The organism is Bacillus sp. ISL-77, from assembly GCF_018613105.1.
In genome coordinates, this window is record NZ_JAGGQY010000031.1 from 1 (window position 1) to 115,343 (window position 115,343).

Below are 115,343 nucleotides of genomic sequence, written 5' to 3' on the forward strand. Positions count from 1 at the left end.
CTTTACAACGGGTACAGTTTAATAACTTTCGTTCCTTTATTGGGTTCGCTTTCAATACTTACTTCATATTTATCCCCATAAGACAGCTTAATTCTGTCATTAATATTTGATAAGCCCACCCCTTGTCCACGGGTTTCCACTTCGCCTCTTTTTAATTTTTCTATAAAGGCAGACTCCATTCCGGGCCCATCATCTTCTACAATTAGTTTGATCGTTTCTTGATTTATTACCGAATAAATACTAATTTTACAAGGATCAATCTTTGGCTCTAGTGCATAATGAATGGCGTTTTCGATAATAGGCTGCAACGTTAGCTTCGGAATATAGAACCCATAAATATCTGAATCGACCATCATGTGAAAATCCAATCTTTCTTCAAATCTATATTTCTGAATAATCACATAATTTTTTACGATATTAAGCTCTTCCTCAATGGTGATCAGTGGTTGTTTTAAGCTAATTGAATTACGCAGCAAAAACCCCAGTGATTCTACCATCTTGGAAATTTGTGTCTGGCCATTGCCTTTTGCTAACCAATTGATGGATTCTAACGTATTGTATAAAAAATGAGGATTAATTTGGGCTTGCAGTGCCTTAAACTCTGTTTCTTTAATCGTAAGTTGTTTTGAGTAATTTTCATTAATTAATTCATCGATTTGTTGGATCATTGTCTGGAAATTTTGTTGAAGTTTACCAACCTCGTCCTCTTGCGATATAGCTGTTTTAAGTACTCTCTTTCTTGCTTCCTTAAAATCACCGACTTTTACATATTGCATTCCATCTACAAGATTCTCCAAAGGAATTGTAATGTCCCTGGCAAAGCGTATACCTAAAATTGTTACGCCAACGAACATTAGGATAAATATCATGATTAAGAATGTTTTAACCATATTTATATTCTCAAAGATTTGATTAAAGGGGATAACATTCAAGTAGCCCCAATCAAAGTAGGTGGACTTAATGTGGACAAGGAAATAGTTTTTATTATCAATTTTTTTTATTTGATAGCCTGATTCTATTTTGTGAGAATCTAAGGATGTCGCTGCTTCTTTTAACGGAGGATTTGTTTCTTTCGGGAAAATAGGATTGTTATCTCTAACAATTAAGAATTCACCATCAATTTTTCTTGATCCCTCTAAAATATGCGCGACAAGTTTATCCATATTGATATAAATAATGATTGTTCCTAGATTGTCAAAGCTTAAGTTTCGAAACTGTCTTATTTCTCTTGCTGTAGCAAATATATAATCATTTTTCTCTGGATTTAACCAAACATTACTGCCATTAGCCTTTATTGTCATCTTGGTAATATTTGCTTTTTGATGTTGAGTTAGTTTAACTGTCCTTGGTCCTACGACGTACTCTTCTCCTTTTACATCAACTAAATTAATAGATTGAATATATTCTTCCTTGTTCGCATAGCTTAGCAGTTTATCCAACATGTTCGTACGCAGACGAAATTTATCATATTCGGTACTATCTTCACTAATCGAAGATAAATATTGTTGAATTTGGGAATCGGTCAAAATATTATAGGTCAGTTCCTCTAAATTTTTCAATTCACTCTCAATACTATTAGAGGATGTACTTAAAACTTGTGACGACTTACTATAAATCTGTTCATCGTAAATATGAAAAGCATACGTTAATCCGAAAAAAGTAAAAGAAAATGAAATAACCATAATCCATGACACTAGTAAGAAAAGTTTGTATTTAATTTTTAAATTGTGGTACTGTTTCTTTAGTCTATGAAGTATCTTCTTCATTTAGGGTTATTCTCCAATTGGTTAATTTTAATAATTAAGTACCGATTTTCAGATGTAAGCGTAGTCAATTAAGTAAATTAAAAAAATAATTTTTACTAAACTTGTCCGTATAAAATTAATTAAATTTTAACATTTAACTAATGTTTTTCATAGGAATATTTTATTTGGTACGTACAAGTAAACTATTAATCTCTTGGCAGAACTAAAAAAGCCCTCGAAATTTGAGGACTCATTAGCGTTTATCCATCATCAAGTTTTTGCGGCTTATAACCTATTACTCTAAATAAAATACTTGCTTCAGTTCTAATGAAACAGGGCTATTATCTGGGTTTGTTTCCATAATATCCTTCATATAAGCCCACCATTTTTGACAAATTTCTGTTTGAGCCATCTTATTCCACTTTTCCTCGCTCTCAATCTCAACATATGCAAACAGGTTATTCGTATTATCATCTAGATAAATGGAATAATGATGGGCTCCATGATTTTTTAACTCGGTAACCATTTTTGGCCATAGCTCGTCATGGCGCTTTTTATATTCCTCCTGAAATCCAGGAAACAATTTCATAATAGAAGCTTTTCGAATCATTCATAATTCCTCCTTCATTAATTAAATCTAATCATTTTATAGTCAAATCTGCCTATTTCAAGTTTTCCTGGTTCAATTGCAGTATTAGTCTGCAAGTTAAAAGCATTTTGAGGTATTGTTACTGAACCACCATTACCGTCCATGTTAATAATAAACCAAACTGTGTAACCATCACCCTGCCTGGGAGCAACGATTGTACCCATAGATACATCTGTTCTCAATGTAAGCCTTGCTTCTTGTGAATAGTATTCTACTAGTTGCTGAAGCAGTAAATCTCCTGCGTCTCCTAATGGCAATGACCCAAGCATGACAATTTTTCCTGCTCCAAGCGGATGCTCTGTGATAAAGGCTTTGCCTTTAGAAAGTCCCTCTTCAATTATTCCAACTGCACTTTTGGAATCTGCTTCAAAGACGGAGCTCCATAGTCCTAATGGGGCAGAAATATCAAAAGCACGACCAATGGTTCCTGTATCATCCATCGGGTAGGTGTATAACACTTCTACACCAGCAAGTTTCTCTAGTTCTCCTAATGCTCGGTCCGTATGCACCGTATGATTTTCTGTCCGTCCGCCTGTTAATGGTCCGGCAATCCAAATTCCACCATTTTTTACAAACTGTTTTGCGCGTGCAATGTAGTCAGAAGATAAATATTGAATAAACGGGGTGAACAATAGTTTATAACCGTCTAAACTTGCTCCTTCAGGTATTACATCACGATGAATCCCCATCGATAAAATACGTTTATAAAAATCTGTTATTAATGCACGATGATTTAAATCTCGATGCGGCTCGGTTTTTAAGAATGCCTTGCCCCGATCAGAATAAGTAATCGCCAATTCTGCTTGTGTAGGTTCAGTCGATAATATAATCTGTTCAATTTCTTTTCTTATATCTTCTACTTCTAACACATTCGCATAGCCCACTGTAGGTTTTCCCCATGCACTTAAGACTGATCCATGCGGCAGTTCGCAGCCTGCACGCTGCTGTCTCCACAACCAATAACAAAACGCTTCGGCACCTAATGCATATGCAGCTACTGCTTCCGCTTTTAAATAACCATTTGGATGAGGACTGGCGTAGCTTTCTAATGACGCGGCATAGGATGGACTGGTCTCCATTACCCAGAAATTTTTACCTTTTTTAAAGTTTCTCCACAAATCATTGTTAATTAAATAATTGGCAAAATTATCAATCGTTGCATACGTATCGAACGATGCAAAATCTAAGTTATTGTAAAGTCTTTCATTGTCAACACTAAAAAAGACAGAGCTGTTATGAGTAATAGGTGCACCAGAAAATTTTCTAATGATTTCTGCCTGTTCATCGGAAAACTCAGCAATTTTCTCCATTGAAAAGATTTGGTACATCGTTGTGTAAAAAAGGGACAGGGCCCGGCTGCGGTACCTGTTCAAAGCTATGATAATATTCACTCCAAATCTTAGTACCCCATGCATCATTTAGGTTTTCTATGGTTTCATAACGATTCTTTAACCAAAGATGCCATTGTTCTTTACAGGTATTACACATACATTCGCTAACGTGACATTTAAACTCATTATCGATCTGCCATCCTATTACACCAGGCAGGGATCCTACTGCTTTTGCTAGATTTTCAGTTATGAGCCCTGCTCTTTCTCGAAAATATGGATGATTCGTACAAGCATGCTGCCGGGACCCATGTCCCATCACCTTGCCATCACGATCAACATACATACGATCTGGATGCCCATAGGTGAACCAAATCGGAGGGGTGGGCGTCGGTGTACACATCATTGTTTCAATGCCATTTTCATAAAGTCTTTCGATGATGTTAACAAAAAAGCTCAGCTCAAACTTCCCTTCTTCTAGCTCCATTGTTGACCAAGCAAATTCTCCCATTCTGACAACATTAATGCCTGTTTGTTTCATTAGCCTGATATCTTCTTCAATTACCTTTTCATCCCAAAGCTCTGGATAATAGGCTGCTCCATGATATAATTTTTTGCCCACATTTATCACCTCGTCTTAGTTTTAAGGGTATATATCTACTCTTTAATAAAAGTAACAATCGGTAGCTGTAATTCTTTTATTCCTTCTATTACGAGTTTGCCGACTTCCTCTGCTCCGTGCTCACAAAAGTGAGTGTTATCCTGAATCCCCTCAAGATAATTTGGATATTCATTAGGAGCAAACCACGTGAACAATTGCTTTGACGCTTCGGGACCTAATGTTTGATAAAGCTTATCTGTTTTTTCCCATAAATTGATAAGTTGTACGTCAAGTGTTTCCGCTAACTGAATCATTGCGCTTGGATAGTCTCCGAGAGTATTTACTAATCGGCCCTGCTCATCGAAATTTCTGCGGTGAACAGAAGTAACTAAGATTGGAATTGCACCCTTCTCGCGTGCACCAATTACATATTCAGTCAAGTATGACTGATAGGTTGTAAATGGCTGGGTACCAAATGATTTTTGGTCGTTATGGTCAAATTGAATAAACAGGTAATCGTTTGGCTGGATGAAATCAAGTATGATATCTAAATACCCTTGTTCAATAAAGGTATTGGTACTTGCTCCACCTTTTGCAAAGTTATGAACTTTAATTTTGTCCGTAAAAAAAAGTTGAAATACTTGCCCCCAGCCGGCCATTGGCGCCTCATTCCGCGGACAACTCGCCACAGTGGAGTCTCCCGCCAAAAAAATATGAATAGGTTTGGAAGTTGAATTACTTATCACGTCTATTCCACCTTATCGAAAAATTTTCCTTCAAGCCTTTTTGCTAATTCATCATCCGATAATGGATTTCGATGGGTATTTTCTAGATAAATGTGTTTTTCTGTTTCTGGCATTAAATATTCCTTGTACCATAAAAAGAATTCCGGGCTATCGCCATGCATTCGGACAAATTTTCGAGCTGTGTCTAGAGAATAAATAGTACTTTCTATGTTGGTTAACCAATCAGCACGATAAAAGTTCTCCCACTTCCCATGCCCAGCACGCTTTAATGCAAGCTGACCGTTCTTATAAGCGCTAATTGACTGGTATAACTGAACAAATGCAAGTGGATATTCCTCTTTACTATAAGAAAGATAGGCGTTGCATAACGCTATAAATCCCTTACAACCTGAAACATGTAATTCGACGTGTATAATAAACTGGTCATAGAAACGAATCCGATCTTGTTCTAACAACTGATTCGATAATTCATAACATTGTTCTAACAACTGCTCCCAACCATGGACTGCTGTTTCACACTTTTCTTTAAACCAACAAACTTGTTCTGAAAAAGGAACCTCACCTGTGGCCCAGAACAGCTTTGGTTCATGCGTATTTGTTTTTCCTTGCAGCCAGTGCCCAATGATTCGTCTGACCGGATGGTGATAAAATTCTTCACCTGCTCTGTCATCAGCATGGGGACCATACTTAATCGTCTTTTCGAAATAGCTTTTGTAAAGCTGCGAAATATCTTTCGTTTTCGATGTATATAGGCGGCTAATAAACACCTGTAAATGTTCTTCTACCTCTACCTTACCATTACTCCATAATTCCCTGACCATATCTAATGGATAAAGATGGGGACGAATATTACCGCTGTTTAGCAGTAAATATGAAAAAGTACCGGCTTCAAATGCCTTTTCTACTTCCTCCTTTAACAGTTCTGGAGGACATGGAGACATGGTCAAGTGATTAGACGCCTGCAGGTCATGGAACGTAATATGATAGTAAATTCCATGCTCTCCGGAATCATCAGGAGTTGGCAAAGCAGGGATTCGGTAGTTTTCATTCCCTTGTCTCCGGGACACCATTCTACCATAGCCATTATCTGCCCAAATCTTAATGATTCCATCAGGTACATCGATATGACCCGCTTTGTATAATTCAGCAATTTCTCCATATAGAGCCATGGAACAAACAGGCTGTTCTACTGATTGGCATACCATTTCATATTGCCGTCTGACCACTTGAGAAATCATCCTGCCTCGTTTTTTAGGAGTATCAAATTCTGGATCATACAACCAAAAAGGCGCATCCCCTTGCCCACTGAATGATAACACCCAGACAATTTTGCCATTTTTCTGCTTCTTAATGGCTTCTTCCCATAGTGACTCAAATAACTCTGGATGTTCCTTATAGCTTGGTTTTTTACCAGGAAATGCCCTTAAGAACATTTCAGCACCAAGAGGTTCAGCGTGATGATGGGTCACCCACAAACCCATTTCAGAGGCTAAATCTGCATGAATCCCATGTCTTGGGAGATCCGTGCCTGGGATGACCATATTACCCCCGCATCGTAATAATGCTTCAAAGACGGGATGCCATACCTCTTTCGTTGGAGGGTATTCTTCCTTCCACCCGATGAGACAAACTTCATCATTCACAAACCAGCCACGGTATTTTACTTTCTTTTCCCAGGAATCAAATTTAACCGTTGGAATATGTATGTTCGTTTTTGGTTTAACAGGAATATCCGCCCAAAACCAAAAAGGGTCTACTTCTAAATATTGGTGACTGTAATGCAGCAAACCATAGATGATTCCTAAATCGTCATAACCGATAATATGCAATGACCATTTTCCGTCATTTTCCTCAAAACGAAAGCTAAAAGCTTCTGGTTTAGCAGGACATTCTTCTGCCGTTACCGCATATCTAATCACAATATCGGTTTTTCCAAGGGTTTTAACTATTGGGGGTCTTCCAAATACCTTATGATGATCTCTGCTAATCATATCTACTGCATGCTTGACTGGAGTTGATATTTTTTCTGGTACTGAAAAGATTGAATGAGCATCTATCACCACATATGAAGGCTTCACTTTTACTCCTCCTTTTTAAAACCTTACCCTAGCAGACAAAGAATCTATTGATTCAAAAGAACCTGTGGAAGCTTACAACATTCCACAGGTTTATAGATTTACAATTTTTTATTTTCTCTTTTTAAAAGTAGTGATAAGAAGGCTAGAACTAGCCCTTGTCCCCATCCTTGTACTCGTTTATAAGGAACTTCTTTGTAACCGTTGGCATCATACATGACAGCCGTACCTGCAGATACACCCATCACGGAACCATCTTCTCTTATTTGACCAAGGATTCCTTCAATCGATCGCTGGATATATTTGTTATACAATTTCCCACTTGTTAACAAGGCAGCGGCGATTCCGGCTGAACCCGAGGTTTCAAGATAAGAAGTAGGGTCGTCAACAATCGTATGCCAAAGACCAGTGTCTGATTGTAAGCGAATTAAAGCACTTAACTGATCACGTAACGACCCTTGAATAATCATAAAAGACGGATGCTGAACCTCAATCAGTTCAAGTGCCCGCGCCATGGTGTACGCTGCCCAGCTGTTTCCTCTAGCCCAAAAAATTCCTGACATATGGTTTTGTCCGAGATTATCCCAGCCATGGTAATAAAGGTTTGTCATGTCATCCTGGAGAAACTCTTCATGACCATGGTATTGCTTCAATCCAAAGTTGAAATAATCTTCTCTCTCCAACATATTGCCTATTCTCAACAGAAAATATCCAGCCATAAACATGGTGTCGACCCATGCTTGTTCCGGAAATTGATATTTGCTTCCATTGACAGTATGCTGCAGGACACCATCTGCAAAGCGCTCGGCATCGTTAAGTAAGTAGTCTGCCATTTGAATCGCAAATTCAATATACTTTTCTTCATTTGTTGCTTTGTACAAAGTTAAAAGGGTATGACCAATGGAAGAAGCATTTACGGTTAACCTTGGAAGCCCATCTTCTAATTCTGCGTCTACCCAATCTTTAATATATTGAAGATACCTTATTTCACCGGTTGCTTCATATGCTTCGGCTACACCAAAAAAGGCCACTCCTCCTGGCCAATCCCAATTGAAATCCATATTGAAGGTCCTTTCGACAACACGGTCAATTGCCTGACAAACCTTGTTTTCCTCAAGTACTAATTGTGGCATCCTTATCCTCCTTTGTATGGTCAATGCTATCTTGTTAAAGAAAGGTCTACGCTACTTTCCAATAAATCACTGATCTTAATTGGTTTATTTTCTTTAACGGAACGCCAAACACCTTCACCAACAGCGATTGAGTATGCGCCTGCTTCTGCACCTGCTAAAATTGGGTAAGGGCGAGCCTGATCTACCCCTAAGAAGAGATCTTCCAACAATACAGGATCTCCCCCACCGTGTCCGCCTCCTGTTTGGAGAACATGAATTGTCTCTTTTGCCCCGCCAAATAGCGGATAGAACTCAATCGTTTGTTCCGGAATGGAAAATGGAATCCGGCTTGGTTCATGGAATTCAGTTGTTTCAATTCTTCCTTTGGTACCGTTAATCGCTAAACGGTACCCTTCATAAGGAAGCGAGAAATTTACGGAATAGCTTAAGAATGAACCTTTATCATACTTAACAGTGGCAACATACGTATCTTCGATTTCAATTTCATGGTCAAAGATACAGGAATCGGGACGATAATCGGTATAGTTATGTGCCGATTTTTCGATGCTATCAGCTTTAATATGGTCATCTTTAATTTTTATATTGTTTCGGCGATTGGACCAGCGCATATAGTATTGACACAAGTGTTTTTCTTCGCATGTACTACAGTAACGGTTGTCCGTTTTGCTTGGATTAAATTCTCCATCTTTCCCAAAGTAATTTAATGCACCATATGCAAACACTTCTTCTGGTTTCTGATCTAGCCACCAATTCACTAAGTCAAAATGGTGGGTCGATTTATGAATCGATAACCCGCCTGAAAAATTCCGATTACGGTTCCATCTTTTGAAGTAGCTGGCGCCATGATAGGTATCAATATACCAATTTAAGTCAACAGAAGTTACTCTGCCTATTTTTCCTTCTAGAATTAGTTCTTTTATTTTTCGGTGAAACGGGTTGTAACGATAGTTAAACGCAACGATTACTTTTCCATTACTCATCTTTTCCGCTTCTACTACTCTTCTTGCATCCTCTGCTTTCGTGACCATTGGCTTTTCTGTAATAACAGTCAAGTTATTCTCTAAGCCTTGTAATATATAATGAATATGGGTATCATCTCTGCTGGTTACAATCACGGTGTCTGGATTTGTTTCTTCTATCATTTGTTGGAATTGATCTGGATGATAAGAGGGAACCGTTTTTAATTCTGCAAAACTATTCTTGCAAATCTCGATTCTTCGTGGATCACTGTCTAGTACTCCTACAATTTGGTTATTTGAACCAAACTGATGAAGGATTGAATTAATAAACATTCCTAATGCTCTATTACTTAATCCACAAACGACAACTTTATTCATTGTTCTTCCCCCCTATTAATTAAGAAGATAATGTTAAAAAACTCCCATTACAGTTCACCATCACTTTAATGGGCAGCTTTTTATCTATTCATTTCGTTCTTAGGAACTTAACCATCCACCATCAACTGCTAGAATATGTCCATTTACATAGTTAGCAGCATCTGAAGATAAGAAAATAACAGCTCCCTTTAAATCCTCTGGAGTTCCCCAGCGTCCTTGAGGAATTCTTGCTGTAATAGAGGCATTTCGGTCTGCATTTTCTCTGATAGGTGCAGTATTATCTGTTGCAAAATACCCTGGTGCAATGGCGTTAATATTAACCCCCTTGCCTGCCCATTCATTCGCAAACGATTTGGTTAGGCCGGCTACGGCATGCTTACTAGCAGTATAAGCCGGAACTCTTACCCCGCCTTGAAATGAGAGCATGGATGCAATGTTAATGATTTTGCCAGAACCTTTTTCAATCATATGTTTGCCCGCTTGGCGGCAGATTTGAAAAACGGCATTTTGATTCACATTTATCACATCCAGCCAGTCCTCATCTGAATAGTTTTCTGCTTCGGCCCTTCGAATAATTCCTGCATTGTTTACTAAAATATCGATACGATCTGTTATAGACAAGGCATCTGCGACCAATTGAGTTGCAGCACCTTGTTTTGATAAATCTACTTTTAATGCATGAAAAATTCCACCGATTGATTCTATTTGGTTTCGGGTAGCTGACATATCACTCATGCCTGCACCGATTACAACAGCCCCTGCCTCGGCTAACCCCACTGCCATGCCTTGCCCGAGACCACGGCTAGCCCCGGTAATTAAAGCAACCTTTCCTTCTAATGAAAAAAGTGATGTCAAGACTTTCTCCCCTTCCCTGCTAATCTTATTTTTTAATGAATGTGTTAAACTTGTCGTTGAGGAAAGCGATACTTTCGTCAATATAGGGTTCTTTTGTTTCTTCTAATAAGATATTGATAAATGGTTTCTTCTTATTAATCATATTTAAAATGAAATCATAGTTTAAAAGTCCCTTACCCACCGCAGTAGGTATTAACTGGTTATCTTCGACGATAAAATCCTTCGCATGTAGAACTACTACCCTGTCACCCAATAACTCCATTGCTTCCTGTAAAATCTCTTCTTGATTTTTGTACGTATCCATCGTTAGGAGATTTACTGGATCTAGAATCACTTGAAGATTATTAGAATCGATGGTATCTAACAATCTTCTCATTACCTTTGGAGAATAGACAGGGTGGTTCACCCCTGGTTCGATTCCAACAATAACACCAAACCTTTCTGCTTCTTGTACGAGCTCCCGGACACTTTCAATTACTTCTAAAAAAGGTTCTTCTTTGAAGTTTTCTTCGGTATAGTAGATTTCAGCGTTTACATTACCTGTTTCGGTTGCAACAATGCTGCAGCCAAAATCCCTTGCATAACGGATATGCTCTTTGAATCGCTCTATTCCTTTTCTTCTTTCAACTTGGTCCGGATGAATCATATTGAAATAGCATCCTAACACAGCAATTTGAATATGATGTTTCGAGAATTCTTTGCCAATATAGCTGGCTAAACCTGGACTTAAACTACCTAATTCGGTATTAATAGTTCCTATTGATTTACTTAAGGCTAACTGGACAGATGTGAGCCCTTTACTAGCAATTTCTTCCACTAATTCTTCTAATGGACGGTTTTCAATATCATGGGCTCTTATGCCAATATTCAAATGGATCACCTCACCTATCTATTTTAAACTAGGTATTGTATTATCGTAATTCTTCCATTTTTACATGGTCCATATCTGTATAAGTAATATTTTCACCGCACATTCCCCAGATAAAAGTATAATTACTTGTGGCTGTTCCTGTATGGATTGACCAACTTGGTGAAATAGCAGCCTGCTCATTTTTCATGATCAAATGCCTAGTTTCGTCTGGTTTCCCCATAAAATGGAATACACGAGTTTCTGGCTCCATATCAAAGTATAGGTATACTTCCATCCTCCGTTCATGGGTATGACAAGGCATGGTATTCCAAACACTCCCAGGCGAAAGCATCGTTAGCCCCATTTGCAGCTGACAGCTTTCACAGACATTCGGGTGGACATATTGATAGATTTTACGTTCATTCAGTGTTCCTGGGGCACCTGCTTCTAAAGGTGTAATTTCGTTTATGTCGATTTTTACGGTCGGATATTTATGATGTGCAGGGGTTGAGTTAATATAAAATTTCGCAGGATTGTTAGGGTCAACCGAACGGAATAACACCTCTTTGATTCCTTTACCAACATATAATCCGTCTCTACGCTGCATATTGTATTCCTCACCGTCAAGGATGACAAAACCATCTCCACCAATGTTAATAATCCCCATTTCACGACGTTCTAAGAAGTAATTAACTCCAAGCTCTTTATCGAGTTTAATCGTTAGTTCCTTATCAGTGGGTGTAACCCCGCCAAAAATCATTCGGTCAACATGAGTGTAAGTTAGATGTACCTGACCTTCTTCAAAAAGTGATTCTACTAAAAATTCTCTTCTTAATTCTTCGGTAGTATACTTTTTCATATCCTCTGGATGATGTGCATATCGAGTTTCCATTGAGCATTCTCCTTTTCCATTGTTTTCTATCATGTTTAACGATTTATTATTCCTGAACCATTTTCTACTACTCGAAAAATCTCATCTGCTGTAAATGCATTACAATCACCATAAACGGTATGCTTTAATGCTGATGCTGCTGTAGCAAAAGCAATTGTTCGCTGTGGTGCGAGGTTTTCTAGTATTCCATATAAAACCCCGGCGGCAAATGCATCCCCTCCGCCCACACGATCTACTATAGAATCAATATGATGTATTTTCGATTGGTATAGCTCGTTGTTTGTATAGAAGTTCCCTTGCAGCTTATTTGCCGATGCCGACAGGACATCTCGGTAGGTTGAACTTATAAATTGGAAGTTTGGATACATTTCTTGTATTTTTTTATAAAAATAGATTAGTCTGTCTTCACGTTGAAGAGTTTCGTCTGCAGGCTCAATCCCTAGTAGATGAATAGCGTCTAGTTCTCCACAAAAGCATATGTCTATATATGGAAGCAGTGGCTTTATAGCGTCTGATGCTTCCTGTTGACTCCATAAGGATGAGCGATAATTAAAGTCAAAGCTCGTTTTTACACCTGCGATCTTAGCACTTTTTAAAGCTGCCAGCACAATCTCTCTTAGATTTGCTGAAAGAGCAAGAGTGATTCCTGTTATGTGGAAAAGTTCAGCCTCATGAAATATTTCATCAATGTTTAGCTCATCGATTGAAAGCTTTGAAAAACTCGAATATTTCCGGTCATATGTTACTTGTGCACTTCTTTCACCGACACCAGATTCGAGGTAATAGGTTCCTAGTCGTTCCCCGCCTTTTACTAACAAATCTGTATGAACAGAATGGGATTTTAAGTGTCTTTCAACTGCTTTCCCCATCGGGTTATTGGGAACTTTACTTACGAAATATACATCGTATCCAAATTGAGACAGTGATACTCCTACATTTGCTTCCGCACCACCATAGGTCATGGTAAGCTGATTTGATTGATAGAGTCTCTCGCCCGTCAAAGTGGATAAACGCAGCATGATTTCACCGAATGTGACGATTTTTTTCATCTTGATGCCTCTCTTGCCTCGTTTACTCGATTCACATATTGCCTTGCCATTTCAGTAATTTTATCAAAATCACCTGTTTTTGCCGGGGCAACTAAATTACCACCAACACCAACAGCGACACAACCATTTTTAATCCAGTCTGCTGTATTTTCTAAGCTTACACCGCCAGTAGGCATAATGTTTACTTGTGGAAGAGGTGCTTTAACTGCTTTAATAAAGTCTGGCCCAAACTCACTGCCTGGGAAAAGCTTAATAATGTCCACACCAAGCTCAAGTGCATGTTTCATTTCTGTTATTGTCATACATCCTGGCATGTAAGGGACTTGATATAAATTACAAAGCTTTGCCGTTTCTTCATCAAAGCATGGACTTACAATAAATTGTGCTCCTGCTAAAATTGCAATACGTGCAGTTGCTACATCAAGAATTGTTCCCGCTCCAATTACAATTTCTCCATCTTTCCCATAAATAGCTGTGAGTTCTTTAATCACTTCATCAGCACCTTGTACGGTAAAGGTTACTTCAATACCAGCAATGCCGCCTATTACACATGCTTCAGAGATTTGGATTGCTTTTTCTTTTGAATCAGCTCTGACAACAGCCACAACTCCACAATCTGAAATTCTTGTTAATACATTTAGTTTTTTCATCTATTTAGCCCTCATTCTCTTATATTCTGTGATATAAGTACTCTACTAATGAAAGAATTGCCATTGATTGTCCATATGGCATAGCAGTAACAGGAATTTCTTTATAAAACTCTTGTGTTTCACCCATCGCGGTACCAGCAGATACGTTTTGTAATTCTCCGTTTACATTAATATTTTCAATCACCGCTCTAATTGCCATTAATCCCATATCCATATATTTCTTATCAACATAGCGTTTACGGACAGATCTTAATGTTCCAAAAGCAAATCCGGCTGTACAAGAGGCTTCCAAATAGGAGGCAGGGTCTTGCAAGAGAGTGTGCCATAAACCGTTTTCATTTTGGCATAACTGTAATGCTTCTAGTTGTCTATCTAATGTATCGATTAACACCTGACGAACCGGATCCTTTTCAGGTAGTTCTACTAAATCCAAGAACTCAGGAATCGCAATGGTTACCCATGAATTCCCACGCCCCCATAATGCTTTAGCAAAGTTATGGTTTCCTTCAAACGTCCAGCCATGGAACCATAATCCCGTTTTCTTATCAAATAAATATTTAATATGTATTAAGAACTGTTTCTTGGCTTCTTCAACATATTCTGGTTTATTTAACAATAAACCAATTTTTGTTAAAGGCAGAACGCTCATCATCAAGGTGTCATCCCATAATTGCTGATAATTCTCATTACCAAACACAATATGCTGAAAACCGCCATCCTTTGTTCGTGGCATATCATGATACAACCAGTCACCCCATGTTTCTAAATATGGAAGGTAGGTAGGATTGCCTGTTTCTTCATACAAATATGCAAGCGTTAACATTTGTACCATCGTGTTAACATTTTTTTCTACTGGAGGTTCTTTAAATTGATCTTCAAACCATTTAACGATGATTGATAAAACTTCTTCATTTTTCGTTAATTTATAATATTTCATCATTCCATACAGACCGACTCCTGCTGTCCATTCCCAATAGTTAAAGCTTTTGTTATCAATTTTTCTTCCATCTGCAAGTGGAATTGCATACTTACCATCCGGATCATTTAAATTAACTAGATTTTCAATAAGCAATTCAATTTTCTTCTCAATTTCGAATTTATGCAATTTAACTACCTCCTCTTAATTGAATCGTAATCAAAGGGATATAAGGTAAACATCTGAATTTATGATAGTGCTTTCACTCTTTATTATATTTAAACTTTTTTTAAATAAAATTTAAAATTCAGTTATCTTTTATTAAAAAACAGTGTTTCCTAATGCAAGTTAATAGAGAAAAAACTCCTTCGGTTCTTTTAGACCGTGATAATAGACTTAAATAGCCATTTTTGATAAAAGAGTACACTGTATTTTCATCATTAATATCTGAATTTTAAATTTAGTATTTAGAATAATTGAAATATAATAAAAAGTGCTTTTAACATCCTTGATTCTAGCTGAATGGGTAGCCACATTAGTCATGAGCGCTCGTTAAGAGAGGTGATCATATAATTTTTTGTAAGCGCAATCATAGCTATTGTTTGTTCCCGACTATTGGAAAATTAATTTTTAAGGAGGGTAATTAAAGTTGAAAAAACATTCAATTACAAAAAAGGTTCTAGCCACTGCTGTTGCCTTACCCCTGTTGTTATCAAATTTTTCAGGTGTTTCAGCAGAAACGATCAAGCAAACTACAAAACAAGGCCAAGGAATCCAATTAGAATATCTTGATCGTGGTTTAGTTGCTATTCCCACATCTCAGGGTGTATTTATGAGTTGGAGATTGTTAGGGAATGAAGTGAAGGGGTACTCCGAAACGGGATTGACCGGTGTAAATTTCAATGTGTATCGGGATGGTAAAAAGATCGCGACGATCAATGACAGTACCAACTTTGTTGATAAAGAAGGGAACGCTGCTTCTAAGTATTATGTAAGTTCTATCCTAGATGGAAAAGAATTAGATCAAAGTTCTTCCGTTACGGCATGGGGAAAAGCCTATTATGATTTGCCCCTAAATAAACCGGCCGATGGTGTCACCCCAGCAGGTGAAAGTTATACTTATTCGGCTAATGATATGAGCGTTGGGGATGTTGACGGTGACGGACAATATGAATTCTTTGTCAAATGGTATCCTTCCAATGCAAAGGATGTGTCACAGGTTGGCTATACCGGCAATACTTATATTGATTGCTACAGGTTTGATGGAACACTTCTTTATCGAATTGACTTAGGTGTTAATATTCGGTCAGGTGCACATTATACACAATTCTTAGTATATGATTTTGATGGCGACGGAAAGTCTGAAATTATGTTTAAAACGGCTCCTGGTACAAAGGTTATCAAATTTGATAAAGAAGGAAAGGTAACTTCCGAGAAGTTTATTAAAATGTCTAAAAAAGACATTGCTGCTGGGTATAGCAATAATGATGATTACCGATTGAGCAGCAAAGATTATTATAATCATGTCGTTAATATGTTTATGGACTGGGATAAGCATGAAGAAGTAGTAAAGGGTAACTGGCCAAAAACACTTGAAGAATGTTTTGGAATTGAAAAGAAATATAACTATCCGCTATCTAAAGAGGATGCTGAAAGTTTAGCGGATTATTTCATGGATGTATATGCACCAAGCAGAAGCGCCCGGAACAATTTAAGAGCATTTGAAGGCTTTATTGTTGATGGACCTGAGTATTTATCAGTCTTCAATGGAGAAACTGGTGATGAAATGGATACGATTGACTATAAACCGGGACGCCATGATGATGGTCTGATGTGGGGCGACTATGCGATGGCCAGAATTGAACCAGGTAACCGTGTAGACCGTTTCCTTTCAAGTGTAGCTTACCTGGATGGCGAGAAGCCATATGCAGTATTTGGCCGAGGGTATTATACAAGAACCAATTTGGTTACATATAGCTGGGATGGTAAAAAGATAAAGGAAAACTGGGCAGTCGACAGCGGATGGACTCCGATGAGTAATCCATTTAACGATGGCCCGCACGGTAAAGATGGCACAGATCCAGTATACGGTTCAATCACAACCCAAGGGGCTCACTCATTAAGTGCAGCAGACGTTGATGGTGATGGAAAACAAGAGATTGTCTATGGCGGGGCAACCATTGATCATGACGGTTCCTTGTTGTACAGCTCAATGGATACCATGCCAGCAGAAAGTGCAGCACCGGGTACCACTGCTAGAGTTGGGCATGGGGACGCTCTTCATGTAACAGATATTGATCCAAATCGACCTGGAATGGAAATCTTTATGGTTCATGAGGGTGCAGCGTCGGCTCCATTTGGATATGCACTTCGTGACGCGAAAACAGGAAAAACAATTTATGGCGGCTATACAGGAAAGGATACAGGACGAGGTATGGTTGGTGATGTTGATCCTTCACACCCTGGTTTAGAAACCTGGGCAGTCGGATTATGGACTGCAGATGGTAAGCAAATTAATACTAAAGCGCCTGGTACGAACATGAACATTAAGTGGTCCGCAGATATGACGACACAAATCGTCAATGGTGCAGAAAATAATACACCTACTATTGACGATTGGCAGAAAGGCAAGGTTCTTACTGCTTCAGATACACGAACAAATAATGGAACAAAGGGTAACCCAAGTTTAGTTGCTGATATTTTTGGCGACTGGCGCGAAGAGCTGTTGGTAAGGACCACTGATAGTTCTGCGATGCGAATTTATTTGAGCACAGAGGTTACAAACCATAAATTATATACGTTAATGCACGATCCTCAGTACCGGGCAGAAGTAGCAAGACAGAGTACCGCTTATAATCAGCCTTCTTATACAAGCTTTTACTTCGGAAGTGATACTGATTGGGCAAAGGTTCCGGTCCCTGAATTCATTATGCCTAGTGTTCTATCTGCATTAAAACAAGATGGCAGAACTTAGAAAAAATAAAGAGTTAACTGATCCGCTATTCAGTCAGTTAGACAACTCGCTTAAACAAGTAAAACACCACTTGGAAAAAGAATCTGTCCAAAAAGCATTAGAATTTATGGAGAAATTCATGGCAGAGATTAATAAGAAGAACAATGAAACCTACCTATCTTCTGAAGGTAAACTCAACTTGACCCATAACGCCCAATTATTCATGAATATGCTAGAAAAAGAGTAACGATTAGATTCCTAGATTTACAAAAGACTCGCAGCCTTTTGGCTGAGAGTCTGCCCCCCGCTCTCCGTATATAAAAAATACAGACGCCTGAATTGAATTCAGACGTCTGCTAAATTAAAGAGTTTACCTTTATTTTTAGACATTATAGTTGTTTAGAAGTTCGTAAACTTCTGTATCTAATTTCTTGGCAAGTTCGGGATTATACGTCTTTTCATATTTCGGTTCAACCGTCACCTTGCCGCCGTAAAACATAACATTCTCCACTTCTTCAATATCAATAGTTACCACACACAGCTTCATGGTCCTTTCGATTACTTCAGAAACGCGAGCGTTGCCACGCACTGAATAGCAGCTTCCCCCTCCAATCAATCTGACGACCACATTGGGATTTCTCTGGATATTTTTAATACTTGATGCTTTATGACCAAGGGCGACCTTTATTTGTGTGCCGTCCGGGTTCGCATATACCCATGAAACAACGCTCAATTGCGGAAGCTTTGTTTCCTCATCAACCCTGGGCCCAGCCTTTAGGATATAATGCCTGCATATCTGGCCCGCCAATCAGCTCATATTTTTTCATAAGGTCATCTACAGAAGCTACTCTGCCTGCTGTAAGTGCACTGAAAAAGCTGTCAGTACCATTCGGTCCGCCTTCTGGTGCTGCGCCATTATCACCTAAAAGAACAATCATGGTATTTTCGTATTGTCCCGTTTCCTTCAAATAACTGACCAGCTTGCCGACTTCTTCATCGGCCTGTGTAATGTATCCAGCATATGCCTGCATAAATCGTGTATAAAGCTTCTTTTGATCTCCTGTAAAACTATCCCATTTCCCCACTGTTGGATCCGAAGGTGCAAGCGTGGGGAAATGGGATAATGCCAAATTTCTTTTGACGCTCAAAGCGCTCCTGGCGGATGGCATCCCAGCCTTTATCATAGACCCCTTCGTACATATCAATATATTTTTCAGGCACCTGTATTGGAGAATAACCCGCGCTGAAGTCATAATTCAAAAAGAATCGAAACCTGATCCGTAATATATTGCTTAGCATGTGCTAGCACATCATCAGCTAAGCTATATCCTTCAGTCTTTGGTGCTTCAATCAGTTCATTTCCGTTTACCAGCTGTGGTTTGAACTGGCCTGTTTCGCCATCCATATAGCCATAATATCTATCGAACCCTTTAGACAGCGGCCAGTAATCGAATGGTCCTGCAGGTGTTACTGTATGGATAGGAGCAATGTGCCACTTTCCGACACCAAATGTGCTAAAGCTATTTTCTTTTAATATCTTGGTTACTGTTCCCGCAGCAGGAGTGACACCTCCCTGGAGGTTAGGCCGGTCGGGGCCCAATGATACATTTGCTACAAGTCCCATTCCGACAGAATTATTTTCTCTGCCGTTCAGGAGCGAGGCTCGTGTTGGTGAACATAGTGCAGTGGCGTTAAAGTTATTGTAGCGGAGTCCGTCTGCAGCCAGCTTGTCTATATTAGGTGTTTTTATTTCCGACCCGTAGGTGCCGAGGTCGGAGAAACCGATATCATCCAGAACAATATAGACAATATTTGGTTTTTTGTCGCCATTTGCGTATTGGGTTGGGTTTTTTAGAACTTTTTTCGTATTTTCTTTTGGTTTTTCGCTTGTTTTTGCGAATGAAATATTTGAACTGCATGCTGTCATAGTGGCCGTGAGGGTGAGCATTGAGCCAAGGGCGAGAGCCTTCATTATAGGCTTGGTACTAGTATAGTTGTTTACCAATTTTTCATTTCCCCCTTAATATTATGGAATATTTCTATCTATGAAACTTCTTCTCGTTCACCATTTGGTACTTAAGTTCATACCTCCCCATCTTTTTAATCAAGTAAGCGCTTCACTTATTTAAAAGTATAGGTCAGTATAATTGATTAGAGAAATATAAAATATCGTTTACAGTAATACGAATCTTGTATATATTCCAATAATTCAGTCTGCTAGTTCTACCATTTTACCTTAAGTTCCTTCGATAAAATCCATTTTAGTGTAAAAAAACACCCCGCAAACGCGGAGTCTTATAAGTCTGCAATTAGAGAAAATGGTAGAAACAATATCAATAAAGACCGTTCCATGATGATGGAACGGTCTTTTTACTAATTTTTTTGGTTTGCTTAACTTATCTAGTAAACGCCGCAGGTACCCCGCCATCAACTGTTAACATACATCCAGTCGTTCTATCTGATTTTGATGAGGCAAAGAATGCGATTGATTCAGCGATATCTGAAGGATAGATATTAACTAAAAGAGTTGTACGTTTGCGATAGTGCTCTTCTAATTGATCAGGATCAATTCCATATGCTGCAGCACGCTCTTCACGCCATCTTGAACCCCAAATCGCTGAACCTTGAAGTACTGCATCTGGAAGAACAGAGTTTACACGAATTCCATATTCGCCGCCTTCAGCCGCAATACATCTTGCTAAGTGTGTTTCAAGTGCTTTCACAGAGCTGTAGGCAGCTGCATTCTTGCCAGCGTACACTGAGTTTTTCGATCCGATAAATACCATGTTACCGCCAATAGCTTGATCTTTCATTTGCTTGAATGCTTCGCGGGCAACTAAAAAGTAACCTGTACCTAATACATTCATATTTAGATTCCACTCTTTGAGAGTTGTTTCTTCGAATGGACTTGATGTTGCAAGACCTGCGTTGTTGACAATAATGTCTACACCGCCATATGTTAGTGCTGTTTGGTCAAACGCTGCTACAACTTGCTCTTCACTAGTAACATCCATCTTAACGGCAAGAGCACGATTCGCCCCGAACTTTTCATTAATTTCAGCAGCAACCTTTTCTGCACCTTCCAGATTTAGGTCAGCAAGCACAACATGTGCACCTTCAGAAACAAGACGACGAGCTGTTGCACTACCAATTCCACCCGCACCACCGGTAACAAAAGCTATTTTTCTAGAAAATTCTGCCTCTGCAGGCGCAAGTGTTAATTTATATAGCTCTAATGGCCAATATTCAACGTTGTAGGATTCATTCTCGCTTAAAGATACGAAGTTTCCTAATGTAGTAGAGCCTTTCATAACAGCAATCGCACGATGATATAATGCCCCGCTTACTCTAGAGTTGCTAACATCCTTTCCAGAGTTCACCATACCAACCCCAGGAATAAGGATGACACGTGGAGCAGGTTCAAATATTTTATCGCCTTCATTTTTGTTGCGCTCAAAGTATTCTTTGTACTGTGCTTTGAAATTGGCAATCCCTTCTTTTACACTAGCAATTAAGGCTTCTACGTCCTTCGTTTGTGGATCCCAATTGATATAAAGTGGGACCATTTTTGTGTGGACAAGATGGTCTGGACAGGCCGCACCTACTTGAGAAAGCTCTGGTGCTTGGTGACTGTTTACAAATTGAATAACATCTTCACCACGGTCAAACGTTAACAGCATTTTCTTTTCATCACTTACTGCTCCGCGGATCACTGGCATTACTTTTGCTAGGATGCTAGTTGTTTCTTCGTCGGTAAGAGATTCATATTTTTGACCGCCAAAAACTGCTGCCTCATCAATTCTTTCATTAATATATAGTTCTGCTTCATTAATAATTTCAATTGTTTTGGCATAGGACTCTTCTGAAGTTTCTCCCCACGTAACAAGTCCATGTTTCTCCATTAAGACAAGCTCCGCATTTGGGTTATTTCTTACTCCTTCTGCGATCATTTTTGAAAGTGTAAAGCCTGGCCGTACATATGGAACCCAAACAAAACGATTTCCAAAAATCTCTTCAGCAAGCTGCTTCCCATTATCAGCACAGCATAGGCTAATAATCGCATCTGGATGTGTGTGGTCTACATGGTTATATGGTAAGAACGCATGTAATAATGTTTCGATCGATGCTCTTGGATGTTTACTATCAATCATGCAATGTGAAAGATAGGACACCATATCCTCATCAGTCATTTCATCAAGTTCAAATAGTGGACGGATATCTTCTAGGTTTAGGCCTGTAAAGTTATGAGCCTTCATTGTTGCCAAATCGGAACCGCTTCCCTTTACCCACATCACTTCTATATCACGACCGCGAAAATCCTTTTCAGTTGTCTTCATCGATGTATTGCCGCCACCCCAGTTACATACGGCACGATCTGATCCAATCAAGTTGGACCGATACACTAATTCTTCTACTCCTTTTAAAACTTGTGATGCCTTTTCAGTATCCCAAAGATTCTTTACCATCTGAATACCCCCGTTTGTTTGTTAATATGTTTATTATATTCTGTTTTTATTATAAAACATTTTTGTTTATTTTTGAATATACAAAATAAATTTTTTTATTTTTTATTTATTTCCGTTTATATCTTTTTTTATCTGTTTTCTAGGATTCTTGCACAATGAATAACCAAACATCTTGTCCTAGGATTAAAGCGGACTCTAATTTATCTGCACGATTTCGACATAGACAAAACATACCCTCTACAGAAAGACCGCTACCAATTAAAGATAGCGGTCTACTCTTATTTAATAAGGTAAATTATGAAGATTTGTTTTTATTATAAATATCAAAAGCTACTGCAGCTAATAATACAAGCCCTTTAATACCTTGCTGCCAATCTATTCCTAAACCTAGTATGGACATTCCGTTATTCATGACACCCATAACAAGTCCACCAATAATAGCCCCTGGGACCGTACCTACTCCACCATATGCTGATGCCCCGCCAATAAAACATGCTGCAATCGCATCAAGTTCAAAAAGATTTCCAGCTCTAGGTGTTGCAGCATTTAATCGAGCTGCAAATAGAAGCCCAGATAGAGCCGATAACACTCCCATATTTACAAAGACCCAGAATGTAACCCGCTTTGTTTTGACCCCTGATAAACTGGCTGCTTTTTCATTTCCACCAATCGCATAAATGTGACGCCCTGCTATGGTTTTTGTTGTAATAAATTGATAAGCCAAGATTAATAAAGCCAAGATAACTAAAATATTAGGAATTCCTTCGTAAGTAGCAAGAACATACACAAATACATTAATTAAGGCAACTATTGCAATAATCTTCAAAATGAAAATTCCTATAGGTGAAACATCTAAATTGTATTTTATTTCAGCTTTTCTAATTTTCAATTCATTGAAGATTAGAATGACAGATAGCAGAGCCCCAATGACAAGAGTTAAAATATGAAGGTTCGCTCCACCAAACACATCTGGAATGAAACCTGAGCTAATTTTTTGAAATGTTTCAGGAAATGGGGCGATTGATTTGCCCTCCAACACAACCATGGTCAATCCTCTAAACAAAAGCATTCCTGCTAAAGTAACAATAAACGCAGGAATTTTGACATATGCCACCCAAAATCCTTGCCAAGCGCCAATAAGTGCACCAATTAATAATGAGATTATTATTGCGGCTGAGATCGGAACTTCATAATTAACCATTAATATAGCAGATATAGCTCCGACAAAGGCTGCTATTGAACCAACCGATAGATCAATATGTCCGGTAATAATAACTAAAATCATTCCTATTGCCAATACTAAAATATAGCTATTTTGCAAGATTAAGTTTGTAATATTTAACGGTCTTAATAAAATACCATCTGTTAGAACTTGAAAAAGAATCATAATTGAAACTAGTGCCAAAATCATACTGTATTGTCTCAAATTATTTTTGAAAAGTTGTAAAATGTGATTTACTTTTGGTTCACGAACCGCAACTTTCTCGTTTTCAGCCGTTTTATGCGTTAACGATTGCATGTTTTGCTACCCCCTAAACCATACTTTTGGTCATATATTTCATAATACGTTCTTGAGTTGCTTCTTCTTTTAAAACTTCTCCTGTTATTCTGCCCTCATTCATTACATACACTCGATCACAAATCCCAAGAATTTCTGGCAGCTCTGAAGAAATGACTAAAATCCCTTTTCCATCTGTAGCCAACTGATTAATGATTGTGTAAATTTCATACTTTGCGCCTACATCAATACCTCGAGTAGGTTCATCTAAAATCAGGATATCAGGTTCTGAAAAGATCCATTTACTCAATACAACTTTTTGTTGATTTCCACCACTCAGATTTCCAGTTTTCTGATGAATACTAGGAGTTTTAATTTTTAATTTTTCACGGAATTTTTCCGATTCAATAATTTCTTGGTTCTTATTAATAACAAATTTGTTGGTTATCTTATTAAGGCTGGCTAATGTAATGTTTTGTTTAATATCATCCATTAAGATTAACCCGTTAACCTTTCGATCTTCAGAAACATAAGCGATTCCATGTTCGATTGCCTGACTAACATTATTCAAATGGATTTCTTTACTATCTTTATATATTTGTCCCGTTATTTTCTTTCCATACGATTTCCCAAAGATACTCATTGCCAACTCTGTTCTTCCTGCGCCCATCAAGCCGGCAATACCAACAATCTCACCTTTACGAATATGAATATTCACATTATCAATTAATTTTTGATTTGCATGCATTTCGTGAAAGACATTCCAGTTTTTCACTTCAAAAATAGTATTTCCAATTTTCGCATCCCTTTTTGGATAGCGATTCGTTAATTCTCTTCCTACCATTCCTTTGATAATTCTGTCTTCTGAAATTTTGTCTACTTTCATATCTAGAGTTTCTACGGTTTGGCCGTCTCGCAAAATTGTGATGGAATCCGCCACTTTGGAAATTTCATTTAATTTATGCGATATAATAATGGCTGACATGCCCTGTTTTTTAAACTCTAATAAAAGATTTAATAGGTTTTCACTATCGTGTTCATTTAAAGCAGCAGTAGGTTCATCCAATATTAATAATTTTACATTTTTAGATAGTGCCTTCGCTATTTCCGTTAATTGTTGTTTCCCTACACCCAAGTCTGCGATTTTTGTATTTGGTGATTCGTTTAAACCTACCTTTGTCAGCAGTTCTCTCGTCCTTAACACTGTTTCATTCCAATTGATAATTCCATTTTTCGCTTGTTCGTTACCAAGGAAAATATTTTCAGCAATCGATAGATATGGAATCAATGCCAGCTCTTGATGAATAATAACAATCCCTAATTCTTCACTTTGTTTGATGTCCTTAAATTTACAAACCTTTCCATCAAACAGAATATCCCCAGTATATGAACCATGTGGATAGACACCACTCAATACTTTCATTAAAGTGGATTTCCCAGCCCCATTTTCTCCACATAAAGCGTGAATTTCGCCCTCTTTTATCTTTAAATTTACATTTTGTAGTGCTTTGACGCCTGGAAACTCTTTTGTAATATTCCTCATTTCTAAAATTATCTTTGACATGTTTCACCACAACCTCGCAATTTTATAAAATGATTTAGTGACGGTTCTTCAACTGTCACTAAATCATTTTAATCACTAATTATTTACTTAGTTCTTCCTTTTTGTAATATCCAGAATCAACTAAGACAGATTCATAGTTTGCTTTATCAACTGAAACCGGTTCAAGCAGATATGAAGGAACGACTTTTTTACCATTGTCGTACGTTTTTGTATCATTTACTTCAGCTTTTTTGCCCTTTAAAACGGCATCAGCCATAGAAACAGCTTTTTTAGCCAATTCTCTTGTGTCTTTAAACACTGTTTGTGTCTGTTCACCTTTTATTATTGATTTAATAGAAGCTAGCTCAGCATCTTGTCCAGTAATAATAGGAAGTGGTTTAGTAGCTGATCCATAACCAACACCTTTTAAAGATGATATGATCCCGATACTGATTCCATCATAAGGTGATAAAACGGCATCTACCTTGTCAGTGGTATAGTGGGCACTTAATAGATTATCCATCCTAGCTTGTGCAACTGCACCGTCCCATCTTAATGTGGCACCTTGTTCAAATGACTTTTGACCGCTTTTTACGACTAATATCCCCGATTCAATATAAGGCTTTAATACTGACATTGCCCCATCAAAAAAGAAATAGGCATTATTATCATCTGGCGATCCTGCAAACAACTCGATATTGAATGGGCCCTTTCCTGCCTTTAAACCTAATTTTTCTTCAATATAAGAGCCTTGTTGAACACCTACTTTAAAGTTGTCAAATGTTGCATAATAGCTGACATATTTACTATTTTTAATTAAACGATCATATGCAATGACTTTAATCCCTTGCTTGTTTGCTTTGTCTAAAACATCTGTTAAGGCTTCACCGTCAATTGACGCAATTACTAAAACGTTTACACCCTTCGTAATCATATTCTCAATTTGAGATACCTGATTCTCTACTACGTCTTCTGCATATTGCAAGTCCACTTTATAGCCTAACTTTTCAAATTCTTTTTTCATATTTTGACCGTCACTTACCCATCTTTCCGATGACTTTGTAGGCATCGCAAGTCCTACAAATCCACTATCTCCACTTGTACTTTTACTTCCACATGCTGCCAACGAAAATAATAAGGTTATTAACATAATTACAGACAACAACTTTTTCATCTGAATCGCCCCTTTTGTTTTTTTCATAGTTAAAGTTTTATTACTTGCTATGAATATATCACCCTGTCATTTTTTCGTCTTTTCAATAAAACAACTATTTTTATAAAAATACAACTTAACTTTAAGCGCTTTCAAAAAATACTTCATAATAAAAACAAAAATTACCCACTAGGTTTGAAAGCACTTTTTGTTCGAAATTCCCCGTAAACAAAATAGAACAGTCCAAATGATTTTATTTGGACTGTCCCTTAGTACATTCATATTTGGCTAATTAAACTATATTACTCCTATTCTTTACTAGAAATCGAACTTGAAAAACCTGCACCTTTTCGATACTGGTTGGGAGATACACCCATTACTTTTTTAAAAGCAGTACTAAAATAATGCTGTGTGTCATATCCAACTTTTCCGGCAATTTCAAGAATAGAAAGTTCTGTGGAGTTTAGCAGCATAATAGCCTTGCTGATTCGCATATTTGTAATCATACTAACAAAAGAAGTACCTAATTCCTTTTTCATTATCCTGCTTAGATAAACAGGGGATACTTGCAGATACTGTGCCAATGATTCCAATGTCAAATCTGTTTCTGAAAAATGTTCACTAAGATAGGATCTCGCACGCCGGACGATCGGTGAGATCTTTAAATTTTCATACATCATTGTTTCGCAGTGTTTATAAATTTCAGAAATCGCAAATGTTTCTCCAGTTACTTGCTCAAAGTGCATATTCGGTGTCGTGTTCAAATAATTTTTTAATTTCTTTGACAACAATAATACGACATCTTCTTGTACATTTCCCCAAATACAAACTGATATAAACCCTGAAGGGTCACGAAAAACAACTTTTTGGAAGGGTTCAAGTGCTTCAGCAACGATATCTTCTGTAAAATTAAATAATTGTTTATTATTTTCATTCAATAAAGGTTTATTGATATAAATTTCATGACATTGAATGAGACCAAACTGTTTCGGGCATTCTAGAGGCAAATGTAAGAATTTTAGTTGTTTAATAATTTCAGATTCTGTCATATTCCCTTTTAGCCATTCCTGACAAAAATTTTGCTGTAAGAGAGGGATATTTTTTATGATTTGGTCTTTCGCTAATGCTAAGTACTCACTTTGCTGTTCTCTTTCTTCCAATTGTTTTCTTATACTCTGTAGGACGTTTTGTAATTGATCAGGATTTGCGGGTTTGAGAATATAATCATTAACATTTAAGCGTAATGCTTCTTGGGCATATGTAAATTCGTCATGACCTGAAATAATTATTATTTTACAGTTTGGCAAACTCTCTCGTACATGTTTAATTAAAGTCAAACCATCCATAATTGGCATATTCAAATCTACCAGCAATATGTCTACTGAATATTCGATGGCAAGTTCGAATGCTTCTTCTCCATCTTCCGCTTCTGCTACAACCTTCATATGAAGCTCTTGCCAATCTACAGATTCACGAATTCCTTCACGTATTATCGGCTCATCATCTGCAATCAATACATTCCAATGATTTTGCACACAATTTGCTCCCCTTTCTAACTCTTTCATCGCTTCATTTTTCTCTGATGGCAGGAAGGACCACCTTTACTGTTGTACCCTTACCTAATTCACTATCAATTGATATACCATAGGCATCTCCAAAAGTCAGTTTAATTCTGGCTTGGACATTAAGCATCCCATACCCGAAATTCTCACTTCCTTTATATTGCTGAGATTGAGAAAATAACGTTCCCAATTTACTTCTTAGAGCTTCAAGCTTTTCAGGAGGAATTCCCTTCCCATCATCCATTACATGGAAAACTATATTTCCTTCATGTTCTTCTGCTTTAACGATAATATGACCAGGCCCTCTCCTTTCTTTGATTCCATGATATATGGCGTTTTCTACGATTGGCTGTAATACAAGCTTTAATACATTGATCTTTTCAACATTTGAAGCAATATTTAAGGTGTAATTTAATTTATCTTGATATCTAGCTTTTTGGATCTTTAAATAACTGTTAATATGTTCCATTTCTTCTTTTAGAGGAATTATATTGTTACCTTTACTTAACCCAATGCGGAAAAGTCTTGATAATGACTCTACCACCTCAGCAACATCTACAGCACCTTTTTTCCGGGCCAGCCAATGAATTGTGTCTAACGTATTGTATAGGAAATGAGGTTTAATATGAGCCTGAAGACTTCGTAGTTCAGCATCACGTTTTTGACGCTCTTGCAGCTCATTTAGTGTTATAAGTTTATTTAATTGAACAAGCATCGTATTAAAGCTGCGGCCAAGTAACCCGATTTCATCCATTCGTTCTCCTTTGTAACGGACAGACAAATCTCCAGATTCCGCTTTACGCATAAACGACATGAGTTGCCTGATTGGTCTTGATATAGAATAGGATAAATAATAGGAGGCCCCAAGGCCAAACAAACAAACGAAGAAGACAAAACTAATCACATAAAAATGAATTTCCCTTACCTCTAATACTGATTCTTTTGTAGAAAATACACCTACAGTTGTCCAACCAGTAAAAGGAGACTTTCTATATATGAATTGAAGCTTATTGCCTTTAACTTTTTTTGAGAAATTCCCGGATTCATTCGAATGGAGCCACTCAATAGGAATCTCGTTAAGAAAGGGCTCGGATGGTGAGTAGATATTTTCGCCTTTATCGTCAATCACCATTAAATAACCTGTTTTACCTAAGCGAACATCTTTTGTCGCTTCCGATATCACTCTGAGCTTCATATCAATTAATATTACACCCTTCACTTGCTGGGTTTCAGGGTCTAAAATTGCTCGTACAACTGATACAACCTCGTCATCCTTGTAATGTATATGGCTAGTTATGTTTCTGCTGAATGGGTGCCCTAAGATTTTGAAAATCCCTTCACTTTTCACAGCAGCTTGATACCACGCCTCTTCAGTGAGGCTTTTCATCGAGCGGGTATACATGTCGTTACTGATGTACTGACCATTGCTGTTTACCACAAGAATGCCTGCTACTTCTGGATACAACGTTGTAAGCCCTTGCAGAAATGTTCGTATCTCATAATCATCCTTTACCCCTTGGCTTTGCTCGCTTTTTTTCTCGTACAAAAATTGTTTAATTTCCGGGTTAAAAGCTATCAAATAACTCATGTTTTGCATGTTACCGGCATAGAAATCCAGTGTTTTATTGACTTGACCAATTAACTGCAGTGTATTTTGGTTCACTTGTCTCTCTATAATGCGGTCTACAGTCCATCCTGTCAGAAACCCAAGACCAATAGATGGAAGAATACTGATTAACATTAAAAGAACAATTAACTTAAATCGGATAGGAAGGTTGTTAATTTTAAAAAAAAAATTTTTGTCCAATATCTTCGAATCTCTCATTTTCTTGGCGGCTCACTTTGCATAGTAATTTTCTAAATTTTCTTTAGTAACAATAGAAATCCCTGTATCAACATATGATGTCATTGGAGGTTTATCGGAAAATTCACGTTTTATTATTGGAGAATTTTTATGTTGGAGATCAAATAAAAACAGTAAAGACCAAAAACCCATCCTCCAGGTACCTTGAGCCAAGGTTGCAGATATGGTACCATCTTTAATCAGATCCAGAGTTTGTTTATCTGTATCAAAACTTACAATTTTCACTTTTTGATTCTTCTTGAGGAGACTGACGGCTTTACCGACCCCAACCCCTCCATTGGCTTCAGTAGCAAAAATACCCTTCAAATCTGGATACTTCTTTAAGAGGTTCAATGCGACCTTGCTTGAAACAAGCTGATCCCCCTTTCCATCTTTTACTGCTATCACCTCTACCCCAGTAGTTTCTTTCTTAATTGTGTCTAAAAATCCTTTTGTTCTTTCTTGATGATTTAATTGATTGGGAGATGTAATGACAGCCACTTTTCCTTTTCTCCCAATTAGTTCAATTAACTTATGAGCTGCAGTTATACCAGCTTTATAATTATCAGTCCCCAAAAAAGAAGACACCTTGTCCAATGCAGCGCCTGAATCGAATAAAACTACAGGAATACCCATATCCCGTGCTTTTTCAAAAGTTTTAGCTAATGCGTCAGGGTCGATAGCGGATATCGCAATTCCCGCAGGCTTTTTGGCAATCACCTGTTCCATCACAGTAATTTGTTCATGTATATCATGCTGCGTAGCCCCCCGGTATTCAACTGATACATTCAATTTCTGAGCTGCATCCTCAAACCCTTTTAAAGAGTTCTTCCAATAATCAATTCCTGACTGGAATGTAACCATTACGAACTTCTCACTAAATTCTCCCTGACCTTCTCCTTGCGTTAGTTGGGATAAATGCGACTCATTAATATGATAGTTATATAAGTATAGAAAGTAGACGATAAATAAGAAGGCATAGATTTGTAATAGCTTTTTCAATTATGAATCCCCTTTCAAAAAACTATCAACTTATGTATTCTGTTTACTAAAATCACTAGTGTCATTTTTATAAAAGCCCTTACATTTCAATGATTGGAAGATTCATTGAGCATAAGTTTCAATTATTGCATCATTACTATATTCTTAGCTAATAGCTGATTTATTTTTACTAACTCTGGATCAGAAAGTTCTTTATCTTTGCCATATCATACATTTTCCTGCGATAACTCTCAATACTTTTTTCTTAAAAAAATGCTTTTCTCAAAAATCTTTAACCCTTTTATCCTTGCATACATTTTGGTCTTATTAAAAAGAAGCTTTGTTAATTCCCCACTCAGGAAATAACAAAGCTTCTCAGGTACTAGTAGGAGTCAGGCTTATTTTTACTCTTGTACAATCTGGTAAAGTTCATTTCGATCAATGATGCTGCCTGTAAATTCATGCGTCAACTTTCCATCCTCGTTAAAAATAAACGTTTTGTTATCATGTAAAACTTCCGAATTCTTTTTTTCAAAATGTTAAATTGGCACTCACTTCGTCACCCTCAATCCGAATAATGCGGGGTTGGCGCATGAATTATTCATGCGCCTTTTTCAATCATCAATAGGCCTTGAGTTTATCTTTCTCATCAACCTGTAGTCTAGAAAGCATCGGCCTGTTGTTCTTCCACTCCACATGAACTGGAAGATTGAAAAACGCCGTTAGTTTTTGACTAGATATCAATTCACATGTCTTTCCATCTGCAAAAACTTGTCCCTCTTTTAGTAATAAGGTTTTAGTGAAAACTGGTAAAATTTCTTCGATATGATGTGTTACATAAATCAATGTCGGAGCACCGGGATTTTCTGCAATTTTTTCAATCGATTCTAACAGTTGTTCGCGCGCGATAAAATCCAATCCATTCGTAGGTTCATCGAGAATGAGCAAAGAAGGTTCAGCCATCAACGCACGAGCAATTAAGACACGTTGCTTTTCCCCTTGTGATAATTTTTCGTAATTTCGGTTCGCATACCTTATACAACCAAGTGTCTCCAATAGTTCAACAGCCTTTTTTCTCATTTCATCTGTCGGTGTTTCGTAAAGACCGATGGAAGCAAAGGCACCACTTAAGACAACCTCAAACGCATTATCCCCTGGATGAAATTTTTCCTGAAGGGATGAAGAGACAAATCCGATCTGTTTACGCAGTTTCTCACTTAGATAGGTTTTCCCAAATTCCATCCCCAGTACAGTTACTTTTCCTTTTGTCGGGAAATAATAGGCATTTATTAAATTTAATATGGCTGTCTTACCCGAGCCATTTAATCCAAATAAAACCCAGTTTTCTCCTCTATTAATCTTCCAATTTATATCTTGTATAATCCAATTTCCTTCTCGTAATAACGAGACATTTTCAAGCTTTAAAACCATCATTAATACTCCTTTCTATCATTCGTAGGTTGAATATAAAATTTTGGTAACCCTATTGTACCAAATTTTCAGAAAACAAAAAATAAGTCCCACCAAAATGAGGACTTAAAAAAGGGCTATGAATCTTTTAGATGTTTATTCCTTAAACAAGGACCTTTTTCAGTTTTTCCGTAAGTGCTGGTATCACTGTTTTGTAGTCGGCGATTACACCGAAATTGGCCCGTTTAAAAATGGGTGCTTCTGAATCTGTGTTGATGGCAACAACGGTCTTCGCACTGGTAATGCCTGCTAGATGCTGGCTGGCACCGGATATTCCGACCGCAATATAAAGGTCTGGAGCAACAACAGCCCCCGTTTGTCCTACCTGCAGGTTAGAAGGAACCCATCCAGCGTCACATGCTGCCCTTGAAGCACCGACTGTCCCGCCCAGTAGTTCTGCAAGGGACTGCAAATCTTGAAAGCCTTCAGATCCGCCAAGACCTCGACCGCCGGAGACAATAATTGTAGCATCCTCAAGACGGATATCTGACAAGGCCGACTGAATCTTCACCACCAGTTTTGTTAAAACGACTTCCTCTGGAACGGAGTAATCAACAGAAATGATTTCACCTATGCGTGTTGAATCAGGTACAGCCAGTTCCTGACTCTTTTGGCGAATGCCTACAACCACCTTAGGACGTGTAGTTGAATACTCCCCATATGCTTTATCACCATAAATTGGGCGCACCCATGTCAGCTTTCCGCCTTCAGTTCTAAAATCAGTCACCTCTGTTATGGCAGATGCGCCAATTCGTGTAGCCAGTCGACCTACAAGATCCTTACCCATTCTATCGAAGGAGAGGAGCAGCGTATCGGCATCAGATTGTTGGAAAACAGTGAAGAGGCTATCTACGTAAAGTTCAACCTGATATTCAGAAAGTAAAGGATTATTAATGGTATATACTTTGCTTGCTCCAAAGGCAATTGCTTCCTTTGCACCAGCCTCAGTTGCGGGTCCAACCAAGACAGCCTCCACACTTCCGGCGGTGGCACTTGCCAATCGACTGCCGAATGCCAGTGCTTCCTTGGCACCAGGGCTTAGTGATTCTTCTTGCTGATTTGTAAAGATAAGGATTTTGGACATAGTTTGAGACCTCCTATAATATCTTGAGTGCCAAGAGCTTGTCAGTCAATTCAGCTGCGAGCTCTGAGCCATCGCTGCCAGAAAGGATTTCGCAATTGACATCTCTGTTTAGGACGTAGGCCCGCTCCAATTTAGCGCCCGACTGACACCGAACATGATCTAAATCAATATCATCTGATTCAAATCGGGTAATTGGCTTGCTCCTCGCAAGTCGGATATCTTTAACCTTAGGGAGGCGAGGGACATTTGCCTCATAACTGATAATTGTAAAAACAGCTGGAAACGGAACACTCGCCACAGTATAACCGCCTTCTGCTTCGCAAGTAGACTTCACTCTGTCTTCATCCAGTTCAAGTTCGGAGACAAGCGTCACACAAGGAATCCCAAGTTCTTCTGCCATGACTGGTCCAACAAGGCCTTCCTCAATGTCACTTGCTTGATATCCGGTCAGTACAAGCTCCGCACCACCAAGGGTTTTGATTGTTTGCGCAAGGATATGTCCAACGGCCTGACCGTCGAGATTTTCCCACTCCGAATCCCAAATTCGTACGGCAGCGTTTGCCGTGAAGGCAAAGGCTCGACGCAGCACTTCCTCCGAGGATTCGTCACCCAGGCAGATGGCAGTCACCGTAGCACCCGGTGTTTTATCTCGAAGTTGAATAGCCAATTCAAGTGCGTTCTCGGCAAAAGAGTCCAAAACCATGTCGGAATCTCCATTCACCGGACGATTGGTCTCTGGGTCAATTTGAAAATAACGCGGAGTAATTTCCGGATCAAGAACATGCTTTAGGCATACGACGATATGCATCTCTAGTTCACCTCTTGTCTTTTTATTTGGTTAACCTTTTACTTCTACTCCTGCCCTTACTGCTAATCCTCGCTGGTTAGTAGGATTTGGGTATGGATCTAATGCGTACATTTCTCGTAATCGTGCAACCGCTTCTGCTGGTGGTTTTGAGTTGTAGTAACCGCGCCGGGTCATATATACTCCTGACACTCTTTTTAGGTCCGCTAGTGATTCGCACATCTTGATTCCGGCACCAAATGAGTCAACGACAGGTACGTCACCAATCCTTGAAATCCCGAAGGTTGCAAGGAAAACGTTCATCGGCCCCTCTCCTGGGACAATCACATCGGCTCCTTGAGAGATGGCAGTCTCGGCTGCTCTTCGAAATGCTGCAATAACTGGCTCAGGATTATTGAAGCCTGCGAGCACATCATCAAAGCCTGACTCCAGCGGAACAATAGGTCCGAGCTTTTCGCCGAGGCCGTACCGGGCGGCGTTTTGTCTAAGTTCGTCTGCCAATGGGGTTAAAAAATTGACTACTCCGATACGGTCTCCAAGCATGGATGCCATATGGAAGGAGGCTTGCCCATAACCAACCACAGGGATATCAACGAGCGTGCGTGCCTCCAAAAGACCTACGTCAGGAATGGTCCCAATAAACATCGCATCGTATCCTGCGGCTTCAGCCATTAATGCAGCACGAACGAACTGCTCCCGGTGCAAGTTCTGCAGGTAGAAATGAGTAATAAAATGCCCGGGGTAATGTGTGGGATATGTCTCTTCAGACATGCCATGTAGAACGACCTCCACGTCTGGTCGTGCAATCTTCCGCACATGGTTCATGATTGCATCTCGGTATTGAGGAACCCGGTCAATCGTGGTTAGGCTCTGATGCCAGATTTTCATAAAATTTACCTCCTTTTTGTGCTTTTTTCGAAAATATATATAAAAAGTTCGTTTTTGTTATTAGATTTGTTTCAAAAAAGTGTATCGATGTTTATTTTTGCGGAAATTCATCGTTTGTTAGTGAAATTTAATAGTCTATAAGCGAATTCTCAAGCCATATCAGCGGATTTCCCAGTTCTATCAGTGAATCTAATTTTATGAGCGAATTTAACCATTTTATGGGCGAATTCACCAATCTTATGAGCGAATTTTTTAGTTTTATGGGCGAATTCACCCATTCTATGAGCGAATACTAATCTGAGCCTTTCCAAGCCCATGCAATTCAATTATTTTACTGTTACCTCTTTCAATGCCTCTTGGACTGCTATCCGTCCAAAGACCGCACATTTCCCTAAAGAACTTCCGGTCATGTAACCTGCCCCGTGGAATCCACCAGTCACTTCTCCAGCTGCAAACAATCCTGGAATGGGCTCACCGTATGGATTCACCACTTGTGCCGCTGAGTTCACCGACACCCCTGCGTATGTTGCCAGCATCGCAACTGTCGACTCAAATGCATAGAATGGTGCCTTCTCAATTGGTGTTGGTTTTCCATAGTTATGTGTTAATGACTTCCTGCCGAATTCAGGATCTTCTCCATCCTCAATTCCTTGATTGTATTTGGAGATCGTTTCTTCAAAAACCTCAAGTGGTACATCAATACAGTCAGCCAAATCCTCCAATGTGTCCGCCTGGTACAGAAGGCGGCGGCGCTTCAGTAATTCCAAATCATAGAGAGGATCATCATGTACACTCTTGTTCATTACCGTTTGGTCCCAAACTTGGAAACTAACTTGGTCAGGCTGCTCGAAAGCAGCCTTTCCTAATAGTTTATAAGAAATAGACTCGTTAACGAACCGTTTCCCAAATTGGTTGACCATGATTGCACCCTTGTAGAAGGCTAACCCTTGAGACTTTACTGGTCCAGCAGCTGTAGGATGAAATCCATAGGTCCCATTCAGGTATGGTAAATCCTTTAACCAGGCCCCATGCTCACATGCCATCCGTATTCCGTCCCCATGATTTCCACGGCCGCCAATCCTTAGTGCTCCCTTTAATTGGGGAGCAAACTGCCCTAAAAGATCTTCGCTTTTTGCAAACCCTCCTGATGCAATGATTACCCCTTTGGAGGCATGCACAAATTGCTCTACCCCTTCGGCCACATATAAAACACGATCAATCCGACTATCGTCATTTTTCAATAGTCTTCGTGCCGGAGCATTAAATCGAATGGTCACGTTTGACATCTGCTTAACCCTTCGGTTAAGTGTTTGAATCGCTTGGTGTGGGTCAATAATATGTCCGCGGGGAACACTGTGACCGCTAACCGCTTCGAGTGAGCGGAACTCAACACCGTGCTCAATAAGCCAATTATATGTCTCTAATTGGTGCTGGCCATAGGCTTCAACAAGTGCCTGTTCATTCACCCCGCCGCCGACCTCGATCATGTCATCCAATAACGACTCAGTCGAATCGATGATACCTGCCTTCTCTTGCATATCTGTTCCGGCAAAGGCCATATACCCTGAGCTAAGAACCGTACTTCCGCCCAGTTCATCCTGTTTCTCAAGGAGCAGGACGTGTGCACCCGCTTCACCTGCAGCAACAGCAGCACACATCCCCGCTAGTCCGCCGCCTAAAATAATCAAATCATAGGTTTCCATCCATCAACACCATCTTACTCTAGGTTATTTAGCACTTCTAATGCTGCCTCGCAAACCTGCATATCGTGAGTATAATGTCCGCCACTAACCCCAACACCGCCAATCAGTTCGTTATTGATTTTGATTGGATAACCACCGCCAAAAATAATCAATCTTGGAGTGTGAACAATCCCATGCAGCAATGGTGGATCATCCTTTAATCTGTCGTACCATTCGTGTGTTGCTCTATTATAAGTGGCAGCAGAAAATGCTTTATTTTGAGCAATTTCCAAACTTAATACTGGTGCACCGTCCATGGCAGCAAACGCTTTTAGGTTCCCCACGCGATCAACGATTGAGATGCTAAACGGCATACCTAGTTCTTTTCCCTTAACAAGTGCCGCCTCTAACATTTTATTAGCAAGTGCTAGACTGATATTTTTTGATTCAATAGCTGGAATTAATTTTTCCATTATGATTTCCCCTTTCAACTTTTAGAAATATTTATAAATTTACTGGTCGTCCGTAACCAAATGCTTCAATAGCGGTTGCAGTGACAGCGACACTTTTTGGTAAACATAAATCGACGATGACATTAGCAAGGTCACGTGGATGCAACCAATTGTCTTTATTCACATCAAAATCATCCATCATCTTTGTATTTACTGGACCTGGACAGACCGCATTCACTCTAATTTTGTATGGCTTTAATTCTTCACCCAGTGCTTTGGAAAATCCGAGACATGCGTATTTGGAAGCAATGTAGGCACTTCTGTCAGGACCGCCTTTTGTTCCCCAAATCGACGATAGATTGATGATCACACCGTGTCTTTTCTCCATCATTTGCGGCACGACTGCCCGAGTACATAAATAGACTCCACGAATATTAACATCTTGTACAAAGTCCCATTCTTTAACCGTCATTTCATGGAACGGCTTAAGGAGCATGACACCCGCATTATTGATTAATATATCAATCGAACCCAAACTTTCTTGTGTTGTCTGGACTGCGTGATTTATATCCTCTTCTGAACGAACATCCCCGGTAAAGGCGATTGCTTTGCTCCCAACCACCTCAGAAATATAGGAAGCAGTTTCTTTGCTTTCAGATTCATTGTCGGAAAAAACAGCAACTTTAGCACCTTGTTTCGCTAGGAGAATACAGGTCTCTCTGCCGATTCCTCTGCCTCCCCCTGTTACTAACGCCACCTTGTCTTTTAATTCCAAAAAGCCTCACCCTTTCTCAAGAAAACCATCTACTTAAACCTCTAATTTCTTTGAATCAGTTACGTAAGCAACAGCATGACCACCGGCGCGGCGGCCAAACACAAGACCCCTTAGCACAGATGTCCCGCCTGGATATTTCCCGTAATAAAGACCAGCCGTTTCACCGACTGCATATAAACCTGGAATCGGATCATGATCTTGAGACAGAACACGCCCATTCGTATCAGTAGCTAATCCACCGTTGGTGAAAACATTGGAGCAGACAATTGGATAGGCGATAAACGGAGCCTTATTAATCGGAATCGCCCAATTGGACTTTGGCGGCGTAATTCCAATCGCCTGTTTTCCATCTTTTTTATCCCAATGAAATTCACCCGGTTGAACAGCAGCGTTATAGGATTCAACCGTAGCCGTTAATTGGCCGACAGGCACGCCAATCTTCTCCGCCAGTTCTTCAATCGTATCAGCAACAATGGCCGGTTTATCGGTTTCCACAGCTCGTTCATAGTTTGGAATTTCATACATCTTTTGATCGCCGATCATATAGGCAATATGTCCAGGAAGATCGTGAAATATTGTCCGTGCAACCTCTTCATATTGCTCATCGACTGTTGTTTTCCCCTCATCAACGAAACGATTTCCATTCTGATCGACTAGAATAAAGTAAGGGTATGTCATTACAGCAGCCTCTTCCCGTTTACTTCTTGGGTCGACCGGTTCAGCATGGAAAGAATCAAATTGACCAGCCGTTTTTGCCCCTAGCTCCATTGCCATCCGGATTCCTTCACCTTTGTTAAACAATCCACCCTCGGCTACTGTCCGAACTTTATGAGCATCGCTGCCAACATATTGTGCCATCATCTCCTGATTTCCCTGAAATCCACCTGAAGCTAACACAACAGCTCCCACTTTTAATTGAAGTGAGGTTCCACCTTTGACACGCACCATTAGTCCATTCACTACGCCCTCGTCATCAAGAAGTAATTTCCAAGCAGTTGCCTCGTAAATAATCTCTACGCCAAGTCCACCTGCACGGCGGGATAGTGTGTCAACGATGGCACGACCGCCGCCTACGGGAAGCAAACGTGGCCTTGATGCGGTCAAAAACATTGTTGGCAGGTAGTCAAACTCGACCCCTTTTTCCTGGACCCAGCGAAGTGTGCTGCCAGCATCCTTGGCGAGAGTTTCTATGTACTCCCGATCGGAATAGTTGTCTGAAAAAGCCAGCATGTCTTCTACGAAGTTATCAGCAACTTCATCGAGATTCTTCATCCGCATATAGGAGGCAGTCCAACGAGAATTTCCACCCCTATGGTCATAATCAGCTCGTTCTAAAATAGCTATTTTTAAGTTCTTATTTTCCTTTTTAGCCGTTTCAGCGGCAGATAATGCGGCTGAGGTCCCGGCAACTCCACATCCAATGACTACGATGTCGTAATCTACTTTTCTCCCCACAACTTAGTCCTCCTTTAAAGTTCTTAATTTATTAAAAAAGTAAAATTACTTTTTAATTAATGACTGATTTTCTCCATACTTGTTTTCCCACTCTTTAATCTGATTGAGTTTAAAGAGTGATTGTCGCTCTTCCCACGTACAAATTAACTCGTGAACATTTTCGTGTGAACCTTCGGCTTTTAATATTCTTAACGACTCTATGATTCCTTTGATGGCAGAGCGAAGAACAGTATTAGCGCAAAGCATGATTTTAAATCCGATCTCTTCTGCTTCTTTCAAGGTAATCAGCGGGGTTTTACCGCCTTCTACCAGATTTATTACCTGTGGTATCCCTTTTAATGAGCTGGTAATTTGCTTTAATTGTTCCATGGTTGTCGGCGCTTCAACAAAAATAATGTCGGCTCCAGCTTCCGCATAGGCATTTGCCCTGTCCAATGCATCTTCCATGCCATTTACGGCTAATGCATCCGTACGGGCGATGATTGCTAGATTTTCATCTCTCCTAGTGTCAACAGCGGCTTTGATTTTCCCAACCATTTCTTCTTTTGAAATAACATCTTTCCCATTGAAGTGGCCGCATTTCTTAGGTGTAACCTGGTCTTCCATTTGAATCGCTGCTACACCTGCTCTCTCAAACTCTCTTACAGTACGGATAACATTAATCGCATTACCAAAGCCTGTATCGGCATCGACGACAATCGGAATGGTCGTCACATCCGTCATCCTTGCTACAATGTCAACCACTTCTTTTAAGGAAGTCAAGCCTACATCCGCCCACCCTAATTGAGCATTGGATATTCCAGCACCAGTGGCGTATATCGCTTGAAAGCCGATTTCTTCTATTAATCTAGCGGACATTGCATCATAAGCACCTGGTAAGATAAATGAACCAGGTTGGTGTAAAAGTTTTTGGAACTCTTTCGTTTTATTCACTTTTTATAGCCCCCCTTTTTTAAAATTATCTTTTATTAAAACTTCTGGTTATCCGATTTGAACAACTCCTTGAATCCACTCATTCTCTTGATAAGAATTTTTCACTTTTCCGAGGATTTGTTCGTGCCAAATGATAGAAAAAACACCATTATAATTGGATGCTAACTCTGAAACTGATTTTAGCGGAATCAATTCTTTCTCTTTTGTAACAATCATTTCTAGTACTTGTGATTGATTTGCTCTTCTTACCGTTACTAAATATTTTCCCGGAGCAGGCAATGTATAATGAGGCCTTACACTTAGTGAAGTACCGTCCCATTCACATGCCACTTCATAGAGACGTCCTAAAAATGCTGGCAGATCCTCAATATTTCCACTTGCCAATTTTTCACGAATGCAGGTTGAACTAATTTTCTCCCCCTGGTATTCCACTTTATCCACCTTCGTCACTTCGAGGATCCCGCCTGAATCACTTATCAAGCGGTCCATATTTCCAACTCCACGAAAACCATAGGTATAATCAAAGCCGGCAACTGCATGGACGACACCAAGATCAACTAAATACTTAGCTGCAAACTTTTCTGGGGAAAGTGACGCAAATTCTCTATCGAATTCAACGATATAAAATATGTCGACCCCCAGTTCACAGAATATTTTTTCCTTATCAGAAAGCGGCATCAGATAATCAACATGTGTCTTTCCATTGGATAAAACTGTTTTCGGATGTGGAAAGAAACTCATCACAGATAGTGAAAGATTCCTTTCTTTTGCTTTCTGAAAAGCTGTTTTAATCACTTCACGGTGTCCATTATGAATACCATCAAAAAATCCTAGGGCCATGACGCTGAGGCTTGCTTTTTGCTGATAGTCCGCTAGATTTTCCGGGTTCAAATAAATCGTTTCCATGCAGTTCCCTCCTAATCATTTAACCTAAGCCTCAATCATTATTAAATATTTTTCGTATTGCTTGAAAGACCACATAATTCTCGGCCAAAGTTTTCTTTGGATGTAATTGGCGAAACTGTTCTGTGGGTGTATAAGGCAGCAAAGTCACGTCCGATTCTTTGCATCGGGTTCCCATTGCCCACATAGGCCGAACCCGTTGCAAGGATTAAGATATCGATGGCTTCCTTACAGGACTGCACCGCATAGCCGATATTGGCCAATGCCTTGACTCTTTCAAATTTGCTCATGTACTCGCCACTTGCAGCGCAAGCATCAAGGCGGTCAGCAACTTGGTAAAAGTGCATGGCAGCGGTTTCAATTTTTAGCGATGCTTCTGCCGCTTGATGATGAGTGGTAACGGCATCACTTAGGTATTCAACCCCCAAATTCGCCGCCCTTCGATTTGGCAATTTTTCCATGAATAATTCTAAAGCTGCCTTCGCCATTCCTAAGCCCGGAACACCGATTGACATCGCCAGCGCAGGGAATAGTGCTGTATTATAGAGTGGAATATCTCGAAAATGATCAGATTGAAACTTTCCAGCAATGGCGTCTGTAAAGGATACAACCCGGTGATCTGGAACAAAAACATCTTTCATATTGATACTGTTACTTCCTGTGCCGCAAAGTCCCATTACATGCCAATCGTCCGTAATTTCCACTTGGCTCATTGGTAAAGTAATCAAGCCTTGATCAACGACGTTTCCATCTTCATCGACAATTGGCATTCCGAAGTATCCCCATGTCGCATGAAGGGAACCAGAGCAAAACGGCCAATAACCTTCTTCTATGATGTAACCGCCTTCAACCTTTTTCACCTGAATCTTTCTTGGTTCAAATACACCTGAAAAAACAATATCATCACCAGATCCGTAAATTTCATGATGCGTCATTTCAGAAAAGGATTCCGATATCATCAATTCCCGAATACAACATAGGGCAACAATCCAGCCAGTTGAACCGCAGCCACGGGAGATTTCCGTCACAATATCCGTATACGTTCTCATGTTTGTTTGGTAGCCGCCAAATTGTTTTGAGCGAAGGATATAGAAAAGGCCGGACTCTTTTAATTCGTTAATTGTGGCATCTGGAATTCTCCGAATTTCCTCTGTCTCTTTTGCCCGTTCACGTAATCTTGGTACAAACGATCGTGCCTTTTCTACCAGTTCAGTCTGTACATCCAAAATAGTACTCGTCATCATTGCATCTCATCCCTTCCCATTTGATTTAGCCCATCTATTTTAGTAAGTATTAAATGAAGTTTTGTTCATAATTAAATTTTAGAAAATTCGGTAACTTCAATCTAGAGTAAAAATCGTTTGAGTTAGCGCAGTTTTTAGATAGTTTTTATTGGTTTTTATCTAAAGAGGTATTTAATTTACACATTTAATAACTTTTTTACATTTTAAATCCATAAAAAAGCACCTAAAAGAAGATTTTTAGGTGTTTTTACTGATAGACTTATCACTCTACTTGCGGATAACCAGTTCTAACTTGCGCTTAAGCAATCCAACTTGCGGATAATGAGTTCCAACTTGCGCATAAGCCACTCCAACTTGCGGATAACCGGTTCCAACTTGCGCTTAACCTACCCCAACTTGCGGATAACCGGTTCCAACTTGCGCTTAACCTACCCCAACTTGCGGATAACTGAATTTAGTTAGTATCTAAGGGCATTCGATTCCAATCCTGCCAGAACCCGCCCGTAGTTTTCTTTTGTAATCGTTGGTGAAAGCGAGCGGTGTGAATACAGTGTCCAAAAATCACGGAAAATTCTTTGGAGAGGGTGTCCCTCATAAACAAACCCTGATCCACTGGCGAGCATCAAAATATCCAGAGCCTCTTTACACATCTGATTTGCATAACCGATATCTGCCAATGTCTTTACTCGTGCGTGACGATCCATGTGTTTCCCGCTTTCCGCCCAGGAATCAATCTCATGAACGACACGATAATAATGCATTTCAGCGGTATCAATTTTTAAAGAGGCATCAGCCAACAGAAGATGGGTGCTTGTGGCATCTTTGGAGTATTCAACCCCAATATGACTAGCTCTTCGATTGGGAAGGAATTCCTGGAAGAAATCCATTGCAGCCTTCACCACACCTAAGCCAGGCAAACCTAATGATAAGATCAGGGATGGAAAGAGTGCCGAATTATATAGTGGAATATCACGTAGGTGCTGTGAATTAAAATTTCCGTTCAAAACTTCAGAAAATGAAACGCAACGATGTTCTGGGATAAAAACATTGGTCATTTTAACACTGTTGCTGCCTGTTCCTTTTAAGCCCATCGTATGCCAATCATCCATGATTTCTAACTCATCAAATGGCACCGTCATTAAAGCTTGATCGACTAATTTTCCGTCCTCATCTGTAATTGCCATCCCAAAGTATCCCCATGTCGCATGAAGGGAGCCAGAGCAAAACATCCAAAATCCTTCTTCAACCAAATACCCGCCATCCACTTTCTTCGCAATCCATTTTCTTGGTTCATAAACCCCAGCAAATAGAACATCTTCCTCATTTTCTCCAAAAATCTCCAAATGCGTTTTTTCTGTAAAAGATTCAGCGACCATTAGTTCCCGAATCGCACAGAGCGCTACAATCCAGCCAGTTGAAGCACAGCCCCGAGAAATCTCGACAATACAATCTGCATAGGTCTTCATATTGGTTTGTAAGCCGCCATATCGTTTCGGACGGAGCATCTTGAACATACCTGCTTCCTTTAATTCCTTTATTGAGGCTTCAGGGATTCGACGAATTTCTTCCGTTTCCTTCGCCCTTTCCCTTAATTTCGGAACTAGTGAGCTAGCTTTTTCTACAAGAATATTGTCAAATTCTTTAAGTTTCGTCATTAAAGCATCTCCTCTTTTTCTTTTACTTGAGTAATAAAGCGTGAGGCGTTTTCACCGGCAATTTTCCCGAATACCGACCCTGCCATTAATCCAGCACCACCAGGGTAGTTAAAGTAGAATAGACCGCCTACCAGTTCACCCGCAGCATATAACCCGGGAATCGATTGGGACAATACATCTTGAACTTCGGTATTGGTGTTTATTTTTAAGCCGCCAAACGTAAAGGTAATCCCGCACGTAACGGCATATGCTTCAAATGGACCTTGATCCAGGGTATTTGCCCAATTGGATTTTCTTACCGCTAACCCATCTGTACAACGGCCATCTTTAATATTAGGGTTGAATGGTATATCTTTACGGACAGCCTCATTATATTCCGCTATCGTCTTTAAAAAACCTTCCTTATCCACACCGTCAAGCTTATCAGCCAATTCTTCTAAGGTATTAGCTTTTACCTTTGTTACCTTTCTTCCCCGATATTCGTCGCGTAGAAGCCCGGCTACTTTAGCATCGAATATCTGCCATGCAAATTGTCCTGGCTGCTTGAGGATCAATTTCCCATATCTCGCATAGGTATAATTTCGAAAGTCAGCCCCTTCGTCGACAAACCGTTTTCCTTCGGCGTTTACTAGGACTCCAAACGGATAGCTTAGTTTTTGGAACCCTTCTGTAAATTCAGGTAAATAACGATCTCCGCCAACTGAATGACAGCCTGACCAGTTTCCAGCTGCAAGTGCTCCAATATTTAGCGCCATTTGAATGCCCTCGCCGGTGTTAAAACGGCTCCCTCTTGCTTTTGCTAAATCCCAATTTGGACCTAAGTATCGAGTTCTCATCTCTTGGTTGGCATGAAAACCCCCAGATGCTAAGATAACTGCTTTCGCATGGACTTTTGTTGTTTTTCCATTATGTTTAAAAACCACCCCATGCACCCCATCATCATCGTGGATGAGTTCGGTCGCCATCGCATTAAATAATACATGAACACCTAAATGTTCAGCTTCCTCGTGGAGTGCACCGACTAACCCTGGACCTCCACCAACAGATTCAACAATCATTCCGCCCCAAAATTTAAAGATGCCATCCACTTTAAAGGCTTGGCGACCGTAAATCGGCACCCACCTGACTTTATGGGACTGCATCCATTTCATCGTTTCAAAGCTTTTACTTGTTAAGAGGGAAGCAAGCTCTGGGTCGGTACGATATTCCGTTATACGGCACATATCATCAAAAAATTCTTCCTCAGTATAGGAACCAAAATCTGTCATGTCTATATCTTCCTGTGTAAGGTCAGGCATAATTTGCTTTAACTCATTGACATCCTTGTAGGCAAAACGAATAGAGCCATGGGTAAACGTGCTATTGCCCCCTTTTTCAACCTCTGGAGCTTTTTCAAGCACAATGACATTGGCACCATTTTCCCGTGCAGCTATTGCAGCACACATTGCGGCATTCCCTGCCCCTACTACAACAATATCAGTTTCATAGATTTTGTTTTCCTTCATAAGACTGTCCCTCGCTTTCAAAAAAGCTGACTCAAGCTATTTCCTGAGTCAGCTTATACATCACGCTTCGATCGTTGGTTTATTCAGTTCCTTATCGCTTACGGTTTCTCCCCAATAGGTGTTAGCAATCAAGTGCTCTTCTTCCGTCCACTCGACCGGTTCCCAGTCTGGTTCAAAAATTAAATAGGATCCGCTAAATAATTCCACACGGCAGCCGCTGCCAGGGTCACATACATAGAGATAAAACGCTTGAGATACCCCATGTTTACCAGGACCAATGAATTTAATGCCTTCTTCTGCAAGAATATCAGCAGCCCTTAGGATATCTTGGGCATTATCGTGCCAATAGGAAATGTGATGAAGCTGGTTCGGTGTTTCTGCTTGCGGTCTTGAAATAACTGCAATATCGTGCACTAAAGGAGTAACGCTCATCCAGCCTGCGACAGTCGTTGTTTTATGATATTTCACATATTCACGTAGCTTAAACCCTAATTGGCTGCCTAAGTAATCGAGTATTTCACCGACATCCATGGAAGTAGCAATATTTACATGGTCAAATCGCCTTGGAGAGCAACCGCGCGCCCATGCTTTGTACGTTTGATTTTTTAAGACAGAACGTCTTTTTTCATCTGCTTTAGGTTTTTCTACATCATAGTAAATTTCAAAAGAATGCTGGCTTGGCAGTTTAAAGCGTATCGCCCTTCCTTGTCCGGCTTCTTCGCCCGCTTCAATCCAGTTAACCTCTGTTCCAGCTTTTTCAAGTAGCTGGGCAAATCCTTCCACATCTTCCGGTCGTTTCGTTCTCCATCCAATATGATCGACGTACCCTTTCTCTCCTGCTGTTAATGAGAGGGAATGATGTTCAAAGTCGCCCCATGCACGTAAGTAATAGGTTCCGTTTTTTTCTTCTGTTACTTCTAATCCAATGACATCCCTGAAAAACCATAATGATTTTTCCAAATCCGGTGTGACGAGTGCTACATGTCCTAACTTTGCAATCTCTGGTAAAGTCATCTTTATACCTCCGCTCCTAATGTTTTTTAGATTGTACTAGAGAAATAGTTTTGAATTAAATTATTAAAACTTTCTTGGTTCTCAATTTGCGTCCAGTGGCCACATTTACCGTATACATGCAATTGAACATTCTGGAGATGCGAGAGTAGGTAATAGCTAGATTCAACTGAGCAAACCATGTCATCACGTCCATGAACAAGTAAGATTGGGTTTTGGATCCGTTTAAGTGCTGTTACTGGCACAGGGACAGCTGCTGTTGCAAAGATGGATTCGTTGGAAAGATGTATTTCCGGACGCATCGCTGTCACATATCGAGTAGCAGCAAGTGAGTCAATTTCTGGGGCAAGTTTTTCCACATCATACACGAACCAGCCCATAATTTGACGCATTTTCTTTTCGGATGGATTGTCGTAGAAGCCCTTTGCCCGAGCTAGTTCAGGACTTAGCTTTGTATTCGGTGTCCCTCCAGGTCCCATTAAGACAACCCGGCCAAAACGTTCAGGATATTCTAGTAATAGTTCCAATGCAATGGAACAGCCTAACGAATTTCCAACCACGTGAGCCTTTTGTATCCCGTAGCGATCTAGCAGTTCAATCAGCTGATTTACCCAAAGGTCCATCCATCCCTGTCTGTTCTTTGGAGTTGACTCAGGATGTCCACTCTGTCCGAAGCCAAGCAGGTCTGGAGCAATACAGTCATATGTTTCACCGCATGCATTTAATGCGTATCGCCAGTTAGCCCATGCGAAAACACCTGGTCCTGAGCCATGTAAGAATAATATAGTTTCAGAATTCCCCTCACCCGAGCGATTTACAAATGTTTCAAAGTTATCCGTTTTAACTAATTGTTGAGTAATGTTTGCCATTATGAAATTCTCCTCCTTCTGTAAAAAAACAATCATGGGAATATCCATTAGAATGTAACCCTTTTCATTTTTTTATATTTTAACCCTATCTAAATTTTAGAAAATTCAATAATTTTAATCTAGAGAAAAAATCATCTGACTTCCTACTATTTTTAGATAGTTTTTATTGGTTTTTTAATTATATTTCTACGACTATTTTGTCTTCTATTTCATTCTGATCTTTCTTCGCTAATTTAAGTGTTGTAAGTGTGATTAAACTGATAAGCAGGAATCCAGCTATAATAAACATCGCTTGATTAAAATTGAAAACACCCATTATATATGGGCCAACGAATCCGCCTAATGAGGAAAGAGTGCTTACTAAAGCAATGCCTACAGGTGCAGTAGATTCTGAGAAGAAGTAAGTGATATATGCATAAAAAGTACCTGATATACCATATAAACCTGCGGAAGTAATGGAGAGCATTAAGACCATAAGTGGAACGCTTGAAACAAAAGCACAGCCAATGAATCCAACCATGGCAATAAACACACTTGCTCCTAAATGCAATTTGTGTGAGTTCGTTCGATCTGCATTCCATCCCGTAAAAAGAATCGACGGAATCGCAACAATCGATGGAATCATAGCTAACCAGCCAATTTGTAAGTTAGTCGTTGAAGATGAAGACAAAGATTTAATAATGCTTGGCATCCAATAAGAGAGTGCATTCACAGCGATAAAACCAGCGATATTAAATAAAGCTAATTTCCACAATTTTGACTCTTTCAACATGCCGAGATGAGAGGTTTTATTTAACTTGGCACTTAATTTTCGTTCCTTATCTAATTCTCCCTCAAGCCATTTTTTTTCTTCCGTCGTTAACCATTTTGCGTTAGCAGGTTTATTGGTCAAATAAAAAATAACCACAACACCTAAAATAACAGCTGGGAAACCTTCTAAGATAAACATCCATCTCCAACCCGCCAAACCACTCCATGAAATTGTATCCATGATCCAAGTTGACAACGGGGCACCGATCAACGCACTTAATGGCAAGGCAACAAAAAAGAGCGCTGTTGCTTTCCCGCGTTCCCGTGCCCTAAACCAAAACGTTAAATATAGTATGATCCCTGGGACAAATCCCGCTTCAGCTGCACCCAGTAAAAAGCGTAATATATATAAATGGGTTGCTGATTGGATAAAGCCTTGTAACACAACGACAATTCCCCAAGTAATCATAATACGGGCAATCCACAACCGTGCCCCCACCTTATTCAAAATCATGTTACTAGGAACTTCAAAGAGGAAATAACTGATAAAAAATAGACCAGACAACAAGCCAAATACTTCAGCTGTTAATGACAAATCCGCATTCATCTGTAAGGCTGCATAACCCATATTAACTCGGTCTAAAAAGGCAACCACATACAAAAGCAAAATAAATGGTAAAATTCTCTTCATTGTTTTCTTCACCGTGCTTTTTTCAATTAGATTAATAGATTGTCCTTGAGTCAAATAAATTCCTCCCTATAAATAGCTTATATTTGAAAGTGCTTACATTTTTATATTTTAGAAAATTCTGTATATCGTATCTAGAGTAAAAACTGTTGGAATTTACTCTATTTTCAAGTTGTTTTTGTTGGTTTTTATCCAATGATGAACTCAATAAATAAGAGCAATCCAATTAGGACTGCCCTTAGTTGTTTATATTTTTAGCTCTCCTAATGCCATCAGTGAGTCAAGAATTAGCAAGAGCTGATAGCTTTGGGAAGAATCCCGCAAATCTTTATTGATGAGCGTTTCAATCTTATTGATTCGATACATTAGACCACTCATAGATAAGGAAAGGTCATCCATCGTCTGCTGAAGTTTTCCACCATTGGATAAAAAGACATAGAGTGTTTTCAGTAACTCTTTTTGTTTCACATCATTTAATTTATATAGTGGTCCTAATTCTTGTTTTGCAATTTTCTTAATCCCGCTTACATTTTTTGAATTTATTAGGACACCAACTATCCCTAGATCTTTAAAACCATTAATTTTTTTATCTGTGGACATCCGTAAGGCAATTAATGACTCTTCGAAATAATCCAATATACTCTCAATATCCTCGGATTTATCGCTTATTCCGACTTTATATTGATAAGATGAATACGTTGTTTCAATATGTTTCAGGATTTTTTGCATTATAGCGATAATATTTGCTGTTTCGGGTATCAGCATTATAATCTGACCCTCATACTGACCAATTAACGCTTTATATCCTTGGATATCGAGATACTTGGCAATGGTCTCTAATATTTGGTCATAGTGATCAAAGCTATTCTGGGTGGTCTTTCCCTTCTCTTTATAATCAATTGCGGCAATATAAAAAGGGTTCTCAAGGTCAAAGCCCATATGCCGGCCACGCTTGATAATTTCCTCCTTGGAGGAATATTGCCCCTTAAGGATTTGTTCTAAAAAATACCCCTTCATTTTTTCAAGTGCTTCAAAACTTGTTTTTTCGTTTAATAGGTACAATGAGGCGGCATTAGCAACCCTCTCAATAAACATAATATCCGTTTCTGCACTTTTCCCTGGTTCATTTAAATAAAAAAAGGTACAATATCCAATTACTTTTTTTTGGACAATAATGGGAGTAATCAATCGTTCCTGATTTTCTGTCTTTATTCTAGTCGTTTCATTAAATAATGGCAGCAGGTTGTGATTATTCCTATTTTTTCGAATTAAATTCTCTTTTAGGTTGTTATTAAGACTAATATATTGCTCTTCTTTCAGCCCTGAGTATACAATTTTTTGGAAGCTTAAATCTTCAATAGAAATTGGGATTCTCAATAATTTAAAAGTGCTATCAGCAATATCCTGAAGATTGCTTCCATTCGAAACACTTTCCGTTAATTTCTTATGAAATTTAGATACGGTTTCGATAAAATTCCGCTGCTCTAACAATTGCTCATAAGTATACTCCAGTTCATCAATGATATTACTTTCATGATAGAATTTAAGTTCCTCTTGAATTTCATTTCCCCAATCCTCTTGCAGTCTTGCTTCGAAGCAGCATTCAGCATCTCCCATTGCAATACAGCTAATTTCCTTAACAATGACACTCTTCCTGCAGACAGTTGACATATAACCACTTGCATATCCAGTCAAGGTATGACATACCGGTGCTTCTGATTGGCCATGGTGCTTGATATGCTCCATTGCTTCAAATGAGTCAATCCATTTTCCTTTGCCAAGGATCGATTTAATGGTTTCTGAATCACTCATTTCGAGTATTCTTTCGGACTTCATGTCTCTAAAATGTCCCGTGCTTAAATGAAGAATCGATGCTTGATTAAGAAGGTCATTGATCGATGAACTTGTTTTCATTGCTTCTTCTGCATCACTAACACCTAAATTCCAACCATAACGAAGTAGAAACCCTTTTGCTCTTTTAGTCCCTAGATTCTCTATTAATCCTTTCCTTAGGAGGCCAAAAGCAGCAGAAGTTGAAAGGATTTTTTTATTTCCATCTTCTGTGGAGCTAGGTTTATATGATTGGGCTAAGTTACTCAATATTAATTCCCCCTCTCAATTTAAGGGTTAAAAGGAGTTTACATGGCTTTTCTTTATACTTGGAACGACTTTATTTATTTGTTCGCCAAGATCGATTAATCCATTTGAGCTACGAATTTGGCAGCGAATGACATCGCCATCCTTCAGGTATTTGCCACTGATTAATTGTCCCTCTTCAAGTAAATCCAACTTTTGTTGATAAGGAATAGCCATGTTTGATAAAAGTTCCAATACTTGTGGAGTTAAATTTAGAGCAACCCCGCCTGCAGTTCCAGTAACAATCAGATCCCCTGGGGATAAATCCATAATTTCCGAGAGCTCTGTAAGGGTTTCTGCTGGTTTGTAAAGCAGTTGATTTGAATTGGCAGATTGCCTTAATTCATCATTCACCCAAAGATTTAACTCAAGATCATGAATCAATGGCAGCTCTTCCTTGTCAAGCAAATAAAGATAAGGACCTGTTGGACAAAAAGTTCGGTAGCTCTTACCTTTCAACCATTGCCCCTGAGAAAGCTGAACATCTCGCGCAGAAACATCATTAACAATCACCAGCCCGGCGATATACTGATGAAGGTTTTCGTCAGTTATATCTGACGCCTCTGCGATTTCTGTTCCAATTACGAGACCAAGCTCCAATTCATAATCTAGTAGTTTAACATCGTGCGGCCTTACAATTTCGCTAGTGGCGCCGCAAAGGGAACTGTCAGCTTTGCTAAAAATCATATTAAATGGAGCTCGTGCAGCTTCCATTCCCGTCTCAGCACGATGCTCTGAGTAATTGACTCCCTGACAAACGATTCGTGCTGGCTTTGTCACTGGACTCAAAATGGTCACTTCATTTAATGCAACACATACTGTATTATCTTGAGTATTGATGGTATGAGCTTCTTCTTTCCCATGCTCCAAAAAATCAGCTAAACTTTGGTATGTACCTGATAAAAGGCGGATTTGATCTCCTGATACCACTCCCCATTGCTCTTTTTGTTTATGTTCAAATCTAACAACTTTAATACCCATTTTACTACCCCTCATTTTATGGAATTTTTTTCTTACAATAAAGACCCCTCACATAACGATATACAAGGAGTCTTCAAACATAAATCGTACTAGTGTTTTATTTATTTTTAACGGTTTCTTTTGAAGCTCGCTGATACTGAACCCATATGTTCAAATTCTGCTGTGAATGTATCCCCATCCTCTATGACTATCGCCTTTGAAAGAGCTCCAGCAAGAATAACTTCACCAGCATATAGAGAGATACCGTAATTTCCTAGGGCATTAGCAAGCCAGGCAACGGCTTGAGCAGGATTCCCCATTACAGCTGCACTTACAGCAGAGTCCAAAAATTCATTATTCCTAAATACATTCATGCTAATTTTGGTGAGGTCAAGCCCATCTATCTTAGCAGTTGTTTTGCCGATAACCGCCCCTGCTGAAGAGCCATTGTCTGCTACCGTGTCTTCGAACTTGATTTGCCAGTCTCTAATCCGACTGTCAATAATTTCGAGTGCCGGTACAATGTAATCGGTCGCTTCGATGACGTCATTCATTGTTACTCCAGGACCACTTAAATCTTTTTTTAAGACAAAGGCGATTTCGAATTCAATCTTTGGCTGGATGAACTGATTTAGTCCAATCGTCTCTCCATCCTCATAGATCATGTCATTAAGAAGGTGCCCATAATCAGGCTCGTTCACATTAAACATATCCTGCATTGCTTTACTTGTGAGACCGATTTTTTTCCCAACAATTACTGCACCTTTATCCACTTTATGATGAATTTGGTGCAGCTGAATTTGGTAGGCTTCATCCACAGAAATTTCTTCTGTGGATGAAGTAAAGGGAGCAATCGGCTGTTTCTCACTTTCCGCTTTCATTAGTGCTGTAGCAGCTTTTTGAATATCCATTACCATTGCTCCTTTATGTCGATGCTATTAAAGCATGGTTGTGATTTTTTTTAATTCGATGTAACAGTTGATTCCTCTATTAAAGTACGATAGCGTCCGCTATAAAAAAGAAGTGGTTCAGCATCTTCAAGCTTAATATCAGTCACCTTGCCGATAAAAAGGGTATGATCCCCTTCGACGTGCTCAGCAGATACTTCACAGGCAATTTGGGCGACGGCACCAGCTAATACTGGTTTCCCATCAAGACGATTAAAAATGACTTCCCGTGGCTCTTTTATTTGTCCAGCAAAAATCATTGAAAGTTCCTGTTGATCCGCAGCTAAAATATTGACTGAAAATGTTTGACTTTGTTTTATTTTCTCAAGGATTTTAGCTTTTTCCCCAATCGAGATTACAACTAGCTTTGGACTAAGTGACACTGACATGAAGGCATTTGCAGTCATTCCATGCACATCACCTTCGACATCTGTTGCAATAACGGTTACACCTGTTGCAAATTTTCCCATGGCGGTTCTAAATAATCGATCATCCATTCTAATGACCCCTTTCTGCTTTTCCGATTGTGTTATTTTAAGTTATCTACTAAACTCTTATGCTTCAATCGTCGGATTGTTTTCTGGTAGTGTGTCCGTTTGGTCGCCCCAGAAGGTAAAACCAACATCCATTTCATCCAAAGTCCACACGATCGGCTCCCAGTCTGGTTCAAAGATTAGATACCCATTGGTGAACAATTCCAAGCGGACTCCGCTGCCTGGATCGACAACGTAAATGTACATAGCTTGCGAAATACCGTGCTTACCAGGACCTTTAAACTTTATCCCATTTTCAGCTAAGATATCTGCCGCCCGAAGAAGATCTTGGGCATTATCAAGCCAGTAAGACAAATGGTGAATTTGATGTGTCGATGGTGAAAATGGATCATGGCTTACTGCGATATCATGCACCAATGGTGTGACACTTAACCAGGCACCAATTAAAGATTCATCTGGAGCTTGAACACATTCCCTCATTTTAAAACCTAACTTTTCTATTAAATAATCAGAAATGACATTTGCCTTTAATGATGATAGGAGATTGACATGGTCTATTCTTCGTGGTGATACGCCGCGTGCCCATGATTTATAAGTCTGATTCTTTAATACCGACCGTTTGGACGGCTCCGCTAATGTCTTTTCCATGTCATAATAAATTTCAAAGCGGTGCTCACTTGGTAATTGAAAGCGAATCGCTCTTCCTTGGCCCGCTTCTACACCAGCTTCAACCCAATTTACTTCTGTCCCTGCTTCCTTTAGAAGCTGGGCAAATCCTTCAACATCTTCCGGTCGTTTTGTCCGCCAGGCAATGTGGTCTACATACGACTTCTCTCCTGCAGTAATTGAAAGCGTATGATGTTCAAAATCACCCCATGCACGTAAATAATGGGTACCGTTAACTACTTCTGTTTCTTCAAGACCAATTAACTCTTTGAAGAACCAAAGTGATTTGTCAAGATCCGTTGATACTAATGCAACGTGCCCTAATTTTGCGATTTCTGGTAAACTCATACCATATACCTCCTTGATTTTTATGAAAATTATCAATTAATCTAATTTTGGTAATAGTCAGATATTTAAGGTTGCACTTTTGAAAAGATTAGTAGAAGGATATTAAACAAAATAAGTATTCGGTTCTTGTCCGCACAAGACTCTTCCATAGGTTTCAATTAAACTTGATGGAGTGATAAAGCCATGTAAATGCATGGTTAAAAAATCTCGATAAACTCTTTGAATTGGGTTTGTTTCATACGTGAACATCGAGCCAACCCCAGCAACTAGGAGATCAATCGATTCTTTACATAATTGGTTCACATAACCAAAGTCTGCTTTTATTTTGACAATTTCATTTTTATCCAATACCTGTCCACGCTCGGCATAGGAATCAATTTTATCTACAGCTCGATAAAGATGCATCTCAGCTGAATCAATTTTCAGCTGCGCTTGGGCAACCTGGTGATGTGTTACTGGTGCCTCAGCTTGTTTGTTATAGAAAGTATTTCCTATACCCGCTTTTGGAAGCCTTTCCATATATAAATCCATTGCGGCCTTTGCTAGTCCCAACGCAGGTGCTACAATCGACAAAGTTAGTGAAGGAACAAAAGATGACCTGTATAAGGCGACATCTTTTAGTGGCTCAATGAGATAATGGCCTTTACTGGCTAGACGATCTAATGACACACGGTGATCTGGTACAAACACATTTTTAATATGACAGCTATTACTGCCCGATCCCTTTAAGCCCATTACATACCAGTCGTCAAGGACCTCTAATTCGTTGCGAGGAATAACCATAATAGCCATTTCTACGCCGCCGTTTTCATCGAAGATTGGAAACCCAAAGTAACACCAGTCAGCATGTGGACTTCCTGATACAAACGGCCACTGCGCTTCCTCGATAAAATAGCCGCCATCCACCTTTTTGATGTCACATTTGATTGGTTTAAAATTCCCAGCTAGGACAACATCTTCCCCTTGTTTGTAAATTTCGCTTAAAGCTTTTTCTCCAAACGTATAAGAAATCATATAATCCCTAATATTACTAAGTGCGACAAACCAGCCTGCCGACCCATTTCCACGAGAAATTTCAGTGACAACCTCTGTATATGTCCGCATATCTGTTTGATAACCGCCAAATAGATGTGGACGTAATACTTTTAACGTCCCTTCATTTTGCAAATCATCAATAATCTCTTTGGGTAATGAATTAGTCTTTTCAATTTCTTCCCCATATTCACGTAATTTTGGAATCAGAGACCTAGCCTTTTCCACCAATTCTTTTTTTGTGTCCAACACCCTTTGTTCCATTCGAGTACCCCCCGCAATAATAGTAGTTGTTCTTTCTTTCATTAGCCGTGGAAATGATTAGTTAAACACACGTTGGTTTAAATCAATGTCCTGATATTTTTCTCCTACTAACTTAGCTACTCGACGCATATGTTTCTCCATTAATCTTTTGGCCATTTTACTGTCCTTTTCTCGTAGACTATAAAAAATGATCCAATGCTCCGTTTGAGACTGTTTCCGACGTTCATCCGTGAATAACTCTTCCGGATTACCTACAAAATTCAGATAATCCCAAAGTGTCTTCGCGAGATTAAAGGTATAAGTTAACTTGGAGGCTTCATAAATGATGCGATGAAAATCGATATTTAAGCTAGAGTATTCATCAGCTGATAACCCAGGATTATCCATTTTTGTTAAGATTTCTTCCAAAAAACAAAATTCCTCTTCGTTCAGATTTAATGCAGCCTGCTCAGTCATTAATGCATCTAAATTGGCACAAACTAATAATCGTTCTAAAACCTCTTCTGGGTCAGGTCTTTTTACGAAGACACCAACCTGCGGAATAATTGTGAGAAATCCTTCTTGCTCAAGTTTAGATAATGCCTTGTGGACGGGTGTCCGGCTCATATTTAGTTTTTCCGTAATCTCATTCACATTTATCGAGGTTTCTGGTTCCCAGATTCCTTCAATAATTAATCTTTTAATATAGCGATAAGCCTTATCAATTTTCATATCATACACCTGCTATTTTCTAGGATTAGTTACCCCTATAATATGTTAATTCGCTAGCGAGTGTCTATTGTCACTTTAGGATATACTAGAGTTTTATCCTAATCTACTATAATGACGATCAAGGGTGTGTTAGTTTTAGTTTATAGGTCACCATTGAAAAAATCAGATGTTAATTTGATAAATCTTTCTTTTTGTTCGACTTGCGCCCAATGACCACAGCGCTTAAAGACATGCAGCTGTGCATTTGGCAAATAGTCCATTACATAAAGGCTGCTTTGGAGTGGTACAAAACGGTCAGCATGTCCGTGAATTAGTAAAATAGAATGGTCCATCTGTTTCAGTGCTGAAGGCGGGATAAGCATATCCGACAAATGTGATTTCGAGAAATTCTCCTCATATGATCTGCGAACTTCGGGCTTTAAAAATAGCTCTAATCGTTCTGCAACAATCTTTTCCAGCTCATCTTCTAGGATACTTTTATCATATAAAAACCAACTTAATAAATTTTTAAACGCTACAGGATCTGGGTCTTTATGAAAGTTTGCCAATTTAGCAAGTTCAGGGGTTGGTTCGGTTAAACCTCCGCCTGCCCCCATTAATACAACACGATCAAAACGTTCAGGTGCGTACATTAGTAGATGCTGGGCGATGACACCACCGAGAGAGTTTCCAACTAAATGTGCTTTTTCTACCCCTAAATCATCCATCAGTGCCAAAACCTGCTTAATTCTCTCATTCATCCACTCGGCACCATTTTTTGGGTATGTCTCAGGATGGTCTGTATTTCCAAACCCGAAAATATCCGGTGCGACTACATGAAAATTCCCATTAAAATGTGGTAATATGTGCTGCCAGTTTGATTTAGCACTTACCCCTGGTCCGCTCCCATGAAGGAATATGATCGTTTCAGAGGAGTTATCACCACCTTCATGTATAAATGTTTGATAGCTTCCTGTTTGAACCTTCTTTGTTTCAACTGCTGTCATATTCGTTACCCTCACTTTGTAAAAATAATTTTTCATGTTAATTCTTATTACTCTAAAATTTCAGTACCGTATTTTTACTACACGTATAGTGGAAAAATTGGTAATAAAAGCGCTTTCTTTAACTAACTATAATTTTACCTTTGTTCATTTGACTTTGTCAATAAATTCTGAATACTTTTTCAAAAACTTAATCGGTTTGTAAGCGCAGAGGGAATTTTTATTAATACCCTTTTATGATTAGAGGTCTTTTAATAACTTCCATTATTTCAGACGCTGGTAAGCCGTTTTCAATTAGTTGAACCATTACTTTCATATATCGATGAATATGGTTAAAATATTTTTTATATCCTGTACACAAATAGTTTAATCCTGGCTCGCCATCAGGTGTTTGAAGAAAGCGGTGTTTTGGACACTCTCCGTTGCACGCAAAACGTACTTCACATGTTTTGCAGTAGTCCGGAAGAGAGGATTTTTTATTTTCCCCAAATACTCTTTGTTTGTTAGATTCAATCATTTCAACAAATGTATTGTCGAAAATATTCCCCAGTTGGTATTCAGGATACATAAAATGATCACACGAATACACATCTCCATTGTGTTCAACCATCGCAGCCCTTCCACAAGTTTCTGCAAATATACAAGTTGTTGATGGGAGTCCAAGCCAAGAGGTAAGAGCTTGTTCAAAATTCATTACAAGAATTTTTCCTACATCCTTTCTTACCCACTCTTCAAAAATAGTGATAAGAAAGTCACCATACTTCTCTGCTTCTACCGTCCAAGTGGAAACAGCTTGCTGTGCTTCTTCCTGATTTACGGAAGGTGGTGTGGCATGTCGAAGCCCAATTTTTTTGGCTTCCATATCCGGCATTCGTTCAACAATAGGAATGAATTGAATGAACTCTACTCCTTCCTCTTTAAAGAAATGATAGATTTCAAGAGGATACTTAGAAGAATACTTTGTCACACAGACTAACACATTAAAATTCACCTTATATTTTTTTAATAGACGCAAAGCTTTCTGAACCTTATGGAATGTTGGTTCCCCTCCACGGTCAACTCTATATTCATTATGAATGTATTCCGGACCATCAAGACTAAGGCCTACAAGGAATTTATGTTTTGCCAGAAATTGACACCATTCTTCATTTAAAAGTGTACCATTCGTTTGCAGAGAGTTGGTGATTCTTTTCCCGCTACCATACTTCTTTTGCAATTCAATCACTTTCTTATAAAAATCAAGACCCATTAAGGTGGGTTCCCCCCCCTGCCAAACGAACGGAATTTCATTAACATCTTGCGATTTTATGTATTGCTGAATAAACTCCTCTAACGTTTCATCTGACATCCGAAAACGACCTTTTTCGGAAAAGAAAGCTTCTTTCTCTGTATAAAAACAATAATGGCAATCAATACAAATTGGACCTGATGGTTTGGCTAGAATATGAAATCCTTTTGTTTGTTCATAGGTTTTCTCCATTTTTATTCTCCTTCGTTTCTTAGAATATAAGCCAGTAACCCCATTGGCACTGGCTTATATTTCTTTTTTTATTTACTTAATCGCATTTCATTTTTCTACTTCAATTCATAGACGACTTTTTCAATCTCTCCTGAAAATTCGAACGTTCCTTCATTTTGGTAGGCTGGGCTTACAGGATAGAGTGTATCCTTACCGATATCCAATCCTTCGAAGGCAATTTTATATTGATGTGTTTTGTCAATACTACCTTCTCCGACTTTCCGTCCATTAATATATAGGCTTCCAATACCTTTGTTGGCTTCAGTTTTACTAAACTCAAACCGGATTGCTGATTTTCCTACAGGCACATCTTCTTTCGATTCAATTCGATAAACAGCATTTCCCATGTTGTATTCATAAACTAGCTTGTTATTTTTTATATATAACGTATAACCACTCTCATAACCTCCTAAAGCAACGAGGACGCCATCATCGGTTGCGCTGTCACGTTCAATTGGGACCGTGATGGAATAGGTACGGTTAATAATGAATGGTGAAGCTGACTCTGATAAACGGGACATTCCAGGGTAAAATGTAAAGGTATTTCTTGCACGGATGGAATCCGCAGGGATAGTTAAAAATCCTTCTCCAGCGATATCTGTCATTGGATATACTCCATATTTCCTTGCTTCCTCCTCCCATAACTTCTTCAGTTCATTTACCTTTTCTGGGAATTTTGCCGCAAGGTCATTTGTTTCAGAAAAGTCTTCTGCTACATGGTAAAGCTGCCAGATATCCTTTTCATAAGGGTCTCCTTTCTTATGGAGTGTTAACGCTTTCCAACCGTCATGATATATGGCCCGCTGCCCTTTATTTTCAAAATACTGTGTTTTCTTTCCTAATGATTTGGAACTTTTAAATGAATCGGCAAAACTCTTGCCTTGAAGGCCCATTTGCTTTACTCCCTTTATCTCCTTAGGTATATCAATTCCTAATACATCATAAACAGTGGGAGTGATATCACTTACATGTACATACTGATTGCGAATCGCTCCTTTATCTTTAATCACCTTTGGATAATAAACAATCAGCGGTGTATGAATTCCTGCTTCAAAGGTTGTAGCTTTATAGAATTTAAAAGGGGTATTACTTACTTGAGCCCAGCCAGTCGGAGATTCTGCTCCTGCTCGTTCACTTCCTATATCGTCGATATGCTTAACAACATCTTCTAATTTTTCAGGTACATCGTTATATGGGAGTGTATGATTAATCGATCCTGTATTTTTGCCCATGGAACTAGTCCCGTTATCTGATAAGAAAACAATCATTGTATTTTCCAATTCCCCGACAGAGCGTAATTTCTCAATAAAGCGGCCAATTTGCTCATCGGTATGCGTCAAAAAGCCTGCGTATGTTTCTTGGAAACGGATAAACGCCTTTTTCTCATCATTAGTAAGTTGCTCCCACGGCTTAACTCCTGGGTTAAGTCCAGGTAATTTAGTGTCTTTTGGAATAATCCCTAATTGTTTCTGCTTATTAAACCTTTCTTCCCGGATTTTATCCCAGCCTTTGTCATATACCCCTTTATACATATCGATATATTTCTTTGGAACTTGAACTGGTTGGTGCTGTGCACCAAAAGATAAGTATAGGAAAAATGGTTTTTCTGGATTCACTGAAGATTGGTCGGTTACATATTGATTGGCTCGATCCACTATATCCTCAGAGAAATGATAGTTTTCCTTCTTAGGTACATCAACCGGACTGTTATCCTGTATTAATTCTGGTCTATATTGATCACCAGAGTCCTCAAGAAAACCGTAGAAGCGGTCAAAGCCTTTGCCTAGCGGCCAATTTTCATAAGGACCAGCAGGAGTTACTTGGTGGGAAGGGGATAAGTGCCATTTCCCTAATGCGTAATTATTGTAGCTATTTTCGCTAAGAACTTCAGCAATTGTTCCCGCTTCCGGATAGATTCTGCCACGTTTGTTTTCATATTCAGGGCCCATATCAAAATTGGCTACTGTTGACATTCCTATATCATGTGGATTCCGTCCTGTAAGTAAAGCTGCACGGGTTGGTGAACACACCGGCGTTACATGGGAATTGTTATAACGAAGTCCGTTTTCCGCTAACCAATCTAAGTTAGGCGTTTTGACTTCGGATCCATAGCTTCCAATATCAGAAAAACCAGAATCGTCTAAGACAATATACACAATATTTGGTTTGGGTGAGTCCTCTCCTTCTTTTTGCTGGCTTTTTTGTTTTTGTTCATTTGTTTTCTGCTTTAAAACCTCTGCTTTTACTTCCTGACCCGTAATATTTTTATAGGAACACCCTGAAAGTAGTGCTAATGCAGAAGCTACCGCAGTTAGCTTTTGAAATGGTGACTTATTAAGTACTTTTAAACCTTTATCCAATGTATCTCCTCCTCCTCAAATCTTTCATAGTGACAAATAATAGCGATGCTTTTCAACTAATAGCCAAATCTATCATTTATTAACCTGTTTATTTTCATCAGACGATAAGAAGGTAGAATTATGAGAAATGATATTTCCCATACCGCCGCCAACATTTATCTTCTGCCCTGTCACATAATCCGATAAGTCAGAAGCCAGAAACAAACAGACTCCTGCAATATCCTCAGCCGTCCCCATTCTCTGCATTGGAACTTCTTTATTGGCAAGAGCCTCTGTAAATTGATCTCGTTCAGGACCAGGCGGCATTAATTCGTCCCAAAAAGGAGTCATGATGGGACCAGGTGAGATGACGTTTGCATGAATTCCGAGCGGTGCAAGTTCAAAGGCAAGATTATGGGTGAGACTCTCGACTGCTCCTTTAGCAGCATGGTAATGAAGGACAACGGTATAGGCGTTAAAAGCCCCAATGGAAGAGAAATTAACGATTTTACCAGATTTTTGTTTTTTCATGTAGGGTAAGATTTCCATGATTGGATTAAGGGTACCATTAAGGTTTAGCTTCATGGTTCTGTCCCAATCATTCATATTAATGTTTTCACTACTTCCGTTGGCACCAAAGGTACCTCCAGCACAATTTACTAAAATATCAATTCGGCCAAATTCCTCAATTGTACGATCTACTGTTGTTTTAATGGTTGATTGATCAGTAACGTCCACCTGATTATAGGCGCGAGCTTGTCCTCCGCCTGTTTGGATGTTTTCAGAAACGATACGGGCAGCATTAAAATCCAAATCGGCAATGACTACGGTCGCGCCTTGTTCGGCGAATTTTTTAGATGTAGCTTCTCCCATGCCCTTTGCTCCACCAGTTATAACGGCTATTTTATCTTTTAACAGCATTTTATATCCTCCTTTGCTTTTTGGATTGATGTCTATATTCCTCTTACACCGCCATCAGATACAATGGATGTACCAGTCATATAGGATGATTCATCAGAAACCATGAATAAAATTGTTTTTGCCTGTTCTTCTGGTGTGGACATTCTGCCCAATGGGATGATTTTTTCCATGTGAGGGGTATTCGGATTATCGGCAATCATTTCCGTATAGACCACACCCGGCAATAAGCAATTCACCCTGATGCCTTTTCCGGCATACTCAGCAGCTACTACCTTTGACATATGGGTGATTCCTGCTTTAACAAAACTATAGAGGGCATGGGTAGGCATGACACTGACTGCAGCTAAAGAGGTCACATTGACAATGTTTCCTGAAGACCGTTTTTCCATATGCGGAAGGACCAACTGCATGGCACGGAAATAAGAATACGCATCAAGTGCAACGAATTCATCCCAATCACTGTTTGTTAGTTCAATAAATGGTTTTTCAATAATTCTCCCTGCATTATTGATAAGAATATCAATTTGACCAAATCTCTCTAACGTACTATCTACTAAATTTATGATTTGTTCTTCGTCCGTCATATCTGTCTGTACGAAGATCGCTTCTCCTCCCTGGCTATTGATGGAATCAACGATTCTTTCTCCGTTTTCCCTTCTTCTTCCGACAACTACAACTTTTGCACCCTCTGCAGCAAATAATTTAGCGGTTGCTTCGCCAATCCCGGAAGTACTGCCCGTTACAATCGCAACTTTATTTTGTAATCTTTGTAATGAATTCCCCATCATACGTCCCCTCTCATGTAATAATTTTTTTCATATAAAAAGCTAAAATGATGAATTTTCTACTCATCATTTTAGCTTTTTCTTTGTCATTGACTTAGAGTAGCCTCAATATCCCTTTTCGGCTTCATTACCGAAATGGCCCAAATGATTGCTAATGCAACTAATCCAATTGCACTAACTGCTAATGGGAATCTACCTATATCTTGGTTAAATATATTTTGAATCACTTGAAATCCAAAAGGCCCTAAAATCCCTCCAATCCCTTGCCCTGCAACCACTAAACCTACATTTGAAGGAGCACCTACTGGAGTTAACTCAGAAACCCTAGTAAATACTCCTGGAATGCCAATACCCATCGCAAAGCCACCGAATACACTTCCAATTAAGATCATTGTTAGAGTTGGAGAGTAGTAACAGATGGCCATTCCAACACCGGTCATTAAAACAGCAAGCGGTAAATACATGGTTGGAAGTTTGTGTTTTATCTTCCCAAAAAGGAAACCAGCTATTAAAGTACCAAAAGTAAAGATGGATATAGCCAAACCAGCTTCTGTGGCATTACCTAATTTATCCGCTTGAATGACAACTGAAATATTTACTACATAGCCAAAAATTAGCGCTGAATAAAAGACCTGTCCGAGACTTACCCAATAGATTGCTTTTGGCAATTTAATCTTTACGGCTGCCTGATTACTATCGGCTTTAGATACCTGTTTCTTCTCAGGCTCGGGCAGGTAAAGGATTGTAATAGCAAGAATCCAAATAGGGAACAGGTAGGTTAGGAAACCATAATGCCACCCATAAGCATCCGCTAAGATCCCTCCAACCAATTGGAAGAAAATTGCTCCGATACAGGCAATTGTTGATGTACCAAATCCAATCAAGAAATCTCTTTCTCTTCCATCAAAGAAATCTGTAATAACGTCCACCGATAACGGCATTGTAATCCCGACACCAAGTCCTAATATCCCTCTCATAGCAATTATCAACCATAGGTTATCAATAAATGTTGGAAGGACTCCTCCGATGATGAAAAGGCTTAAGCCGACAAACAATAGTGTTCGCTTCTTGAACATTTTGGAAAGTTTACCATAAAAGAGAGCAGGAACAATTTGTATTAATCCTGGAAAAGTAGCAACTAACATAACAATTGTGGGGTCATATTGTGGAAATGCCTTAATGATGTCAGCCATTATTGATCCTGCTACCCCTGCAGCTACATCTTGGAAAGCAAGAATAACAACCAAAAACTTAAGAAAATTTCTGCTGATGGTCTTTACTGCCATTGGTAAACCTCCCATATCATTTCATAAATGTTTTGAAATAGATAATGAATCCGCTTTCAAAATAAAACAAAAATTTCGAGCAGGTTGTTTTGTTGGCCATCAAAACAACAGAACTAAAATTTTAATTTTACGTTTATTACTTTTTTAATTGTATAAAACGGTAAAAAAAGCGCTTTCTTTTACTAACTGTAATTCTACATACCTAATAAATACTTGTCAATATATTCTAAATATTTTTTATTTTTAGAATTAGAGTCGTTATTTCGCGAAAACACTAAAAAATGCCCTGAAAATTTCAGGGCATTTTTTACATATCGTTATCAAGTAAAATTTTACTGATAATCTTTGCTTATCGAGTCTATTTTTTATAATCTTTTCAAAAATTAGTAAAAAACTAATCAATCTGCTTAACCCACCAATTACTCCTCTGCTAACAATCGGTATTTTCCACTAAAATAGATTAATGGCTCAGAATCTTCAACTTTAAGATTGGTTACTCTGCCAATAAAGAGTGTGTGATCACCTTCATCATGCTCCGCTGATACTTCGCAAACAATTTGAGCAGTTGCTCTTGGTAAAACAGGTATACCCTCGAGGCGGTCAAACACAATTTCTTGTTGATTTTTCGACTGTCCCGCGAAAATCATTGATAATTCTTGTTGATCTGCCGCAAGTATATTGACTGAAAAGCTTTTACTTTGTCTTATTTTTTCAAGCATTTGTGCTTTTTCAGCAATTGAGATTACGACAAGTTTTGGATTTAGAGAAACAGACATGAATGCATTCGCAGTCATTCCATGGACATTTCCAGCCACTTCCGTTGCGACCACCGTTACCCCTGTTGCAAACTTTCCCATTGCGTTTCGAAATTGACGATCATCCATAATTTCACCTCGCTAATTTTTATTTTTCTTTATTGCCTTTTTTTTCAAACGACGATACATCCGATATCCTTTTCTCACCGCATCGACGATAAAAAATGGGATAGGCGGATGATATTTATATATATATGGTAAATAAATCTTGTAATAAGCTTTTTTTAAATCTTTCCATTTTTTGCAGTACCCTTGTTTATAAAAATCAGAAATATCAACAATATAACCTTTCCCCTCAAACATGACGACATTCTTGCCGTGAACATCATAGGGATTTAATCCAACTGACCTCGCATAATCCAAACCTGAATCAATATCCTTTATGACAGCTTCAGGGATTGGAACTCCCTTTACCACAGCATCAAACAAGGTAATACCGTTAAGCTTTTTTAGGATTAAATAATTTTCACCATAATCATAAAGTGAAGAATAACTTTTATGGTTTCCTAACCTCTTGTAAACATCAATTTCTTTTTTAAGCTCCTCGAGGCTTCGACCATAAACTTTTACCACCCACTCTGGATGAGCATCAAGTGTAAAGACCCCAGCATAATTACCGCTTCCGATCGTTTTCCATAACGGTGACATATTTTTTACAATGATAGGGTCAAACGGACTGTCAGACGTTAATTGTATTCTTGGTAATAATTCTGTTTCTATTAAATTTATATACTCTGCTTTTTGCATTTGCACACCTTCTAATCTATTAGGCATTCATTTTTTGAATAGGGTCAATCTAAGAAATGATTTTCTCCACACATCTTACCATTATGTAAGATAAAATGTTCAATAAATTTATTCAAAATTTAATGGAAATTTCTTATAAGCCATTATACACTATTAGTTAACAGAAAAATTTAGTATTCATTTGGAAATCCCCTTTTACCACTCTTGTTGAGTATACGGGTAAAGGGACAAATAGAGAGGGTTGCCATGACTTTTCCCATTTTAAATACGAAAAGACTTAAATTAATTGAATTAACACATCAGCATGTTGATTATCTATACGAGATTTTATCATTAGAAGAAGTGACCCGTTTTTATGGAACAAATCGTTTTACTTTACCTGTCGAAGCTTCAAGATTAATTGATATGTTTCATAAGAACCTGGTTGATAAACGTGGGATCCGCTGGGGTATCAAATTAAAGGAAAATCAAAGGATCATCGGCACTGTTGGTCTTAATGGTTTACATCTAAAAAATAAGCGTGCAGAAATTGGTTATGAGCTTCATCCCGACTATTGGAGGATGGGCTATGGTTCAGAGGCGATTAAAGAAGTGATCCGCTTTAGTTTTAATCAATTGGATTTATTTCGAATTGGAGCTATAGTTTACCCTGAAAATGTGTCATCCATAAATTTACTAATTAAGCTAGGCTTCTCGAAGGAAGGATTACTACGAGGGTATATCAATCAAAATGAGCAATTTCATGATACGTTTGTATTATCATTATTAAAACCAGAATGGATGAAAAGCCAGGTTTAATATCCTGGCTTTTCTTATTCCTGAAAGTATTCCTTCATTGCTTTAGCGTTTTTTACTTCCGTATTATGATAATACGGATTATTTTCTGAAGCATCTTTTGGGTCAAGATTTGTTTTAATAACTAACATTGGCGAAGGAGAGCTTTCAGCGATAATTCTGTCATTTAATTGTTCAAAATCAGGCATATTTTTATTTCCAGGCTGTCTCGGTTCCATAGTAACACCTCCTTAAAATAGCTTGCTGATTTTAGCATCTAATCATTCTAAAATCAGAACTTTTCCATCCTTTTTACGAAAAAAGAAAAAAACTAGGAAGTAAAAACCTCCTAGTTAGTTTTATTCTTCTTCTGAGCCGACTAAGAAATCAGGATTTAACTCCTCGAATTCTTCATCGTCTACGTCCATTCCCCACTCATCGTCATTGTCCTTGCAGCCTTCAGAACTGACGCGAACACAAACCTTAGTCTCGCCAATCACCTCTACAAGGAATTCCCTTTCGACATGGACGATGATTCTGTTACCATTAGGGGAAATGACCGCTTCACAGCAATTAGGCTGCTGCAGCACTCGAGCACTTATTTCATTGTCATCGAGGCAGTCATGGTCACGATACTTTAACTTAATGACATCTGTATATTGGACACGTTCTGTAACAACTTCTGTTTTGGTATTATCATTAAATGAATACCAAACATTGATGTCGTAAGAGCCATGTATCTCTACAGTCTTGCCAACCTTTTTCGCATTGTATTTATGGTTGATGATCCAACAGCCAAGTATACTTGTTGGACTATGCGCCGGGCTAATCGTATGATTGGACTGGGTGAATTTACGTCCTTTCGCTACTACGGCCTTGGTAATTATCTCTCTATAGTCTCCCATTTCGCGCGAACCCTCCTCATTCATTTTCATTTCATCGTATGCATGATATAAGACTAGTGTGATTTTTATTTTGATGAGTACTGGATAAAAGTTTAGTCATAGTTCATTTTATGCGGGATTTATAGGTGTGTGCCTTCTTGGCCTGTACTTAAAACGAAGGTTAATAAAATGGCAGGAATCAGGGGAATATAAAAGTGGATTAGATTTATTAAAACAGCTCTGTTCAACTCTGTTAAACTTGGCTGTTGATTTCCGCTCCAATCAACTTGGTTATAAATCAACATTGACCTTTAACACTGCCTAAAAAAAAGCCAGGCTTTGTTAAAAGCCTGGCTAGAGTATTAATGATCGTGATCGCAATCGTCGTGACCTTCACAAGCCCCGCCGCCATTTTGCATGCTAGATCCAGTTTCTCCTAACAATACATCGCCGCCCGTTGAAATGATAATTTCATCGGTTACAGTATTCGAAATGGTTGAGGCAATGATTTGTAGCAATTCATTCACTTCTAATTGTGATTGTTTGAAATCCTGGACCACAGGTATTTCATCCAACTCTTGCTCAATTGAAGCAATTTTATCTTCTACCTTTTTTAGTGCTTCTGGTTTTCCATAATGCTGAAGGTTTACAGCCTGCTTTTGCAATCCCTTAATGTCAGCTATTAAGGTATGAACTTTCTTATTTTCATTTAATTGAGCCTCTGCTCGTTTAAAAAAGTCAACTTCTTCTGTTTCTGCAATCATCCGTGCTAAATCAGTTGCACGTGCAACGATATCGTCTTTTGTATATTTCGCCATTTTACTTCACCTCTGCTGGTTCTAGTTCTTCCACCATTTCTCCGTTTAATGACCATGTTTTTGCTTGTGTAATTTTTACTTTTACAATCTTGCCAATCGCTGATTTTGGTGCAACAAAGTTTACAAGCTTACTCCTAGAAGTGTAGCCTGCAAGAACATCAGGATTGTTCTTACTTTCCCCTTCAACAAGAACTTCAAGGATTTGGCCTTCATGTTTTTTCATAGCTTCTAATGAAAGCTCATTCACAAGAGCATTTAAGCGTTGTAAGCGTGCTTTCTTTACTTCCATCGGAACGTTATCCTCCATTTTTGCAGCTGGAGTACCTTCACGCGGAGAATAAATAAATGTATATGCTAATTCATAACCAACTTCACGATAGAGGGACATCGTTTCTTCAAACTGTTCGTCTGTTTCGTTCGGATAACCAACGATAATATCCGTTGTTAAAGCAACATTCGGAATGGCCGCTTTGATTTTTTTAACAAGCTCTAAATATTGTTCTCTTGAATATTTACGAGCCATGATTTTTAGCACATCGGTTGAACCTGATTGCACTGGCAAATGGATATGATCCATTAAATTGCCGCCTTTGGCAAGGACCTCAATTAGACGATCATCAAAGTCACGCGGGTGGCTTGTTGTAAAACGAATCCTTGGAATATCAATTTTTCGCAATTCATCCATCAGTTCACCAAGTCCATAAGTTCCGTCCTCTAAATCTTTCCCATAGGCATTCACGTTTTGACCAAGCAAAGTAACTTCTTGGTAGCCTTGTGCAGCTAGATGACGTACTTCTTGGATAATTTCTTCTGGACGACGGCTTCGTTCCTTTCCACGGGTGAAAGGGACGATGCAATAAGTACAGAATTTATCGCAGCCGTACATGATGTTAACCCATGCTTTAATATTTCCACGGCGTACTTTTGGAAGGTTTTCAATCACGTCGCCTTCTTTTGACCATACTTCAACAACCAATTCTTTTGACATATATGCTTCATGCAATATATTTGGTAAACGATGAATATTATGGGTACCAAAAATCATATCGACCTGATGGTAGGTTTTGAGAATCTTATTAACTACAGATTCCTCTTGAGACATACACCCACAAACACCGATAAGTAAATCAGGCTTTTCCAATTTCAAGGACTTTAAATGGCCAAGTTCACCGAACACTTTATTTTCAGCGTTCTCCCTGATCGCGCATGTATTTAAAAGAATGACATTTGCATCCTCCGTGCTGTCGGTTGGTTCATAGCCTAATGCTAAGAAAATCCCAGCCATTACTTCAGTATCATGTTCGTTCATTTGACAGCCATAAGTACGGATATAAAATTTCCGCCCCTCGCCCATTCCACGAAATTCTTCAGAAATAGAAAAATCATTATGGTACTTTACTTCTTCTTTTCCGCGTTTCTTCGCTTCTGTTAAAGAAGGTGCAGTAATTACTTGTTCAAAGTACTTGCTGTAATCCTTGGCGGATTTTTTGTCCGAAGAATTAACAGACTCGACTTTCTGACCTTCTAAACGTTGTTTTTCATTCATTTGTTCAAATGCCCCTTTCTTTTCATATTACGTAATTCATCTATTAAATTTTTAAGATTTTAATCTGTGCAAAAGATGAATGAAGACTCCAGACTTTCTCCGCACATTATTATAGTATAAAGGTTAACTTGATTGAAAACAATAGAAAATCCCGTGACGTCAAGTCACGGGATTTTGCTACTATCATTAGATAAATTCAGAAACTAATTTATCAAAATAATTTTGGTCAAGATTAAGGTCAGCTTTTGCTAACGGTGCTTCCGAGTAGCCAGTGATCAGTTCTTGATAAGACTTACGCTCAGTATTTTGATAAATAAGTCCTGTAACAAGACCATTATGCTTCATTAATGTCTGCATTGCATCTTCGCGATTTGAAGGATCATAACCCTCTATATCACTAAGTTTTGTTAGATTTTCTTTAAACCAATCATAGGTGTTTACCTTATTATAAGTAACACAAGGGCTGAAAACATTGATTAAAGAAAATCCTTTGTGTTTTAAACCGGCTTCAATTAAGGCAGTTAAATCTTTTAGATCTGTAGAGAAACTTTGTGCAACAAATGTTGCTCCTACAGTCAACGCCATTTCCATCGGAGAAATTGATTGCTCAATTGACCCCATCGGAGTTGACTTTGTTTTAAAGCCTGTAGCTGAACGTGGCGAAGTTTGACCTTTAGTCAAACCATATATTTGGTTATCCATAACGATATAAGTAATATCGAGATTACGACGAATGGCATGAATCGTATGCCCCATCCCGATCGCATAACCGTCACCGTCACCACCAGAGGCGATAACAGTTAAATCACGATTAGCCATTTTAACACCCTGTGCGATTGGAAGTGAACGACCATGAATCCCATGGAAGCCATATGAATTAATATAACCGGAAATACGTCCTGAACAGCCGATTCCAGAAATTACAGCTAAGTTTTCTGGCTCTAAGCCTACATTTGCTGCCGCACGTTGCATTGCCGCTTGTACGGAGAAGTCGCCACAGCCAGGGCACCAGTTCGGTTTTACATTGTTACGAAAGTCTTTAAAAGTGGCCATTTAGAACAACTCCTTACATTTTGTATATACTTCGTGTGGTAGGAACGGATTACCATCATATTTAAGATGCTTAGTAATTTTTTCAGCATGTCCAACATTCATTTTCATAATATTGGCTAATTGTCCAGTTGCATTGTTTTCCACTACAACAACTTTCTTCGCAGAACGAACAAGCGGAAGAACTTCGTCAGTTGGGAATGGATGGATCAAACGAATATGAGCATGATTTACTTTTAAGCCATCTTTCTCTAAACGAATCATTGCTTCTTCAATAACACCACGAGTCGAATTAAAACCTACAAATAGTACATCAGCATCTTCGTGCTTAACATTTTTATATACTGGTGTATTAAAGCGGATATTTTCGACCTTACGGAAACGCTTATCCATTTGCGCAATTCGGTTTGGAGCAGATTCGGATGGTTTACCAGTCTCATCATGCTCGACACCTGTTACGTGATGAATACCATTTTTCATACCAGGGATTACACGTGGAGAAACTCCGTCCTCTGTTACTTCATAGCGTTTAAAATATGCATTGTTTTCGTTAGCGGGTATGTCCCCTGTTACCAATTTTCCACGTCTGATTTCAACCTTGTCATAATTTAATGGTTCAACCGTTTGTTTACCCAAGGATAATTGTAGGTCAGATAAAATAATGACTGGACATTGATATTCTTCTGCTAAATTGAATGCTTCAGCTGTATCATAGAATGCTTCTTCAACAGTGCTTGGAGCCATTACAATTTTCGGAATTTCACCATGTGTTCCATAAATCATCGCCATAAGGTCTGATTGTTCTTGTTTTGTTGGTAATCCTGTTGATGGACCGCCACGTTGCGTGTCAACAATTACTAGTGGCGTTTCAGTAATACCTGATAGGCCAATTGCTTCCATTTTTAAAGATAATCCTGGACCTGCTGAAGCAGTAATTGTACGAACACCGCCGTAGTTTGCTCCAATTGCCATTGTACATGCAGCAATTTCATCTTCGGTTTGAATTACAGTACCACCTAGTGCAGGTAGCTTTTTAATCAAATATTCCATTATTTCAGAAGCTGGTGTAATTGGGTAGGCTGCCATAAAACGGCATCCGCCTGCAATAGCTCCAAGAGCAATAGCGTCATTTCCAATCATGAACATCCGCTTTTTGCCATCAGCCTTTTCAAGCTCCATTGTTTGGGTGCCCACTGCAAGATTTTCCTTCATTTTATCAAAGCCAGCTTTGATCGCATCCATATTTTTTGCAACTACTTGGTCGCCTTTTTTACCAAAAATCTCGCGAACTACTACTTCAAATACATGAATATCTAAGTCTAATACAGCAGAAGTTGCACCAATTGCAACCATGTTTTTCATTAGAGAAGTTCCGAGCTCTGTCGCAATTTCAGTAAATGGAACCGCATACAATGTAGCTTCAGTATCTTCCGGCTTCTTTGGATTGAATTTTGCATCAGCAAGGATTACTCCATTACTGTGTAATTCTTTGTAGTTTACATCAATAGTTTCCTGGTCAAATGCTACAAGGATATCTAAGTCATCAGAAATAGAACGAACTTCTGTAGTACTAACTCTGATTTTATTGTTGGTATGACCACCTTTAATACGTGAAGAAAAGTGACGATAACCATACAAGTAATATCCCAGGCGATTCAGTGCAATAGCAAAGATTTCCCCAGTACTTTCAATACCTTCCCCTTGTTGTCCTCCAACTTTCCATGAAAGTTGATTGATCATGACTTACACCCCTTTGGATATGTAAAAATAAGTAGTTTTGATGATCCATTTATTATTTTAGCACTATTCCGAGTAAATCACTAGAAATTAGCCCATTTTATATAAAAAGACTAATAAAAAGGAGAAAGGATATGTACTAAACGCTTACAATTCTAGACCTATGAACTAAAAATTGCAACCCTTTAAAGCGAAATAATGTCTAAAATATGAATATTTTTTTATTATTTGAAATATACTTGCTTTCTACAAGATTACAAATAAAAAAACATGATTTATCCGCATTATACGGCGTTTTGCAATATTAATTCAAGCTATGCACATTCATGATTTGAATTTTAAAAATTATTAAAGGTTATGGTAGAATAATACTTTAATAAGTAAATATCATTTAATACCAATTAGTGAGAAATAAAACCTAAAAAATACCTGCTTGAAAACAAGCAGGTAAAGGTAAATGTCCTTTTGTTTGGTCTCCTATAAATAGTCTATCTCTTTCAACGTGGTTCTACAATTAGCTTGATAGCTGTGCGTTCTTCCCCGTCAATTAAAATATCGGTAAACGCAGGGATACAGATTAAATCAACTCCGCTAGGTGCTACAAATCCTCGAGCAATCGCTACTGCCTTTACGGCTTGATTCAATGCACCCGCCCCAATTGCCTGTATTTCCGCTGCACCTCTTTCACGCAGAACCCCGGCAAGCGCACCAGCTACAGAATTAGGATTAGATTTTGCTGAAACTTTTAATATATCCATTTCTAGCTCCTCCTTAGAAAATCCCGATCCCGCATGAGCAGTTTCATGAACAAATCAGGTTATAACATTCCACTGCTACTATATTCATTTGTCAAAAAACATATTCCGGCTTGGACAAAAAAAGAGCAAATGAAATTTGCTCTTAAGAGTAAAACGGATGGTCATCATTTATTAAAATGGGCTGTATCTTTTTTGTTAAGCCTGTTTTACGATCTAGTTCAATCATAACTGCACTTAACTGAATTCTTCCTGCGGTTGCCACTTCAAACCGGACTGGCAGACTGGTTAGGAACCTTTTAAGGACTGCTTCTCTCTCCACCCCTAAAATGCCATCATACGGCCCTGTCATCCCTACATCAGATAAATATCCTGTGCCTCCCGGTAAAACCCGGTTATCGGCCGTTTGAACATGTGTATGTGTCCCCACAACGGCAGAGACCCTTCCATCTAAATACCAACCCATTGCCTGTTTCTCACTTGTTACTTCCGCATGAAAATCCACAAAAATATATGGGGTTCTCTCCCTGGCAATTTCAACTAATTCGTCAGCTTTCTTAAAAGGACAATCCAATGGAGCCATAAAGGTTCGACCCTGCAGATTAATAACGGCAACTTCTAAATCATTGACTTTAAAAAATGCCATACCCTTCCCTGGTGTTCCTTCTGGAAAATTTGCTGGTCTAACCATATTTTTTGCAGTACCGATAAATTCAAAAATTTCACGATTATCCCATGAGTGATTACCTAGTGTTACTGCCTGTGCCCCATACCCTAAGAATTCACGATAGATTTTTTCAGTAATCCCCTTGCCTCCTGCTGCATTCTCCCCATTGATAATAGTAAAATTAGGACGATATTTTTCTTTTAATTTTGGCAAATATTCCTTTACCATGTCCCGGCCTGGTGAACCGACGACATCACCGATAAAAAGTAGATTCATTTTTGTTCCTTTCGTTAAAAAAATAGTTATTGTATAAATTGTATCACATTCAGGCATTATTTAATCGGATTAGTTGCTGCAAAAAATAAAGCGGTGCATGCGCACCGCTTTATTTTGCGTATTCAACAGCCCGTGTCTCACGAATAACTGTCACTTTAATATGACCTGGATAATCAAGCTCTTCTTCAATGCGCTTACGAATATCGCGTGCTAATCGATGAGCAGCAAGATCATCAACTGAATCCGGTCTAACTATAATACGTACCTCTCGACCTGCTTGAATGGCAAAGGATTTCTCTACACCTTCATAGGATTCCGAAATCTCCTCTAACTTTTCAAGACGGCGAATATAGTTTTCAAGCGTCTCACTACGTGCACCTGGTCTTGCAGCTGATAAGGCATCTGCTGCTGCAACTAAAACGGCTATGATAGATGTTGCCTCTGTATCCCCATGATGGGAAGCAATACTATTGATTACTACCGGATGTTCCTTGTATTTGGTTGCAAGTTCAACACCAATTTCAACATGGCTGCCTTCTACTTCATGGTCGATGGCTTTCCCAATATCATGAAGCAAGCCCGCACGACGTGCCAAAGTTTCATCTTGGCCAAGTTCAGCAGCAAGTAAACCAGACAGTTGCGCAACTTCCATTGAATGCTTTAATACGTTTTGCCCGTAACTAGTACGGAATTTTAAGCGACCAAGAATTTTGATCAGATCTGGATGGAGTCCATGAACACCCACTTCAAAGGTGGTTTGCTCACCCACTTCACGGATATACTCATCTACTTCGCGACGTGATTTTTCTACCATTTCCTCAATTCGTGCTGGATGGATCCGCCCGTCTTGGACCAATTTCTCCAGTGCTAAGCGAGCCGTTTCGCGACGAATAGGATCAAAACCTGATAGAATGACAGCTTCAGGAGTATCATCAATGATTAAATCAATTCCTGTTAACGTTTCAAGCGTACGAATATTTCTTCCTTCACGGCCAATAATACGGCCCTTCATTTCGTCATTTGGCAGGTTGACGACAGAGACAGTCGTTTCCGCAACATGGTCAGCAGCGCAACGCTGGATTGCTAACGAAAGTATTTCCTTTGCTTTCTTGTCGGCTTCCTCTTTTGCACGATTTTCGCTTTCCTTGATCATTATCGCAGTGTCATGGGTAAGTTCCTGCTCCATTCGATCAATAATGATTGTTTTTGCTTCCTCGCGCGTTAAGCTCGATATTCGTTCGAGTTCAGTTTGTTGTTTTCGTACTAACTCGTCCACTTTGCTTTCCATCTCTTCAATATGCTGTTGTCTTTGGTTTAGAGAATCATCCTTCTTTTCTAAAAGATTTTCACGCTTGTTTAACGTTTCCTCTTTTCGATCTAAATTCTCTTCTCTTTGCAGTAAACGGTTTTCTTGTTTTTGCATTTCATTTCTTCGTTCACGAACCTCACGCTCTGCTTCAGTCCGAAGCTTGTGAATTTCATCCTTTGCTTCTAGCAAAGCTTCCTTTTTCAATGAATCAGCATCACGTTTAGCATCTTCAAGAATCTGCTCTGCAGCATTCTTTGCACCTGCTACTTTTGCATCAGCAATGGATTTATGAACAAAATAGCCAACAACGGCACCGACGATAAGGCCAAGCAAAATGGAGATGATTGTAATTGGTTCCATCGTTACACCTCCTCTTGCTATGAACTTTTGTTACATTTTTCAAGTGTCGGCATGTACATTGTTTAGACTCAACATACAGCAAGCACCAAGGCTTTTTTCGAATTGTAATAATACCAAAAATGTAAAATATACATGTTAATTGTAAAGGTGGGAATATTCATTGTCAAGGCTTAGTCCTATTGGCTTTTTGAAATATTTAGAATAGGACATCATTTATTCATCCTAAAGGCTGAAATCCATTGTATTTTAACAAATAAAACTTTGTATAAAAATAACATTATGTAAAAAATGAGCAAAACCATAAATAGCTTTGCTCATCTACATTAGTCTATTAATTCAAATTGTTCATCATCGTCTTTCTCAGTGACAAATTTTTCACCATCTAAACCATAATGTTCACGGATTTTCCCTTGAATTTCGAGGCGAACATCTGGATTTTCCTTCAAGTATAGCTTTGCATTTTCACGGCCTTGACCTAATCTTTCAGAATTATAGGAGTACCATGACCCGCTCTTTTCAACAATATCTAATTCTGCGCCTAGATCAATGATTTCGCCTTCTTTAGAAATCCCTTCACCATACATGATATCTACTTCAGCCGTACGGAAAGGAGGAGCAACTTTATTCTTAACTATTTTTATCTTCGTCTTATTACCTACAATATCATTTCCCTGCTTTAACGCCTCTGCACGACGAACTTCAATACGGACAGTGGAATAGAATTTCAATGCACGTCCACCTGGTGTTGTCTCGGGGTTTCCAAACATAACGCCAATTTTTTCGCGAACTTGGTTAATAAAGATGGCGATGGTCTTCGATTTATTGATGGCTCCAGATAATTTACGTAGGGCTTGCGACATCAAACGAGCCTGTAAGCCCATGTGAGAATCTCCCATTTCGCCTTCAATTTCTGCTTTTGGAACTAATGCTGCTACTGAGTCGACTACAATAATATCAATTGCACCACTTCGTACTAATGCTTCTGCGATTTCAAGCGCTTGTTCACCCGTATCTGGCTGTGATAGCAATAACTCATCAATGTTAACACCTAATTTTTGGGCATACGCTGGGTCAAGGGCATGTTCAGCATCTATAAATGCTGCTTGTCCGCCATTTGCTTGGACTTCAGCAATCGCATGCAAAGCAACCGTAGTTTTACCTGAGCTCTCAGGACCATAAACTTCGATAATACGCCCTCTAGGATATCCACCCACTCCAAGTGCTGCATCAAGTGCTAACGAGCCACTCGGACTCGTTAAAATCCTCGTATCTGTTTTCTCTCCCATTTTCATGACAGAACCTTTACCAAATTGCTTTTCTATTTGCTTTAACGCCATTTCTAAGGCCGCTTTACGATCATTACTCACGAATCTTTTCCTCCCTTATATAAACACAAGCAAATTGCTATAATCTATTAAATTAATTCCTATTAATAATATAACCGCTTTTCGGATATTTGTCGAGTTAAAAAACGAACATTCATTCGTTTATTTTCAAAACAAAATCGTTGTAAAAAAAGGAAATTCCCCCTGACTTTTGTATCATTTTGCATTTTTAGAAGTCCGAAAAGGATAATTTCGTCTATTGTCAGACTTTTTTCTAATCCTAGTTTATTCAAAAAAGTCACAGAACGCTAATTAGCATTCTGTGACTCTTTTAAAATTCGAATGAGAAAATAGCAGCCAAATTTCACTGCACGGCTTCGGTTCGCTTCCCTTGTTCCGCCAAGGGTGATCTTTTCTACAATTGTCGGCCTTCCCTTAATTGCAATCCCTATATAAATTGCACCAACTGGCTTGCCTTCAAGTTCTTCAGGACCAGCAACACCCGTAAAACTAATCCCAATATCGGTTTTAAATACCTTTGAAGCATTTTCGGCCAGCTCTCTAGCACATTGTTCACTTACCGCACCATGAGTTTTAAGCGTTTCTTCCTGTACATGTAATAGTTTTTGTTTCACTTCATTTGAATAACAAACTACACCACCGTAAAACACTGAACTTGCACCTGAAATTGATGTTAACTCTTGCTGGAATAGTCCTCCTGTTAAACTCTCAGCGGCAGTAATCGTTAAGTTTCTTTCTTTTAAAGATTTCATTACTTCTATCAAAAGTGACGTATTATCATAGCCATATAAAAATGCACCAAGACGCTGATTTATCGTCTTTTCTAGTTCATCCAGCATAGCCTGTGCTGCATTTTCGTCCACATGTTTTGCTGTCAGTCGTAAAGTAACCTCCCCATCTCCCGCGAGCGGGGCTATCGTTGGATTGCTTTGCGCATCAATTAAATCAATAATTTCTGTTTCCAGAGCTGCTTCTCCAATTCCAAAAAACCTTAACACCCTTGAGACAATTTTCTCGTTGGACTTGTTTCTTGTAGAAAGAGCCTGGGACCCATACTGGAGAAACATCGGTTCCATTTCCTTTGGCGGGCCAGGCAGCAGCATATACGTATGACCGCCGGATTCTACAACCATGCCCGGCGCCATCCCATGATCATTTGGGAGAATGTGAGATCCTGCTAATACGAGTGCCTGCTTTCGATTATTTTCTGTCATGACCCGATTGGTCCGCTTAAAAAAAAGTTCAATCGATGCTAACGCCGTTTCATCGATAACGAGTTCTTTACCAAGCTGACGAGCAATCGTTTCCTTCGTCAAATCATCCTTTGTAGGCCCAAGCCCGCCAGAAAATATTATAATCTCTGCACGCTTTTGGGCTATTTCAATTGCAGACTTTAGCCTGTCAGGATTATCACCAACAACTGTATGAAAATAGACATTAATACCAAGCCCAGCTAATTGCTGAGACAAAAATCTCGCATTCGTATTCACAATTTGACCGAGCAATAACTCCGAACCAACTGCAATAATCTCAGCATTCATAGCAATACATCTTCCTTTACAACATAGTAGAATTAAGTTTACTTTGAATTTTTAAGGACATGACTATTTTTTGCAAAATAATCCCAGCCAGACCAGATAGTAAAAATTAAAGCCACCCATAATGACACTATATCAAAACGGAATGGTATCATTGCAAAAATTATATTATGTAATAAAAGCGATGATATCGCGACAATTTGCGCCCATGTTTTAATTTTGCCGAGCATATTAGCCGCAACAACTTCGCCTTCCCCTGCAAGCAAGAGGCGTAAACCTGTTACTGCAAACTCCCTGCTAATAATAATAATAACTAACCATGAAGGTGCATAAACATCATTCAGTTCAACTAAAACGATAAGTGCAGCCGATACGAGTAATTTGTCAGCTAATGGGTCAAGAAATTTCCCCATATTAGTGACAAGGTTATATTTACGGGCATAATGTCCGTCAACCCAGTCAGTTGCAGAGGCTAAAATGAAGATCAATGCACCGACAAAATGGGTAACTGGAAGGACGGCCCCAAGAAGTTGCATGTCGCCCCATTTAAAAGGAGCAAGCATAATAATCAAAAATATTGGAATTAATAATATTCTTGATACCGTTATTCTATTCGGAATATTCATAGTTTTCCTCCGTTTATTTATTAAAAGTGAAAAATAGTCATCTACAGATGACTATTCGTCTTTCAGAACATATTGAATCGTTATGTTCTGAACATTCGCAGTCGCTGGGACTGCATACTCAAGCTTTTGGTCATTCACATAAATTTCAGTGTCAGCAGCATTTCCAACCCTGATCACAGCCATACTTTCTGCTGATAAATCTTCTGTCTGGCTCTCAGTTGAACCTGTTTTTAGTGTTCCTTGAAAAAAGGATTTCCCTTTCCCATTTTTAATACTAACCCAGGTTTGACCTTTAGAAACCAACTTCACAATAAATTTATCTGCATTTTTTAATTCATAGGTTGAATTCCTGCCGCTGCTTTGAACTGCTGTAATTTCTTGTTTAGGTGTTTCTTCTACCGTTGTTTGTTCCTCTTCCTGTACTGTATTATCCTTCTGTTCCTCATTTACTTTCTGATTATCTTTATCATCTGCTTTTTCTTTATCAAGATTCTTCGATGTAACAATTTTAACGGGTTCATTCTGCTTACTAATTGATTCATTTGAATTTCCAGCAGCATGATTCGATATAAAGTAATATACAAGGCTTGCTGCCCCAATTACAAAAACACCGATTAATACCTTTGGCAGAATATCAAATATTTTGGAATTACCTTCAGTAATTGTTTTGTGTGTTTTCACTCTAGACAATTGCTGGGGTAAGTCATCATTATAGGTAGCAGGAATTTCGCCTTTATAGGTTTCAAAGATTTCATCAGGATTGAGGCTTAAAGCCTCTGCATACTGTTTAATAAATGCACGCACGTAGAAATTTCCAGGCATGCTCGCATAATTACCTTCTTCAATACCAATTAAATACCGCTTTTGAATTTTGGTCATGGATTGGACATCATCCAAGCTTAATCCTTTAGCTAATCGGGCTTCTTTTAGTCGATTCCCTAATTCAGTCAACTGTTAACACCTTCCAATTTATTAAAAATCAAAATCACCAAAATCTGATCCCGAGAACATGTTATGCTGATCAACGACTTCATATGTAATCTCTTCTTCCGCGTCATTCCTAAGCTCAATAATATAATCAAAATCATCGAGTGTGTATTCTGAGTTTTGTACAAAGACATCAGGGTGCTCGATTACTTTTACTGACGGCAGACGCATGATTTCTCTGACAAGCTGCCAATGACGTTCATTTGCTCGTTTTGTTGATACTATTCCATCAAGAATAAATAGATTATTTTCGTTGTACTCATCTTCAATTAATTGATTGCGGATTGTTTGTTTTAACAGTGTCGATGAAACAAATAACCAACGTTTATTTGCACAAACACTCGCTGCAACTAATGATTCTGTTTTACCTACCCGTGGCATTCCACGAATACCAATCAGTTTATGTCCCTCCTGCTTAAATAATTCTGCCATAAAATCAACTAATAAGCCAAGTTCATTCCTTACAAAGCGAAAGGTTTTTTTATCATCAGCATCTCTTTGAATATAGCGGCCATGTCTAACTGCAAGCCTGTCACGCAGTTTTGGTTCCCTAAGTTTAATTAGTTTTATTGTGTCCATAGTATGTAAAATTGACTCTAGTCGTTTAATTTGATCATCGTCTTTTGCTAAAATGAGCAAACCACGTCTTCCTTCATCCACACCATTAATCGTCACAATATTAATAGAAAGCATACCCAATAGGGATGAAATGTCACCCAATAGCCCTGGACGGTTCTTTTGAATCTCATATTCTAAATACCATTCTTTTTTCACGATATAAACCTCCTATAAAGAAGTTTCGACACTTTTCTGCATTTCCTCATCTAACCCCTATAATAAATGATTTTGGATGAAGATGAAAGTAAAAACACAGATATTCGTTTCTTTAATGGAGTTTATAGATTTATACATACAAAAAGAGAGGAGAAACCTCCTCTCTTTTAGCGGGCGCCATTATTTTGAATCAATTTAACCATGATATTTGCAATAGCTTGTTGTTCTTCTTTATCAGCAACAGACCAAAGATCAGCAAGAATTCTTTCTTGCTCGTTTTTTGGCTCTACTTGGCTTGATAAATAATCACCAATTTGAAAGGCAAGATTACTAACTGCTCCCTCACTCATACCTTCATTTTGTGCATGGTGAAGACGATCAGCAAGAAAGTCCTCCCACTGTTTCCAGTTATCTAAAACAGACATTGTTTTCCCTCCTTTAAATTAGTACAAGTTTATTTTGCGATGAAGTGAAGGGAACTATACATGAATAACTTGTGAATTTTATGTATACCAGCCACCATTTAACGAAAGGACTTGCCCGGTCATATAGGAAGATTCATCTGAGAGCAAGAAAGCGACACTCCTCGCTATTTCTTCTGGCTGACCAAGTCTTCCCATAGGTATCTCATAAGAAATCTGGTCCACCTCTTCTTGTGAAAAACTTTCCATCATTGGTGTCGCGATCGCACCAGGGGCGATCGCATTAACGCGAATGCCATTCAATGCTAATTCTTTACTTAATGCCTTTACGAAGGCAATTTGTGCACCCTTTGCGGTAGAATAGGCCACTTCACAGGCCGCACCTGTTTGACCCCAAATGGATGTAATCACGACAATGTTCCCTTTACCTTTAACAAGTAATTTCGGCAGGAGCTCTTTGGTCAGCATTAATGGATTTAGTACGTGAACATTCATTAATGCCTCTGCTTCAGGCTGTTGCAAATCAATAAGAAGTCCATATTGACTGGTTCCACCGCAATGGATGATGGCGTCTAGCGAAAAAACCTCAGAGTAGACTTTCTTATAACCATTAGGGCCGCCAAAGTCTGCTTGGATAGGAATATACTCTCCACCGTATGGCAGCAGTTTTTCGATTAGGTCTCGAATCGATTGTTGATTTTTATTATAATGCAGATACAAATGATAGCCTTTTTCAGCGAGGTTAAGCGCAATGGCTTGTCCTATTCCACCACTTGCCCCAGTGATCAGTGCATATTTCATTTCTTCACTCTCCCTCTAATAAAAAAACATTTATACGAAGAAAAAGCGCCGTGTTACGACGCTTTCACTTTTCTATTTTTTCTTTGGAACTACTTGGCAAACTGAAAAGCGTTCTTCCGAGATCACCTGAGATGCTAGTGATTGTACATCGTTTAAGGTGATTTTTTCAAGTGTTGGAACAACATCAAAAAGATTCATATCATTAAATGCATAGCGAGTAAATTGATTTGCGATATATTCAGGTGAATTGATCGCTCGTAGAAATGCACCTATCTTCTTTCTTTTCGCTCTTTCCAATTGCTCTTCATCAAAGATCATTTGGCTTTTAGCCTTCAGAAGCATTTTTTCTAGTGTTTCAGCCAGCTTATCAGGTTCACCTGTATCCCCGCCAATCATTGCAAACCCAAAGCCTTGTTCCTGCGTGTAATCAAAGGAAAAGGTTTCATCAATTAATCCTTCATTATACAATTGATTATAATTTTCTGAGCTTTTTCCAAACAATAGATCCAGTAATACATTCATTGTTAATTCATTTTTAAGCAATTCATCGCCTGTTTGGTCGACATGAATTGCTTTAATACCTAGTAAGCATTTTGACGTTTGAACATTCATTTCAAGCACTTGTTTCTTTTCAGCTGCTTGTGGGGGTTCTGCTTCAAATTTGCGCTTGATTTCAGGCATATCCTTGTATTCTTTTTTTGCTTGATTTTCTTTCACTTGGTTCATGAAACTGTTGGGGTCCACTGGGCCAACAATAAATAACAGCATGTTGCTCGGGTGATAGAAGGTGTTATAGCATTCATATAGCCAATCTTTTGTAATATGTGAAATAGACTCAATGGTACCTGCTATATCAATCTTAACTGGATGGTTCTGATATAGATTTTGGATTAATCCAAAGTATAAGCGCCAATCTGCATTATCATCATACATTGTGATTTCTTGCCCAATAATCCCTTTTTCTTTTTCGACCGTTTTTTCAGAAAAATATGGATCCTGAACAAAATCAACGAGTGTTTCAAGGTTCTTTTCAACATCAGAGGTGCTTGAAAATAAATAGGCAGTCCGTGTAAAGGAGGTAAAAGCATTTGCGGATGCCCCTTGACGGCTAAATTGCTGGAAAACATCACCGTCTTCCTTTTCAAAAAGCTTATGTTCTAAAAAGTGGGCTATGCCGTCTGGTACTTTAACATACTCCTCTTTTCCTAATGGAACAAATGTATTATCAACAGAACCATATTTTGTCGTAAATGTAGCAAAGGTTTTATTAAAACCCTTTTTAGGCAAGATATATACATTTAGTCCATTGGCTAGTTTTTCATGATAAAGCTCTTCCTGAAGCTGGTCAAACGTTATTTTCTCCATCTATTTGCCTGCCTCCGTTCCAGTTAAGAAGTATATGGTATCAATTTCAATTTTTTTTGCAACTTCTACAATTTCTTCTTTCGTTACCTTTTGCATTTCTTGAAGCCATGTATCCAAATTAATATTTGCATCGGCCACGACGTTATGATATAGAATTTCCGTAAGTCCTCTTGAAGTGTCTATCGTCTCAAGAATTTGATTTTGAATCACTGCCTTGGTTTGTGCGAGCTCTTGGTCTGTGAAATCACCATTTTTCATTGCCTCTAATTGATCATGGATAATCCCAACTGCCTGGTCATAATTCTTTAAATCAATGCCTGACATAACCATCATCAGGCCTTTGTGACTTTCAAGACGGCTCGCTGCATAATAAGCAAGGCTTGCTTTTTCCCGCACATTAATAAATAATTTGGAATGCGAGAACCCCCCAAAAATGCCATTAAACACCTGCAAGGCAAAATATTCTGGGTCCCCATAGACGATATTTGTCCGATAACCAATATTTAATTTACCTTGTTTTACATCTTGTTCTTCTTTTATTTCCTGTACCTGACTTTTTCTGTTTATTTCCTGTGGTACTAACTTTTTCGGTTTTCTGTCCTCAAAATGTAAAAGTTCAGCAGCATAATTCTTTACCTCTTCTTCATTTACATCCCCGATGATATATAAATCCATTTCGTCATTTAAAAAAGCGTTTTTATAATATTCATATAGATTCTCAGGTGTAATGGCATCTACATCTGCTGCATCTCCATTTACCTCTAAGGCATAAGGTTCGCCTTTACACATTTCTTGTATTAGTCGGACATTCGAGTAGCGCATTTTATCGTCAAAAACTGATTGGATCCTTTGTTTTTGTGTCCGCTTCTCTTTTTCTATAGTATCATGGTCAAATGCATTACCCTTAATATTTGGATTGGTTAATATTTCGGCTAACAATTCAAACCCTTTTTTTAATAATGGGCTTGGATCATTTAAGAATTTTTCATTGGCAATTTCGATCGAGAAACTCATTATATGGTTTTCACCTTTTTTCGAGAGGTCAACAAAAAAGGTGGCACCATATAACTCATCGAGATACGACCGGAGTGCCGTGGTTGTAGAATACTTTTTAGTGCTGCTTTGCAATACTTGAGGGAGAAGAGCGCGTTTGGTGACATCCTCCTTTGTTAATGGTGCTTTCATCTTCCAAATCAATGTATTCGTTTTAAATTTTTCTGTTGGTATAAAGTGTAAGTTATACCCCTTAAGTGGTGTTATTTTTTCTGTAGCAGTGGCCATTTACATTCCTCCTTAACTGTTCAAAGGTCATACTTAACAATATGTAAACATTTATCTTTATATCTTTTCCTTTGTAATAAAACCTATACTTATTACTATAATTTGACATGCTTGGTCATTACAAGCAAATACTCTTTGTTTCAAAAAAAAGAACCTCTGAAAGAAAATTCAGGGTTCTTTTTTCAACCTATTATCGATTACCTTTGATGTAGTGGGTTCCACTAGCTTTTGGTGCATCGGCACGACCGATGAATCCAGTTAAAGCTAATATGGTTAACACATATGGAGCAATTAACAAGTATACATTTGGAATTTCCTTTAAGAAAGGTAAACTTGATCCAATGATACTGATACTTTGCGCGAAACCGAAGAAGATTGCAGCACCTAATGCACCAAGTGGATGCCATTTACCGAAAATCATTGCGGCTAACGCCATGAAACCTTGACCACTGATTGTCGAGTGGCTGAAGTTAGACGTAATAGATTGTGCATAAACTCCACCACCGAGACCACCAAGAGCTCCGGAAAGGATGACACCCAAATAACGCATTTTGGTGACATTTATACCCATAGTGTCTGCCGCCATCGGATGTTCACCGACTGAGCGGAGGCGGAGACCAAATGGTGTTTTGGTAACAATAAACCATACTAAAATGGCAACCAAAATTGCTAGAAACGATGTCCAATACGTATTTTGGAAGAAGATTTTACCGATTACAGGAATATCCTTTAAAACAGGAATATCAATTTTGCTAAACCCCTTACTGATAATTCCAGTTTCACCTTTATCATAAATGAGCTTTACAAGAAAAAGGGTAAGTCCTGTTGCGAGTAAGTTAATTGCCACACCGGAAACCGTATGGTCCGCCCGGAAGGTAATTGCCGCAACCGCGTGTAATAAGGAAAAGATCGCTCCTGCAGCCATTGCTATTAATAATGCTATCCAAGGTGTAGCACTGCCAAATGTATCAAATGTAGTTAAGTTAAATACGATCGCCGAAAATGCCCCAATTACCATTAAACCTTCAAGTCCAATATTAACTACCCCAGAACGCTCCGAGAAAATACCGCCTAATGCAGTGAAGACAAGAGGAGCAGCCCATAATAAAGTGGATGGAATAAGAATGATTAAAATATCCATTAAACTCAACTTACTTCACCTCCTTCTTACTGAATCGGTCAAGAAATACTCTTATTATATAGCTTGATGCAACAAAGAATACGATTAACGCAATAATGATATCAACTAATTCATTTGGTACTCCAGCTTCAAGCGGCATGTTTAGTGCTCCTACTTTTAGAACACCAAATAGTATCGCTGAGAAAAATACACCTAGAGCAGTATTACCACCTAGTAATGCAACAGCAATTCCGTCGAAACCAACGCCTGAGAATCCACCCTTAACAGCGGCATATTCGAATGTTCCTAGTCCTTCCATAGCACCAGCTAAGCCAGCAAAGGCTCCTGAAATAACCATTGAAAGGATAATATTTCTATTAACGTTCATGCCCGCATATTGTGCGGCATGTTGATTAAAACCTACTGACCTTAATTCAAACCCTCTTGTTGTTCTTTCTAATAAAAACCACATTATAAAGCAAGATATAATAGCAAGAATAATACCCCAGTGAAGTCTAGAATAGTCAGTTAGACTTTCTAACCAGCCAGATCGTAATGTTGCTGATTTATGAATAGGACCTGAATTGTCCCCATGATCTGTGATTACATTACGAATAAGATAATTCGATACATGTAAGGCTACATAGTTCATCATAATGGTTACAATTACTTCATGCACACGAAAACGTGCTTTTAATAGACCAGGAATAAATGCCCAAAGCGCACCTGCAACTATGGACGCTAAGATAGCAAGTGGTAAATGAATAATACGTGGCAGGTCAAAAGCTACCCCTACCCAAACCGCTGCAAGCCAGCCTACTAAGAATTGCCCCTCAACCCCGATATTAAATAAGCCCACTCGGAAAGCAAAAGCAACAGCTAATCCGGCTAAAATATATGGGGTAAACTGTCTTACTACTTCCCCGATATAATAGATATCTCCAAATGCGCCATTCCATAGTGCCGTAAAGGCCGCAATTGGATTGTACCCACTAAATAACATGATAATTGTTCCAACAATGATGCCTAATAAAACAGCAATAATTGGTGTTAAAATACTTTTAAACCGTTTAGACATGGTTTTGTTCACCCGCTTCCTTTCTATTCGATCCAGCCATCAACAATCCGAGTTCCTGCTCAGTCGTTTCCTTTGGATTAACAACAGCCACGATTTTCCCCTCATAAATAACCGCAATACGGTCACTAACATTCATAATTTCATCCAATTCAAAGGATACAAGCAAGACACCTTTCCCATTATCGCGCTGCTCGATTAAGCGCTTATGAATGAATTCTATTGCCCCAACATCCAAACCGCGAGTTGGCTGTGCCGCAATGAGTATGTCAGGGTTACGGTCTATTTCACGTCCAATAATCGCCTTTTGTTGATTACCACCAGAAAGGGCACGTGCCAAAGTGTATTCACTTGGTGTGCGAACATCAAACTCACTTATTAGCGATTTAGCCTTTTTATATATTTCACTAAAGTTTAAGATTCCGTTCTTTGAGAATGGCTTTTTATTATACGTTTGTAAAACCATGTTCTCTCCAATTGGGAAATTTAATACTAACCCGTGCTTGTGACGATCCTGAGGAATATGACCTACGCCAGATTCAGTAATTTGCCTTGGAGTATGATTGATCAATTCTTTGCCATTTAATTTTACACTGCCACTTTCAGCTTTACGTAATCCTGTAATTGCTTCAATAAATTCAGATTGTCCATTTCCATCGACTCCAGCGATTCCGACAATCTCCCCAGCACGGATAGAAAGATTAAGACCATTAACAACCATAACACCACGAGGGTCTTTAACAACCAAATCCTTGATTTCAAGTACTTCTTGTTTTGGGGTTGCTTCCTTTTTATCCGTTTTAAAGACAACCTCACGTCCAACCATTAAGCTCGCAAGTTCATTAGGGTTTGTTTCGCTAACGGTTACAGTTCCAATCCCCTTACCTTTACGAATAACGGTACAACGGTCAGAAACTTCCATAATCTCTTTAAGTTTATGGGTAATGAGAATAATAGATTTGCCTTCTTTTATAAGCGTTTTCATAATTTGTATTAATTCTTTAATCTCTTGTGGTGTTAATACGGCTGTAGGTTCATCAAAAATAAGAATTTCTGCCCCACGATAGAGTGTTTTTAAGATTTCAACCCGTTGCTGCATCCCCACTGAAATATCGGATATTTTTGCTTGCGGGTCAACCGCTAGACCATAGCGCTCTGAAATTTCACGAACTTGTTGTTCAGCCTTTTTAAGATCAATTCGACCAGCTGAGGTTATTTCTCTACCAAGGATAATATTTTCAGTGACAGTGAAGGTATCAACCAACATAAAGTGCTGATGGACCATTCCAATTCCAAGATCATTAGCGATATTAGGATTTGCAATGTTAACCGGTTTCCCTTTTACACGGATTTCACCTTGTTCTGGCTGATATAATCCAAAGAGAACATTCATCAAGGTTGATTTACCTGCACCATTTTCTCCAAGCAAGGCATGGATTTCACCCTTTTTTAATTGAAGGGTTATGTTATCATTCGCAACGAAGCCATTAAACTCTTTACGGATGTTAAGCATTTCAATTACATATTCCATCTTTTCTCACTCCCTGTGATAAGGTAAAAGGAAAAATTGACCAACAGTAGTAAGAGGTCAGACCTTTCCGAATTTTAAAAAAACAGGGAATTCCTCCCCACTTAAATCTTAAATGAAAAGTAGAATATTTATTCTACTCTTCAGTTAGGATTCATTAGAAAGGAATAAGCGAGCACTAGTTAAATCCCGCTTATTCCTCACAAAAATTATTTTACACTAAAAGTCTTTAATTCAGCACGAGTTCCTGGAACTTTTACTGCGCCTGATTTAATCTTTTCAACCCATTCTTTTACTGCAGCTTCAATCGCATCTTTTTTATCTGCTTTTGCGTTGATTGGCGCTACGCCAACCCCATCTTCAGCTAAACCGTATAATGCAACTTCTCCACCAGGGAAATTCCCATCCATTGCTTTTTTAGATAAATCCTGTACCGCTACGTCAACACGTTTTAGTGCAGATGTAAGAACAATATCTGGACCCATGTCGTTTTGGTCACGGTCTACACCGATAGCCCAAATTTCTTTACTAGGATCTTTTGCTTTTCTGTCAGTTGCTTCTTTGAATAGACCGTTCCCAGTACCACCAGCAGCATGGAACACTACGTCCGCACCTGAAGAATACATTTTAGATGAGATATTTTGACCTAATTCTGCTTTATCAAATGCACCTGCATACTGAACATCCACTTTCACTTCAGGTTTTGCAGCTTTAACGCCTGCTAAGAAGCCAGCTTCGAAACGTTCGATAACTGGGATTTCCATCCCACCGATGAATCCAATATGGTTAGATTTTGTTTGAAGTGCAGCTGCTACACCAGCAAGGAATGCTGCTTCTTGCTCTTTGAAAAGAACACTTGCAACGTTTGGTTGTTTAACTTCAGCATCAATAATAGCAAAGTGTGAATCTTTTTGTTGTTTCGCAATTTCTTCTACAGCAGCTTGCATTAAGAAACCAATTCCGTAAACTAAATCAAAATCTTGACGTGCAAGAGTATTTAAGTTAGTAGAATAATCAGCATCAGATTTTGATTGAAGGTAATCATATCCACCTTTACCTTTTGTTAAGCCATTGTCTTTACCGAACTTTTGAAGACCTTCCCATGCAGATTGGTTGAATGATTTGTCATCAACACCACCAACATCAGTTACCATTGCTACAGAGAATTTATTTGCCTTTTCTCCACCTGTAGCTGGTTCTTTACTTGTATCATCACTTTTTCCACATGCCCCTAAAAGTGTACCAGCAGCTAGTACTAGTGATAAAGCCATTCCAATTTTACGCTTCTTCATGGTATTGACCCCCTATGAATATTGTTGATTTAGTAAAAATGTTTTTATAGCAAGACTGGTTGCGTTTTCAAAAAGGATAAAAAATTAAACTCTTTTCCTTAAAACATGAAAACTAAACTTGTCCGCTTTAAAATAGTTTACCGAAAAAAGGATTGGCTCATCCATTTCATCGAAATGCATTTGTTTTAAAACTAACAAAGCAGTTTCTGGTTCGCATTCTAGAATTGGGGAAATTTTTTCATGATAGCCAATTGGCTCGATTTGAGCAACCGCGTATGTAATCCTTCGGTTTGCCTTATCTTCCAAAATACTGAAGATAGATTCTTCTGTATGGGAAAATGTTTCTGGCAATATGCGTTCTGGTACCTTGTCGACACAGTAGACGACCGGTTCTCCATTTGCGGTTCTTACCCTCTCCATCACGAAAATCTCCTCACTTGTAGAACAAGAGAAACGACGAACATCCTCTTCGGTCGGACCTTGCGTTGATGAACTAAGGAAAATTGTTCCTGGTATCATACCAGCTTGCTTTATCATGGCAGTGACACTATTAAGTTGTTCAATCCCTGAAGTAAACAATGGCTTAACATTAACAAAAGTTCCAACACCGTGGCGTCTAATGATAACGTTTTCTTCTTCAAGTATTCGCAATGCTTCACGAAGGGTGGCCCTGCTTACACCAAGCTGTTTTGCAAGATCAAACTCAGAAGGTAATTTTTCTTTTTCTTTATATACCCCATCAGCGATATCTTGCTTTAACCGATCGATTACTTGTAAATATAAATGCCGGTTATCTGATTTTATAGACATGCTGTTTCCTCCAGCCTTATTCCTTAGACATCAGACATCTGATATCATTTCTACTAATCGAAATTATATTAACACTTTTTTTCGGATAAATAAATAGCTATTAAAAAATTTGTCGAAAAAGGCTACGAGGTAATGTCACAAATATAACTAAGAATTTTCACCCATTTTCTAATTAAAATCCCTTGGGATATATGCAGGTATTATATTTATTATGATGAGACTTTAGTATCTAGTTCTATATTGTTGTAACCTCCTACTATTTTATTATTTTATTTGACTCATTATTCATAGTATGAAAAAAGCCTTTATTATGAGTTGTATACTTCAACATAATAAAGGCTGTGAAATAGAAGTTAATTAACCTGTTCCGGTCTTTCACTAATACTTTTATATTCTAACTTCTTATTCAATTATGAACTTTGTTCTTCTTTATCTTTAGGTTTTGGCTGTAAAACAGCACGTGGCTTACTGCCTTCATATGGACCAACGATACCGCGTGCTTCCATTTCATCAATTAACCTTGCAGCCCTTGTGTAGCCAATACGGAACCGTCTTTGTAACATGGAAACAGATGCTGTTTGCATGTCAATAATTAACTCAACTGCATCATTATATATATCATCATCGACCGCACCTGTTACTTCAGGAATATCATCTGGGATCATCTCATCTTGGTATTGTGCTTTCTGTTGGGAAATAACAAATTCAACCGTGTCCTCGACTTCTTGGTCTGAGAGAAACGCACCTTGAACACGAACTGGTTTGGATTCTCCAACTGGAAGGAACAACATATCCCCTCTTCCCAAAAGTTTTTCCGCACCCCCCATATCTAAAATTGTCCTTGAATCGGTTGCACTTGACACTGCAAAGGCAATTCTGGATGGAATATTTGCCTTTATTACCCCAGTAATTACATCAACGGATGGCCGTTGAGTGGCAATGATTAAGTGAATTCCCGCTGCTCTCGCCATTTGAGCAAGGCGGGTAATCGAATCTTCTACATCCGACGAGGCCACCATCATTAAATCAGCCAACTCATCAACAATTACCACAATAAAGGGCAGTAATGGCTGTTTATCATTTTCCTCTAAATTATGCTTTCTTACGTGGTCATTATAGCCCTCAATATTACGTGTACCCGTGTAGGAAAACAATTCGTACCGTCTTTCCATTTCATTTACCACTTTTTTCAAAGCTTGTGATGCTTTTTTTGCATCAGTTACAACAGGTGCTAGCAAATGAGGAATTCCATTATAAACATTGAGTTCAACCATTTTCGGGTCAATCATCATTAGTTTCACTTCATGGGGCTTTGCTCGCATTAAAATACTCGTGATAATGCCATTTATACAAACACTTTTTCCGCTTCCAGTTGCACCTGCAACAAGTAAATGGGGCATTTTATTTAATTCAGCTAAAACAGCTTCACCTGTAATGTCCCGGCCTAAGCCAATTAAAAGCTTGGAGTCAGGCTTGTCATTTTGTGTTGCTTCTAATACCTCGCGAAGCGAAACTACAGCAACCTCCGAGTTAGGAACTTCAATTCCAATTGCGGATTTACCAGGAATTGGCGCTTCAATTCTTATCCCCTTAGCAGCTAGTGCTAAGGCTAAGTCATCACTTAAACTGACAATTTTACTTACCTTTACACCTACGTCAGGATGAACTTCATATTTTGTTACAGCTGGTCCTAAATGCACCTGTGTTACTCGTGCTTTCACGCCAAAGCTTTGAAATGTCCTCTCTAGTTTTGCCGCATTTGCATGAATTTGTTCATATTCTCCACTCTGATCTGTTTTCTTTGGCAAATTGAGCAATCGAAGTGGTGGCAGCTCATAGTCAATATTCTCTACTTCCGTAAAGGTGATCGGCGGGATACTATCCTCATTTTCTTCAGAAGTTCCTTTTCCATCCTTTGTTTCTTCTTGGTGATTCTTATCCTGTGCATCTTCTTCCACATATGCCCTATCGGCAAAACTTGATATAATTGGCTCAGATGTTCTAATTTCCTCTTGGAGTGGTTGAGTTTCTGCATTTAAGACAGGCTGATTTTGTTCACGGTTTTCCTGCTCTTTTCTTCTCTGTGCGATTCTCTCTGCTTTTCGCTCTCGTTGCTTTTGTTTCCAATCTGTCATATCCGTTTTAAAGGCATCCCATTGACTTTTTGAAAAATCAACCATCACAATCATGATTTTCCCGATGAAATCTCCAAATGATTTACCGGTAAGTAAGATAATTCCAATTAAAATAAAAATAAATGCAATAATTTTCGTACCTGTTTCAGCGAATAAATAATGGAATAAGGCAAATAAAACTGCTCCAAGCATTCCCCCGCCAAGATCGGTGGTGCTTGTTTCACCTCTAAGTTCCATCATAAACAATTCCCATGTATTGCTGATAACACTAGGATCTTTAAATTTCCCATCATTGGTTAGCAAATGAAATAGGGTGACATGGCTCAAAAGCAGAATAGCAGAAGTTATAAAATAACTTCCAACCAATTTAATATGGAAGAAAAAAGGAATAGTCCGTTTCCACATCAAATAAACGCTTAACACAACAAGCCCAATTAAACTGAGCATATACCATTCTCCCATCCAAAAACGGAAGAAGATAACGGTGGCCTTCCCAACTGCACCAAGCTTTGCTATTGATATGATCGCAATAGCTAAAAGAGCCAGTGCGGATAATTCAAATTGAACGGTCTTTTTCAAATGGTTATCTCTCTTTTTTGGTTGTCTTCTTTTTTTCTTTGCCATCTAATCACCTTGTTGTTTCATTATGGTATATTTAATCCTTTTTTATATTACATCCTAAGATAAAAGGAGTTAAAAGGAAGAAAGCAGCCATTCAGGCTGCTCTTGTATCTTACACTGATTATACCATAATCTACTATTGCAATGCGGACAATCCTTCCAGGCTCGCGAAAGAAATTTTTGCGCCTGGGCATATTTGATTATCCATATAATGCTGTGGATCCGTGCTCAGAATTCGGATAATTTGAACATTTTGACCATCTATAGACTCGACTAAGAGTGGAATTCCTTGATAGCTTGCCATTTGTTGATTGCTAGGTGAATTGGCCTCATATGGAAAAATGAGTTCTGGTGGCATCATGGTATAAAGAATCATTGAATCAACACTTCATTCTTTTCTTTATGAAGATCTATCAATTCATTTAACTTTTTCATTGCCTGCCCAAGTCCGCCAACTTCATCGATGAGACCTGTTTTTACAGCATCAACCCCAATGACATTGGTACCTATATCTCTGGTTAAATTACCTTTAGCAAACATTAAATCTTTAAATGTTTCTTCGGTAATTTTGGAATGCTTTGTTACAAATTTGACAACCCGCTCTTGCATTTTATCCATATATTCAAAAGTTGCTGGAACGCCTATCACTAGACCAGTCAATCGGATCGGATGGATCGTCATTGTTGCGGTTTCCGCAATAAAGGAGTAGTCACAGGAAACAGCAATTGGGACCCCTATTGAATGCCCTCCTCCTAATACAATTGAAACAGTCGGCTTTGATATGGTCGCTAGCATTTCGGATATTGCTAGACCCGCCTCGACATCGCCACCAACCGTATTTAAAATAATAAGGACCCCCTCAATTTTTGGATTTTGTTCTATTGCAACGAGTTGAGGAATTAAATGTTCATATTTTGTTGTTTTATTTTGTGGCGGCAGTGCTAGATGTCCTTCAACTTGACCGATAATGGTCAGACAATGAATTTTAGAATCAGTTGAAAGCTGTGGAACATTGGTTTGTCCTAGCTGCTGAATCTTTTCTATCAATGCAGAAGAAGGTTTTTCCTCTTTTTGAGGCTCCCCGCCTTCTTGGTTTTCAGATTCAATTTTTTGTATGTCGTTATTCATCCTAATACTCCCTTCAAGCATGATATTGTTTAGTATTTACCTGTAGGAGGTAATTTCATGCTTAAAATAAAAAGCACTGGATCCCCAGTGCTTTTTAATAAGAGTAATATACCATTTATGATATTTAGGTTAGCTTTTTAGATTTCCATAATTATTGGAAGAATCATTGGTCTTCTTTTTGTTTTTTCATATAAATTTCGGTTTAATTCTTCTCTAATATCCTGCTTTAAACTTGACCATTCAAAGGAATCTTTTGCAATATTTCTTTCTACAATGTCTCGAACTAGATTTGTTGAATCATCCATCAATTTTTCGGATTCACGAACATAAACAAAGCCTCTTGAGATAATCTCCGGTCCTGCAGCTATTTTCCGATCTTGTTTTGTTAAGGTCACTACCACAATAAGAATTCCATCCTGCGATAAAAGTCTTCGGTCGCGAAGGACTATATTTCCAACATCACCAACACCAATTCCATCAATTAGTATATTCCCAGATGGAACCTTTCCAGCAAGGGCAAGCTTCCCGTCTTTCATTTCAAGGATATCACCACGGTCTGGAATTAAGATTTCTTCATCGGTAAGTCCACATTCCATAGCCAATTTTCGGTGAGCTTTTAGCATCCGGTATTCACCGTGAACAGGTATTAAATATTTGGGCTTCATCAAGTTAATCATAAATTTTAATTCTTCTTGGCTTCCATGACTCGATACATGGATGGTTCTTTTACCTGATATAACATTTGCCCCGGCTCTAAAGAGCATATCAACAGTCTTGAATAAAAATACTTCACTCCCCCTAAGAGGTGAAGCAGCGATTAAAACGGTATCTCCTTTTTGAATATTAATCACTTTATCAATTTGCTTTGCCATTTTCTGCAATGCCTCTATAGGTTCACCCTGACTTCCAGTCATTAATACGACTATTTCTCGGTCTTGATAATTTTTTATCTCACTAATAGGAATGATTAAATCCTCTGCTACTTCTAAATATCCTAAATCAAGGGCAATATGATAAATTCTCTCTAGACTTTTCCCTACCACTGCGACTTTACGTCCATTCTCATTTGCTGCATTAAAAATATGCTGGATTCTATTTATATCTGAAGCAAAACAAGCAGCAATAATCCTCCCCGGTGCATTATAGAAAGCATTTGACATTTCACGCTCAACAATTGCTTCAGATGCGGTGTACCCCGGCTTTTCTGCTTCTGTACTATCAGACAACAAACATAATACCCCTTGTTCTCCGATGGATGCCATCTTCCCAATTTCTGGTTTATAAAGCTTTGTAGCCGCTTGATCAAATTTAAAATCACCAGTATAAACGATGATCCCTTCAGAGGTATGTATACAAACACCAACAGAATCAGGGATACTATGATTGGTTTTAAAGAAGCTTACATCAACAGCATCCAAGTTAATAATCGTATCCGAATCCACCTCAATAAAATTTGTTTTACCAAAATAATCTTGTTCTTTAAGTTTAGCATTTGCAAGGGCAAGTGTTAGCTTGGTTCCATAGACAGGGACATCTAATTGACGAAGTACATACGATAAAGCCCCTATATGATCTTCATGGCCATGAGTTAAGAAAATTGCTTTTACCCGGTCTTTATTTTCTTTTAAGTATGTAATATCCGGAATTACTATATCTATGCCAAGCATTTCTTCCTCGGGGAACATTAAGCCGGCATCTATGATAAATATGTCCTTGTCCACCTCAACAAGATACATATTCTTTCCGATTTCTCCTATACCACCAAGTGTAATTAACTTAATGGAATTATTTATTTTCTGTACCAAATTGTAAATCCTCCTAAGTTGAAACGAGTATACGCCGTTAACATGCGCTTCCGCTTTTTAATTTCCGATCGAGATCAGTTAGAGTTATTATACTAGATTTCTGAAAACCTTTCCAACATTTATAATAATTATGCTAATTCTAAACAAAAATAAGCCAACCGAATGATCCTTCGGTTGGCTTTAGGTAGTCATTATACCTTATTTAATAAAGTAATTAACGCTGCACGTTCTTGTTCTGTTAGCCCTACGAGAGGAAGCCTTACTGATCCAACGTCTAATCCAGTTACCTGTAAGGCTGTTTTAACAGGCGCAGGACTAGAAGCAGTAAATAAACCTTGCATGAAAGGGAGGAGATGCTGATGCAATTTTGCAGCCTTTTCATTCTCACCATTAAAGAATGCTTTTACCATTTCTTGCAATTGATTTCCAATCACATGTGAAGCAACCGAAACAACGCCTGCACCGCCAATGGAAAGAACAGGGATTGTCAGGCTATCGTCCCCACTATATAATACAAAATCATCATCCGTATTGGCAATGATGTGTGTCATTGCATTTAAATCCCCGCTTGCCTCTTTGACTGCAACAATATTAGCTAACTTAGAAAGTCTAATGATCGTCTCGGGAAGGATGTTAACTGCAGACCGGCCAGGGATGTTGTAGACCATAACCGGCAGGGATGTAGCTTCTGCAACGGCTTTAAAATGCTGATATAGACCTTCCTGATTTGGTTTATTATAATAGGGTGCGACAACCATTATAGCATCCACGCCAAGTTGCTCAGCTTTTTTTGTCAATTCAACAGATGCATAAGTATTATTGCTTCCTGTTCCTGCTATTACGGGAATCCGCTTTTTTACCGTTTTTACAACATGATCAAATAATGCCAACTTTTCTTCCTTAGTTAACGTTGGTGATTCACCAGTGGTTCCAGCAACCACAAGTGACTCTGTTCCATTTTCAATTAAAAAATTCACTAATTGCGTGGTCTTGGCAAAATCAATATGTCCTTTTTTATCAAAAGGGGTAACCATTGCCGTCGATACTCGCCCAAAATGAACCATATTCTTACTCCTCTCAATACAATCCAGCATACTAAAAACACTCATTTTCTCTTCCGAATTCATTATAAGGATTTACCATTAAATTGGTGAAATCATCTATAAATCTGAAAGATTAAATTCAAATGATTCTTCTTCTAATTGAAAAGCATCATGAAGGGCATTTACGGATTTAACCAAGTCCTCCTGCTTTACAAGTACCCAAATCGTAGTATGACTATCTGCAGATTGTAGTATCCGAATTCCATGATCCGATAAGGCCGTTACGATTTTCGAAGTAACTCCAGGAACTCCGGCAATCCCTGCACCAACAACAGAAACTTTTGCACAATGACGCTCTACGACAGGATCATGACCTAATTCGTTTAAAACCTGTATTGCTCGATCGGTCATTTCCTCTGTTACTGTATAGATTACTCCGTTTGGCGAAATATTGATAAAATCTACACTGATTCCTTCATTGGCCATCGCCTTAAATACTTCTGCCTGCAAGTAATATTGATCCTTTTTAGCGAATACCTTTATTTGCGTTACACTTGAAACGTGAGCGATTCCAGTTACAACTCGTTCCTTTATGTCACTGCCACGATTATTTTTATTTAATGAGGTTACCAAGGTTCCTAAATTATCTGAGTAGGTTGAGCGAATCCGAATGGGTACTTTTGCCTGCATTGCGATTTCAACTGCTCGTGGATGAATGACCTTTGCACCCTGATAAGCCATATTACACACTTCTGTGTAAGTTACTATGGGAAGTGGCCGTGCATTTTCTGCAATGCGTGGATCGGCTGTCATAATTCCTTCCACATCGGTAAAAATATCTATCCATTCTGCATTAAGGGCAGCACCTAAAGCTGCAGCTGAGGTATCACTTCCGCCACGACCAATTGTGGTAATATCGCCATTTTTTGCAGCTCCTTGAAAACCGGCAACCACAACAACATCATTTTTCTCTAACTCACTTAGCAACCTGTCACATTTCATTTCATTGATTTTTGCATTTGTGTGGTCGTTGTTTGTTCGGAATCCCGCTTGAGCGCCAGTTAATGCAACAGCATTAATACCCTTTTTCAATAACATACTTACAAAAACGACACTAGAAATAATCTCACCGCAGGACAATAATAAGTCGTGTTCCCGTTTTGAGATTTTGCTTAAGTTCCCATCGATTAATGAAAGTAATGTGTCCGTAGCATAAGGGTCACCTTTTCTTCCCATCGCACTGACAACGACAACCACTTTATAGCCATCAGCTAAAGCTTTCTCGATATGGCCTTCCGCATATTTCCTACCTTTTTCATCTCTTACAGATGTACCGCCAAATTTTTGAACAATAATTTTCATGGTGACACCAAAACCTGCCTTTTTGATGTAACTTTATTTTACAATACCTAATTTAACTAAACTTTCTGCGATTTGAACAGAATTCCAAGCTGCTCCTTTGAGTAAGTTATCAGAAACCACCCACATATGGAAACCACGAGGCTCATCAATGTCTTTTCTAATCCGTCCAACAAATACATCATTTTTCCCAACGCAATTCGCAGGCATAGGATATAGTTGATTTTCCGGATCATCCTGCAAAATAACACCGGGGGCATCTTTTAATAATGCTTTAATGTCATTCGCACTTATGTCATCCGCTTCAATTTCAAAATAAACAGATTCAGAATGACCTACTGCTACTGGTAGTCTTACACAAGTAGCGGAAACCTGTAATTCTGGTAAGTGCATGATTTTTTTTGTTTCATTAATCATTTTCATTTCTTCAAATGTATATCCATTGTCTTGAAATTTATCAATTTGTGGAATCGCATTAAAAGCAATTTGATAGTGATTTTTATCTGATTTGACAGGTAAAATCTTAGGCTCATATGCTTCACCGTTTAGGATTGAACGAGTTTGTTCCATTAATTCCTCGACTGCAGCGGCACCAGATCCTGAAACAGCTTGATATGTTGAAACAATAACTTTTTTCAAACCAAATTGTTGACGGATTGGCTCAAGTGCTACAACCATTTGGATGGTTGAACAATTGGGATTAGCAATAATACCATTTTGATGGTGAAGGTCCGCTTCGTTCACTTCAGGAACGACTAATGGTGTATTCTCATCCATTCTAAAAGCGCTAGTGTTGTCCACAACGATAGCACCACGTTTAACAGCTTCTGGACCTAGTTCCTTTGATACACTCCCGCCCGCACTGAATAAGGCAATCTCGACCCCTTCAAAACTCTCAGGCTTTGCTTCTTCAATGATATATTCCTGACCATTAACCTCCACTTTTTTACCAGCTGAACGTGCGGATGATAATAAAGTAAGTTTTCTGATTGGGAAGTTCTCTTTTATTAAAGTGTGAATCATTTGTTGTCCTACTGCTCCTGTTGCTCCAACAACAGCAACGTGATATCCATTTTGTTGATTCATTACAAGTTCCCCTTCCATACTAGCTGGTCATTATATTTCAAAAAGGAATTGGCCTTTATATAGCTGCCAGCATGTTATTCATATTTTTTATTATCTCATCAGTGGGTAATGAAACTCCCCACTGATGATAGAATAATTTATTTTACCATATTCCTTTAAAGAAATAACCTTTTTTGATGAATGAGGGGGGATAATTAGTCAGAATCTTTATATCTTTCTACTAACACTGGTTGAATTTGTTTCCCTTCGATCGCAGCTACGACTGTTTCTGTGAGTAACGTCATTCTTGCTACCATTGAATTTGGCTTTTTTATTGGGTCATCCTGGCCATAGGGAATAAAATAAATATTCTTTGTTGCCATTAGCCTCATTAAGTTTACTCCATTTAATCCAAGTGCATCGTTAGTCGAAATTCCGAGTACAACGGGCTTTAAATTTCTCAATGTTGCTTTCGCAGCCATTAATACTGGACTATCGTTCATTGCGTTGGCAAATTTACTCATTGATACACCAGTTAATGGAGCAATAACCATACAATCAAGAGGGATTTTGGGTCCCAGCGGCTCGGCTTTGACGATCGAATCAATGACTTTATTTCCTGTTAAATCTTCAATTCGCTGGATCCAATCCTCGCCTTTACCAAACCGGGTGTCTGTATTTTTAACTGTAAAAGTTACCACTGGCATTACTTCAGCACCGGCTTGAACTAATTTTTCTATTTCAGGGAATACTGCATCGTACGTACAATGAGAGCCAGTTAAGCCAAAGCCAATTCTTTTACCCTTTAAACTCATTTCACTTTCCCCTTTCGCTTTCGTAAATCATCTTGGAGCAGTTGAGCAAGAACATTTGCCAGAATTTTGCCGGCTGTTTTTGGTGCAACAATCCCTGGCAATCCCGGGGCAAGCAATGCTTTTATTCCCCTTTTCTCCGCATATCTAAAATCAGTTCCTCCCGGCTTTGATGCAAGGTCAATAATGAGCGTATGTGATGGCATTTTAGAAATAACCATCGCTGTTACGATTAAATGTGGTGCTGTGTTAATTAAAATATCAGTATTCTTTACTTCATTTTCCAAATCCTTCAAATGAAACGGTGTTAAGCCCATTTCAGTGATTCTTGCCAAATGTTCACTTTTCCTAGCCCCTACCTTAACTTTTGCTCCAAGGGCTGCAAATGTTCTCGCCACACTCATACCAACTCTGCCTAACCCTAGAACCGTAATATTCGACCCATGTATTGTAAAATCAGTGTGTTGGATCGCCATCATAATCGTCCCTTCTACTGTAGGGATTGAATTATAGATGGCCACATCATCCCTTTCAAATAACTGAATAAGAGTCCGTTTAGCTTGCTTGGTAATCCCATTTAAATAAGCATTGCTGATTCCTGAATAAATCGTACAATGTTCTGGAGTCTTAGAGAGTAAATCCCCTGTCAAAATAACCTTTTCATTTGAAAAGATTGTTTCTACCTGCCCTTCTAAATTTGTACCAGGCACTGGCAAGATCAGGGTATCCACTGTTGAAAAATCCACCTCATCCAGCTTTTCCTTGACTGCACCTGTAAAAGCATGATCAAGCTGTTCAAAACCAATAAGCGATAATCTCGCATCTAATTCAGTTAACTTACGGATGATTTCCAGCTGTCTGGCATCCCCGCCAATCACGGCAATCTGCATCCCTGTCAGCATGAAAACATTCACCTTCTTCTTTTTAAAAATCCTACTAAGAATTCCTTTTCTATATATCACTTCACCATCTTATGTAGGTTAACTTCATTCGGTGAGTTTTCCATACGTACTAAATAAAAAAGCCCAAGCAAGTTGACACTCGCTTGGGCTTTTTTTGCTGAAGTGATATTAATCTTCATCCGGCACATCGATTATTATCATATCTGATCCTATCTTTTTAATGTGTTGCCAAGGAACCCTGATTTCTTCCCCTTGTTTTCGGAAACCAAACCATTTTATTGAAGGTATTAGCAGTGCTTGAATTTGTCCGGTGCCTTCATTAATCTCTAAATCGGTTTGTCCAAGGACACCTAGCCGTTCTGCCTTTTTTACGTCAACAATTTCCTTTCCACTTAATTCACTTAACCTCAATACAAGATCCCCCCTTCATTTACCCCTTATTAATAGTTTATAAGTGGAAGTCCCTATTTAGACTAAGAAAAGCACAAGCGCTGTTAAGTAGACCTTTAGTAACTAGGACAACAAAAAAAGAGGTAATCCATCAGCATGGAATACCTCTTTTCATTTACGATAATGTATTCGGAAATTCTCCGTCTGGACTAATTAAAGTCACGGAATAGTTGTCTGTAAAAACGGCCTTTGTCATTTCGTCCACACTTTTTTTGGTAACTCCATCAATCTGCTCAATAATTTCATCCAGCGAACGATGACGTTTTAATAAAAGTTCATTTTTACCATTACGACTCATCCTGCTATTTGTACTTTCAAGACTTAGCATCAAGCTGCCCTTAAGCTGCTCTTTACTATTAGTTAATTCCCTTTCAGTAATGCCTTCTTGCTTTAATTTATTAAGTGTTTCTTGGATGGTTTCAAATAGTACATTCAGCTGTTTAGCACCTGTTCCACCGTAAACCGTCACAATCCCACTATCTTGATAAGCTGAATGGTAAGAGAAAACTGAATATGCTAAGCCCCTTTGCTCACGGACTTCCTGAAATAATCTCGAGCTCATACTTCCGCCCAATATATTATTTAATGTAATTAAGCTGTAGATGTCTTCATGCCCAACCTTTAATCCTTCAAAACCAATACATAAATGGGCCTGTTCCGTATCTTTCTTGCGCGAAATTCGATTCGAATGGAAGGTAGGTATATTTTCAATTGCTTGGTTGTTAGCACCTTTATAGGATCCAAAATACTTTTCGACTTCTTTAATAAATGTTTCAGATACATTGCCTGCGATTGAGATAACAACATTTTCAGGAGTATACCTTTCATGAATATATTCCTTTAACGTTTGGCCAGTAAACGTATTAAGTATTTCCTCTGTACCTAGTATTGGATATCCGAGTGGATGATCTCCATACACTGCTCTACTAAGTAAATCATGAACAATATCGTCTGGAGTATCTTCGTACATTTTTATTTCTTCTAAGACTACATTTCTCTCTTTGTTTAGTTCCTCTTCCACAAAAGTGGAGTTAAAGAACATATCAGCTAACACATCTAGTGCAAATTGGGAATGTGTATCAAGGACTTTTGCATAATAGCAGGTATACTCCTTTGAAGTAAACGCATTCACCTGTCCGCCAATACTATCAAAGGATTCGGCAATTTCCTTAGCAGACCTTGTGGTAGTACCTTTAAAGAACATATGTTCCAGAAAATGCGAAACACCATTGTTTTGTGGGTTCTCATCTCTTGAACCCGTACCAATCCATACGCCTATTGCAACTGAACGAACAGTAGGGATATTTTCTAAAACAATTCTAACTCCATTTTGGCAAGTATATTTATTAATCATCGACTTCCTCCAGTCTATATACAGAAGCTGCTTTTACTCCATCTATCATTATACTTAGTAAAATGTTTTTTCTCCAATTTTCAGTATATCTTACTGTGATTATTACTCAACTCTTTCTTCGCTCATTAACTCAGAAACTGTTCCAATTTCAAGGTTTTTTTGTTTGATCTGCGTGATTAAGCGATCGAGCGATTTCGCAGTTGCTTCTGTTGGATGCATAAGGACCATTGAGCCATTATTAATTTTTGTCATTACACGATTTATAAGTACATCTGGTGATGGTTTTCTCCAGTCAACCGTATCAACGGTCCACATAACCGTCATCATTTTTAATTCGTTGGCAACTTTTATTGTCTCATCCCGAAAACTGCCACTAGGCGGAGCAAACCAAACACATTTCTCCCCTGTAGCTGCTTCTATAATTACATTCGTTTTCACCATTTGTTCCCTTGCTTTTCCAGCCGTCAATTGTTTCATATCAGGATGAGAATAGGAATGATTCCCCACTTCATGACCAGAACTGACAATCATTTTAGCAAGATCGGGATTTTTTTTGACCCAATTTCCTTCTAAAAAAAAACTAACCTTTATATTATGTCTTTTAAGAGTAGCAAGCATCTCCGATAAATATTCATTCCCCCACGCTACATTAATAATAAACGTTACCATTGGTTTATTAGGGTTACCTTTATAAATTGGAGCTGGCGGCAAATCTTCGAGGTGAATCTTTGGCTTTTTCTGGGTAAAAACAAGGTTCTTTTCATTAAAAACACCTTTGTCTTTCATATGCTTATAGGAAGCTGCAATGTTAACCTCTCGCCCATTATAGCCCGGAATTGCCTTCCAGACCTTATCAATAGTCGCATCTATAGGCGGTATTTCATATGTAGGGGCATTTTTAACAATACTTTGATAAAGAGGGTCTGACACTTTTGCTGTTGGCAGGGCTGATTCCTTTTTTATAAAAGGATTACCCACGGCGATCCAAACTGCTAAACAAATACCAATGAGGATAAATACCTTTTTCAATTAACTTTCCCCCTTTCCATACAGATTATGTATAAGAGGGACAAGGTAGAACTTCAGGATACTGTTAGCCGCTGATTCTAAAGAATATAGAGAGAATTATTAAAACGATCATACACGGAAAAAGCCAGGGGTTGTCCCCTGACTTCCTTATCGTCTCAGATTAAATGTCCCGAGTCTCTTGTTATTGATTTTCAGCCTTTTCACGCTGTTCCTTTAAAATAGCTTTACGTGAAAGGTTTACACGGCCCTGTTTATCAATTTCGGTTACTTTCACTAGAAGTTCGTCCCCGATCTTAACAACATCCTCCACTTTACCTACACGTTCTTCGGCAAGTTCAGATACATGAACGAGACCATCTTTACCTGCAAAGATTTCCACGAAGGCTCCAAATTTTTCAATTCGTTTTACCTTACCAAGATACATTTCGCCTACTTGAACTTCACGAACAATATCTTCGATGATTTTCTTTGCCTTTTGGTTCATTTCTTGATTTGTAGAGGCAATAAATACGGTACCATCCTGCTCGATATCAATCTTAACGCCAGTTTCCTCAATAATCTTATTGATTTGTTTACCGCTCGGTCCGATAACGTCCCTGATCTTATCTGGGTTAATTGACATGGTTAAAATCTTAGGTGCAAACTGTGAAAGTTCTGATTTTGGTTCCGTAATGGTAGCAAGCATTGAATCTAAGATGTGCATTCGGCCAACCTTTGCCTGCTGGAGGGCTTCTTCTAATATTTCACGAGAAAGACCTTCAATCTTAATATCCATTTGAAGTGCAGTAACCCCTTTAGCAGTACCTGCTACTTTAAAATCCATATCCCCAAGATGGTCTTCCATTCCTTGAATATCAGACAAAACAGTATAATGTTCTCCAGATTTTACAAGTCCCATTGCAATTCCTGCTACAGGAGCCTTAATCGGAACACCTGCATCCATCATCGCTAATGTACTAGCACAAATACTTGCCTGCGAAGTGGAACCATTAGATTCAAGTACCTCAGATACAAGTCGTATGGTATATGGGAAATCCTTTTCAGATGGAATAATCGGTTCAAGGGCACGTTCACCAAGGGCACCGTGACCAATTTCACGACGACCTGGTCCTCTGATTGGGCCAGTTTCACCAACACTGAATTGAGGGAAGTTATAATGATGCATAAAGCGCTTTTCTTCCTCAATTCCAAGACCATCAAGAATTTGTACATCACCCATTGCGCCGAGAGTACAAATGCTTAGGGCTTGAGTTTGTCCACGGGTAAAAAGTCCAGAACCGTGGGTACGTGGTAAAATACTTATTTGTGAAGAAAGCGGACGGATTTCATCAATTTTTCGGCCATCAGGACGAATCTTCTCCACTGTTATTAAGCGGCGAACCTCACCTTTTACAATCTTGTCCAATATTTGCTTTACTTGCTTCATATCTTCATCTGTAGCTTCTTGTTCCACAAATTTGGCAATCACTTGGTTTTTGACTTCTTTAATGGCATCTTCACGGGCATGCTTTTCTTGGACCTGAATGGCTTTTACCATATCAGATTCGCATATTTCCCTTACTTCTGCCTCAAGTTCCTTATCTATTTCGTAAAGATTGATTTCTCTTTTTGGCTTGCCAATTTCAACGACAATTTTCTCTTGGAACTCAATTAACCGTTTAATCTCATCATGGCCATACATAATTGCTTCTAGCATAGTTTCTTCAGGAACCTCTAACGCACCTGCTTCTACCATGTTGATTGCATCTTTAGTACCTGCAACAGTTAAATGGATATCACTTTTTTCAGCTTGTTCTACAGTTGGGTTAATAACAAATTCATTGTTAACCCGTCCTACGATAACACCAGCAATCGGTCCTTCAAAAGGAATATCTGATGTACTAAGTGCTAACGAAGATCCGAACATTGCAGCCATTTCGGTAGAACAATCCTGATCCACACTCATGACAATACTAATAACTTGTACATCATTACGAAAGCCATCAGCAAATAGCGGACGAATCGGTCTGTCAATTAGTCTGCTTGCCAAAATTGCCTTTTCACTCGGACGACCCTCGCGTTTAATAAAGCCACCTGGGATTTTTCCGACAGCATATAAACGTTCCTCATAGTTAACTGTTAATGGAAAAAAGTCTAAGTTTTTTGGTTCCTTTGAGGCTGTTGCCGTACTCAATACTGCTGTATCTCCATAGCGTACCAAGACTGCACCGTTTGCTTGCTTTGCTAATTGTCCAATTTCGACAGTTAATTTACGGCCTGCCCAAACCATGGAATATTCATGTTTCAATTGTTCCATATTTTTACCCCTCTCTATCTAAATCACTTAGGAGGATGATGCGAAAGTTTTCACTTCCGCTGTACTCATCATTCTAAATCTAACTATTATTAAAAAGCTTAGAAAGCTATTGTTTAAATGCGAAATCACCTTAATAGTATGCACAAAAAAGTCATGACTTAAAAATATGTATAAAAAATTCTTTATTTTCTTTTCCTCTTTTTAAAGCTAATAAAAAAGCGGGAATAATCCCGCTTCTGTAAACTAACGACGTAGACCAAGCTTATTAATTAACACACGGTAACGTTGAACATCTTTGTTACGTAGGAATGTTAAAAGATTACGACGTTTACCAACCATTTTCAAAAGACCGCGACGTGAGTGGTGATCTTTTTTATGAGTACGTAAGTGCTCATTCAAATTGTTGATTGATTCTGTAAGGACAGCGATTTGAACTTCTGCAGATCCAGTGTCGCTTTCATGAGTTTTAAACTCATTGATAAGTTCATTTTTACGTTCTTGAGTGATTGCCATCCGGATTCACCTCCTAAATTTTACAAATCCCCTGGTACCGAGCAAGCGTTGGTGATTCGTCTTGCCAAGTAGAGGTTATTTTTAATACGTTAATAAGGATACAACTTTTCACATCAAAAAGCAAGGCTATAACGAAGTTTATTGTAGGAAAAACGCCTTTTATAAGTGAGAATGTGGAAGATTGTCTTGTTTTTTAAAATAATATAGTGAATTTTGCTTATCTCTTTCAATTTGTGCAACGAGCTCTTCAATCCCTGAAAATTTTTGTTCCTTACGTAAGGGAAGATGCCACTCGATGACCACTTCTTCACCATAGATATCTTTATTAAAGTCAAATAAATGAACTTCAACAGAAGGGTGTAAGGCTTCCTTATTAAAGGTGGGTTTATAACCAATATTACAGACTCCATTGTACCATTGGGTTTCAACTTTCATTCTTACTGCATATACACCGGTCGGCGGGATCATGTAATCGTCATTTAAGTCAACATTCGCCGTTGGAAAGCCAATCGTCCTGCCTCGTTTATCACCATGAATGACTATGCCCGATGTTGTATAAAATCGTCCAAGAAGTGATAAAAGCGCGTCTGTTTTTCCTTCTTTAAGCAAGGTTCTAATTCTAGTTGAACTAACCTTTTGATCACCTTGAGTAAACTTTGGAACGACCGAATAAGAAAATTGATCTCTTGAATGGAAGGGCAACGTTTCCATCGTCCCCTTCCCCATACGCCCATAGGTAAAATCAAAACCAGCAACTACGTGCATTACGTTTAGTCGAATAACATATTGATCAATGAATTCCTGTGGAAGCAAATTGGCAAATTCAGTAGTAAAGTTAATGATAAATAAATAATCAATACCAAGTTCTTCGATAATTTTTATTTTTTCAGATAATGGAGTAATATACTGTATCTGCTGTTCCGTTTTTCCTAATACTACCGAAGGATGGGGGTCAAATGTCATGACCGCACTGCAAATTCTTTTTTCTTCAGCATGCTTTTTTGCCTCAAGAATTACCTGTTGATGGCCACGGTGCACTCCATCAAAGTAGCCCATAGCCATTGCTAGGGGCGGAAATTCAACATTTGTTATATCGTATGGAAATCTAAGCTTAATTACTTCCAATGAAACTCACCTTTTCTATACCGTACCTTTTTCTTCTAAATCATTACGTAACACTTTAACTGGTTTAAAGAGGTCTGGCTTGCTTGGATGTTTTGAATAAATAGCAAGAGCTAGTCCATCAGCAGTTTCAGTGACAATCGGTCCGTTACTAGTTTTTAAATGCTCTGGCATTTGTAATAATGCGCCATTTTTCACTTTCTCTGCTACTTTATCATTAATTAGTAATTTCGGCAAATGAGAAAGTGCTGTTTCTAAAGGCCTTAATACACTTGAAATTGTCCCAGCCTCCATATGTTTTTCAATTTCATCAAACGTCAAACAATCCTCCAATGAAAAAGCAGCAGATTGAACTCTTTGTAAAAAGGACATATGTGCAGGGAAGCCCAGAATTTCACCAATCATTACCGCTAAAGTCCGGATGTACGTCCCTTTACTGCAACTTACCTTAAACCTAAACTGAACAGTTTCACCGATAAATTCATCACAGTCATCTAATAATTCGATGGAATAAATCGTTACCTTTCTAGTGGGACGTTCGACTTCTATACCCTTCCGTGCATATTCATAAAGACGAACCCCTCCCACTTTTACTGCCGAAAACATAGGCGGTGTTTGTTCAATTTCACCGGTTATTGAATGAAAAACTTGGAGAATCTCTTCTCGTCGAATGGTCCGATCCACTGGTTTCTGCTCCACAATTTCACCAGAAGCATCTTCAGTAGTAGTCGAAAAACCAATTGTTACTTCTCCCTCATACGATTTACCAGCATCGGTTATGTATTCAGCAACTTTAGTTGCTTTCCCTATACAAATTGGAAGCACTCCTGTTACGTCTGGATCAAGAGTACCCGTATGGCCTACCTTTTTTGTTTTTAAAATCTTCCGCAATCTAAACACACAATCATGGGATGTCAAACCCGCAGGCTTATATAACGGTAATATTCCTTCCAATTAAAATCCTCCAATCAAAAAATTATCGAAAAAAAAGGATAGACAATGTCTATCCAATTATTCTTCTTCACTTTTTTCTAAAGGCTTTTCATCCTTATGCAGTTGATGAAGAAGTGTATCAATTCGATTCCCGTAATCGATAGATTCATCCCATTCAAAGATGATTTCAGGTGTTTTACGAAGGCGAATACGGTGGCCAATTTCGGTCCGAATAAAACCTTTTGCTTTGGCTAGCCCTTTTAAGGTATTTTCCCTTTGCTCTTCATCACCTAATACGGAAATATACACTTTCGCCTGTTGTAAATCTCCTGTTACTTCAACGTCGGTAACCGTCACAAAACCAATACGTGGATCTTTGATTTTGCGACCGATGATGTCACCTAGTTCTTTTTTCATTTGTTCTCCAACACGATTTGCTCTGTGGCTCATCACATTCACCTCTTAACTTAAAGCCATTCAATCTCGGTGATCGTTCTCTCTATTTCTGGAAATGAGTCGATTAATTTCAAAGCATTTTGCAACTCATGTTCCGTCGATACACGCGTGGAAGTTACGACAACTATGGCAATTTTCGTTCGTTGCCACATATCCTGAAAGCCAACTTCTGATACAGAAACATTAAATTTCTGTTTTAAGCGTGTAAGGATTCGTTGAAGGACAGCCCGTTTCTCTTTTAAAGAATGAGCATCATAGATCATACATTCACATTCGGCCACACCGATGATCATTTACGTTCAATTTCTTCCATTACGTATGCTTCAATGATGTCTCCTTCTTTAACATCATTAAAGTTTTTAATTGTAATACCACATTCGTAACCTTGGGCAACTTCTTTTACATCATCTTTAAATCGCTTTAACGCATCAATATTACCTTCAAAAGTGACAACACCGTTACGAATTAAACGAATACCGCTGTCGCGGGTAATTTTACCATCCGTTACATATGAACCAGCAATTGTTCCTACCTTTGAAACTTTAAAGGTTTGACGGATTTCTGCTTGACCAATTATTTTTTCTTGGAATTCAGGATCAAGCATACCTTTCATTGCTGCTTCAATCTCTTCAATTACTTTATAAATTATACGGTGAAGACGGACGTCAACTTTCTCCGCTTCTGCTGCACGTTTCGCATTTACATCAGGGCGAACGTTAAAACCGATGACGATGGCATTAGACGCTGCAGCAAGACTAATATCCGACTCATTAATCGCTCCAGCACCGCTATGAATAATTTTGATGTTGACACCTTCAACATCAATTTTTTGAAGGGAAGCGGCAACGGCTTCAGCAGACCCTTGAACGTCCGCTTTAAGGATGATGTTTAAATCCTTCATTTCACCTTGCTTTAATTGATCAAAAAGTGTTTCTAGACTAACAATGGATTTTTCACCACGTTGGGCTACCAGTGCTGTTTGAGCTCGTGATTCTCCAACTTGACGTGCGGTTTTTTCGTCTTCAAACACAACGAAACGATCTCCAGCTTGCGGCACATCATTAAGTCCAGTTATTTCAACAGGAGTTGACGGACCTGCCTCTTTGACACGGCGTCCTTTGTCATTCACCATTGCACGGACACGACCAAAGGTATGACCAACAACAATTGGATCACCAATTTTTAGAGTACCGTTTTGGACTAGTAAGGTTGCAACGGATCCACGACCTTTATCTAATTGTGCTTCGATAACAGTACCAACGGCTTTCCGATTTGGATTCGCTTTATATTCTTCTACTTCACTAACGAGTAATATCATTTCTAGAAGGGTGTCAATGCCTTCACCCGTTTTTGCAGAAAGTGGTACAAAGATAGTATCTCCACCCCATGCTTCTGATACTAATCCATGTTCAGTCAATTCTTGCATTACACGGTCAGCATTTGCAGCTTCTTTATCCATTTTATTAACTGCTACAATAATTGGAACCTCGGCAGCTTTTGCATGGTTAATCGCTTCAACAGTTTGCGGCATAACACCATCATCTGCAGCTACGACTAGGATGGTAATATCAGTTATTTTAGCGCCACGTGCACGCATTGTCGTAAAGGCAGCGTGTCCTGGTGTATCAAGGAAGGTAATCTTTTTCCCGTTTTCAACCACTTGATAGGCACCAATATGCTGGGTAATTCCCCCCGCTTCACCTTCTGTAACCTTTGTGTTACGGATAGAATCTAGCAAGGTTGTTTTACCGTGGTCAACGTGACCCATTATTGTTACAACAGAAGGTCTTTCCACTTGAGAATCCTCTGAATCTTCAGTAAAGTATACTTCAAGATCTGTTGTATCAACTTTAATTTCTTCTTCCACTTCAACCCCATATTCGCTTGCAATCAATTCAATCGCATCTTTATCTAAGACTTGATTAATTGTGGCCATGACACCTAGTAAAAAGAGCTTTTTAATAATCTCTGAAGGCTCACGGTAAATCTTCTTTGCAAATTCGCCCACAGTTAGAGATTCACTGAAAGTAATTTTCGCTGGAAGCTCCTTCTCTTTTCTCTTCTGTGGCTGAGCTTGTTGAACTGGTGTATGAGCCTTTTTCTTATTTTTATTATTATTATTATTACGATTTTGATTATTATTGTAAGGCTTGGCTTTAGCTTTATCAGCATTGTTGAAAACCTTATTTTCTTTCGATTGATATTCTTGGTTTTGCTTTTTGCCTTCGACCGTTTTTGGAGGAGAAACAACTTTTACCTTGCTAGGAGCGGCATTTTTATCAGCAGCTTCTTCAAATGCTTTAGGAGTTTTCGTCTGAACTTGCGGCCTTTGCGTTGACTGTGCAGGTCTTTGGTTTTGACGCTGCGCTTGAGTTGGACGAGAGTTTGTTCGTTGTTGCTGCTGTCCATTTTGTTTATTCTCTGTGTTTTGCTGTGGCGCCTTGTTATCCTTTTTACTGAATGTTTCGTCAAGCTTTTTAACTTCTGCGTCTTCTATTGTTGCCATATGATTCGAGACCTCTATATTCATTTCTTTTAGTTTTGTGATGATTTCTTTACTTGAAATGTTGTGCTTTTTTGCATACTCATATACACGTATTTTACTCATCTTTTCACCCCCGCTAGATTTAATCGAGCAACGTTACCATTTTTTTGGCAAATCCATCATCCAGAACAGCTACAACAACGCGGGCTTCCTTGCCAATTGCTTGACCAAGAAGATGACGATTTTCCACAATTTTATATGGAACCTCATACGAATTACACTTATCAGTAATCTTTTTTGTCGTATTTGCAGAAGCATCTGCGGATAATAAAATGAGATGCGCCTTTCCGCTTTGAATCTGCTTCACGGTAAGCTCCTCACCTGATATGATTTTGCGTGCTCGATTGGCCAAGCCAAGCAATGACATCCATTGATTTTGTTTCATTTGGATTGTCAATTCTCCTTCTCTATAAGCTCAAGTAGCTCTTCGTATAACGAATCATTTATAGAAACCTGTAAGTGATTAGATAGGGTATTTTTTTTCTTGGCAAGTAAGACAGCTTCCTTGTCCCTTGAAAGGTAGGCACCCCTTCCGGATTTCTTCCCCGTCAGGTCGATGGATACCTCCCCTTCTTTTGAGCGAACGATGCGAACAAGTTCTTTTTTCGGTTTCATATCACCGGTTGCAACACACTTGCGCATAGGAACTTTTTTCTGATTGTTCATTCATCATTCACCTCACTTTTTAGTCCAACTCTTCTTCATAATCGAAATCAGTATCAACTTGATCATCAAAAAGCCTAATGGTTTCTTCACGTGGATAAATTCCAATTTCACGTGCTTCAGTTTCTGATTTAATATCAATTTTCCAGCCAGTTAGTTTTGCTGCTAGGCGGGCATTTTGTCCTCGTTTCCCGATTGCTAATGAAAGCTGATAATCAGGAACAACAACTGTTGTTGCTTTTTCATTCTCGTTAACCATAACATCTAAAACTTTTGAAGGACTAAGTGAATTTGCAACAAATACTACTGGGTCGGCTGACCACTTAACAATATCAATTTTTTCACCCTTTAATTCATTAACAACCGCTTGAACCCTTGCACCTTTAGGTCCAACACAAGACCCAACTGGATCTACTTCATTATTGTCCGAGTGGACAGAAATCTTCGAGCGATCCCCTGCCTCACGGGCAACTGACTTAATTTCTACGGTTCCGTCATAAATTTCAGGAACTTCAATTTCAAACAAACGTTTTAAGAGACCAGGATGTGTCCGAGATACGAATATTTGCGGCCCCTTGGTGGTCTTTTCAACTTTTGTAATAAATACTTTAATTCGATCATGAGGCTTATAACGTTCATTAGGCATTTGCTCATTTACAGGTAATAATGCCTCTATTTTCCCAAGACTTACATAAATAAATTTAGAATCGAGTCTTTGAACAATACCAGTCATAATATCTTCTTCACGGTCGATAAATTCCGAATAAATAATTCCGCGTTCTGCTTCTCTTACACGCTGAGTAACCACTTGCTTGGCAGTTTGAGCTGCAATCCGCCCAAAGTCCTTGGGTGTAACTTCCATTTCGACAATATCTTCAACTTGGTAATTTGGTGTGATTTGTCTCGCATCCTCTAAGGAAATTTCGAGACGAGGGTCAAATACTTGATCGACCACTTCTTTTCTAGCAAAAACGCGCATAGATCCAGTCTGTAAATTTAAATCAATCCGCACATTCTGGGCTTGATTAAAATTTCGGCGATATGCCGAAACAAGAGCTGCTTCGATCGCATCAATTAAAACATCTCTGGAAATACCTTTTTCTCTTTCCAGTATTATAAGAGCATCTAATAATTCGCTGCTCATCTTTGTGTATCCCCCTATCCTATATCTATTATTTCATTACGAAAAAGTAACAGCTAATCGTGCGTTGGCAACTTTTTCATAGGGAATTTCAATAGTCTTCTTCCGGGTTTTAATCTTCATTTCGATTTTTAAATGTTGACCATCAAATTCTAATAATGTTCCTTCGAAGCTTTTCTCCCCATCGATCGGTTCATAAGTTTTGATAAAGACATTTTTACCCATTGCCTTTTGGAAATCTTTATCTTTTTTCAATGGACGCTCAGCTCCAGGTGAAGAAACTTCAAGAAAATAGTTATGGGGAATCGGATCAAGCTCATCGAGTTTTTCGCTGAGTTTTTCGCTAACGAGTCCGCAATCCTCAATATCAACACCGTTGTCTTTATCGATATATACGCGAAGAAACCAGCTTTTCCCTTCCTTCACATACTCAATTTCCACTAATTCCAAACCAAGTTCTTGAAAAATAGGCGTAGCCAGCTCTTCTACAACTTCCGTTACCTTGCTCATGCTTTACCTCCTTTTCCGAAAATTTCACCCATATTGTATGTAGTTCACGGAAAGTTTTATCAAGTTACTAAGAAAAAAAGATTTATACAAAAACGAAAGAGCGGGTTTCCCCACTCTTGATCACGAGAGTATTTCTTAGTATTTCCAATAAAACTATACCATAACCAACATTTTAATGCAAATAGCGCCCTAAAGCGGAAGCGCCTTGACCAGGGGCAAAAAGCATAAGACAAGCGCTGACAGAAGGCGCTTTTTGCCTTCCGAAGCGATTGGCTTATGACTCGAGCTCCTAGGCGCTGGAGCTAGATGATAATCCAAGTTAAAACAGTGAAAGCTGGTTTTGCTCTGGAAGGGATGATAGGCACCCTTGTTT

General features: G+C 38.7%; 103 protein-coding genes and 1 pseudogene (1 of these 104 running past the window's edge). 3 read left to right on the forward strand and 101 right to left on the reverse strand.

Annotated elements, in window-relative coordinates:
- Window positions 1–2 precede the first annotated feature (2 nt).
- The 13 genes and pseudogenes from J7E77_RS11310 to bglB all read right to left on the reverse strand — a co-directional run bounded on the left by J7E77_RS11310 (window position 3) and on the right by bglB (window position 15,015).
- Entirely contained in the window at window positions 3–1,766 is a 1,764-nt protein-coding gene (locus J7E77_RS11310; protein ID WP_214714374.1) for a cache domain-containing sensor histidine kinase, read from the reverse strand.
- Window positions 1,767–2,040: 274 nt separating this feature from the next.
- Window positions 2,041–2,355, reverse strand: a complete 315-nt coding sequence (rhaM, locus tag J7E77_RS11315; protein WP_214714376.1) for an L-rhamnose mutarotase — start codon at window positions 2,353–2,355, stop codon at window positions 2,041–2,043.
- Window positions 2,356–2,372: 17 nt separating this feature from the next.
- Window positions 2,373–4,344: pseudogene (locus J7E77_RS11320) on the reverse strand (beta-galactosidase).
- Between the two features lie 35 nt (window positions 4,345–4,379).
- A complete protein-coding gene (locus J7E77_RS11325) occupies window positions 4,380–5,066 on the reverse strand; it encodes a rhamnogalacturonan acetylesterase (protein ID WP_214714625.1) in 687 nt (228 codons plus the stop codon).
- 5 nt (window positions 5,067–5,071) lie between these two features.
- Window positions 5,072–7,147, reverse strand: a complete 2,076-nt coding sequence (locus J7E77_RS11330; RefSeq protein WP_308160538.1) for a glycosyl hydrolase 115 family protein — start codon at window positions 7,145–7,147, stop codon at window positions 5,072–5,074.
- A 98-nt stretch (window positions 7,148–7,245) separates the two neighbouring features.
- Window positions 7,246–8,277 carry a glycoside hydrolase family 88/105 protein gene (locus J7E77_RS11335; RefSeq protein ID WP_214714378.1) on the reverse strand — a complete coding sequence of 344 codons (1,032 nt, stop codon included), beginning with the start codon at window positions 8,275–8,277 and terminating at the stop codon, window positions 7,246–7,248.
- Window positions 8,278–8,303: 26 nt separating this feature from the next.
- Entirely contained in the window at window positions 8,304–9,614 is a 1,311-nt protein-coding gene (locus J7E77_RS11340) for a Gfo/Idh/MocA family protein (RefSeq protein WP_214714380.1), read from the reverse strand.
- Window positions 9,615–9,713: 99 nt separating this feature from the next.
- Entirely contained in the window at window positions 9,714–10,469 is a 756-nt protein-coding gene (gene kduD, locus J7E77_RS11345; protein WP_214714382.1) for a 2-dehydro-3-deoxy-D-gluconate 5-dehydrogenase KduD, read from the reverse strand.
- Between the two features lie 25 nt (window positions 10,470–10,494).
- Window positions 10,495–11,346 carry a sugar phosphate isomerase/epimerase family protein gene (locus tag J7E77_RS11350; RefSeq protein WP_214714629.1) on the reverse strand — a complete coding sequence of 284 codons (852 nt, stop codon included), beginning with the start codon at window positions 11,344–11,346 and terminating at the stop codon, window positions 10,495–10,497.
- A 34-nt stretch (window positions 11,347–11,380) separates the two neighbouring features.
- Window positions 11,381–12,211 (reverse strand): 5-dehydro-4-deoxy-D-glucuronate isomerase, encoded by an 831-nt coding sequence (kduI, locus tag J7E77_RS11355; RefSeq protein WP_214714384.1) that lies wholly within the window; start codon window positions 12,209–12,211, stop codon window positions 11,381–11,383.
- Window positions 12,212–12,246: 35 nt separating this feature from the next.
- On the reverse strand, window positions 12,247–13,260 hold the full coding sequence (locus tag J7E77_RS11360; protein WP_214714386.1) for a sugar kinase: 1,014 nt from the start codon (window positions 13,258–13,260) through the stop codon (window positions 12,247–12,249).
- Window positions 13,257–13,910 carry a bifunctional 4-hydroxy-2-oxoglutarate aldolase/2-dehydro-3-deoxy-phosphogluconate aldolase gene (locus J7E77_RS11365; protein ID WP_214714388.1) on the reverse strand — a complete coding sequence of 218 codons (654 nt, stop codon included), beginning with the start codon at window positions 13,908–13,910 and terminating at the stop codon, window positions 13,257–13,259. The genes J7E77_RS11360 and J7E77_RS11365 overlap by 4 nt, the downstream gene beginning before the upstream one ends.
- A gap of 19 nt (window positions 13,911–13,929) precedes the next feature.
- Complete coding sequence (gene bglB, locus J7E77_RS11370; RefSeq protein ID WP_214714390.1) at window positions 13,930–15,015, reverse strand: beta-galactosidase BglB; 1,086 nt, start codon at window positions 15,013–15,015, stop codon at window positions 13,930–13,932.
- Between the two features lie 460 nt (window positions 15,016–15,475).
- Here bglB and J7E77_RS11375 point away from each other — a divergent pair, with 460 nt between their 5' ends.
- Both J7E77_RS11375 and J7E77_RS11380 read left to right on the forward strand, forming a co-directional pair.
- Entirely contained in the window at window positions 15,476–17,800 is a 2,325-nt protein-coding gene (locus J7E77_RS11375) for a rhamnogalacturonan lyase (RefSeq protein ID WP_214714392.1), read from the forward strand.
- On the forward strand, window positions 17,787–18,026 hold the full coding sequence (locus J7E77_RS11380; protein WP_214714394.1) for an FIMAH domain-containing protein: 240 nt from the start codon (window positions 17,787–17,789) through the stop codon (window positions 18,024–18,026). Before J7E77_RS11375 ends, J7E77_RS11380 begins: the two co-directional genes overlap by 14 nt.
- A 135-nt stretch (window positions 18,027–18,161) precedes the next feature.
- On the opposite strand, the gene J7E77_RS11385 is transcribed toward J7E77_RS11380, so the two are convergent.
- The 41 genes from J7E77_RS11385 to J7E77_RS11585 form a co-directional block, all read right to left on the reverse strand.
- A complete protein-coding gene (locus J7E77_RS11385; RefSeq protein ID WP_251026586.1) occupies window positions 18,162–18,512 on the reverse strand; it encodes a PNPOx family protein in 351 nt (116 codons plus the stop codon).
- Window positions 18,513–18,534: 22 nt separating this feature from the next.
- Window positions 18,535–18,927: a sulfatase-like hydrolase/transferase gene (locus J7E77_RS11390; RefSeq protein WP_214714398.1), complete on the reverse strand. Its 393-nt coding sequence runs from the start codon at window positions 18,925–18,927 to the stop codon at window positions 18,535–18,537.
- A 101-nt stretch (window positions 18,928–19,028) separates the two neighbouring features.
- Complete coding sequence (locus tag J7E77_RS11395; RefSeq protein ID WP_214714400.1) at window positions 19,029–19,784, reverse strand: sulfatase-like hydrolase/transferase; 756 nt, start codon at window positions 19,782–19,784, stop codon at window positions 19,029–19,031.
- 391 nt (window positions 19,785–20,175) lie between these two features.
- Entirely contained in the window at window positions 20,176–22,245 is a 2,070-nt protein-coding gene (locus J7E77_RS11400) for a bifunctional aldolase/short-chain dehydrogenase (protein ID WP_214714402.1), read from the reverse strand.
- Between the two features lie 295 nt (window positions 22,246–22,540).
- Entirely contained in the window at window positions 22,541–23,656 is a 1,116-nt protein-coding gene (gene mmsB / locus J7E77_RS11405) for a multiple monosaccharide ABC transporter permease (protein WP_251028053.1), read from the reverse strand.
- A 121-nt stretch (window positions 23,657–23,777) separates the two neighbouring features.
- Window positions 23,778–25,307 (reverse strand): multiple monosaccharide ABC transporter ATP-binding protein, encoded by a 1,530-nt coding sequence (gene mmsA, locus J7E77_RS11410; RefSeq protein ID WP_214714406.1) that lies wholly within the window; start codon window positions 25,305–25,307, stop codon window positions 23,778–23,780.
- Between the two features lie 79 nt (window positions 25,308–25,386).
- Window positions 25,387–26,460 carry a multiple monosaccharide ABC transporter substrate-binding protein gene (chvE, locus tag J7E77_RS11415; protein WP_214714408.1) on the reverse strand — a complete coding sequence of 358 codons (1,074 nt, stop codon included), beginning with the start codon at window positions 26,458–26,460 and terminating at the stop codon, window positions 25,387–25,389.
- A gap of 287 nt (window positions 26,461–26,747) precedes the next feature.
- Window positions 26,748–28,004 carry a response regulator transcription factor gene (locus J7E77_RS11420; RefSeq protein ID WP_251028051.1) on the reverse strand — a complete coding sequence of 419 codons (1,257 nt, stop codon included), beginning with the start codon at window positions 28,002–28,004 and terminating at the stop codon, window positions 26,748–26,750.
- Window positions 28,005–28,008: 4 nt separating this feature from the next.
- The gene (locus J7E77_RS11425) at window positions 28,009–29,742 is read right to left on the reverse strand and encodes a cache domain-containing sensor histidine kinase (RefSeq protein WP_251026596.1); all 1,734 of its coding nucleotides are present in this window, start codon (window positions 29,740–29,742) and stop codon (window positions 28,009–28,011) included.
- A 96-nt stretch (window positions 29,743–29,838) separates the two neighbouring features.
- Window positions 29,839–30,846, reverse strand: a complete 1,008-nt coding sequence (locus J7E77_RS11430) for a substrate-binding domain-containing protein (RefSeq protein WP_214714413.1) — start codon at window positions 30,844–30,846, stop codon at window positions 29,839–29,841.
- Between the two features lie 600 nt (window positions 30,847–31,446).
- A complete protein-coding gene (locus J7E77_RS11435; protein WP_214714415.1) occupies window positions 31,447–32,256 on the reverse strand; it encodes an ABC transporter ATP-binding protein in 810 nt (269 codons plus the stop codon).
- A 142-nt stretch (window positions 32,257–32,398) separates the two neighbouring features.
- Window positions 32,399–33,379 carry an electron transfer flavoprotein subunit alpha/FixB family protein gene (locus tag J7E77_RS11440; protein ID WP_214714417.1) on the reverse strand — a complete coding sequence of 327 codons (981 nt, stop codon included), beginning with the start codon at window positions 33,377–33,379 and terminating at the stop codon, window positions 32,399–32,401.
- A gap of 13 nt (window positions 33,380–33,392) precedes the next feature.
- Complete coding sequence (locus J7E77_RS11445) at window positions 33,393–34,187, reverse strand: electron transfer flavoprotein subunit beta/FixA family protein (protein WP_214714419.1); 795 nt, start codon at window positions 34,185–34,187, stop codon at window positions 33,393–33,395.
- A gap of 30 nt (window positions 34,188–34,217) precedes the next feature.
- A complete protein-coding gene (locus J7E77_RS11450) occupies window positions 34,218–35,072 on the reverse strand; it encodes an aspartate/glutamate racemase family protein (protein WP_214714421.1) in 855 nt (284 codons plus the stop codon).
- Window positions 35,073–35,398: 326 nt separating this feature from the next.
- Window positions 35,399–36,775, reverse strand: a complete 1,377-nt coding sequence (locus tag J7E77_RS11455; RefSeq protein ID WP_214714423.1) for an FAD-dependent oxidoreductase — start codon at window positions 36,773–36,775, stop codon at window positions 35,399–35,401.
- 14 nt (window positions 36,776–36,789) lie between these two features.
- Entirely contained in the window at window positions 36,790–37,227 is a 438-nt protein-coding gene (locus tag J7E77_RS11460) for a GlcG/HbpS family heme-binding protein (protein WP_214714425.1), read from the reverse strand.
- A gap of 31 nt (window positions 37,228–37,258) precedes the next feature.
- Window positions 37,259–37,981 carry an SDR family NAD(P)-dependent oxidoreductase gene (locus J7E77_RS11465; RefSeq protein WP_214714427.1) on the reverse strand — a complete coding sequence of 241 codons (723 nt, stop codon included), beginning with the start codon at window positions 37,979–37,981 and terminating at the stop codon, window positions 37,259–37,261.
- Between the two features lie 33 nt (window positions 37,982–38,014).
- Window positions 38,015–39,436: an FAD-binding protein gene (locus tag J7E77_RS11470; protein WP_214714429.1), complete on the reverse strand. Its 1,422-nt coding sequence runs from the start codon at window positions 39,434–39,436 to the stop codon at window positions 38,015–38,017.
- A gap of 45 nt (window positions 39,437–39,481) precedes the next feature.
- Window positions 39,482–40,369 (reverse strand): isocitrate lyase/PEP mutase family protein, encoded by an 888-nt coding sequence (locus J7E77_RS11475; protein ID WP_214714431.1) that lies wholly within the window; start codon window positions 40,367–40,369, stop codon window positions 39,482–39,484.
- Between the two features lie 48 nt (window positions 40,370–40,417).
- On the reverse strand, window positions 40,418–41,275 hold the full coding sequence (locus J7E77_RS11480; RefSeq protein WP_214714433.1) for an FAD synthetase family protein: 858 nt from the start codon (window positions 41,273–41,275) through the stop codon (window positions 40,418–40,420).
- Between the two features lie 41 nt (window positions 41,276–41,316).
- Window positions 41,317–42,516: an acyl-CoA dehydrogenase family protein gene (locus J7E77_RS11485; RefSeq protein ID WP_251026587.1), complete on the reverse strand. Its 1,200-nt coding sequence runs from the start codon at window positions 42,514–42,516 to the stop codon at window positions 41,317–41,319.
- A 458-nt stretch (window positions 42,517–42,974) separates the two neighbouring features.
- Window positions 42,975–44,171 carry an acyl-CoA dehydrogenase family protein gene (locus J7E77_RS11490; RefSeq protein ID WP_214714435.1) on the reverse strand — a complete coding sequence of 399 codons (1,197 nt, stop codon included), beginning with the start codon at window positions 44,169–44,171 and terminating at the stop codon, window positions 42,975–42,977.
- A complete protein-coding gene (tcuA, locus tag J7E77_RS11495) occupies window positions 44,171–45,676 on the reverse strand; it encodes an FAD-dependent tricarballylate dehydrogenase TcuA (RefSeq protein ID WP_214714437.1) in 1,506 nt (501 codons plus the stop codon). The genes J7E77_RS11490 and tcuA overlap by 1 nt, the downstream gene beginning before the upstream one ends.
- A 60-nt stretch (window positions 45,677–45,736) precedes the next feature.
- Window positions 45,737–46,690 (reverse strand): VOC family protein, encoded by a 954-nt coding sequence (locus J7E77_RS11500; RefSeq protein WP_214714439.1) that lies wholly within the window; start codon window positions 46,688–46,690, stop codon window positions 45,737–45,739.
- A gap of 26 nt (window positions 46,691–46,716) precedes the next feature.
- Entirely contained in the window at window positions 46,717–47,556 is an 840-nt protein-coding gene (locus tag J7E77_RS11505; protein WP_214714441.1) for an alpha/beta fold hydrolase, read from the reverse strand.
- Window positions 47,557–47,734: 178 nt separating this feature from the next.
- Entirely contained in the window at window positions 47,735–49,051 is a 1,317-nt protein-coding gene (locus tag J7E77_RS11510; protein WP_214714443.1) for an MFS transporter, read from the reverse strand.
- Window positions 49,052–49,240: 189 nt separating this feature from the next.
- The gene (locus tag J7E77_RS11515) at window positions 49,241–51,094 is read right to left on the reverse strand and encodes a XylR N-terminal domain-containing protein (RefSeq protein WP_214714445.1); all 1,854 of its coding nucleotides are present in this window, start codon (window positions 51,092–51,094) and stop codon (window positions 49,241–49,243) included.
- 27 nt (window positions 51,095–51,121) lie between these two features.
- Entirely contained in the window at window positions 51,122–52,111 is a 990-nt protein-coding gene (locus tag J7E77_RS11520) for a fumarylacetoacetate hydrolase family protein (RefSeq protein WP_214714447.1), read from the reverse strand.
- Window positions 52,112–52,218: 107 nt separating this feature from the next.
- A complete protein-coding gene (locus J7E77_RS11525; protein WP_214714449.1) occupies window positions 52,219–53,001 on the reverse strand; it encodes a 2-keto-4-pentenoate hydratase in 783 nt (260 codons plus the stop codon).
- A gap of 50 nt (window positions 53,002–53,051) precedes the next feature.
- Window positions 53,052–53,534, reverse strand: coding sequence for a flavin reductase family protein (locus J7E77_RS11530; RefSeq protein WP_214714451.1), 483 nt, complete (start codon window positions 53,532–53,534; stop codon window positions 53,052–53,054).
- A gap of 57 nt (window positions 53,535–53,591) precedes the next feature.
- The gene (locus tag J7E77_RS11535; protein ID WP_214714453.1) at window positions 53,592–54,545 is read right to left on the reverse strand and encodes a VOC family protein; all 954 of its coding nucleotides are present in this window, start codon (window positions 54,543–54,545) and stop codon (window positions 53,592–53,594) included.
- A 102-nt stretch (window positions 54,546–54,647) separates the two neighbouring features.
- Window positions 54,648–55,841 carry an acyl-CoA dehydrogenase family protein gene (locus tag J7E77_RS11540; protein WP_214714455.1) on the reverse strand — a complete coding sequence of 398 codons (1,194 nt, stop codon included), beginning with the start codon at window positions 55,839–55,841 and terminating at the stop codon, window positions 54,648–54,650.
- Between the two features lie 57 nt (window positions 55,842–55,898).
- Window positions 55,899–56,552 (reverse strand): GntR family transcriptional regulator, encoded by a 654-nt coding sequence (locus J7E77_RS11545; RefSeq protein ID WP_214714457.1) that lies wholly within the window; start codon window positions 56,550–56,552, stop codon window positions 55,899–55,901.
- A gap of 140 nt (window positions 56,553–56,692) precedes the next feature.
- The gene (locus J7E77_RS11550) at window positions 56,693–57,538 is read right to left on the reverse strand and encodes an alpha/beta fold hydrolase (protein ID WP_214714459.1); all 846 of its coding nucleotides are present in this window, start codon (window positions 57,536–57,538) and stop codon (window positions 56,693–56,695) included.
- A 220-nt stretch (window positions 57,539–57,758) separates the two neighbouring features.
- Window positions 57,759–59,015: an anaerobic sulfatase maturase gene (locus tag J7E77_RS11555; RefSeq protein ID WP_214714461.1), complete on the reverse strand. Its 1,257-nt coding sequence runs from the start codon at window positions 59,013–59,015 to the stop codon at window positions 57,759–57,761.
- A gap of 95 nt (window positions 59,016–59,110) precedes the next feature.
- Complete coding sequence (locus J7E77_RS11560) at window positions 59,111–61,414, reverse strand: arylsulfatase (RefSeq protein WP_214714463.1); 2,304 nt, start codon at window positions 61,412–61,414, stop codon at window positions 59,111–59,113.
- Between the two features lie 72 nt (window positions 61,415–61,486).
- Window positions 61,487–62,314: an SDR family NAD(P)-dependent oxidoreductase gene (locus tag J7E77_RS11565; RefSeq protein WP_214714465.1), complete on the reverse strand. Its 828-nt coding sequence runs from the start codon at window positions 62,312–62,314 to the stop codon at window positions 61,487–61,489.
- A gap of 32 nt (window positions 62,315–62,346) precedes the next feature.
- Window positions 62,347–63,099 carry an SDR family NAD(P)-dependent oxidoreductase gene (locus J7E77_RS11570; RefSeq protein WP_214714467.1) on the reverse strand — a complete coding sequence of 251 codons (753 nt, stop codon included), beginning with the start codon at window positions 63,097–63,099 and terminating at the stop codon, window positions 62,347–62,349.
- 86 nt (window positions 63,100–63,185) lie between these two features.
- A complete protein-coding gene (locus J7E77_RS11575) occupies window positions 63,186–64,385 on the reverse strand; it encodes an MFS transporter (RefSeq protein ID WP_214714469.1) in 1,200 nt (399 codons plus the stop codon).
- 419 nt (window positions 64,386–64,804) lie between these two features.
- Window positions 64,805–65,269 carry a flavin reductase family protein gene (locus J7E77_RS11580; protein WP_214714471.1) on the reverse strand — a complete coding sequence of 155 codons (465 nt, stop codon included), beginning with the start codon at window positions 65,267–65,269 and terminating at the stop codon, window positions 64,805–64,807.
- Window positions 65,270–65,281: 12 nt separating this feature from the next.
- Window positions 65,282–65,947: a protein kinase family protein gene (locus J7E77_RS11585; RefSeq protein ID WP_214714473.1), complete on the reverse strand. Its 666-nt coding sequence runs from the start codon at window positions 65,945–65,947 to the stop codon at window positions 65,282–65,284.
- A 246-nt stretch (window positions 65,948–66,193) separates the two neighbouring features.
- Here J7E77_RS11585 and J7E77_RS11590 point away from each other — a divergent pair, with 246 nt between their 5' ends.
- Entirely contained in the window at window positions 66,194–66,745 is a 552-nt protein-coding gene (locus J7E77_RS11590; protein WP_214714475.1) for a GNAT family N-acetyltransferase, read from the forward strand.
- A 14-nt stretch (window positions 66,746–66,759) separates the two neighbouring features.
- Here J7E77_RS11590 and J7E77_RS11595 read toward each other — a convergent pair whose 3' ends face one another.
- The 47 genes from J7E77_RS11595 to J7E77_RS11825 form a co-directional block, all read right to left on the reverse strand.
- Window positions 66,760–66,960, reverse strand: coding sequence for a hypothetical protein (locus J7E77_RS11595; RefSeq protein ID WP_168242806.1), 201 nt, complete (start codon window positions 66,958–66,960; stop codon window positions 66,760–66,762).
- A 120-nt stretch (window positions 66,961–67,080) separates the two neighbouring features.
- Window positions 67,081–67,626, reverse strand: coding sequence for an outer spore coat protein CotE (locus J7E77_RS11600; RefSeq protein ID WP_088086429.1), 546 nt, complete (start codon window positions 67,624–67,626; stop codon window positions 67,081–67,083).
- Between the two features lie 341 nt (window positions 67,627–67,967).
- A complete protein-coding gene (locus J7E77_RS11605; RefSeq protein WP_088086428.1) occupies window positions 67,968–68,423 on the reverse strand; it encodes a YlbF/YmcA family competence regulator in 456 nt (151 codons plus the stop codon).
- A 1-nt stretch (window position 68,424) separates the two neighbouring features.
- On the reverse strand, window positions 68,425–69,969 hold the full coding sequence (gene miaB, locus J7E77_RS11610) for a tRNA (N6-isopentenyl adenosine(37)-C2)-methylthiotransferase MiaB (protein WP_214714477.1): 1,545 nt from the start codon (window positions 69,967–69,969) through the stop codon (window positions 68,425–68,427).
- Between the two features lie 186 nt (window positions 69,970–70,155).
- On the reverse strand, window positions 70,156–71,022 hold the full coding sequence (locus J7E77_RS11615; RefSeq protein ID WP_214714479.1) for a 2-oxoacid:ferredoxin oxidoreductase subunit beta: 867 nt from the start codon (window positions 71,020–71,022) through the stop codon (window positions 70,156–70,158).
- Window positions 71,023–72,759, reverse strand: a complete 1,737-nt coding sequence (locus J7E77_RS11620) for a 2-oxoacid:acceptor oxidoreductase subunit alpha (RefSeq protein WP_214714481.1) — start codon at window positions 72,757–72,759, stop codon at window positions 71,023–71,025.
- A 494-nt stretch (window positions 72,760–73,253) separates the two neighbouring features.
- Window positions 73,254–73,514, reverse strand: coding sequence for a stage V sporulation protein SpoVS (gene spoVS, locus J7E77_RS11625; RefSeq protein WP_026566505.1), 261 nt, complete (start codon window positions 73,512–73,514; stop codon window positions 73,254–73,256).
- Between the two features lie 142 nt (window positions 73,515–73,656).
- Window positions 73,657–74,454, reverse strand: coding sequence for a TIGR00282 family metallophosphoesterase (locus tag J7E77_RS11630; RefSeq protein WP_214714483.1), 798 nt, complete (start codon window positions 74,452–74,454; stop codon window positions 73,657–73,659).
- A 109-nt stretch (window positions 74,455–74,563) separates the two neighbouring features.
- Window positions 74,564–76,123, reverse strand: a complete 1,560-nt coding sequence (gene rny / locus J7E77_RS11635; RefSeq protein ID WP_168242803.1) for a ribonuclease Y — start codon at window positions 76,121–76,123, stop codon at window positions 74,564–74,566.
- Between the two features lie 323 nt (window positions 76,124–76,446).
- Complete coding sequence (recA, locus tag J7E77_RS11640; protein WP_088086422.1) at window positions 76,447–77,490, reverse strand: recombinase RecA; 1,044 nt, start codon at window positions 77,488–77,490, stop codon at window positions 76,447–76,449.
- Between the two features lie 266 nt (window positions 77,491–77,756).
- Entirely contained in the window at window positions 77,757–79,010 is a 1,254-nt protein-coding gene (locus J7E77_RS11645) for a competence/damage-inducible protein A (protein ID WP_214714485.1), read from the reverse strand.
- A 38-nt stretch (window positions 79,011–79,048) separates the two neighbouring features.
- Window positions 79,049–79,633, reverse strand: coding sequence for a CDP-diacylglycerol--glycerol-3-phosphate 3-phosphatidyltransferase (gene pgsA / locus J7E77_RS11650; RefSeq protein ID WP_214714487.1), 585 nt, complete (start codon window positions 79,631–79,633; stop codon window positions 79,049–79,051).
- A gap of 51 nt (window positions 79,634–79,684) precedes the next feature.
- Window positions 79,685–80,584: a helix-turn-helix domain-containing protein gene (locus J7E77_RS11655; protein ID WP_214714489.1), complete on the reverse strand. Its 900-nt coding sequence runs from the start codon at window positions 80,582–80,584 to the stop codon at window positions 79,685–79,687.
- 21 nt (window positions 80,585–80,605) lie between these two features.
- On the reverse strand, window positions 80,606–81,397 hold the full coding sequence (locus tag J7E77_RS11660) for a DUF3388 domain-containing protein (protein WP_088086418.1): 792 nt from the start codon (window positions 81,395–81,397) through the stop codon (window positions 80,606–80,608).
- 164 nt (window positions 81,398–81,561) lie between these two features.
- Entirely contained in the window at window positions 81,562–81,819 is a 258-nt protein-coding gene (locus J7E77_RS11665; RefSeq protein WP_214714491.1) for a DUF3243 domain-containing protein, read from the reverse strand.
- A 78-nt stretch (window positions 81,820–81,897) separates the two neighbouring features.
- Window positions 81,898–82,617 (reverse strand): elongation factor P 5-aminopentanone reductase, encoded by a 720-nt coding sequence (gene ymfI / locus J7E77_RS11670; RefSeq protein WP_214714493.1) that lies wholly within the window; start codon window positions 82,615–82,617, stop codon window positions 81,898–81,900.
- 72 nt (window positions 82,618–82,689) lie between these two features.
- Window positions 82,690–83,982: an EF-P 5-aminopentanol modification-associated protein YfmH gene (yfmH, locus tag J7E77_RS11675; RefSeq protein WP_214714495.1), complete on the reverse strand. Its 1,293-nt coding sequence runs from the start codon at window positions 83,980–83,982 to the stop codon at window positions 82,690–82,692.
- Window positions 83,983–85,263: an EF-P 5-aminopentanol modification-associated protein YfmF gene (yfmF, locus tag J7E77_RS11680; protein ID WP_214714497.1), complete on the reverse strand. Its 1,281-nt coding sequence runs from the start codon at window positions 85,261–85,263 to the stop codon at window positions 83,983–83,985.
- A 190-nt stretch (window positions 85,264–85,453) separates the two neighbouring features.
- Window positions 85,454–86,413, reverse strand: coding sequence for an ABC transporter permease (locus tag J7E77_RS11685; protein ID WP_088086413.1), 960 nt, complete (start codon window positions 86,411–86,413; stop codon window positions 85,454–85,456).
- 1 nt (window position 86,414) lies between these two features.
- Window positions 86,415–87,461 carry an ABC transporter permease gene (locus J7E77_RS11690; RefSeq protein ID WP_214714499.1) on the reverse strand — a complete coding sequence of 349 codons (1,047 nt, stop codon included), beginning with the start codon at window positions 87,459–87,461 and terminating at the stop codon, window positions 86,415–86,417.
- Window positions 87,454–88,989, reverse strand: a complete 1,536-nt coding sequence (locus J7E77_RS11695; RefSeq protein WP_214714501.1) for an ABC transporter ATP-binding protein — start codon at window positions 88,987–88,989, stop codon at window positions 87,454–87,456. The genes J7E77_RS11690 and J7E77_RS11695 overlap by 8 nt, the downstream gene beginning before the upstream one ends.
- 206 nt (window positions 88,990–89,195) lie before the next feature.
- The gene (locus J7E77_RS11700; protein WP_214714503.1) at window positions 89,196–90,278 is read right to left on the reverse strand and encodes a BMP family lipoprotein; all 1,083 of its coding nucleotides are present in this window, start codon (window positions 90,276–90,278) and stop codon (window positions 89,196–89,198) included.
- 84 nt (window positions 90,279–90,362) lie between these two features.
- Window positions 90,363–91,088, reverse strand: a complete 726-nt coding sequence (locus tag J7E77_RS11705) for a GntR family transcriptional regulator (protein WP_214714505.1) — start codon at window positions 91,086–91,088, stop codon at window positions 90,363–90,365.
- A 410-nt stretch (window positions 91,089–91,498) separates the two neighbouring features.
- Window positions 91,499–93,847: a DNA translocase FtsK gene (locus tag J7E77_RS11710; protein WP_214714507.1), complete on the reverse strand. Its 2,349-nt coding sequence runs from the start codon at window positions 93,845–93,847 to the stop codon at window positions 91,499–91,501.
- A gap of 133 nt (window positions 93,848–93,980) precedes the next feature.
- Window positions 93,981–94,220 carry a YlzJ-like family protein gene (locus tag J7E77_RS11715; RefSeq protein WP_214714508.1) on the reverse strand — a complete coding sequence of 80 codons (240 nt, stop codon included), beginning with the start codon at window positions 94,218–94,220 and terminating at the stop codon, window positions 93,981–93,983.
- Window positions 94,217–94,972: a ClpP family protease gene (locus tag J7E77_RS11720; protein WP_214714509.1), complete on the reverse strand. Its 756-nt coding sequence runs from the start codon at window positions 94,970–94,972 to the stop codon at window positions 94,217–94,219. Before J7E77_RS11720 ends, J7E77_RS11715 begins: the two co-directional genes overlap by 4 nt.
- Window positions 94,973–95,109: 137 nt before the next feature.
- Complete coding sequence (locus J7E77_RS11725; protein WP_214714510.1) at window positions 95,110–96,777, reverse strand: ribonuclease J; 1,668 nt, start codon at window positions 96,775–96,777, stop codon at window positions 95,110–95,112.
- A gap of 191 nt (window positions 96,778–96,968) precedes the next feature.
- Window positions 96,969–97,841 carry a 4-hydroxy-tetrahydrodipicolinate synthase gene (gene dapA, locus J7E77_RS11730; protein ID WP_214714512.1) on the reverse strand — a complete coding sequence of 291 codons (873 nt, stop codon included), beginning with the start codon at window positions 97,839–97,841 and terminating at the stop codon, window positions 96,969–96,971.
- A gap of 96 nt (window positions 97,842–97,937) precedes the next feature.
- A complete protein-coding gene (dapG, locus tag J7E77_RS11735; protein ID WP_214714514.1) occupies window positions 97,938–99,182 on the reverse strand; it encodes an aspartate kinase in 1,245 nt (414 codons plus the stop codon).
- Window positions 99,183–99,215: 33 nt separating this feature from the next.
- Window positions 99,216–100,265 (reverse strand): aspartate-semialdehyde dehydrogenase, encoded by a 1,050-nt coding sequence (gene asd / locus J7E77_RS11740; RefSeq protein ID WP_210427125.1) that lies wholly within the window; start codon window positions 100,263–100,265, stop codon window positions 99,216–99,218.
- A 194-nt stretch (window positions 100,266–100,459) separates the two neighbouring features.
- Window positions 100,460–101,059: a dipicolinate synthase subunit B gene (dpaB, locus tag J7E77_RS11745; protein ID WP_214714516.1), complete on the reverse strand. Its 600-nt coding sequence runs from the start codon at window positions 101,057–101,059 to the stop codon at window positions 100,460–100,462.
- Entirely contained in the window at window positions 101,056–101,958 is a 903-nt protein-coding gene (gene dpaA / locus J7E77_RS11750; protein ID WP_214714533.1) for a dipicolinic acid synthetase subunit A, read from the reverse strand. Before dpaA ends, dpaB begins: the two co-directional genes overlap by 4 nt.
- Before the next feature lie 168 nt (window positions 101,959–102,126).
- The gene (locus J7E77_RS11755; protein WP_088086400.1) at window positions 102,127–102,369 is read right to left on the reverse strand and encodes a YlmC/YmxH family sporulation protein; all 243 of its coding nucleotides are present in this window, start codon (window positions 102,367–102,369) and stop codon (window positions 102,127–102,129) included.
- A gap of 154 nt (window positions 102,370–102,523) precedes the next feature.
- Window positions 102,524–103,762, reverse strand: coding sequence for a M16 family metallopeptidase (locus J7E77_RS11760; protein ID WP_214714535.1), 1,239 nt, complete (start codon window positions 103,760–103,762; stop codon window positions 102,524–102,526).
- Window positions 103,763–103,864: 102 nt separating this feature from the next.
- Window positions 103,865–104,791, reverse strand: a complete 927-nt coding sequence (locus J7E77_RS11765; protein ID WP_214714537.1) for a polysaccharide deacetylase family protein — start codon at window positions 104,789–104,791, stop codon at window positions 103,865–103,867.
- A gap of 181 nt (window positions 104,792–104,972) precedes the next feature.
- The gene (gene pnp, locus J7E77_RS11770) at window positions 104,973–107,087 is read right to left on the reverse strand and encodes a polyribonucleotide nucleotidyltransferase (protein WP_214714539.1); all 2,115 of its coding nucleotides are present in this window, start codon (window positions 107,085–107,087) and stop codon (window positions 104,973–104,975) included.
- Window positions 107,088–107,330: 243 nt separating this feature from the next.
- Window positions 107,331–107,600, reverse strand: a complete 270-nt coding sequence (gene rpsO, locus J7E77_RS11775; RefSeq protein ID WP_026566475.1) for a 30S ribosomal protein S15 — start codon at window positions 107,598–107,600, stop codon at window positions 107,331–107,333.
- Between the two features lie 159 nt (window positions 107,601–107,759).
- Entirely contained in the window at window positions 107,760–108,725 is a 966-nt protein-coding gene (gene ribF, locus J7E77_RS11780; protein ID WP_214714541.1) for a bifunctional riboflavin kinase/FAD synthetase, read from the reverse strand.
- Window positions 108,726–108,740: 15 nt separating this feature from the next.
- Window positions 108,741–109,676, reverse strand: coding sequence for a tRNA pseudouridine(55) synthase TruB (gene truB, locus J7E77_RS11785; RefSeq protein ID WP_214714543.1), 936 nt, complete (start codon window positions 109,674–109,676; stop codon window positions 108,741–108,743).
- Window positions 109,677–109,733: 57 nt separating this feature from the next.
- Window positions 109,734–110,105, reverse strand: coding sequence for a 30S ribosome-binding factor RbfA (rbfA, locus tag J7E77_RS11790; RefSeq protein ID WP_088086394.1), 372 nt, complete (start codon window positions 110,103–110,105; stop codon window positions 109,734–109,736).
- 17 nt (window positions 110,106–110,122) lie between these two features.
- Window positions 110,123–110,404: a DUF503 domain-containing protein gene (locus J7E77_RS11795; RefSeq protein WP_088086393.1), complete on the reverse strand. Its 282-nt coding sequence runs from the start codon at window positions 110,402–110,404 to the stop codon at window positions 110,123–110,125.
- On the reverse strand, window positions 110,401–112,719 hold the full coding sequence (gene infB, locus J7E77_RS11800) for a translation initiation factor IF-2 (protein WP_214714545.1): 2,319 nt from the start codon (window positions 112,717–112,719) through the stop codon (window positions 110,401–110,403). The genes J7E77_RS11795 and infB overlap by 4 nt, the downstream gene beginning before the upstream one ends.
- Window positions 112,720–112,738: 19 nt before the next feature.
- Window positions 112,739–113,041, reverse strand: a complete 303-nt coding sequence (locus tag J7E77_RS11805; protein ID WP_088086391.1) for a YlxQ family RNA-binding protein — start codon at window positions 113,039–113,041, stop codon at window positions 112,739–112,741.
- A gap of 8 nt (window positions 113,042–113,049) precedes the next feature.
- Entirely contained in the window at window positions 113,050–113,322 is a 273-nt protein-coding gene (rnpM, locus tag J7E77_RS11810) for an RNase P modulator RnpM (protein ID WP_088086390.1), read from the reverse strand.
- A 19-nt stretch (window positions 113,323–113,341) separates the two neighbouring features.
- Complete coding sequence (gene nusA, locus J7E77_RS11815) at window positions 113,342–114,463, reverse strand: transcription termination factor NusA (protein WP_214714547.1); 1,122 nt, start codon at window positions 114,461–114,463, stop codon at window positions 113,342–113,344.
- A gap of 36 nt (window positions 114,464–114,499) precedes the next feature.
- On the reverse strand, window positions 114,500–114,970 hold the full coding sequence (gene rimP / locus J7E77_RS11820; RefSeq protein WP_214714549.1) for a ribosome maturation factor RimP: 471 nt from the start codon (window positions 114,968–114,970) through the stop codon (window positions 114,500–114,502).
- 319 nt (window positions 114,971–115,289) lie between these two features.
- A protein-coding gene (locus J7E77_RS11825) for a PolC-type DNA polymerase III (RefSeq protein WP_214714551.1) crosses the window boundary here: on the reverse strand, window positions 115,290–115,343 show its end. It continues 4,272 nt past the right edge of the window; 54 of the gene's 4,326 nt are visible here — the last part of the coding sequence; the start codon falls outside the window, past its right edge; it ends in the stop codon at window positions 115,290–115,292.

Bases quoted from the DNA above. Each gene is read 5' to 3' on its own strand.
- J7E77_RS11310 (WP_214714374.1), bottom strand. From the start codon at position 1,766: ATGAAGAAGATACTTCATAGACTAAAGAAACAGTACCACAATTTAAAA.
- rhaM (WP_214714376.1), bottom strand. From the start codon at position 2,355: ATGATTCGAAAAGCTTCTATTATGAAATTGTTTCCTGGATTTCAGGAG.
- J7E77_RS11335 (WP_214714378.1), bottom strand. From the start codon at position 8,277: ATGCCACAATTAGTACTTGAGGAAAACAAGGTTTGTCAGGCAATTGAC.
- J7E77_RS11340 (WP_214714380.1), bottom strand. From the start codon at position 9,614: ATGAATAAAGTTGTCGTTTGTGGATTAAGTAATAGAGCATTAGGAATG.
- kduI (WP_214714384.1), bottom strand. From the start codon at position 12,211: ATGGAAACTCGATATGCACATCATCCAGAGGATATGAAAAAGTATACT.
- J7E77_RS11360 (WP_214714386.1), bottom strand. From the start codon at position 13,260: ATGAAAAAAATCGTCACATTCGGTGAAATCATGCTGCGTTTATCCACT.
- J7E77_RS11365 (WP_214714388.1), bottom strand. From the start codon at position 13,910: ATGAAAAAACTAAATGTATTAACAAGAATTTCAGATTGTGGAGTTGTG.
- J7E77_RS11380 (WP_214714394.1), top strand. From the start codon at position 17,787: ATGGCAGAACTTAGAAAAAATAAAGAGTTAACTGATCCGCTATTCAGT.
- J7E77_RS11400 (WP_214714402.1), bottom strand. From the start codon at position 22,245: ATGGTAAAGAATCTTTGGGATACTGAAAAGGCATCACAAGTTTTAAAA.
- mmsB (WP_251028053.1), bottom strand. From the start codon at position 23,656: ATGATTTTGGCACTAGTTTCAATTATGATTCTTTTTCAAGTTCTAACA.
- mmsA (WP_214714406.1), bottom strand. From the start codon at position 25,307: ATGTCAAAGATAATTTTAGAAATGAGGAATATTACAAAAGAGTTTCCA.
- chvE (WP_214714408.1), bottom strand. From the start codon at position 26,460: ATGAAAAAGTTGTTGTCTGTAATTATGTTAATAACCTTATTATTTTCG.
- J7E77_RS11420 (WP_251028051.1), bottom strand. From the start codon at position 28,004: ATGAAAGAGTTAGAAAGGGGAGCAAATTGTGTGCAAAATCATTGGAAT.
- J7E77_RS11425 (WP_251026596.1), bottom strand. From the start codon at position 29,742: ATGTTAATCAGTATTCTTCCATCTATTGGTCTTGGGTTTCTGACAGGA.
- J7E77_RS11435 (WP_214714415.1), bottom strand. From the start codon at position 32,256: ATGGTTTTAAAGCTTGAAAATGTCTCGTTATTACGAGAAGGAAATTGG.
- J7E77_RS11440 (WP_214714417.1), bottom strand. From the start codon at position 33,379: ATGTCCAAAATCCTTATCTTTACAAATCAGCAAGAAGAATCACTAAGC.
- J7E77_RS11445 (WP_214714419.1), bottom strand. From the start codon at position 34,187: ATGCATATCGTCGTATGCCTAAAGCATGTTCTTGATCCGGAAATTACT.
- J7E77_RS11450 (WP_214714421.1), bottom strand. From the start codon at position 35,072: ATGAAAATCTGGCATCAGAGCCTAACCACGATTGACCGGGTTCCTCAA.
- J7E77_RS11455 (WP_214714423.1), bottom strand. From the start codon at position 36,775: ATGGAAACCTATGATTTGATTATTTTAGGCGGCGGACTAGCGGGGATG.
- J7E77_RS11460 (WP_214714425.1), bottom strand. From the start codon at position 37,227: ATGGAAAAATTAATTCCAGCTATTGAATCAAAAAATATCAGTCTAGCA.
- J7E77_RS11480 (WP_214714433.1), bottom strand. From the start codon at position 41,275: ATGGAAACGATTTATTTGAACCCGGAAAATCTAGCGGACTATCAGCAA.
- J7E77_RS11485 (WP_251026587.1), bottom strand. From the start codon at position 42,516: ATGATGACGAGTACTATTTTGGATGTACAGACTGAACTGGTAGAAAAG.
- J7E77_RS11490 (WP_214714435.1), bottom strand. From the start codon at position 44,171: ATGACGAAACTTAAAGAATTTGACAATATTCTTGTAGAAAAAGCTAGC.
- tcuA (WP_214714437.1), bottom strand. From the start codon at position 45,676: ATGAAGGAAAACAAAATCTATGAAACTGATATTGTTGTAGTAGGGGCA.
- J7E77_RS11500 (WP_214714439.1), bottom strand. From the start codon at position 46,690: ATGACTTTACCAGAGATTGCAAAGTTAGGACATGTAGCACTCGTCACA.
- J7E77_RS11505 (WP_214714441.1), bottom strand. From the start codon at position 47,556: ATGGCAAACATTACTCAACAATTAGTTAAAACGGATAACTTTGAAACA.
- J7E77_RS11520 (WP_214714447.1), bottom strand. From the start codon at position 52,111: ATGGGTATTAAAGTTGTTAGATTTGAACATAAACAAAAAGAGCAATGG.
- J7E77_RS11525 (WP_214714449.1), bottom strand. From the start codon at position 53,001: ATGGATATTCAAAAAGCTGCTACAGCACTAATGAAAGCGGAAAGTGAG.
- J7E77_RS11530 (WP_214714451.1), bottom strand. From the start codon at position 53,534: ATGGATGATCGATTATTTAGAACCGCCATGGGAAAATTTGCAACAGGT.
- J7E77_RS11535 (WP_214714453.1), bottom strand. From the start codon at position 54,545: ATGAGTTTACCAGAAATCGCAAAATTAGGGCACGTTGCATTAGTATCA.
- J7E77_RS11540 (WP_214714455.1), bottom strand. From the start codon at position 55,841: ATGGAACAAAGGGTGTTGGACACAAAAAAAGAATTGGTGGAAAAGGCT.
- J7E77_RS11545 (WP_214714457.1), bottom strand. From the start codon at position 56,552: ATGAAAATTGATAAGGCTTATCGCTATATTAAAAGATTAATTATTGAA.
- J7E77_RS11550 (WP_214714459.1), bottom strand. From the start codon at position 57,538: ATGACAGCAGTTGAAACAAAGAAGGTTCAAACAGGAAGCTATCAAACA.
- J7E77_RS11555 (WP_214714461.1), bottom strand. From the start codon at position 59,015: ATGGAGAAAACCTATGAACAAACAAAAGGATTTCATATTCTAGCCAAA.
- J7E77_RS11565 (WP_214714465.1), bottom strand. From the start codon at position 62,314: ATGCTGTTAAAAGATAAAATAGCCGTTATAACTGGTGGAGCAAAGGGC.
- J7E77_RS11570 (WP_214714467.1), bottom strand. From the start codon at position 63,099: ATGGGGAATTCATTACAAAGATTACAAAATAAAGTTGCGATTGTAACG.
- J7E77_RS11575 (WP_214714469.1), bottom strand. From the start codon at position 64,385: ATGGCAGTAAAGACCATCAGCAGAAATTTTCTTAAGTTTTTGGTTGTT.
- J7E77_RS11580 (WP_214714471.1), bottom strand. From the start codon at position 65,269: ATGGATGATCGTCAATTTCGAAACGCAATGGGAAAGTTTGCAACAGGG.
- J7E77_RS11585 (WP_214714473.1), bottom strand. From the start codon at position 65,947: ATGCAAAAAGCAGAGTATATAAATTTAATAGAAACAGAATTATTACCA.
- J7E77_RS11590 (WP_214714475.1), top strand. From the start codon at position 66,194: ATGACTTTTCCCATTTTAAATACGAAAAGACTTAAATTAATTGAATTA.
- J7E77_RS11595 (WP_168242806.1), bottom strand. From the start codon at position 66,960: ATGGAACCGAGACAGCCTGGAAATAAAAATATGCCTGATTTTGAACAA.
- J7E77_RS11600 (WP_088086429.1), bottom strand. From the start codon at position 67,626: ATGGGAGACTATAGAGAGATAATTACCAAGGCCGTAGTAGCGAAAGGA.
- J7E77_RS11605 (WP_088086428.1), bottom strand. From the start codon at position 68,423: ATGGCGAAATATACAAAAGACGATATCGTTGCACGTGCAACTGATTTA.
- miaB (WP_214714477.1), bottom strand. From the start codon at position 69,969: ATGAATGAAAAACAACGTTTAGAAGGTCAGAAAGTCGAGTCTGTTAAT.
- J7E77_RS11615 (WP_214714479.1), bottom strand. From the start codon at position 71,022: ATGGCCACTTTTAAAGACTTTCGTAACAATGTAAAACCGAACTGGTGC.
- J7E77_RS11620 (WP_214714481.1), bottom strand. From the start codon at position 72,759: ATGATCAATCAACTTTCATGGAAAGTTGGAGGACAACAAGGGGAAGGT.
- spoVS (WP_026566505.1), bottom strand. From the start codon at position 73,514: ATGGATATATTAAAAGTTTCAGCAAAATCTAATCCTAATTCTGTAGCT.
- J7E77_RS11630 (WP_214714483.1), bottom strand. From the start codon at position 74,454: ATGAATCTACTTTTTATCGGTGATGTCGTCGGTTCACCAGGCCGGGAC.
- rny (WP_168242803.1), bottom strand. From the start codon at position 76,123: ATGGAACCAATTACAATCATCTCCATTTTGCTTGGCCTTATCGTCGGT.
- J7E77_RS11645 (WP_214714485.1), bottom strand. From the start codon at position 79,010: ATGAATGCTGAGATTATTGCAGTTGGTTCGGAGTTATTGCTCGGTCAA.
- pgsA (WP_214714487.1), bottom strand. From the start codon at position 79,633: ATGAATATTCCGAATAGAATAACGGTATCAAGAATATTATTAATTCCA.
- J7E77_RS11665 (WP_214714491.1), bottom strand. From the start codon at position 81,819: ATGTCTGTTTTAGATAACTGGAAACAGTGGGAGGACTTTCTTGCTGAT.
- ymfI (WP_214714493.1), bottom strand. From the start codon at position 82,617: ATGAAATATGCACTGATCACTGGGGCAAGTGGTGGAATAGGACAAGCC.
- yfmH (WP_214714495.1), bottom strand. From the start codon at position 83,982: ATGGAGAAAATAACGTTTGACCAGCTTCAGGAAGAGCTTTATCATGAA.
- yfmF (WP_214714497.1), bottom strand. From the start codon at position 85,263: ATGGCCACTGCTACAGAAAAAATAACACCACTTAAGGGGTATAACTTA.
- J7E77_RS11690 (WP_214714499.1), bottom strand. From the start codon at position 87,461: ATGTCTAAACGGTTTAAAAGTATTTTAACACCAATTATTGCTGTTTTA.
- J7E77_RS11695 (WP_214714501.1), bottom strand. From the start codon at position 88,989: ATGGAATATGTAATTGAAATGCTTAACATCCGTAAAGAGTTTAATGGC.
- J7E77_RS11700 (WP_214714503.1), bottom strand. From the start codon at position 90,278: ATGAAGAAGCGTAAAATTGGAATGGCTTTATCACTAGTACTAGCTGCT.
- J7E77_RS11705 (WP_214714505.1), bottom strand. From the start codon at position 91,088: ATGTCTATAAAATCAGATAACCGGCATTTATATTTACAAGTAATCGAT.
- J7E77_RS11710 (WP_214714507.1), bottom strand. From the start codon at position 93,847: ATGGCAAAGAAAAAAAGAAGACAACCAAAAAAGAGAGATAACCATTTG.
- J7E77_RS11715 (WP_214714508.1), bottom strand. From the start codon at position 94,220: ATGATTCTTTATACCATGATGCCACCAGAACTCATTTTTCCATATGAG.
- J7E77_RS11720 (WP_214714509.1), bottom strand. From the start codon at position 94,972: ATGAATAACGACATACAAAAAATTGAATCTGAAAACCAAGAAGGCGGG.
- dapA (WP_214714512.1), bottom strand. From the start codon at position 97,841: ATGGTTCATTTTGGGCGAGTATCGACGGCAATGGTTACCCCTTTTGAT.
- dapG (WP_214714514.1), bottom strand. From the start codon at position 99,182: ATGAAAATTATTGTTCAAAAATTTGGCGGTACATCTGTAAGAGATGAA.
- asd (WP_210427125.1), bottom strand. From the start codon at position 100,265: ATGAATCAACAAAATGGATATCACGTTGCTGTTGTTGGAGCAACAGGA.
- dpaB (WP_214714516.1), bottom strand. From the start codon at position 101,059: ATGAGTTTAAAGGGTAAAAGAATTGGCTTTGGCTTAACTGGCTCTCAT.
- dpaA (WP_214714533.1), bottom strand. From the start codon at position 101,958: ATGCTGACAGGGATGCAGATTGCCGTGATTGGCGGGGATGCCAGACAG.
- J7E77_RS11760 (WP_214714535.1), bottom strand. From the start codon at position 103,762: ATGATTAATAAATATACTTGCCAAAATGGAGTTAGAATTGTTTTAGAA.
- pnp (WP_214714539.1), bottom strand. From the start codon at position 107,087: ATGGAACAATTGAAACATGAATATTCCATGGTTTGGGCAGGCCGTAAA.
- rpsO (WP_026566475.1), bottom strand. From the start codon at position 107,600: ATGGCAATCACTCAAGAACGTAAAAATGAACTTATCAATGAGTTTAAA.
- rbfA (WP_088086394.1), bottom strand. From the start codon at position 110,105: ATGAGCCACAGAGCAAATCGTGTTGGAGAACAAATGAAAAAAGAACTA.
- J7E77_RS11795 (WP_088086393.1), bottom strand. From the start codon at position 110,404: ATGATCATCGGTGTGGCCGAATGTGAATGTATGATCTATGATGCTCAT.
- infB (WP_214714545.1), bottom strand. From the start codon at position 112,719: ATGAGTAAAATACGTGTATATGAGTATGCAAAAAAGCACAACATTTCA.
- J7E77_RS11805 (WP_088086391.1), bottom strand. From the start codon at position 113,041: ATGAAACAAAATCAATGGATGTCATTGCTTGGCTTGGCCAATCGAGCA.
- rnpM (WP_088086390.1), bottom strand. From the start codon at position 113,322: ATGAACAATCAGAAAAAAGTTCCTATGCGCAAGTGTGTTGCAACCGGT.
- nusA (WP_214714547.1), bottom strand. From the start codon at position 114,463: ATGAGCAGCGAATTATTAGATGCTCTTATAATACTGGAAAGAGAAAAA.
- rimP (WP_214714549.1), bottom strand. From the start codon at position 114,970: ATGAGCAAGGTAACGGAAGTTGTAGAAGAGCTGGCTACGCCTATTTTT.